Annotated in this window: 99 protein-coding genes (2 of these 99 cut by a window edge); 56 read left to right on the forward strand and 43 right to left on the reverse strand. The window is 60.4% G+C overall.

Annotated elements, in window-relative coordinates:
• Positions 1 to 37, reverse strand: partial view of a glucose-6-phosphate dehydrogenase gene (zwf, locus tag PMI16_RS04315; protein ID WP_007876754.1) — the beginning only. 1,439 nt of this gene lie to the left of the window's left edge; the window shows 37 of its 1,476 coding nt (coding positions 1-37); the start codon lies at positions 35 to 37; its stop codon lies beyond the left edge, outside the window.
• 248 nt (positions 38 to 285) lie between these two features.
• On the opposite strand from zwf, the gene PMI16_RS04320 reads away from it, so the two are divergent.
• From PMI16_RS04320 to PMI16_RS04345, 6 genes are all read left to right on the forward strand, one after another.
• The gene (locus tag PMI16_RS04320; protein WP_007876756.1) at positions 286 to 1,539 is read left to right on the forward strand and encodes an ABC transporter substrate-binding protein; all 1,254 of its coding nucleotides are present in this window, start codon (positions 286 to 288) and stop codon (positions 1,537 to 1,539) included.
• A gap of 161 nt (positions 1,540 to 1,700) precedes the next feature.
• The gene (locus tag PMI16_RS04325; RefSeq protein ID WP_007876758.1) at positions 1,701 to 2,666 is read left to right on the forward strand and encodes a carbohydrate ABC transporter permease; all 966 of its coding nucleotides are present in this window, start codon (positions 1,701 to 1,703) and stop codon (positions 2,664 to 2,666) included.
• Positions 2,656 to 3,555: a carbohydrate ABC transporter permease gene (locus tag PMI16_RS04330; RefSeq protein WP_007876759.1), complete on the forward strand. Its 900-nt coding sequence runs from the start codon at positions 2,656 to 2,658 to the stop codon at positions 3,553 to 3,555. The genes PMI16_RS04325 and PMI16_RS04330 overlap by 11 nt, the downstream gene beginning before the upstream one ends.
• A 157-nt stretch (positions 3,556 to 3,712) precedes the next feature.
• The gene (locus tag PMI16_RS04335; protein ID WP_007876760.1) at positions 3,713 to 4,855 is read left to right on the forward strand and encodes an ABC transporter ATP-binding protein; all 1,143 of its coding nucleotides are present in this window, start codon (positions 3,713 to 3,715) and stop codon (positions 4,853 to 4,855) included.
• Positions 4,856 to 5,080: 225 nt separating this feature from the next.
• Entirely contained in the window at positions 5,081 to 7,390 is a 2,310-nt protein-coding gene (locus tag PMI16_RS04340; RefSeq protein ID WP_007876761.1) for an AAA family ATPase, read from the forward strand.
• 40 nt (positions 7,391 to 7,430) lie between these two features.
• Positions 7,431 to 8,192 carry a TIR domain-containing protein gene (locus PMI16_RS04345; RefSeq protein ID WP_007876764.1) on the forward strand — a complete coding sequence of 254 codons (762 nt, stop codon included), beginning with the start codon at positions 7,431 to 7,433 and terminating at the stop codon, positions 8,190 to 8,192.
• A 174-nt stretch (positions 8,193 to 8,366) separates the two neighbouring features.
• On the opposite strand, the gene PMI16_RS04350 is transcribed toward PMI16_RS04345, so the two are convergent.
• The 4 genes from PMI16_RS04350 to czcI all read right to left on the reverse strand — a co-directional run bounded on the left by PMI16_RS04350 (position 8,367) and on the right by czcI (position 14,660).
• On the reverse strand, positions 8,367 to 11,582 hold the full coding sequence (locus tag PMI16_RS04350; protein ID WP_007876766.1) for a CusA/CzcA family heavy metal efflux RND transporter: 3,216 nt from the start codon (positions 11,580 to 11,582) through the stop codon (positions 8,367 to 8,369).
• A gap of 53 nt (positions 11,583 to 11,635) precedes the next feature.
• Entirely contained in the window at positions 11,636 to 12,943 is a 1,308-nt protein-coding gene (locus PMI16_RS04355) for an efflux RND transporter periplasmic adaptor subunit (protein WP_007876768.1), read from the reverse strand.
• A 12-nt stretch (positions 12,944 to 12,955) separates the two neighbouring features.
• Positions 12,956 to 14,188, reverse strand: coding sequence for a TolC family protein (locus PMI16_RS04360; RefSeq protein WP_007876770.1), 1,233 nt, complete (start codon positions 14,186 to 14,188; stop codon positions 12,956 to 12,958).
• Positions 14,189 to 14,309: 121 nt separating this feature from the next.
• A complete protein-coding gene (gene czcI / locus PMI16_RS04365) occupies positions 14,310 to 14,660 on the reverse strand; it encodes a cation efflux protein, CzcI family (protein WP_007876771.1) in 351 nt (116 codons plus the stop codon).
• 279 nt (positions 14,661 to 14,939) lie between these two features.
• Between czcI and PMI16_RS04370 the strand changes: the two genes are divergently transcribed.
• Positions 14,940 to 15,191 carry a GlsB/YeaQ/YmgE family stress response membrane protein gene (locus PMI16_RS04370; RefSeq protein WP_007876773.1) on the forward strand — a complete coding sequence of 84 codons (252 nt, stop codon included), beginning with the start codon at positions 14,940 to 14,942 and terminating at the stop codon, positions 15,189 to 15,191.
• A gap of 100 nt (positions 15,192 to 15,291) precedes the next feature.
• Here the strand turns inward: PMI16_RS04370 and PMI16_RS04375 are convergent, their stop codons facing one another.
• The 5 genes from PMI16_RS04375 to PMI16_RS04395 form a co-directional block, all read right to left on the reverse strand.
• A complete protein-coding gene (locus PMI16_RS04375) occupies positions 15,292 to 16,452 on the reverse strand; it encodes an MFS transporter (protein ID WP_007876775.1) in 1,161 nt (386 codons plus the stop codon).
• Positions 16,453 to 16,680: 228 nt separating this feature from the next.
• Positions 16,681 to 17,829 (reverse strand): galactonate dehydratase, encoded by a 1,149-nt coding sequence (gene dgoD / locus PMI16_RS04380; protein WP_007876776.1) that lies wholly within the window; start codon positions 17,827 to 17,829, stop codon positions 16,681 to 16,683.
• 104 nt (positions 17,830 to 17,933) lie between these two features.
• A complete protein-coding gene (locus PMI16_RS04385) occupies positions 17,934 to 18,581 on the reverse strand; it encodes a 2-dehydro-3-deoxy-6-phosphogalactonate aldolase (protein ID WP_007876778.1) in 648 nt (215 codons plus the stop codon).
• A gap of 30 nt (positions 18,582 to 18,611) precedes the next feature.
• Positions 18,612 to 19,601 (reverse strand): 2-dehydro-3-deoxygalactonokinase, encoded by a 990-nt coding sequence (locus PMI16_RS04390; protein ID WP_237719779.1) that lies wholly within the window; start codon positions 19,599 to 19,601, stop codon positions 18,612 to 18,614.
• A gap of 2 nt (positions 19,602 to 19,603) precedes the next feature.
• Positions 19,604 to 20,533, reverse strand: coding sequence for an aldose 1-epimerase (locus PMI16_RS04395; RefSeq protein ID WP_007876782.1), 930 nt, complete (start codon positions 20,531 to 20,533; stop codon positions 19,604 to 19,606).
• 436 nt (positions 20,534 to 20,969) lie between these two features.
• Here PMI16_RS04395 and PMI16_RS04400 point away from each other — a divergent pair, with 436 nt between their 5' ends.
• The 12 genes from PMI16_RS04400 to PMI16_RS04450 all read left to right on the forward strand — a co-directional run bounded on the left by PMI16_RS04400 (position 20,970) and on the right by PMI16_RS04450 (position 34,411).
• A complete protein-coding gene (locus PMI16_RS04400) occupies positions 20,970 to 21,941 on the forward strand; it encodes an ABC transporter substrate-binding protein (protein ID WP_007876783.1) in 972 nt (323 codons plus the stop codon).
• A gap of 186 nt (positions 21,942 to 22,127) precedes the next feature.
• Complete coding sequence (locus PMI16_RS04405; protein ID WP_007876784.1) at positions 22,128 to 23,699, forward strand: sugar ABC transporter ATP-binding protein; 1,572 nt, start codon at positions 22,128 to 22,130, stop codon at positions 23,697 to 23,699.
• A gap of 8 nt (positions 23,700 to 23,707) precedes the next feature.
• Positions 23,708 to 24,808 (forward strand): ABC transporter permease, encoded by a 1,101-nt coding sequence (locus tag PMI16_RS04410; protein WP_007876785.1) that lies wholly within the window; start codon positions 23,708 to 23,710, stop codon positions 24,806 to 24,808.
• Positions 24,808 to 25,851, forward strand: a complete 1,044-nt coding sequence (gene yjfF / locus PMI16_RS04415; protein ID WP_034379133.1) for a galactofuranose ABC transporter, permease protein YjfF — start codon at positions 24,808 to 24,810, stop codon at positions 25,849 to 25,851. The genes PMI16_RS04410 and yjfF overlap by 1 nt, the downstream gene beginning before the upstream one ends.
• A 193-nt stretch (positions 25,852 to 26,044) precedes the next feature.
• On the forward strand, positions 26,045 to 27,118 hold the full coding sequence (gene chvE, locus PMI16_RS04420; protein WP_007876787.1) for a multiple monosaccharide ABC transporter substrate-binding protein: 1,074 nt from the start codon (positions 26,045 to 26,047) through the stop codon (positions 27,116 to 27,118).
• A gap of 214 nt (positions 27,119 to 27,332) precedes the next feature.
• The gene (gene mmsA, locus PMI16_RS04425) at positions 27,333 to 28,880 is read left to right on the forward strand and encodes a multiple monosaccharide ABC transporter ATP-binding protein (protein WP_007876788.1); all 1,548 of its coding nucleotides are present in this window, start codon (positions 27,333 to 27,335) and stop codon (positions 28,878 to 28,880) included.
• Positions 28,867 to 30,081, forward strand: a complete 1,215-nt coding sequence (gene mmsB, locus PMI16_RS04430; protein WP_007876789.1) for a multiple monosaccharide ABC transporter permease — start codon at positions 28,867 to 28,869, stop codon at positions 30,079 to 30,081. Before mmsA ends, mmsB begins: the two co-directional genes overlap by 14 nt.
• A 108-nt stretch (positions 30,082 to 30,189) precedes the next feature.
• On the forward strand, positions 30,190 to 31,938 hold the full coding sequence (locus tag PMI16_RS04435) for an IlvD/Edd family dehydratase (RefSeq protein ID WP_007876790.1): 1,749 nt from the start codon (positions 30,190 to 30,192) through the stop codon (positions 31,936 to 31,938).
• 13 nt (positions 31,939 to 31,951) lie between these two features.
• Complete coding sequence (gene araD1, locus PMI16_RS04440) at positions 31,952 to 32,950, forward strand: AraD1 family protein (RefSeq protein ID WP_007876791.1); 999 nt, start codon at positions 31,952 to 31,954, stop codon at positions 32,948 to 32,950.
• Between the two features lie 24 nt (positions 32,951 to 32,974).
• Positions 32,975 to 33,751: an SDR family NAD(P)-dependent oxidoreductase gene (locus tag PMI16_RS04445; protein WP_007876792.1), complete on the forward strand. Its 777-nt coding sequence runs from the start codon at positions 32,975 to 32,977 to the stop codon at positions 33,749 to 33,751.
• 119 nt (positions 33,752 to 33,870) lie between these two features.
• Entirely contained in the window at positions 33,871 to 34,137 is a 267-nt protein-coding gene (locus tag PMI16_RS25190; RefSeq protein ID WP_007876793.1) for a BrnT family toxin, read from the forward strand.
• Complete coding sequence (locus PMI16_RS04450; protein ID WP_007876794.1) at positions 34,124 to 34,411, forward strand: BrnA antitoxin family protein; 288 nt, start codon at positions 34,124 to 34,126, stop codon at positions 34,409 to 34,411. The genes PMI16_RS25190 and PMI16_RS04450 overlap by 14 nt, the downstream gene beginning before the upstream one ends.
• A gap of 76 nt (positions 34,412 to 34,487) precedes the next feature.
• Here the strand turns inward: PMI16_RS04450 and PMI16_RS04455 are convergent, their stop codons facing one another.
• Positions 34,488 to 35,429: a LysR family transcriptional regulator gene (locus PMI16_RS04455; protein ID WP_007876795.1), complete on the reverse strand. Its 942-nt coding sequence runs from the start codon at positions 35,427 to 35,429 to the stop codon at positions 34,488 to 34,490.
• Positions 35,430 to 35,722: 293 nt separating this feature from the next.
• On the opposite strand from PMI16_RS04455, the gene PMI16_RS04460 reads away from it, so the two are divergent.
• Together PMI16_RS04460 and PMI16_RS04465 are read left to right on the forward strand one after the other, a co-directional pair.
• Entirely contained in the window at positions 35,723 to 36,832 is a 1,110-nt protein-coding gene (locus tag PMI16_RS04460; protein ID WP_007876796.1) for a porin, read from the forward strand.
• Between the two features lie 140 nt (positions 36,833 to 36,972).
• Positions 36,973 to 37,854 carry an SMP-30/gluconolactonase/LRE family protein gene (locus tag PMI16_RS04465; protein ID WP_007876797.1) on the forward strand — a complete coding sequence of 294 codons (882 nt, stop codon included), beginning with the start codon at positions 36,973 to 36,975 and terminating at the stop codon, positions 37,852 to 37,854.
• A gap of 76 nt (positions 37,855 to 37,930) precedes the next feature.
• Here the strand turns inward: PMI16_RS04465 and PMI16_RS04470 are convergent, their stop codons facing one another.
• Positions 37,931 to 39,766, reverse strand: coding sequence for a tetratricopeptide repeat protein (locus tag PMI16_RS04470; protein WP_007876798.1), 1,836 nt, complete (start codon positions 39,764 to 39,766; stop codon positions 37,931 to 37,933).
• Positions 39,767 to 39,940: 174 nt separating this feature from the next.
• Between PMI16_RS04470 and PMI16_RS04475 the strand changes: the two genes are divergently transcribed.
• Both PMI16_RS04475 and PMI16_RS04480 read left to right on the forward strand, forming a co-directional pair.
• Positions 39,941 to 40,624 carry a fumarylacetoacetate hydrolase family protein gene (locus PMI16_RS04475; RefSeq protein ID WP_007876806.1) on the forward strand — a complete coding sequence of 228 codons (684 nt, stop codon included), beginning with the start codon at positions 39,941 to 39,943 and terminating at the stop codon, positions 40,622 to 40,624.
• Positions 40,625 to 40,970: 346 nt separating this feature from the next.
• Positions 40,971 to 42,485, forward strand: a complete 1,515-nt coding sequence (locus tag PMI16_RS04480; RefSeq protein ID WP_007876807.1) for a DEAD/DEAH box helicase — start codon at positions 40,971 to 40,973, stop codon at positions 42,483 to 42,485.
• Here PMI16_RS04480 and gluQRS read toward each other — a convergent pair.
• Both gluQRS and PMI16_RS04490 read right to left on the reverse strand, forming a co-directional pair.
• Complete coding sequence (gluQRS, locus tag PMI16_RS04485; protein WP_007876809.1) at positions 42,476 to 43,387, reverse strand: tRNA glutamyl-Q(34) synthetase GluQRS; 912 nt, start codon at positions 43,385 to 43,387, stop codon at positions 42,476 to 42,478. The two genes, PMI16_RS04480 and gluQRS, sit on opposite strands and share 10 nt — an antisense overlap.
• Positions 43,384 to 44,310: a LysR family transcriptional regulator gene (locus PMI16_RS04490; protein ID WP_007876812.1), complete on the reverse strand. Its 927-nt coding sequence runs from the start codon at positions 44,308 to 44,310 to the stop codon at positions 43,384 to 43,386. The genes gluQRS and PMI16_RS04490 overlap by 4 nt, the downstream gene beginning before the upstream one ends.
• Before the next feature lie 241 nt (positions 44,311 to 44,551).
• Between PMI16_RS04490 and PMI16_RS04495 the strand changes: the two genes are divergently transcribed.
• Entirely contained in the window at positions 44,552 to 45,127 is a 576-nt protein-coding gene (locus PMI16_RS04495) for a flavodoxin family protein (RefSeq protein ID WP_007876814.1), read from the forward strand.
• A gap of 85 nt (positions 45,128 to 45,212) precedes the next feature.
• On the opposite strand, the gene PMI16_RS04500 is transcribed toward PMI16_RS04495, so the two are convergent.
• The gene (locus PMI16_RS04500) at positions 45,213 to 46,115 is read right to left on the reverse strand and encodes a sulfurtransferase (protein ID WP_007876817.1); all 903 of its coding nucleotides are present in this window, start codon (positions 46,113 to 46,115) and stop codon (positions 45,213 to 45,215) included.
• Positions 46,116 to 46,321: 206 nt separating this feature from the next.
• Here PMI16_RS04500 and dnaE point away from each other — a divergent pair, with 206 nt between their 5' ends.
• The 3 genes from dnaE to PMI16_RS04515 all read left to right on the forward strand — a co-directional run bounded on the left by dnaE (position 46,322) and on the right by PMI16_RS04515 (position 52,247).
• The gene (gene dnaE, locus PMI16_RS04505; protein WP_007876820.1) at positions 46,322 to 49,783 is read left to right on the forward strand and encodes a DNA polymerase III subunit alpha; all 3,462 of its coding nucleotides are present in this window, start codon (positions 46,322 to 46,324) and stop codon (positions 49,781 to 49,783) included.
• Positions 49,784 to 49,858: 75 nt separating this feature from the next.
• Entirely contained in the window at positions 49,859 to 50,854 is a 996-nt protein-coding gene (locus PMI16_RS04510; RefSeq protein ID WP_007876821.1) for a glycosyltransferase family 8 protein, read from the forward strand.
• 130 nt (positions 50,855 to 50,984) lie between these two features.
• Positions 50,985 to 52,247, forward strand: coding sequence for an O-antigen ligase family protein (locus tag PMI16_RS04515; protein ID WP_007876823.1), 1,263 nt, complete (start codon positions 50,985 to 50,987; stop codon positions 52,245 to 52,247).
• Between the two features lie 92 nt (positions 52,248 to 52,339).
• On the opposite strand, the gene PMI16_RS04520 is transcribed toward PMI16_RS04515, so the two are convergent.
• The 6 genes from PMI16_RS04520 to PMI16_RS04545 all read right to left on the reverse strand — a co-directional run bounded on the left by PMI16_RS04520 (position 52,340) and on the right by PMI16_RS04545 (position 59,390).
• Entirely contained in the window at positions 52,340 to 53,380 is a 1,041-nt protein-coding gene (locus PMI16_RS04520) for a glycosyltransferase family 9 protein (protein ID WP_007876825.1), read from the reverse strand.
• 47 nt (positions 53,381 to 53,427) lie between these two features.
• Positions 53,428 to 54,468 carry a glycosyltransferase family 8 protein gene (locus PMI16_RS04525; protein WP_007876826.1) on the reverse strand — a complete coding sequence of 347 codons (1,041 nt, stop codon included), beginning with the start codon at positions 54,466 to 54,468 and terminating at the stop codon, positions 53,428 to 53,430.
• Positions 54,465 to 55,577, reverse strand: a complete 1,113-nt coding sequence (locus PMI16_RS04530; protein WP_007876828.1) for a glycosyltransferase family 9 protein — start codon at positions 55,575 to 55,577, stop codon at positions 54,465 to 54,467. Before PMI16_RS04530 ends, PMI16_RS04525 begins: the two co-directional genes overlap by 4 nt.
• 64 nt (positions 55,578 to 55,641) lie before the next feature.
• Positions 55,642 to 57,381, reverse strand: a complete 1,740-nt coding sequence (gene msbA, locus PMI16_RS04535) for a lipid A export permease/ATP-binding protein MsbA (RefSeq protein ID WP_007876830.1) — start codon at positions 57,379 to 57,381, stop codon at positions 55,642 to 55,644.
• A gap of 43 nt (positions 57,382 to 57,424) precedes the next feature.
• Complete coding sequence (locus tag PMI16_RS04540; protein ID WP_007876831.1) at positions 57,425 to 58,642, reverse strand: O-antigen ligase family protein; 1,218 nt, start codon at positions 58,640 to 58,642, stop codon at positions 57,425 to 57,427.
• A 169-nt stretch (positions 58,643 to 58,811) separates the two neighbouring features.
• Positions 58,812 to 59,390 carry a helix-turn-helix domain-containing protein gene (locus PMI16_RS04545; RefSeq protein ID WP_193365715.1) on the reverse strand — a complete coding sequence of 193 codons (579 nt, stop codon included), beginning with the start codon at positions 59,388 to 59,390 and terminating at the stop codon, positions 58,812 to 58,814.
• Between the two features lie 279 nt (positions 59,391 to 59,669).
• On the opposite strand from PMI16_RS04545, the gene PMI16_RS04550 reads away from it, so the two are divergent.
• From PMI16_RS04550 to PMI16_RS04585, 8 genes are all read left to right on the forward strand, one after another.
• Positions 59,670 to 61,037: an LLM class flavin-dependent oxidoreductase gene (locus tag PMI16_RS04550; protein WP_007876835.1), complete on the forward strand. Its 1,368-nt coding sequence runs from the start codon at positions 59,670 to 59,672 to the stop codon at positions 61,035 to 61,037.
• Positions 61,038 to 61,196: 159 nt separating this feature from the next.
• Positions 61,197 to 61,691 carry a flavin reductase gene (locus PMI16_RS04555; protein ID WP_007876837.1) on the forward strand — a complete coding sequence of 165 codons (495 nt, stop codon included), beginning with the start codon at positions 61,197 to 61,199 and terminating at the stop codon, positions 61,689 to 61,691.
• A 17-nt stretch (positions 61,692 to 61,708) separates the two neighbouring features.
• Positions 61,709 to 62,980, forward strand: coding sequence for an MFS transporter (locus tag PMI16_RS04560; RefSeq protein ID WP_237719780.1), 1,272 nt, complete (start codon positions 61,709 to 61,711; stop codon positions 62,978 to 62,980).
• Between the two features lie 74 nt (positions 62,981 to 63,054).
• Complete coding sequence (locus tag PMI16_RS04565; protein ID WP_007876842.1) at positions 63,055 to 64,485, forward strand: NAD-dependent succinate-semialdehyde dehydrogenase; 1,431 nt, start codon at positions 63,055 to 63,057, stop codon at positions 64,483 to 64,485.
• 238 nt (positions 64,486 to 64,723) lie between these two features.
• Positions 64,724 to 64,942 (forward strand): DUF3311 domain-containing protein, encoded by a 219-nt coding sequence (locus PMI16_RS04570; RefSeq protein ID WP_007876844.1) that lies wholly within the window; start codon positions 64,724 to 64,726, stop codon positions 64,940 to 64,942.
• Position 64,943: 1 nt separating this feature from the next.
• Entirely contained in the window at positions 64,944 to 66,443 is a 1,500-nt protein-coding gene (locus PMI16_RS04575; RefSeq protein WP_007876850.1) for a sodium:solute symporter family protein, read from the forward strand.
• A 76-nt stretch (positions 66,444 to 66,519) separates the two neighbouring features.
• Entirely contained in the window at positions 66,520 to 67,725 is a 1,206-nt protein-coding gene (locus PMI16_RS04580) for a M20 aminoacylase family protein (RefSeq protein WP_007876851.1), read from the forward strand.
• Positions 67,726 to 67,867: 142 nt separating this feature from the next.
• On the forward strand, positions 67,868 to 68,788 hold the full coding sequence (locus PMI16_RS04585) for a bestrophin family protein (protein WP_007876852.1): 921 nt from the start codon (positions 67,868 to 67,870) through the stop codon (positions 68,786 to 68,788).
• On the opposite strand, the gene mug is transcribed toward PMI16_RS04585, so the two are convergent.
• The 10 genes from mug to PMI16_RS04635 form a co-directional block, all read right to left on the reverse strand.
• On the reverse strand, positions 68,776 to 69,309 hold the full coding sequence (gene mug / locus PMI16_RS04590; protein ID WP_007876853.1) for a G/U mismatch-specific DNA glycosylase: 534 nt from the start codon (positions 69,307 to 69,309) through the stop codon (positions 68,776 to 68,778). The two genes, PMI16_RS04585 and mug, sit on opposite strands and share 13 nt — an antisense overlap.
• Positions 69,310 to 69,340: 31 nt before the next feature.
• Positions 69,341 to 70,813 (reverse strand): ribonuclease G, encoded by a 1,473-nt coding sequence (rng, locus tag PMI16_RS04595; protein ID WP_007876854.1) that lies wholly within the window; start codon positions 70,811 to 70,813, stop codon positions 69,341 to 69,343.
• 46 nt (positions 70,814 to 70,859) lie between these two features.
• On the reverse strand, positions 70,860 to 71,477 hold the full coding sequence (locus tag PMI16_RS04600; RefSeq protein WP_007876855.1) for a Maf family protein: 618 nt from the start codon (positions 71,475 to 71,477) through the stop codon (positions 70,860 to 70,862).
• 454 nt (positions 71,478 to 71,931) lie between these two features.
• Positions 71,932 to 72,402 (reverse strand): 23S rRNA (pseudouridine(1915)-N(3))-methyltransferase RlmH, encoded by a 471-nt coding sequence (rlmH, locus tag PMI16_RS04605; RefSeq protein WP_007876856.1) that lies wholly within the window; start codon positions 72,400 to 72,402, stop codon positions 71,932 to 71,934.
• A 17-nt stretch (positions 72,403 to 72,419) separates the two neighbouring features.
• The gene (rsfS, locus tag PMI16_RS04610; protein ID WP_007876859.1) at positions 72,420 to 73,157 is read right to left on the reverse strand and encodes a ribosome silencing factor; all 738 of its coding nucleotides are present in this window, start codon (positions 73,155 to 73,157) and stop codon (positions 72,420 to 72,422) included.
• Positions 73,157 to 73,849, reverse strand: a complete 693-nt coding sequence (locus PMI16_RS04615; RefSeq protein WP_007876860.1) for a nicotinate-nucleotide adenylyltransferase — start codon at positions 73,847 to 73,849, stop codon at positions 73,157 to 73,159. Before PMI16_RS04615 ends, rsfS begins: the two co-directional genes overlap by 1 nt.
• Complete coding sequence (hemF, locus tag PMI16_RS04620; protein WP_007876862.1) at positions 73,840 to 74,751, reverse strand: oxygen-dependent coproporphyrinogen oxidase; 912 nt, start codon at positions 74,749 to 74,751, stop codon at positions 73,840 to 73,842. Before hemF ends, PMI16_RS04615 begins: the two co-directional genes overlap by 10 nt.
• Positions 74,752 to 74,953: 202 nt before the next feature.
• Positions 74,954 to 75,796, reverse strand: a complete 843-nt coding sequence (locus tag PMI16_RS04625; protein WP_007876864.1) for a mechanosensitive ion channel family protein — start codon at positions 75,794 to 75,796, stop codon at positions 74,954 to 74,956.
• Positions 75,797 to 76,029: 233 nt separating this feature from the next.
• Complete coding sequence (gene purD / locus PMI16_RS04630) at positions 76,030 to 77,298, reverse strand: phosphoribosylamine--glycine ligase (protein ID WP_007876865.1); 1,269 nt, start codon at positions 77,296 to 77,298, stop codon at positions 76,030 to 76,032.
• A gap of 32 nt (positions 77,299 to 77,330) precedes the next feature.
• Positions 77,331 to 78,056: a YebC/PmpR family DNA-binding transcriptional regulator gene (locus PMI16_RS04635; RefSeq protein ID WP_007876866.1), complete on the reverse strand. Its 726-nt coding sequence runs from the start codon at positions 78,054 to 78,056 to the stop codon at positions 77,331 to 77,333.
• Positions 78,057 to 78,247: 191 nt separating this feature from the next.
• Between PMI16_RS04635 and PMI16_RS04640 the strand changes: the two genes are divergently transcribed.
• Genes PMI16_RS04640 through PMI16_RS25710 form a run of 5 tightly spaced genes read left to right on the forward strand, consistent with a single transcriptional unit; the run spans position 78,248 to position 84,506 of the window.
• Complete coding sequence (locus tag PMI16_RS04640) at positions 78,248 to 79,792, forward strand: helicase HerA-like C-terminal domain-containing protein (protein WP_007876867.1); 1,545 nt, start codon at positions 78,248 to 78,250, stop codon at positions 79,790 to 79,792.
• Between the two features lie 11 nt (positions 79,793 to 79,803).
• The gene (locus tag PMI16_RS04645) at positions 79,804 to 82,350 is read left to right on the forward strand and encodes a DEAD/DEAH box helicase (RefSeq protein WP_007876868.1); all 2,547 of its coding nucleotides are present in this window, start codon (positions 79,804 to 79,806) and stop codon (positions 82,348 to 82,350) included.
• 55 nt (positions 82,351 to 82,405) lie between these two features.
• Entirely contained in the window at positions 82,406 to 83,323 is a 918-nt protein-coding gene (locus PMI16_RS04650) for a DMT family transporter (protein ID WP_007876870.1), read from the forward strand.
• A gap of 37 nt (positions 83,324 to 83,360) precedes the next feature.
• A complete protein-coding gene (locus tag PMI16_RS04655) occupies positions 83,361 to 84,335 on the forward strand; it encodes a quinone oxidoreductase family protein (protein ID WP_007876875.1) in 975 nt (324 codons plus the stop codon).
• 9 nt (positions 84,336 to 84,344) lie between these two features.
• Complete coding sequence (locus PMI16_RS25710) at positions 84,345 to 84,506, forward strand: hypothetical protein (protein ID WP_007876877.1); 162 nt, start codon at positions 84,345 to 84,347, stop codon at positions 84,504 to 84,506.
• Positions 84,507 to 84,611: 105 nt separating this feature from the next.
• Here the strand turns inward: PMI16_RS25710 and PMI16_RS04660 are convergent, their stop codons facing one another.
• Positions 84,612 to 85,280, reverse strand: coding sequence for a DUF4136 domain-containing protein (locus PMI16_RS04660; protein ID WP_007876878.1), 669 nt, complete (start codon positions 85,278 to 85,280; stop codon positions 84,612 to 84,614).
• Between the two features lie 229 nt (positions 85,281 to 85,509).
• On the opposite strand from PMI16_RS04660, the gene pepN reads away from it, so the two are divergent.
• Both pepN and PMI16_RS04670 read left to right on the forward strand, forming a co-directional pair.
• Complete coding sequence (pepN, locus tag PMI16_RS04665; RefSeq protein ID WP_007876879.1) at positions 85,510 to 88,206, forward strand: aminopeptidase N; 2,697 nt, start codon at positions 85,510 to 85,512, stop codon at positions 88,204 to 88,206.
• A 170-nt stretch (positions 88,207 to 88,376) separates the two neighbouring features.
• Positions 88,377 to 89,381, forward strand: a complete 1,005-nt coding sequence (locus tag PMI16_RS04670; protein ID WP_007876880.1) for a class 1 fructose-bisphosphatase — start codon at positions 88,377 to 88,379, stop codon at positions 89,379 to 89,381.
• Between the two features lie 85 nt (positions 89,382 to 89,466).
• Here PMI16_RS04670 and rarD read toward each other — a convergent pair whose 3' ends face one another.
• The gene (rarD, locus tag PMI16_RS04675) at positions 89,467 to 90,357 is read right to left on the reverse strand and encodes an EamA family transporter RarD (protein WP_007876881.1); all 891 of its coding nucleotides are present in this window, start codon (positions 90,355 to 90,357) and stop codon (positions 89,467 to 89,469) included.
• A 454-nt stretch (positions 90,358 to 90,811) separates the two neighbouring features.
• On the reverse strand, positions 90,812 to 91,777 hold the full coding sequence (locus tag PMI16_RS04680) for a hypothetical protein (protein WP_157212519.1): 966 nt from the start codon (positions 91,775 to 91,777) through the stop codon (positions 90,812 to 90,814).
• Positions 91,778 to 92,258: 481 nt separating this feature from the next.
• Here PMI16_RS04680 and PMI16_RS04685 point away from each other — a divergent pair, with 481 nt between their 5' ends.
• On the forward strand, positions 92,259 to 93,221 hold the full coding sequence (locus PMI16_RS04685; RefSeq protein ID WP_007876885.1) for a Dyp-type peroxidase: 963 nt from the start codon (positions 92,259 to 92,261) through the stop codon (positions 93,219 to 93,221).
• A 111-nt stretch (positions 93,222 to 93,332) separates the two neighbouring features.
• Here the strand turns inward: PMI16_RS04685 and PMI16_RS04690 are convergent, their stop codons facing one another.
• From PMI16_RS04690 to PMI16_RS04700, 3 genes are all read right to left on the reverse strand, one after another.
• Positions 93,333 to 93,635, reverse strand: a complete 303-nt coding sequence (locus PMI16_RS04690) for a YciI-like protein (protein WP_007876886.1) — start codon at positions 93,633 to 93,635, stop codon at positions 93,333 to 93,335.
• 87 nt (positions 93,636 to 93,722) lie between these two features.
• Positions 93,723 to 94,202: a GNAT family N-acetyltransferase gene (locus PMI16_RS04695; RefSeq protein WP_237719783.1), complete on the reverse strand. Its 480-nt coding sequence runs from the start codon at positions 94,200 to 94,202 to the stop codon at positions 93,723 to 93,725.
• A 26-nt stretch (positions 94,203 to 94,228) separates the two neighbouring features.
• The gene (locus PMI16_RS04700; RefSeq protein WP_007876889.1) at positions 94,229 to 95,278 is read right to left on the reverse strand and encodes a DMT family transporter; all 1,050 of its coding nucleotides are present in this window, start codon (positions 95,276 to 95,278) and stop codon (positions 94,229 to 94,231) included.
• Here PMI16_RS04700 and PMI16_RS04705 point away from each other — a divergent pair.
• From PMI16_RS04705 to PMI16_RS04720, 4 genes are all read left to right on the forward strand, one after another.
• Positions 95,259 to 95,537, forward strand: a complete 279-nt coding sequence (locus PMI16_RS04705) for a hypothetical protein (protein WP_157212520.1) — start codon at positions 95,259 to 95,261, stop codon at positions 95,535 to 95,537. The genes PMI16_RS04700 and PMI16_RS04705 overlap by 20 nt on opposite strands.
• A gap of 400 nt (positions 95,538 to 95,937) precedes the next feature.
• Positions 95,938 to 96,690: a substrate-binding periplasmic protein gene (locus PMI16_RS04710; protein WP_237719787.1), complete on the forward strand. Its 753-nt coding sequence runs from the start codon at positions 95,938 to 95,940 to the stop codon at positions 96,688 to 96,690.
• Positions 96,687 to 99,800 (forward strand): bifunctional diguanylate cyclase/phosphodiesterase, encoded by a 3,114-nt coding sequence (locus PMI16_RS04715; RefSeq protein ID WP_007876894.1) that lies wholly within the window; start codon positions 96,687 to 96,689, stop codon positions 99,798 to 99,800. The genes PMI16_RS04710 and PMI16_RS04715 overlap by 4 nt, the downstream gene beginning before the upstream one ends.
• 6 nt (positions 99,801 to 99,806) lie before the next feature.
• Positions 99,807 to 100,508 carry a glutathione S-transferase N-terminal domain-containing protein gene (locus tag PMI16_RS04720; protein WP_007876896.1) on the forward strand — a complete coding sequence of 234 codons (702 nt, stop codon included), beginning with the start codon at positions 99,807 to 99,809 and terminating at the stop codon, positions 100,506 to 100,508.
• A gap of 240 nt (positions 100,509 to 100,748) precedes the next feature.
• Here the strand turns inward: PMI16_RS04720 and PMI16_RS04725 are convergent, their stop codons facing one another.
• A complete protein-coding gene (locus PMI16_RS04725) occupies positions 100,749 to 101,018 on the reverse strand; it encodes a hypothetical protein (RefSeq protein ID WP_007876901.1) in 270 nt (89 codons plus the stop codon).
• Between the two features lie 206 nt (positions 101,019 to 101,224).
• Here PMI16_RS04725 and PMI16_RS04730 point away from each other — a divergent pair, with 206 nt between their 5' ends.
• The 6 genes from PMI16_RS04730 to PMI16_RS04755 all read left to right on the forward strand — a co-directional run bounded on the left by PMI16_RS04730 (position 101,225) and on the right by PMI16_RS04755 (position 106,905).
• Entirely contained in the window at positions 101,225 to 101,980 is a 756-nt protein-coding gene (locus tag PMI16_RS04730) for a helix-turn-helix domain-containing protein (RefSeq protein WP_051994579.1), read from the forward strand.
• Positions 101,981 to 102,067: 87 nt separating this feature from the next.
• A complete protein-coding gene (locus PMI16_RS04735) occupies positions 102,068 to 103,036 on the forward strand; it encodes a DMT family transporter (RefSeq protein ID WP_007876903.1) in 969 nt (322 codons plus the stop codon).
• Positions 103,037 to 103,164: 128 nt separating this feature from the next.
• Positions 103,165 to 104,109: an HDOD domain-containing protein gene (locus tag PMI16_RS04740; RefSeq protein ID WP_007876904.1), complete on the forward strand. Its 945-nt coding sequence runs from the start codon at positions 103,165 to 103,167 to the stop codon at positions 104,107 to 104,109.
• 327 nt (positions 104,110 to 104,436) lie between these two features.
• Positions 104,437 to 106,068 carry a sensor histidine kinase gene (locus PMI16_RS04745; RefSeq protein ID WP_007876905.1) on the forward strand — a complete coding sequence of 544 codons (1,632 nt, stop codon included), beginning with the start codon at positions 104,437 to 104,439 and terminating at the stop codon, positions 106,066 to 106,068.
• Positions 106,061 to 106,516 carry a response regulator gene (locus PMI16_RS04750; RefSeq protein WP_007876907.1) on the forward strand — a complete coding sequence of 152 codons (456 nt, stop codon included), beginning with the start codon at positions 106,061 to 106,063 and terminating at the stop codon, positions 106,514 to 106,516. The genes PMI16_RS04745 and PMI16_RS04750 overlap by 8 nt, the downstream gene beginning before the upstream one ends.
• Positions 106,513 to 106,905, forward strand: a complete 393-nt coding sequence (locus PMI16_RS04755) for a response regulator (protein WP_007876909.1) — start codon at positions 106,513 to 106,515, stop codon at positions 106,903 to 106,905. The genes PMI16_RS04750 and PMI16_RS04755 overlap by 4 nt, the downstream gene beginning before the upstream one ends.
• A gap of 8 nt (positions 106,906 to 106,913) precedes the next feature.
• Here the strand turns inward: PMI16_RS04755 and PMI16_RS04760 are convergent, their stop codons facing one another.
• Both PMI16_RS04760 and PMI16_RS04765 read right to left on the reverse strand, forming a co-directional pair.
• A complete protein-coding gene (locus PMI16_RS04760; RefSeq protein ID WP_007876911.1) occupies positions 106,914 to 107,678 on the reverse strand; it encodes a glutamine amidotransferase in 765 nt (254 codons plus the stop codon).
• Positions 107,679 to 107,881: 203 nt separating this feature from the next.
• A complete protein-coding gene (locus tag PMI16_RS04765) occupies positions 107,882 to 108,310 on the reverse strand; it encodes a TOBE domain-containing protein (RefSeq protein WP_007876913.1) in 429 nt (142 codons plus the stop codon).
• 213 nt (positions 108,311 to 108,523) lie between these two features.
• On the opposite strand from PMI16_RS04765, the gene PMI16_RS04770 reads away from it, so the two are divergent.
• Both PMI16_RS04770 and PMI16_RS04775 read left to right on the forward strand, forming a co-directional pair.
• Positions 108,524 to 108,784, forward strand: a complete 261-nt coding sequence (locus tag PMI16_RS04770; RefSeq protein ID WP_007876915.1) for a DUF1488 family protein — start codon at positions 108,524 to 108,526, stop codon at positions 108,782 to 108,784.
• A gap of 343 nt (positions 108,785 to 109,127) precedes the next feature.
• Positions 109,128 to 111,320, forward strand: a complete 2,193-nt coding sequence (locus PMI16_RS04775) for a putative bifunctional diguanylate cyclase/phosphodiesterase (RefSeq protein ID WP_237719784.1) — start codon at positions 109,128 to 109,130, stop codon at positions 111,318 to 111,320.
• 59 nt (positions 111,321 to 111,379) lie between these two features.
• Here the strand turns inward: PMI16_RS04775 and PMI16_RS04780 are convergent, their stop codons facing one another.
• Entirely contained in the window at positions 111,380 to 112,309 is a 930-nt protein-coding gene (locus PMI16_RS04780; RefSeq protein ID WP_007876917.1) for a hypothetical protein, read from the reverse strand.
• A gap of 41 nt (positions 112,310 to 112,350) precedes the next feature.
• Entirely contained in the window at positions 112,351 to 113,775 is a 1,425-nt protein-coding gene (gene cls, locus PMI16_RS04785; protein WP_007876918.1) for a cardiolipin synthase, read from the reverse strand.
• Between the two features lie 23 nt (positions 113,776 to 113,798).
• On the opposite strand from cls, the gene PMI16_RS25715 reads away from it, so the two are divergent.
• A complete protein-coding gene (locus tag PMI16_RS25715) occupies positions 113,799 to 114,473 on the forward strand; it encodes a hypothetical protein (protein ID WP_157212521.1) in 675 nt (224 codons plus the stop codon).
• 7 nt (positions 114,474 to 114,480) lie between these two features.
• Here the strand turns inward: PMI16_RS25715 and PMI16_RS04795 are convergent, their stop codons facing one another.
• Positions 114,481 to 115,343, reverse strand: the 3' portion of a protein-coding gene (locus PMI16_RS04795) for a sulfite reductase flavoprotein subunit alpha (protein ID WP_007876920.1). 1,774 nt of this gene lie beyond the right edge of the window; the window shows 863 of its 2,637 coding nt (coding positions 1,775-2,637); its start codon lies beyond the right edge, outside the window; its stop codon occupies positions 114,481 to 114,483.

Below are 115,343 nucleotides of genomic sequence, written 5' to 3' on the forward strand. Positions count from 1 at the left end.
AATTGAACAAGGTCGCTTCTTCTGGAATGGCGTGCATGAGATTTCTATGTAATTAAACAAAACTTATATTGCAATGTTACTGTAGCATTACTACAATTACAAGCGAGCGACGGGAGTTCGCCCTAATAATTAAATTTTATTGAGGCAGTTTTTGTAGTTTAAGTAAAGTGAACCGGCAAAGAGTGTCCACCAGGCACCGCCAACCAGTAGCAAGTTCTCCCCCGGGAACGCTGACCTTGCCGCGATGCAAGTCGCCGGCAATTTTTAAAACACAGGAGATAAAAAATGATGTTGAAGCACGCCATTAAAAAAAGTCTGATCGCCACCAGCCTGATCGCAGCTTCCACCGTAGCGTATGCCGCGGAAGTGGAAGTGCTGCACTACTGGACTTCCGGCGGTGAAGCAAAATCGGTTGCCGAACTGAAAAAAATCATGGAAGCCAAGGGTGTGACCTGGAAGGATTTCGCGGTCGCCGGCGGCGCGGGTGAAAACGCGACGACCGCCCTGAAGGCGCGCGTCATCGCCGGCAGCCCTCCGACTGCCGCCCAGATCAAGGGCCCTGCCATTCAAGAGTGGGGTCAGGAAGGCGTGCTGGCCAACATCGACTCCGCCGCAACCGCCGGCAAGTGGGATTCCCTGCTGCCGAAGTCGGTGTCCAGCGTGATGAAATACCAGGGCCATTATGTTGCCGCACCGGTCAACGTGCACCGCGTCAACTGGCTGTGGATCAACCCGGAAGTGCTGAAGAAAGCCGGCGCCAAGACGCCGACGACCTGGGATGAATTCTTCGACACTGCAGAAAAGATCAAGAAAGCCGGCTTCGTCGCCGTTGCCCATGGCGGCCAGCCATGGCAGGACGCCACCGTGTTTGAAACCGTCGCCCTGGGCGTCGGCGGCGCCGACTTCTACCAGAAGGCCCTGGTGAAACTGGACCAGACAGCCCTGACCAGCGCCAACATGGTCAAGACTTTCGACACACTGGGCAAGATCAAGACCTACATCGACAAGGATTCCGCAGGCCGTGACTGGAACCTGGCAACCGCCATGGTCATCAACGGCAAGGCCGGCATGCAATTCATGGGCGACTGGGCCAAGGGCGAGTTCACCACCGCCGGCAAGCAACCGGGCAAGGACTATCTGTGCGTGGCAGCACCGGGCACCGACAAGTCCTACACCTTCAACATCGACTCGATCGCCATGTTCAAGGTCAAGAATCCTGATTCGCAAAAAGCACAGCTGACGCTGGCAACCGCGATCATGAGCCCGGAATTCCAGGAAGTCTTCAACCTGAACAAGGGTTCGATCCCGGTCCGTCCAGATGTGCCGCGCACCAAGTTCGACAGCTGCGCGACCAAGTCGATGGATGACTTTGCCGCATCGAGCAAAGCCAATACACTGGAGCCGAGCATGGCCCACGGCATGGCCGTCAGCTCGGCAGCACAAGGCGCGATGTTCGACGTGATTGCCAAGTTCATGAATTCCAACATGACTTCGCAAGCCGCCGTGCAAGCGCTGGCAAAAGCCGCGAAAACGCAATAATAAGTAATATGTATTAAGGACCTGTTCCGCAGCGCGCTCCGGCGTGCCTGCGGACAGGGTATTTACGGGGCGGGCGCAGCGGTCGGGCGCCCACCGTCGTGAAAGGCCGGCAAGATTGTTCGACCGGCTTCGCGATATTTCCCCGGGTTCAGGAGACATGCATGTCCAACTCAACAGTTTCCCTGTCGTCGACTGGCGCTGGCGGCAGCCCCGCAGCCGGCAAGGCCACGCCCCGACGCAGTGGAAAATTCGCCGCGCTGGCCGACAACTGGCTGCCGCGCCTGGTCTTATCGCCGACCATCATTTTGTCGCTGGTCTTTGTTTACGGCTTCATCGCACTCACCGGCTATCTGTCGCTGACCAATTCGCGCCTGATGCCCAACTACGAATTCGCCGGCTTCGATCAATACTCCCGACTGTTCGCGCTCGACCGCTGGTGGACGGCGGCCAGCAATCTCGGCATCTTCGGCGGCCTATTTATCTTGCTGTGCCTGGCCATCGGCCTGTTCATGGCGATCCTGCTGGATCAGAAGATCCGTGCCGAAGGCGCCTTGCGCGCCATCTACCTGTACCCGATGGCGCTGTCCTTCATCGTGACCGGCGCCGCCTGGAAATGGATTCTCAATCCCGGCCTCGGCCTGGAAAAAATGATGCATGACTGGGGCTTCGCCAACTTCAGCTTCGACTGGCTGGTCAACTCCGACATGGCGATCTACACCGTCGTCATCGCCGGCGTGTGGCAATCGTCCGGGTTCGTGATGGCGCTGTTCCTGGCCGGCCTGCGCGGCATCGACGACGCCATCATCAAGGCCGCGATGGTCGACGGCGCCAGCTTGCCGACCATCTATCGCCGCATCGTGATTCCGGCGCTGCGCCCGGTGTTCTTCAGCGTGCTGCTGGTGCTCGGCCACATCGCCATCAAGAGCTTCGACCTTGTGATGGCATTGACCGCGGGCGGACCCGGCACCTCGTCGGACTTGCCGGCGATCTTCATGTATCAGTTCTCCTTCACGCGCGGACAACTCGGCCTCGGCGCCGCTTCCGCCGTGATGATGTTGGCGACCGTGCTGGCCGTGCTGGTGCCTTTGATGTATCTGGAAACGAAAGGAACCCGCAATGGCCGTTGATACTTTTGCGCCCAAAGGCGGGCCCAACCAGGAGCGCAAGCCGCTCACCATCGGCCGCGTGCTGATCTATGTGCTGCTGGTGCTGGTGGCGCTGTACTACCTCGCGCCGCTGTACGTGATGATCACCACCTCGCTGAAATCGCTCGACGAAATCCGCACCAGCAACCTGCTGGCGCCGCCGATGTCGCCCACGGCCGCGGCCTGGGGCAAAGCCTGGGACAGCGCCTGCACCGGCGTCGACTGCGGCGGCCTGGCGCCGTTCTTCTGGAACTCGATCAAGATGACGATTCCGGCGGTGCTGATCTCCACCCTGATCGGCTCGCTCAACGGCTACGTGCTGGCGCACTGGCGCTTCCGCGGTTCCGAAGCGTTGTTCGCCGGGCTGATGGTCGGCTGCTTCATCCCGTTCCAGGTGGTGATCCTGCCGATGGCGCGCCTGCTGGGCATGTTCGACCTGGCCAACACCACGCCGGGCCTGATCTTCGTCCACATCGTCTACGGCATCGCGTTCACCACGCTGTTCTTCCGCAATTACTACGTGACCGTGCCGGAAGAACTGGTCAAGGCGGCGCGCATCGACGGCGCAGGATTCTTCCTGACCTACCGCAAGATCATCTTCCCGCTGTCGCTGCCGATTTTCATGGTGTGCTTCATCTGGCAGTTCACGCAGATCTGGAACGACTTCCTGTTCGGCGTGGTGTTCGGCGGCTCGGATGCCAAACCGGTGACCGTGGCGCTCAACAACCTGGTCAACACCTCGACCGGCGTGACCGAGTACAACGTCAACATGGCGGCGGCGATCATCGCTGCGCTGCCGACGTTGCTGGTGTATATCCTCGCTGGTAAATATTTCGTGCGTGGCCTGACGGCTGGCGCAGTCAAAGGTTAAGCAGTTAATCCTCAGTTCCTGGCTGTCGTCCCAGCGAACGCTGGGACCCAGTGTCGTAAAGACGGTCGATACGACGCTGGGTCCTGACTTTCGTCAGGACGACAGTTATACAGTTGGGCTTAACTGAATAGAAAAGAATTCATGGAGATGTAAGAAAATGGCAAGCTTATCAATTCGCAACGTACGCAAGGTCTACCCGAACGGTAACGAAGTCCTCAAGGGCATCGACCTGGAAATCGAAGACGGCCAGTTCCTGATCCTGGTCGGCGGCTCCGGCTGCGGCAAGTCGACGCTGCTCAACATGATCGCCGGTCTGGAGACCGTCTCCGAAGGCGAGATCATGATCGGCGACCGCGTCGTCAACAACGTCGCCCCGAAAGAGCGCGACATCGCTATGGTGTTCCAGTCGTACGCGCTGTACCCGACCATGACCGTGCGCGAAAACATTTCCTTCGGCCTCGGCATCCGCAAGATCCCCAAGGCCGAACAAAAGGAAATCGTCGAGCGCGTCGCCAACATCCTGCAGATCACCCATCTGCTGGACCGCAAGCCGGCCCTGCTGTCCGGCGGCCAGCGCCAGCGTGTCGCGATGGGCCGCGCGATCGCGCGCGATCCCTCGCTGTTCCTGTTTGACGAACCGCTGTCGAACCTGGACGCCAAGCTGCGCGTCGAAATGCGCGCCGAAATCAAGCGCATGCACCAGCGCCTGGGCAGCACCATCGTCTACGTCACGCACGACCAGATCGAAGCGATGACCCTGGGCGATCGCATCGCCGTCATGAAGGACGGCGTGGTCCAGCAGTTCGGCAGCCCGCAAGAGATCTACGACTCGCCGAGCAACCTGTTCGTGGCCGGCTTCATCGGTTCGCCGTCGATGAACTTCCTGCGCGGCAAGCTGGCCACCGACGGCTCGGCCCCGGCATTCGAACTGGACCACGGCGGCCGCAAGACCCTGCTGACCCTGCCGCTGAACGGCCACACCGACGCCGTCGCGAAATGGGTAGGTCGCGACATCGTGCTCGGCATTCGTCCGGAACACGTCACCGACGCCATGAGTGCGCGCAATGGAGATCCACTCAGCACCACCGGCAGCTACCGCCCGACCGAAGTCGACTGCACCATCGAACTGACCGAGCCTACCGGCCCGGATACTTTGGTGGTGGCGCGCTTCAACGATGCGCCGGTGACTTGCCGCACGCATCCGCGCGCAGGTGCTTTGCCGAATGAGCCGTTGAAGCTGGCGTTTGATCTGACCAAGGCCTTGTTGTTTGATCCGGCTTCGGAGCAGCGGATTGCCTGAAATAAAGCGTAGATAAAAAAGCCCCGCGACAGTGATGTTGCGGGGCTTTTTTTATTGTTAAATTGTAGACAAGTGCTAGTTTTCATCAAATTCCCCTAGCAGAAATTTTGAACGAGCACCGGCGTTAGATGGAAGATCCCAGTTAAGATAGTCCGAAAATATACAACGGCTTGGACTAGGAATCACAGCATGGAGTTTCGAGCGCTATCCAAATAGGGGGGATTGATGACTATTAAAAACATCGCAAAGCTAAGCGACTTTGGCATATTTAAGAATCATACAAATAAAGATCTTCAGGATTTCGGAAAGTACAATCTTATCTTTGGGTGGAACGGCACTGGAAAATCTACGCTCGCTGGCCTTTTCCACTGTCTTGAGCATAGGGCCCCTTCTTCCAAATTTCCTAGCTCTCAATTCTTGATTGCCTTGGAAGGAGGAACTTCAGTCACTCAAAATACAATAGCCGCGACCGACCTGAAGATCTACACTTTCAATCAAGATTTTATTGACGAGAACATTTCCTGGGATAGTCATGTAAAAAGCATATTATTAGTAGACCAAACTAAGATTGCTGAACGCAAGAAGTTAGATGAACTCCAAGTTCAGCAAAAAAAAGATAATGAAAGTCACCTGAAAGAAAAAAAAGAAATAGGACGACTTGAGGACGCGATATCAAAATTCGGTACCGATAGCGCAAGGCATCTGAAAAATAGTTTGCAATCTATAGATACTACAGATAAATATTATTTGAACTACGACAAACGTAAATTTGATGCGTTTATTTTATCCAACCTCCAAAACACAATTTTAGACCAAGCAATATTGACCGAAGTGCAGGTTCTAGAATTCACCAAAGCTGCTAGACCGGAACAAAAAGCGGAGATCTCATTCTTCTCTTCAGAACTCAATCAAGAGACGTTTTCTAAAGCCAAATCTCGACTAGAAAATCTTTTAAAGTCGAGTGTCGTTAGTAAGGTCATCGAGCGTCTGACAAAAAACAACGATATTAAAACTTGGGTTCAGACCGGGATTGAAATTCATAAGAAGCACGATAGTTCGGTATGTGAATTTTGCAGCAGTCAACTCCCTGAAGGCAGAATCGCAGCCTTGGAAAACCATTTTAATGATGAATATAAAGCCTTTCAGGATCGGCTAGAGAAAGCCGACGAATGGCTCAAAAGCCAGTATTTCTCTTTTCCCATACTTCCTGCGGCAAGTGACTTCTACGATGAGCTAAGAACCGAATATGGGGAGGCGATCAAGGTCACAGAGAATGTGACAAAAACGTTGAATGATGGAATCCAAGGCTGGCACTCGACTCTGCAAAAGAAAATCGCTAATCCGCTCGATGTTACTTTGACTGTGGAAGACGTCTCGCCAGAGGCAATCTTAGAGGTAAACACTGTCATCAAGAAGATTGTGAGTGTGATAGAAAAGCACAATCATAAGTCGAAGAATTTTCAGCAAGAGACTAGCAAGGCAAAGAAGAAGCTCGAACTTCACTATGCGGCTACCGAGATGCGGTCGTTCAAACTCGACGACAAGAAAAAAGCAACCAAGACTCGCACCGAAACCAACAATACGCTGAAGGCCGCGATTGATGCACGTGCTTTAGAAATAAAAAAACTTGAGGACTCGCTTGCAAACGAAAGTTTGGGTGCAGAGAAATTTAATGCTTCGCTTCACAAATTTTTAGGCCGTAGCGAACTTACTTTACGCTTCAATGCAAACAAAAAGGGATATGAAATATTGCGTAACGGTTCGTATCAGGTGAAAAGAAATTTAAGTGAGGGAGAAAAAACAGCGATCGCCTTTGTATATTTTATTGTCAAAATTTCGGAGAACGATAACAAGATAAATGAAACTATCGTTGTCGTTGATGACCCGGTATCAAGCTTCGACTCAAACCATTTATTTCATGCCTACTCATTTTTACGGAATAACTGCGACGAAGCCAAACAGATATTTGTACTAACACACAATTTCACCTACTTTAAACTCGTGCGCGACTGGTTCAATGGAGTTAACCGCGGTCGCATTCGCAAGAAGAAAGATCCAAATGCTTTCTTCTTTTCAATCGAATCTACCGCGGACCTTCCTCGGGCCTCGGCTCTCAAGAATGCGGCTAATAGTTTGGTAGATTACAACTCTGAATATCACTACATATTTTCAAAGCTGTATCACTACAAAGACAACGCAACCTTATCTCGTGAAGAAGCATTCCTCACTGCGAATCTTGCTCGGAAAATATTGGAATCATTCTTCAGTTTTAAATTTCCCAGACATCGATCAGATGTAGCGGCGCTCATGGATGCAGGGCTAAAAGGTTGTACTAGTATCGACGAAGGTATTAAAGAGAAAATATATCGATTCATCAACAAATACTCTCATAGCATCGTGATCGATATAAACGAAGATGCCTCGGAGAACTTGGCTGGCGAGAGCCAAAATGTTATTCAACATATTTTTGCTTGGCTTAAAGAAGTAGATGAAGTCCATTTCAATGAAATGGTCGAAGTGATCACCACTCAATGAGTGGCCTTTGTGCATTTTCTGAATAGTGAGATTACATAAGATGACTACCACAAGCATCGCACTAGCTAAGTTAGCTGGAATTCACAAGGCCTTAAGTGGCACCATAGGCCCGGACGGACCTCTTCGCCCAATTCAAAGTTTTAAAAAGACGGCGGTACAACATTATTTTGATGGCGCTAACGCGCAACTTGTCATTTTGAAGGAGGCTGCACCAGAATTGTTTGCTGATTTTGTTATGGCAACGCCAGAGCCAAATGCGATCTCAGGACTAGAAGAAAATGTACCGTTGTATATGCGAGAAAAAGTCCGCCGCCTGATTAACGACATTGACCAGATATTGGAGATCCGAGCGAATAGCGAACTGACACTCACAGTTTCTACGTCCCAAAAGCTAGGTCGGGTGTTCATTTCTCATGGTCGATCCGGAGATTGGCGTGAAGTTCAGGCCTTCTTAGAGAGAGATCTCGGCTTAGCGACGCTTGAGTTAGCTCAGGAGCCCAATCAAGGCATGACAGTAATTCAAAAGCTCTCCGCAGCTGCGGATCAGTGCGATAGTGCGGTAATCGTTATGACAGGTGACGATATAGATGCTGATGGGGTTGCTAAAGCACGCGAGAATGTGATGCATGAAATCGGCTATTTTCAGGGCAGATATGGACCATCACGTGTCTGTTTGCTTCACGAGGAGGGTGTAAATATTCCCAGTAACATGCAAGGGTTGGTTTACTCGGCGTTTCCAAAGGAGGCCGTGCATGCCTGTTTTGGGTTGCTTACCCGTGAGATGAAAGCGTTTTATAAGTAGAACTGTGATCGAAGGTATGGAAAGCAATATCGGACAACGAGTTTTAAAGCGTTCTGGTCAAATTCAAAGCCGTAGATGGAAGGTCTGAGTCTTATATCTGTAATTCGCCAGAGGCTAGCCAGCAATAAGAAGTAAGATGCCCCGCAACATTTATGTTGCGGGGCATTTTCATTTTTACGACGACGAAATGATCTTGCGCTTACCCATGCGTAGCCAATCTTGTAAGCGGCTACGCCATGATGGTGATTTTCCGACCACGTCATCATCTTCTAAGTCTGACGCATGCACCAACCGATACAACAACGGCAACACCAGCAACGTCAACACCGTCGACGACAAAATCCCCCCGATGACCACAGTCGCCAATGGCCGTTGCACCTCGGCCCCGGTCCCGGTTGCCAGCGCCATCGGCACGAATCCCAGCGAGGCCACCAGCGCGGTCATCAACACCGGCCGCAGGCGCGTCATGGCGCCTTCGAAGATGGCGTCGTCGAGCGAGCGGCCTTCTTCGCGCAGGGTGCGGATGAAGGCGATCATCACCAGGCCGTTGAGCACCGCCACGCCTGACAGCGCGATGAAGCCGACGGCGGCGGAGATCGACAGCGGGATGCCGCGCATCGCCAGCGCCAGCACACCGCCGGTCAGGGCGAACGGGATGCCGGTGAAGACCAGCAGGCCGTCCTTGACGTTGTTGAACATCGCAAACAGCAACACGAACACCAGCAGCAAGGCAACCGGTACGACGATTTGCAGGCGTTGCGTGGCCGATTGCAGGTTCTCGAACTGGCCGCCCCACGCAGTCCAGTAACCGACCGGGATCTTCACCTGCGCGCCGATCTGGCGTGCGGCATCGTCGACGAAAGAACCGAGATCGCGGCCGCGCACGTTGGCGCTGACGACGATGCGGCGCTTGCCGTTTTCGCGGCTGACCTGATTCGGCCCCGGTGCGATGTCGAAATCGGCCACTTCGCCCAAGGGGATGAAGCTGATCTTGCCGTCGCCATGCGGCAAGGGTATCGGCAGGCGTTTGATGGCGTCGAGGTCGTTGCGCTCTCGTTCCGGCAGGCGCACGATGATGTCGAAGCGGCGGTCGCCCTGGAACAACGTGCCGGTTTCCTTGCCGCCGATGGCCATCGCCACCGTGTCTTGCACGTCGCCGATGTTGAGGCCGTAGCGGGCGGTCTTTTCCCTGTCTATCTTCACGGTCAGCATCGGCAGGCCGGTCGATTGCTCGATCTTGACCTCGGTTGCGCCCGGCACCTTGCCGAGCACTGCCGCGATCTTGGCGGCGGTGTCGTTGAGCACCTCCATGTCGTCGCCGAAGATTTTCACCGCGACGTCGCTGCGCACGCCCGATATCAGCTCGTTGAAACGCAACTGGATCGGTTGTGAAAACTCATAGCTGTTGCCGGGCAGGGTAGCGACGGTCTTCTGGATGGCTTCCTGCAGTTCCGCCTGTGTCTTCTTCGGCTCCGGCCATTCGTCTTGCGGCTTGAGCATGATGTAACCGTCTGAAATATTCGGCGGCATCGGGTCGGACGCCACTTCGGCGGTGCCGGTGCGGGCGAATACGCGCTCGATCTCGGGGAATTTGTCCTTGAGCGTGCGTTCCAGTTGCTGCTGCATCTCGACCGATTGCGTCAGGCTGGTGCCGGGGATGCGCAAGGCCTGGATCGCCAGGTCGCCTTCGTTGAGGCTGGGCACGAATTCGCTGCCCAGTTTCGCTCCGAGCAAGGTGCACAGCACGATGACGGCGGCGGCCAAGGACAACACAATCGGCTTGTTGACCATCGAGCGTTGCAGCAAAGGCGCATAGCTGCGCTTGGCAAAACGCATCAGAGCGTTTTCCTTTTCGTCGACCTTGTCGCCGATGAACAAGGCGATCGCCGCCGGGATGAAGGTGACCGACAGGATCATCGCGCCCAGCAAGGCCGCCACCACCGTGAACGCCATCGGCTGGAACATCTTGCCTTCGACGCCGGTGAGCGCAAACATCGGCAGGTAGACGATCATGATGATCAGCTGGCCGAACAGCAGCGGCCTGCGCGCCTCGCGCGAGGCGGCGAAGACTTCGTGGAAGCGTTCGCTGCGCGTGAGCGGCCGGCCGTGATGCTGTTGCGCATGCGCCAGGCGGCGCACGCAGTTTTCCACGATCACCACGGCGCCGTCGATGATGATGCCGAAGTCGAGCGCGCCGAGACTGAGCAGGTTGGCGCTGACGTGGTTGGACACCATGCCGGTGAAGGTGAACAGCATCGCCAGCGGGATCACCGTCGCCGTGATCACGGCCGCGCGGATGTTGCCGAGGAACAGGAACAGCACCGCGATCACCAGCACCGCGCCTTCGATCAGGTTTTTCTTGACGGTGTTGATGGCCTTGTCGACCAGCACCGTGCGGTCGTACACGGTGACGGCCTGCACGCCTTCGGGCAGCGAGCGGTTGATTTCGGCCATCTTCTTGTCGACCGCCTGCGACACCGTGCGGCTGTTCTGGCCGATCAGCATGAAGACGGTGCCGAGCACGACTTCGCGACCATTCTCGGTGGCGGCGCCGGTGCGCAGTTCGCGGCCGATGCCGACTTCGGCGACGTCGCGGATGCGGATCGCCACGCCCTGCACGTTGCCGAGGATGATGTTGCCGATGTCGTCGATCGAGGCGACCTGTCCCGGCGCGCGGATCAGGTATTGCTCGCCGCGTTTCTCGATGTAGCCGGCGCCGACGTTGGCGTTGTTGCGTTCCAGCGCGGTCGCGACGTTTTGCAGCGTCAGGCCGTAGGAAGCCAGCTTGGCCGGCGAGGGCGCGACGTGATATTCCTTGGCGTAGCCGCCGATGGAATTGATCTCGGTCACGCCGGGCACGTTGCGCAGTTGCGGCTTGATGATCCAGTCCTGGATTTCGCGCAGGTCGGCCGGTGAATAGGGCGTGCCGTCGGCTTTCTTCGCGCCGTCCTTGGCTTCGACCGTCCACAGGTAGATTTCGCCGAGGCCGGTGGAGATCGGTCCCATCGCGGGATCGATGCCGGACGGCAGCTTGCTGCGCGCTTCCTGGATGCGTTCGTTGACCAGCTGGCGCGCGAAGTAGATATCGGTGCCGTCTTTGAAGATCACGGTCACTTGCGACAGGCCGTAGCGCGACAGCGAGCGCGTCTGTTCCAGGTTGGGCAGTCCGGACATGACCGTCTCGATCGGGAAGCTGATGCGCTGCTCGGTCTCCAGCGGCGAATAGCCCGGTGCGGAGGTATTGATCTGCACCTGTACGTTGGTGATGTCGGGGACGGCGTCGATGGGCAGCTTCTGGTAGCTGTAGACGCCGTAGGCGGCCATGCCGAAGACGGCCAGCATGACCAGCCATCGATGCTCGATGGCGAAGCGGATGATGCGTTCAAACATGAGTGTGTCCTTCTCGCTCGGAGTGGGAGGTGCAGTCGTTATTGAGCAAATATTCAATGCGCATGTTCGGCGCTCCCTTTGCCCAGTTCTGCCTTGATGACGAAGCTGCCGGCGGCGGCGTAGGCGTCGCCTGCGCTGAGGCCCTTGAGGATTTCGACGCGCTTGCCGTCGCTGCGGCCGAGCGTGACTTCCTGTTTCCTGAAGCCGTCAGGTGTACGCACGAAGACCACCTGTTTTTGCTCGACCGATTGCACGGCATCGACGGCGACGGCAAGCGCTACCTCGGTTTCCTGCGCCAGCACGTCAACGTTGACGAACAGGCCGGGACGCCAGGCATTGCCGGGATTGGGCAGCACGACGTGCGCCTTGGCGGTGCGCGTTTGTTCGCCCAGCAAGGCGCCGACGTAGGCGATCCTGCCGCTCGCGCTGGAGGCGAATGCGGTGGCGTTGACGGTGACGTTTTCGCCGACGCGCACGGCGCTCATGTCGCGGGCGGCGACCGTGATTTCGGCCCAGACGCTGGACAGGTCGGAGATCGTGAAGACGTTGGCGTCTTCCTTCACCGCTTCGCCGAGCGCCAGGTGCTTTTCGACCACGACGCCGTCGAAGGGGGCGCGGATTTCATAGCGGTTCAGCCCGGACGAGGCACTCCCTGCGCCGATGGCGGCCAGCTTCTGTTGCGCGTTGCGTACGGCGATTTCGGCTTCCTTCAATGCCTGTACGGCTTGCAGGTAATCCTGTTCGGCGGAGATTTTTTCCTGCCACAAGGTTTTTTCGCGTGCATGCGTCGATTGCGCCAGCGTGAGGCGCTGCTGCGCGTTCAGCAATTCGCTGCGTTGCTCGGATACCGTGCTGCTGCTGACGATGGCGAGCACTTGTCCTTTCTTCACATGCTGGCCGAGATTGGCGCTGACCGATTCGACCACGCCGTTGACCTTGGGGACGACGTGCGCAGTGCGGTCCTGGTTGAAGCGGATTTCACCGGGCAGTTGCAGGCTGGTGCGGATGCGGCCCGGGGCGGCGGTGTCGAGGACGATGCCGGCGGCTTTCAGTTGCGATTCGCTGAAGGCGACGGCGTTTTCTTCGTCATGGCCATCGTCATTGCCATGGTCACGGCGGCCGGCTTCTTTGCGTCCGTCTTCCTTATGTTCATCTTCTTTGTGTCCATCTTCTTTGTGTCCATCTTCTTTGTGCTCCTCCTTTGCGTTCTTTTCTGCGGCATGGTCGTGCCCGCTTTCGGCGTGGGTGTCGGCTTCATTGGCCTGTTCCGCCTTGCCGGAACCGCCGAGCAGGATCAGCGCGGCCAGCAGCGCAGTGATGGCCGCAATGGCGGCGAGGGTGAGTTTCTGTTTCTTGGTCATGATGGCGTCCGGTTATTGGTTGGGGCCGGCGGAACCGAGCAGGCGCTCCAGTTCGGCCGAGGCGAGATGGGCATCGGAGATCGCGCGCAGGTATTGCGAGCGCGCCTGGAACAAGGTGCGCTGGGCGTCGAGCACTTCCAGGAAATTGAACTTGCCGAGTTCGAAGCCCTTGCCGGCGGCGGCATAGGCGCTCTGTGCGCCGGGCAGGATGTCGCTGTGCAGGACGGCGACTTCGGCGTGGGCGTTGCGCAGCTTTTCATACGCTTGCGCGATGTCGGTGCGCACGCGCGTCTCTGCGGCGGCCAGTTCGTCGCGCGCCTTGTCGGTGCGGCGCAGGGCTTCTTCCAGGTTGCCGCGATTGTTGTCGAAGAAAGGCAACGGCATCGATACGCCGACCACCCACATGCTGCGGCCGGCTTCTTCGTCGCGTTTCCTGCCCAGGCTCAGCGTGGCGTCGGGAATGCGCTTGCTGCTTTCGATCTTGCTCAATGCCTGGCGGCGTTCGACCTCGAGCCGGGCCAGCCGCAGTTGCGGCGCGTCGGCGCTGCGTTCCGCGATGTCGGCGATGGCCGGCAGCGGCGGCAATTGTGCGGCGCTGCCTTCGGCCAGCGTGAAGCGCGGCTGGGCGTTGCCCCACAGGGCGGCGAGGCGCCGCCGCGAGAGATCGAGTTCACCGTCGGCCTGACTCAGTTCGAGCCGTGCAGAAGCAGCGGCAACGCGCGCCCGAGTTTCTTCGACCGGCGAGATCTTGCCGGCCGTGACGCGGCGGCCGGTGGCGTCGGCTGCGCTACGGGCAAGGTCGGCGGATTCCTGCGCCAGGCGCCGGCGTTCCTGTGCCGTCAGTACGGCGAAGAACGCAGAGGTAGCGGCGATGCGGATTTCGTCGCGCCTGATCGCCAGTTCGATACGGGCGGCGTCGCGTGACCGTTCGGCGGCGCCGATGCGGGCATCGCGCTTGCCGCCGAGTTCGATCGGCTGATTGAGCTGGATGGTCGTGGTGCGCGTGCTTTTGCGCGTGTCTTCCATCAGCGTCGACAGTTCGGGATTGGGGCGTGCGCCGGCTTGCAGGACCGCGGCGTCAACCGCTTCGAGTTCGTGCCGGGCGGAGGACAGTTCAGGGTTGTTGTCGAGCGCGAGCGCGACGGCGTTGCTTAGCGTGAGGGGCGTTGCCGCCTCCTGCGCATGCGTGTAGGCAGGACAGGCGAGCAGAAGCGCCAGTCCCAGCGGATAGAAACGGGTGTACATCGAATTCTCCGATTAAAGGGAAGGAATTCGGCGAGCGCTCAGCAGTGGTGAGGTAAAGAGAAAGACGGCTCGCCGGCGCAGAACCTGTTCAAGGTCTCGCAGCAAGACCTTGAGCAGGTTCTCAGGCGGTGAGTTTCCAGTCGGGCTCTTCGGGGGATTCTCCGATGTGGGAGAGATAGCGGGCAGGAGTTGATACGGTAAAGCGGTCTTTGTCAGCGGCGGCGGGCGCCCAGGTCACGAGCGGATTCAGCGGCTTGCTGCAGGAAAAATGGCAAAAGCTGCAATCGGCGTCGTCGCCTTCGCTCAGTTTTTTTTCCGGAGTCTGGTCCTGCTTGCTGCCGGCATCGGCTTCATGGTGACCGAGATGCTGCGTGCTGCTTTCAGTTTCATGCTGGCAATACGACGCGACCGCCGCCCAGGAGAACTGGAACGGCAGGAGCAGCAGCAGGAAAATGATCAGGTAGCGTCGCATGGCGCGGCAATTATAGCCGTACTTGTCGAGAGGGTGCTCAAATATGAATGACTCCTGAACGAAGCATTTATTTTTGATGAGTAAATAGAAAATTCGCGATTAAAAGAATGGATTTCAATCTCTTACAACTGCGTCGTCAACACGCGCCGTCAGGACATCGTTGTTGGTCCAGTCCTTGGGAGCGGAGCTGTGCAAGGCAGAGGATGTCTCTCAGGCAAGGCGTCGATTGCAGACTTTCCCGGGTCGATCGACATGTTAGTTATTTTTCGAAGGTAAATCATGCATTACATTTTGATGTTTATCGTTGGTATTGTCGTTGGCGCGATTGCTCGCCTTGTTGTTCCGGGGAGCGAGCATTTCGGCATCTTGCTGACCGGAGTGTTGGGTATCGTCGGTTCGGTCGTCGGCGGCCTGATCGCCCGTCTGTTCAGCAAGCCTGTCGATGGGGCGTTCTTCCATCCGGCAGGCTTGATCCTGTCGGTGATCGGTGCGGTGGTGGTTCTGCTGGCCTATAACCACTTTCTCCGTTGATGCGTTATTGATGGCGCTGTTGTTTCCGGCCGCGTGACGAAAAACGCCCCCGGGCAAAATTGCCAGGGGGCGTTTTCATTGATGCGTCGGCAGGGCTGTTTTATGCCAGCGCTCTCGCAGCGCGACGGTCCAGCAGCGCCGAGGTCAGCACGGTCAGAAAACCCAGCACCGATACGCTTGCGCCCAGCAGCGGCAAATCGGTGAGCGGCAAGCCTGCAGAAATCGCCAGGCCGCCCAGCCATGCACCCGTCGCATTCCCTACATTGAAGGCGCCCTGGTTGAGCGTCGACGCCAGGTTCGGCGCATCCTTGGCCTTGTCCAGCACGCGGATCTGCGCCGCCGGCACGACGGCGAACGAAAAAGCGCCCCAGATGAACATGGTGATCAGCGTCGGCAATTGATAATGGCTGCTCCACGAAAACTGGACCAGGATCAGCGCGATGCAGACGAACATCGAAAAGAGCACCGGCATCAGGCGCCAGTCCGCCAGACGTCCGCCGATCAGGCCGCCGACCGTGATGCCGGCGCCGAACAGCAGCAGCACCCAGCTTTCTTCGTGCGCGGTGAAGCCGGTGACGTCGAGCAGGATGTAAGCGATGTAGGTCAACACGCTGAACATGCTGACCGAGGCCAGCGTGCTGGTCAGCAGCGCCAGTTGCACTTGCGGATGGACGATGGCGCGGAATTCCTTGAAGATGCTGCCGCCTTGCATGGCGATCTTTTTCGGCAGGCAGACCCACAGCATGATGACGGCGGCCAGGCCGATCAGCGTGATCGCGCCGAAGGTCGAGCGCCAGCCGGCGGCGTGACCCAGTGCGGTGCCGAAGGGCACGCCGAGAATGTTGGCGACGGTCAGGCCGGTGAACATCAGCGCCACGGCTTGCGCGCGCTTCTCGCGCGGCACCAGTTCGGCGGCGACCACGGCGCCGATGCCGAAGAATGCAGCGTGACAGAATGCCGTCACCACGCGCGCCACCATCAGGAAGTTGTAGTTGGGCGCAATCGCGCACAGCACGTTGCCGAGAATGAACAGGCACATCAGGCCGACCAGCGCGCGCTTGCGCTGCCATTTTGCGGTGAGGATCGCCAGCACCGGCGCGCCGGCCGCCACGCCGAGCGCATAGCCGGACACCAGCATGCCGGCCGCCGGAGCGGAAACGCCGAGATCGCGCGCGACATCAGGCAACAGCCCCATGATCACGAATTCTGTAGTACCGATGCCGAAGGCGGCAACGGCGAGGGCGAAGAGGGGCCAATGCATGATGAATCCTGTGGAGTTGCTGCGGAGGAGAAACGCTATTTTACTTGGCAAACGTTTTTTCAGTGCGGCGAACGCCGCTGGGTCCTGACGTTCGTCAGGACGACGACGTTTTTTCGATTTCAGATTGCGTCGTCGCGTCGCAGAAATCAAAAATGCCGTCGTCCCGGCGCACGCTGGGGGACCCAGTGTCGTGAAGGCGGTTGGTGCTACATCAGGGAATGGTTTTTCTCACCACTCTGCGAAGCTGCCGTCCTTATGTCGCCAGATCGGATTGCGCCAGCGATGCCCCACTTCCGCGCGCTGCTTCACATACTCTTCATTGATCTCGATGCCCAGTCCCGGGCCGTTCGGAATTGTCACATAGCCATCCTTGTAGCTGAATACTTCCGGCTTGGTGACGTAGTCGAGCAAGTCGTTGCTTTCGTTGTAATGGATGCCCAGGCTTTGCTCCTGGATGAAGGCGTTGTACGAAATCGCATCGACCTGCAGGCAGGCCGCCAGCGCAATCGGTCCGAGCGGGCAATGCAGCGCCAGCGCGACGTCGTAGGCTTCGGCCATGGTGGCGATCTTGCGCGTTTCGGTGATGCCGCCGGCGTGCGAGACGTCGGGCTGGATGATGTCGACATAGCCTTCGCTGAGGATGCGCTTGAAATCCCAGCGTGAATACAGGCGCTCGCCCAGCGCGATCGGCGTGGCGGTCAGATGGGCGATTTCCTTCAGGGCTTCGTAGTTTTCGCTGAGCACCGGTTCTTCGATGAACATCAGCTTGTACGGCTCCAGTTCCTTGATCAGGACCTTGGCCATCGGCTTGTGCACGCGGCCGTGGAAGTCGACGCCGATGCCGATGTTGGGGCCGACGGCGTCGCGCACGGCGGCGACGTTGGCCAGCGTCGCTTCGATCTTGTCCCAGGTGTCGATGAATTGCAGTTCTTCGGTGCCGTTCATCTTGACGGCGGTGAAGCCGCGCGCCACCGCATCCTCGGCGGCCTTGGCCGTGTCGGCCGGGCGATCGCCGCCGATCCACGAATACACGCGGATGCTGTCGCGCACCGGACCGCCCAGCAATTCGCTGACCGGAACGCCGAGCGCCTTGCCCTTGATGTCCCACAAGGCCTGGTCGATGCCTGCCAGCGCGCTCATGTGGATGGCGCCGCCGCGGTAGAAGCCGCCGCGATAGAGGACGGTCCAGTGGTCTTCGATGTGGCGCGGATCCTTGCCGATCAGGTAGTCGGCAAGTTCTTCGACGGCGGCGGCGACGCTGTGGGCGCGGCCTTCGACGACCGGTTCGCCCCAGCCGACGATGCCTTCGTCGGTTTCGATCTTCAGGAAGCACCAGCGCGGTGGAACGATAAAGGTGGTCAGTTTGGTGATTTTCATCGGAGAGATATCCGTTTCTCTGGGTAGCGTCCTGCCATGATCGATGGCAGGACTGGTTAAATGCTTGGCCGGCTCCGGCTGTTGCGGCGGCGGCTGTTATCTGTTTACTTCACGCTGGCTGCCGCGCGGGTTTGCCAGGCGCTGACGAAGGCCTTGGCGTTTTCGCCGACGGCCGCAGCCGTCAGGCCCGGCTTGTACAGCGCCGATCCGAGGCCGAAGCCGGACGCGCCGGCATCGATGAAGACCGAGACGCTGCTCGGCAGGATGCCGCCCACCGGCAGCAATGCCACCGATGCCGGGATGACCGCGCGCCAGGCCTTGACGACATGCGGTCCGAGTTGCTCGGCCGGAAACATCTTCAGCACGTCGGCGCCTGCCGCCAGCGCGGCAAAGGCTTCGGTGACCGTCGCCACGCCCGGCGCGCAGCACAGTCCGGCTTCCTTGGCGGCGGCGATGACGCGCGCGTCGCTGTGCGGCATGACGATCAGTTCGCCGCCGGCCTCCCTGACTTCCAAGACGGCTTCGGGACTGAGCACGGTGCCCGCGCCGATGACGCAATCTGCAGGCAGCGTGCGGCGCAGGGTGGCGATGCTTTGCAAGGGCTCCGGCGAATTGAGCGGCACTTCGATGATGCGGAAACCGGCTTCATATAAGGCGCTGCCGATGGCTTCGACTTCGTCGGGACGCACGCCGCGCAGGATGGCGATCAGGCCGCAATCTCTGAGCGCGTGTTGGAAAAGATTCTTCAGCATGGTTCGGTTTTCCTGGTGACGCAATGATGGTCAGGCAATCAGGCCGGCGTGCCGGGCAAGTTTCCACAGACCGTGTTCGGTGGCCGCGGGAGCGATCTCGACCTGCGTGACGCCGTACAGCGCCAGCACCTGGAGATAGCGCCGGCACAGCATGTCGTCGCCGATCAGGGCGACGCGCGCATGCAGCCGGCCATCGGCCAATGCCAGCAGCGCGGCGATTTCGTGGCCGATCAGCAGGCCCGACAAATAATCGGCCTGGGCGCGCGGCGACAGTTCGCCGGTCAGGCCCAGCGTGCGGCTGCTGAAGATGTTCGACAGCATGCCGGCGCGGCCGTCGACCGTTTTCGCCACGCCTGCGCCGCGCAGGAAGGCCGCATCGTCAGGCGCGCCGTCGCGTTGCATGGTGCGGCCGAGGATGGTGTGGTTGGACAGCGCGGCATACATTTCGCCGGTCATGAAGGTGTCGAAATGCGTGATGCGACGCGCATGCACATGTACCCATTTTGAATGCGTGCCGGGCAGGCCGATCAGCAACTCGTCGACTTGCAACTGGTCGATGATGCCGGCGACCTGCGTCTCCTCGCCGCGGATCACGTTGGGCAGGGCCGAGCGTTGCAGCAGGCCCGGCACGATGTGCAACGGCGCGCCGAGGCCGCTGTCGACGGTGGTCAGCGTCTTGCCGATATCGCCGACGGCCAGCGGCACGTCCACATACGGCGCTTCGCGCCAGCCTTGTTTGCTGCCGACCATGCCGGCGGCGATCAGCGGCGTGCCGGGAGCCTCGCGCAGCCAGTCGCCGCAAGCGGCTTGCAGCGCGCGCCGGAAGCCGGCGTCGGCGCTGTCGTCGATGGTAGTGTCCGCGCCGCTTTCTGCGGGCGGCAGATTCATGATGCCCCAAGGCAGCGCGCGTCTGTCGACGACCTTGCCCTGTTTATCGAAACGATAGGCGCGCAGGGACGACGTGCCCCAGTCGAGCGCGATCAGGCCGGTGGATGAAGGTGTTTGCATTGCTTGTGTCATGTTCAGAGTTCGTTCACCTTGAAATGCGTGAGCAGTCGCATCGAAGCGCCGGGTTGCAGGTCGACCAGGCCGGGACGGCCCGGCATGTGGAAGGCATCGATGGGATGCGTGATCGGTTCCAGGCAAAAATAGTCGAGGCCGGGCGGGCGATACATCAGGCTGTAGCCGTTGCAGTCTTCCATGCGCATCTCGATGCGCAGGCCGCGATCGGGATAGTCGATGCGGGAGACGCCGTCCCAGCCGGTGAAACAATTGTCGATCAGCGGGCCGTCGAAAGGAAAATCCACGGCCGCCAACCGGTTGTAGTCGAAGGTCGCCGGGAAGTCTTGCGTATGTTCGGTCGGAATCGGATCGGCGCCGCACAGCCAGACGCCGTCGGCGCGCGATTGCAACCGCGTCGCTGCATTGCGCGGAAAGTAGGGATGCAGGCCGAGGCCGAAGGGCAGTTCATCGGCGCCGCGATTGGTGACTTGCAGGTCGATTTCCAGTCCGTCGTCATGCAGGGTCAGCGTCTGCGTCGCGGAATAAGTGTAGGGATCGCCGTCGTATTGTTCCGAATTCAGCGTCAGCACCACGCTGTTGTCGGTATAGGCCTCGGCTTGCCATGCCTGCAGCCAGCCGTCGCCATGGATCGGGTAGTTTTCGCCGGCACGGTTTTGCAGCACCGGATAGTGCATGCCCTTGTGCATGAAGCCGCCTTCGCTGATGCGGTTGGACCAGGGCACCAGCGGAAAACACGCCGTCGTATAGAGATCGCTGCTGCCCGCCCAAGGACGAAACAGCGGCGTCCATTGCCCGCGCCACTGCAGATCCCAGGCCGCGACGCTTGCTCCCAGCGTCGGCAGGACGCTCAGGCGCTGCCGCCCGGATTGCAGGGTGAGCGTCTCAATGGCTGACGCGCCGCCGCGCTGCGGTGCTGGAGATGTGGTCATGGCGTCTCGGTTGCTTGTCTCGATTATCGGGGCGGATGCTGTGCGGTCTGCTCCGCTTGGGGCCTTGTCAGGCCGAATAAAAACAGGGCCGATCCTAACATCGGCTACCGATGCGGAATAATGAAATATTTATAAAGATCGATATCAAAAATGATCTGGATTTCAGCATTCCGTCACGGATGTAGTGAGATAAAACATCATGCCTGTTTCGGTATCGGAAAGCATTAAAAATTCATTGGATAGATATTTCTCACGCTCCTAATATTGATCGGCACATTGCGCAGGATGCAAGGTCCTGGCGAATACGCAAAGAAGTGGAAACAGGTCGTAAAAACAAATGGGCGGCCTGCAAAGAGCACGCACCAATCCATAACAAAAGAATCAGTACTGTGGATCTGTCATGCAGATCCGTGATTCAACATACCGGAGACAAGCAATGAAAATGACACGCAGAACACTATTGGGCGCCGCAATCTGCATGGGGCTGGGCTGGGGCGTGATGTCCTCCGCCATGTCCGCGGACAAACCGCTGACGATGGGCTTTTCGCAAGTGGGCGCCGAAAGCGAATGGCGCACCGCCAATACCGTTTCGATCAAGGATGCCGCCAAGAAGGCCGGCGTCAACCTGAAGTTCGCCGATGCGCAGCAAAAGCAGGAGAACCAGGTCAAGGCGATCCGCTCCTTCATCGCGCAAAAGGTCGACGTGATCGCCTTCTCGCCGGTGGTGGAGTCGGGCTGGGATACCGTCCTGCGCGAAGCCAAGGCCGCCAAGATCCCGGTGATCCTGACTGACCGCGCCGTCAACGTGACCGACAAGTCGCTGTACGTGACCTTCATCGGTTCCGATTTCGTCGAAGAAGGCCGCCGCGCCGCGCGCTGGCTGCTGGAGCGCGCCAAGACCATGCCGGCCGGCGACATCAACATCGTCGAACTGCAAGGCACCGTCGGTTCGGCCCCGGCAATCGACCGCAAGGCAGGCTTCGAACAAGAGATCAAAGCCAATCCGAACCTGAAGATCATCCGCTCGCAAACCGGCGACTTCACCCGCGCCAAGGGCAAGGAAGTCATGGAAGCTTTCCTCAAGGCCGACGGCAAGAAGATCAACGTGCTCTACGCGCATAACGACGACATGGCCATCGGCGCCATCCAGGCCATCGAAGAAGCCGGCCTGAAACCGGGCAAGGACATCCTTGTGATCTCCATCGACGGCGTGAAGGGCGCGTTTGAAGCCATGATGGCCGGCAAGCTCAACGTCACCGTCGAGTGCAGCCCGCTGCTCGGACCGCAATTGATGTCGATCGCCAAGGATGTGAAGGCAGGCAAGGAAGTGCCGAAGCGCATCACGACGGAAGAAAGCGTATTTCCTGCGGAAGTGGCCGCCAAGGAATTTCCTAATCGTAAATATTGATCCGCGGTGATTCAGGGACTACTCTGAATCAGTGCTGATCGTATCGCCGGGGGCGGCGACGCTCCCGGTTGTTCTCCTCCTCTGGAGTATCCCCCTGGGCCTTCATTAAAAAAGGCTTTACGCGGCGGGCTCAGGCTCTGGGCCCGCCGCCTTTTCTTTTCTGGAACAGCCATGTCTGGAGTTGCCATGTCTGCCGTAACCGGTAGCGCCGAACCGGCGCTGGAACTGAGCGGCATCCACAAAGCATTCCCCGGCGTCAAGGCCCTGACCGATGTCGGCCTGCGCCTCTATCCCGGCGAAGTTCATACCCTGATGGGACAAAACGGCGCCGGCAAGTCGACCCTGATCAAAGTGCTGACCGGCGTGTACCCACCCGACAGCGGCCGCATCCTGCTCAAGGGCCGCGCGATCCAGCCCGGATCCACGCTGGATGCGCAGCAGCTCGGCATCAGCACGGTGTATCAGGAAGTGAACCTGTGCCCGAATTTGTCCGTGGCCGAGAATGTTTTCATCGGCCGCTATCCACGCAAGTGGGGCGGCTTCGGTCCCATCGACTGGACCACGATGCAGCGCCGCGCGACCAAATTGCTGGCCAGGCTCGATTTGCATATCGACGTGCAAAAGCCGCTGTCCTCGTATCCCTTGGCGATCCAGCAGATGGTGGCGATCTCGCGCGCGGTGAGCGTGTCGGCCAGCGTGCTGATCCTTGACGAACCTACATCCAGCCTTGACGAGGCGGAAGTGCAGTTGCTGTTCAAAGTCCTGCGCAGCCTGCGCGACGAAGGCATGGCGATCCTGTTCGTCACGCACTTCCTCGACCAGACCTACGACATCTCGGATCGCATCACCGTGCTGCGCAACGGCGTGCGCGAAGGCGAGTATGCCGCCAGCGAACTGTCGCGCCTCGACCTCGTCAACAAGATGGTCGGCACGCAGATCGATGCCACTGCAGCAGGCAATGCCTTGGCTGCCAACGCCCACATCACGCCGGCCGCCGGCGACGGCGAAGTGTTCCTGCAAGCGCGCGGACTCGGCCGCAAGGGCGCGCTCGCGCCGCAGGACCTGGATTTGCGCGCCGGCGAAGTGTTCGGCCTGTGCGGCTTGCTCGGTTCGGGACGCACCGAGACGGCGCGCTTGCTGTTCGGCGCCGACAAGGCGGACAGCGGCACCATCAGCATCAAGGGCGAGGCGCTGAAGTTCTCGACGCCGCGCGATGCGATTTCGGCCGGCATCGGTTTCTGCTCCGAAGACCGCAAGACAGAAGGCGCGATACTGGAATTGTCGGTACGCGAAAACATCATCCTCGCGCTACAGGCGCGCAACGGTTTGCTGCACGTGATTCCGCGCAAGCGCCAGCAGCAGATCGCCGCCGACTACGTCAAATGGCTGGGCATCAAGACGCCCGACATCGATACCCCGATCGGCTCGCTGTCCGGCGGCAATCAGCAAAAGGCATTGCTGGCGCGCTGGCTGGCGACCGATCCCGACATGCTGATCCTGGACGAACCGACGCGCGGCATCGACGTGCGCGCCAAGCAGGAGATCATGGATTTCGTCATGGCGCTGTGCCATAAAGGCATGGCGATTCTTTTCATTTCTTCCGAAATTCCCGAAGTCCTGCGCTGCAGCGATCGCATGCTGGTGTTGCGCGACCGCGAGGGTTGTGGCGAGTACCTGCGCGGCGAGCTCGACGATGCGTCGGTGCTGCAGGTGATTGCGGGCGAGAGCGTCGGCAAGAGCGTGGGAGAAGCAGCGTGAGTGCATCAATGAATTCAAATCTGGTTTCCGGGCAGGACAAGAACGATACCGCCGGCTGGCGTGGCCTGCTGTCGGGGTTGCGTCATGCTTTGCGCCACCCGCTGGCGCGTCCGCTGGGAGCGCTGGCGGTGCTGCTGCTGATCGACTTCTTCATGATCCCGGGTTTCTTCCGCATCGAGTTCAAGGACGGCCATCTCTACGGCAGCGTGATCGACATCGTCAACCGCGCGGCGCCGCTGATGCTGGCGGCGCTGGGCATGACACTGGTGATCGCGACGCGCGGCATCGATATTTCGGTGGGCGCGGTGGTGGCGATTTCCGGCACGGTCGCGGCGATGCTGATCGGCGGCACCATGGTGATGCACAACGGCGTGCAGGAATATGCCAGCAATATTCCCATGGGCTGGGCGATTGCCGCCGCCATGGGGGCGGCGATCCTGTGCGGCGCGTGGAACGGCCTGCTGGTGGCGACGCTGGGTCTGCAGCCCATCATCGCGACGCTGATCCTGATGGTGGCCGGGCGCGGCCTGGCGCAGCTGATGACGGACGGCCAGATCATCACGGTGTACTACAAGCCGTTCTTCTATCTCGGCAGCGGCTATCTGTTCGGGTTGCCGTTTTCGCTGTTCATCGTGGCCGGCATGTTCATCGTGCTGGCGCTGCTGATGCGCAAGACGGCGCTGGGGCTGTTCATCCAGTCGGTCGGCATCAACCCCGTGGCGTCGCGCCTGGCGGGCATCCGCACGGCGGCGCTGATCTTTTTCGTCTACATCTTTTGCAGTGCCTGCGCCGGCATGGCGGGGCTGATGATCAGCGCCAACATCAAGAGCGCCGACGCCAACAATGCCGGTCTGCTGCTGGAACTGGACGCCATCCTGGCCGTGACGCTGGGCGGCACCTCGCTGGCGGGCGGCAAGTTCAGCCTGGTCGGCAGCGTGATCGGCGCACTGATCATCCAGGCGCTGACTTACACCATCTACTCATTGGGCGTGCCGCCGGAAGTCAATATGGTGGTCAAGTCGGTGGTGGTGTTCCTGGTATGCCTGTCGCAGTCGCCGGAGTTTCGCCGCCTGCGTTTTCCCTCTTTTGCAAGCAAGTCGGTGAAATGATGAAAAGCGCTTCTTTTTCTTTCCGTAGCCTGCTGGCGACGCCGTACTTCACCTCGCTGATCACCGTCGCCTTGCTGGTGGTGTTGTTCGCGATGGGCTCGGTCGCCTACGACGGTTTCTTTTCGGTACAGGTGGTGTTGAACCTGCTGATCGACAACGCCTTCCTGCTGGTGATCGGCATCGGCATGACCTTCGTCATCCTGTCCGGCGGCATCGATCTGTCGGTCGGTTCGGTGCTGGCCCTGACCACGATGATTTCGGCCTGGCTGCTGCAGTCGTGGCACTGGCATCCGCTGCTGGTGATCGTCTGCGTCCTGGCGCTGGGCGGCCTGTTCGGCGCGGCGATGGGCATGCTGATCCATTTCTTCAAGCTGCAGCCCTTCATCGTCACGCTGGCCGGGATGTTCCTGGCGCGCGGGCTGTGTTATCTGATCAGCATCAATTCCATCACTATCGACGATCCCTTGTATGTGGCGATGTCGCAGACGCGGCTGGAGTTGGGGTTCGGCGACGCCTTCGTCTCGCCCAGCGTGGCGATTGCGGTGCTGATGCTGGCGCTGGCGATCTATCTGGCGCATTACACGCGTTTCGGCCGCGCCGTCTACGCCATCGGCGGCAACGAGCATTCGGCCTTGCTGATGGGTTTGCCGGTCGGCCGCACCAAGATAGCGATTTACGCATTCAGCGGTTTCTGCGCGGCGCTGGCGGGTGTATTGTTCTCTTTCTATATGTTGTCCGGTTACGGCTTGCATGCGCAGGGCACGGAGCTGGATGCCATCGCCGCGGTGGTGATCGGCGGCACCTTGCTCACCGGCGGCTACGGTTATGTGGCCGGGACGCTGACCGGGGTGCTGATCCTGGGCGTGATCCAGACCTTGATCGCCTTTGACGGCACGCTCAGCTCGTGGTGGACCAAGATCGTGATCGGCGTGCTGCTGTTCGTGTTCTGCCTGGCGCAAAGGTTGATGTCGCTGGGCGCGGCCAGGGCTTCAGATGCGAATGCCGGCGGCGGTTCCGTCAAGCCGGCCGCGCAGGCAGCGTAGAAGAAAAACGCTGCAGACGCGAGTTAGGGCATTTGCGCAAAAAGTGATGTTGAAAACAATATTGGTTTCATGAAAAAAATCATTAGAAATGTATTGCTCTAGTGGTTATCGTAGAGGCCTTGCAGAACATTAAGCCTTCCCCGCATGTTTTGCATTGCCAGTAAAACAACAAACAACTTAGGAGACAAGAAGCATGAAACTCAAATCGGTATTGGCCGGGCTGACACTCGGCCTGAGCATGGGTCTGATGGCTGTGAGCGCGCAAGTCAGCGCCCAGACCAAGGGCCTGATCGGGATTTCCATGCCGACCAAATCGTCGGCGCGCTGGATCGCCGACGGCAACAACATGGTCAAGGTATTCAAGGAAAAGGGCTACCAGACCGACCTGCAATATGCGGAAGACGACATCCCGAATCAGCTGGCGCAGATCGAGAACATGGTGACCAAGGGCGTCAAAGTGCTGGTCATCGCGGCAATTGACGGCACCACGCTGTCCGACGTGCTGCAAAAAGCCGCCGACAAGGGCATCAAGGTCATCGCGTATGACCGCCTGATCCGCAACTCCAAGAACGTCGACTACTACGCGACTTTCGATAACTACCAGGTCGGCGTGCTGCAGGCTTCGTACATTGAAAAGGCGCTGGACCTGAAGGCAGGCAAGGGCCCGTTCAACATCGAACTGTTCGGCGGTTCGGCTGACGACAACAACGCCTTCTTCTTCTACAACGGCGCCATGTCGGTGCTCAAGCCATACATCGACAAGGGCAAGCTGGTCGTGCGCAGCAAGCAAATGGGCATGGACAAGGTGGCGACCCTGCGTTGGGACGGCGCGACTGCGCAAGCCCGCATGGACAACCTGCTGAGCGCCTATTACGGCAATGCCCACGTCGACGCAGTGCTGTCGCCGTATGACGGCATCAGCATCGGCATCATCTCTTCGCTCAAGGGCGTCGGCTACGGTACGCCGAAGCTGCCGATGCCGGTCGTGACCGGCCAGGATGCGGAAGTGCCTTCGGTCAAGTCCATCATCCGCGGCGAACAACGTTCGACCATCTTCAAGGACACGCGTGAACTGGCCAAGGTCACCGTTTCCATGGTGGACGCCGTATTGTCGGGCAAAGCGCCAACCATCAACGACACCAAGACCTATAACAATGGCGTCAAGGTCGTGCCTTCCTACCTGTTGAAGCCGGTCAGCGTCGACGTCAGCAACTGGAAAGAAGTGCTGGTCGGCAGCGGCTACTACACCGAAGCGCAAGTGAAGTAATTCGCTTGTTCGGCTAAGTGAGTGTGGTCCGGTAGGCGCATGTCGGCCGGACAAAAAAGCAGCCCCGCGCCGCGCGCGCGGGGTTGGTGTTTCCGGAGACGGCATCGCCGCCATTTTTTGACGGCAGATTTTTGACGGCAGATACGACCGGGAAAAACGGCCCGTGGCATCCCATCACAACGGCAGGCCGGAGCAGAAGAAGAGGTCAGAACACATGAGTACAATTCTGGAAATGCGCGGAATTGAAAAGACATTCCCGGGTGTCAAGGCGCTCAACAACGTCAACCTGGCAGTGCGCACCGGCGAAATCCACGCCGTGGTCGGCGAGAACGGCGCCGGCAAATCCACCCTGATGAAAGTCCTCAGCGGCGTTTATCCGCACGGCACCTATTCCGGCGACATCGTCTATCAGGGGCAGACCCGCGAATTCAAGGATATCGTCGACAGCGAAAGCGTCGGCATCATCATCATCCATCAGGAGCTGGCCTTGGTGCCGCTGCTGTCGATCACCGAAAACCTGTTTCTCGGCAACGAACAAGCCAGCGGCGGCGTGATCGACTGGGAAGTGTCTTACGCCAAAGCCAAGGAGCTGCTGGCCAAGGTCGGCCTCAAGGATCCGCCGTCGACGCTGATCACCAACCTCGGCGTCGGCAAGCAGCAACTGATCGAGATCGCCAAGGCCTTGTCGAAAGAGGTCAAGCTGCTGATCCTCGACGAGCCCACCGCCAGCCTCAACGAAAGCGACAGCGACGCCTTGCTCGAACTGCTGCTGGAACTGAAGGCGCAGGGTATTTCGTCGATCCTGATTTCGCACAAGCTCAACGAAATTTCGAAGGTCGCCGATTCCATCACCGTGCTGCGCGACGGCGCCACGGTCGATACCTTCGATTGCCGCAAGGAAGCCATCAGCGAAGACCGCATCATCCAGAACATGGTCGGCCGCGAGATGGCGGACCGCTACCCCAAGCGCGAGCCGCAGATCGGCGAGACCATTTTCGAGGTCAAGCAGTGGCGCGTGCATCATCCGATTCATCCCGAACGCGTGGTGATCAAGGACATCGACTTCAACGTGCGCAAGGGTGAGATCGTCGGCATCGCCGGCCTGATGGGCGCCGGTCGCACCGAACTGGCCAAGAGCATCTTCGGCCGTGCTTACGGCGCCAAGATCAGCGGCGAAGTCCATCTGCACGGCAAGAAGATCGACGTCGGCACGATCCAGAAAGCCATCAACCACGGCATCGCCTACGTGACCGAAGACCGCAAGGGCGACGGCCTGGTGCTGGATGAAGACATCAAGAAGAACATCTCGCTGGCGAACCTCGGTGCGGTTTCCGACAAGTCGGTGATCGACGAGGCGCGCGAGTTCAAAGTGGCGGACGATTTCCGCAGCAAGATGCGCATCCGCTGTTCCAGCGTGCTGCAGCGCGTGGTCAATCTGTCCGGCGGCAATCAGCAAAAGGTGGTGCTCAGCAAATGGCTGTTCTCCAATCCGGAAGTATTGATCCTGGACGAACCGACGCGCGGCATCGACGTCGGCGCCAAGTTCGAGATCTACACGCTGATCAACCAGCTGGCCGCGGAAGGCAAGTGCATCATCATGATCTCGTCGGAAATGCCGGAACTGCTGGGCATGTGCGACCGGATCTATGTCATGAACGAAGGGCAGTTCGTCGGCCAGTTCGACGCCGTGGAAGCATCGCAAGAAAAAATCATGCGTGCCATCGTAAGAAACGAGAGGAACGTGAAGAATGGAGAACACTGAAATGAGCAAGAAGCCCGCATTGGAAACGATTCCTGAAGTGAAGAAGGAATACGTTGGTTTTCTCAAGAACAACATGCGCGAATACGGCATGCTGCTGTCGCTGGTCGCCATCATGGCCTTCTTCCAGGTCATGACCGACGGCACGCTGATGCAGCCGCTCAACCTGACCAACCTGGTGCTGCAGAACAGCTACGTGGTGATCATGGCGCTGGGCATGCTGATGGTGATCGTGGCCGGCCACATCGACTTGTCGGTGGGCTCGGTGGTCGGTTTCATCGGCGCGCTGGCGGCGGTGCTGATGGTCAATTATGAGATGAACTTCATCCTCACCACCATCATCTGCCTGATCGCCGGTGCGGCCATCGGCGCGGCGCAAGGTTACTGGGTGGCGTTCTTCCGCATCCCGTCCTTCATCGTCACGCTGGCCGGCATGCTGGTGTTCAAGGGACTGACGCTGGCGTTGCTGGAAGGCCAGTCGGTCGGTCCGTTCCCGCGCGGCTTCCAGTTGCTGAGCTCGGGTTTCATTCCTGAATTCTTTGCCGATACCGGCAGCGTGCGCCTGACTTCGCTGCTGGTCGGCGTGGCGGCGGCAGCAATCCTGTTGGCGGTGAAAGTCCACGGTCGCAGCAAGCAGGTCAAGCATGGCATGGAAGAAGAACCGGCCGTGTTCTTCCTGCTGAAGAATATCCTGTTCGCGGCGGCGATCATCGCCTTCAGCTACCTGATGGCGTCCTACAAGGGTATGCCGAACGTGCTGATCATCATGTTCGCACTGATGGTGATCTACACCTTCGTCACCAACCGCACCACCATCGGCCGTCGCGTGTACGCCGTCGGCGGCAATGAAAAAGCCGCCAAGCTGTCCGGCATCAAGACCGAGCGCGTGAGCTTCTACACCTTCGTCAACATGGGCATGCTGGCGGCGCTGGCCGGCCTGATCTTCGCCGCGCGCCTGAATACGGCGACGCCGAAAGCCGGCACCGGCTTTGAGCTGGACGTGATCGCGGCCTGTTTCATCGGCGGCGCATCGGCATCGGGCGGCGTCGGCAAGGTGATGGGCGCGGTCATCGGCGCCTTCGTCATGGGCGTCATGAACAACGGCATGTCCATCATGGGTATCGGCATCGATTACCAGCAGGTGATCAAGGGCCTGGTGTTGCTGGCGGCCGTGTTCTTCGACGTCTACAACAAAAATAAATAACAAGAATTCTGCTAGAGGGGGTGGCTGCAAGAACATATGTTTGCAGCCGTTTTTTTCAGCGTCGCCACGTCGGGAGGTGGCGATCGCACTATTCCAATGGATGAGTAAATGACTATCGACAAGAAGCGTACGCTGCGTTCGGCAGCCTGGTTCGGTACGGCCGACAAGAACGGCTTCATGTATCGCAGCTGGATGAAGAATCAAGGCATTCCCGATCACGAGTTCCAAGGCAAGCCGGTCATCGGCATCTGCAACACCTGGTCCGAACTGACGCCGTGCAATGCGCACTTCCGCAAGATCGCCGAACACGTCAAGCGCGGCATCATCGAGGCCGGCGGTTTCCCGGTGGAGTTTCCGGTGTTTTCCAACGGCGAGTCCAACCTGCGTCCGACCGCCATGCTCACGCGCAACCTCGCCAGCATGGACGTCGAAGAATCGATACGCGGCAATCCGCTCGATGCGGTGGTGTTGCTGGTCGGCTGCGACAAGACCACGCCGGCGCTGCTGATGGGCGCGGCCAGTTGCGACGTGCCGGCGATCGTCGTCACCGGCGGCCCGATGCTGAACGGCAAGCACGAGGGCAAGGACATCGGCTCCGGCACGGTGGTCTGGCAACTGAGCGAGCAGGTCAAGGCGGGCAAGATTTCCATCCACGAATTCATGGCGGCTGAAGCCGGCATGTCGCGCTCGGCCGGCACCTGCAACACCATGGGCACCGCCTCGACCATGGCTTGCATGGCCGAAGCGCTGGGTACATCCTTGCCGCACAACGCGGCGATTCCCGCCGTCGACTCGCGCCGCTATGTGCTCGCCCACATGTCCGGCATGCGCATCGTCGACATGGTGTGGGAAGGCCTGACCTTGTCCAAGATCCTGACGCGCGAAGCGTTTGAAAACGCCATTCGCGTGAATGCCGCCATCGGCGGATCGACCAACGCGGTCATCCATCTGAAGGCAATCGCCGGTCGCATCGGCGTCGATCTGGAACTGGAAGACTGGACCCGCGTCGGCCGCGGCACGCCCACCATCGTCGACTTGCAGCCTTCGGGGCGCTTCCTGATGGAAGAGTTTTATTATGCCGGCGGCTTGCCTGCGGTACTGCGCCGTCTCGGCGAGGCCGATCTGATCCCGCACAAGAACGCGCTGACCGTCAACGGCAAGACGCTGTGGGAAAACAACCGGGACGCGCCGATCTACAACGATGAAGTCGTGCGCCGGCTCGACAATCCGCTGATCGACGACGGCGGCATCTGCATCCTGCGCGGCAATCTGTCGCCGCGCGGCGCGGTGTTGAAACCGTCTGCCGCTTCACCGGAACTGATGAAGCATCGCGGCAAGGCCGTCGTGTTCGAAGACTTTGCGCACTACAAGGAACGCATCAACGATCCCGATCTGGACGTCGATGCCAGCTCGGTGCTGGTCATGAAGAACTGCGGCCCCAAGGGGTATCCCGGCATGGCCGAAGTCGGCAACATGGGGCTGCCGCCCAAGCTGCTGGCGCAAGGCGTCAAGGACATGGTGCGCATTTCCGATGCGCGCATGAGCGGCACCGCCTACGGCACCGTGGTGTTGCACGTGGCGCCGGAAGCCGCTGCCGGCGGTCCGCTGGGCATCGTGCAGGACGGCGACTGGATCGAGATGGATTGCGCCGCAGGCCGTCTGCATCTGGACATCAGCGATGCAGAAATGGCGCAGCGCCAGACCGCGCGCGCCGAGAAGCTGGCGCAAGTCAAACCGGCAATGCAGGGCGGCTATCAGTCGCTGTACATCGACCGCGTGTTACAAGCTGACGAAGGCTGCGATTTCGATTTCCTGGTTGGTTGCCGCGGCGCAGCCGTTCCCAAGCATTCCCATTAAGGAGTAACAAGCTATGTTGCTGGTGCAATTCAAACAAGCCGACGGCAGCCGCCAGGTCGGCGTTCTCGAAGACGACGGCAAGAAGATCCGCGTCGTCGACGGCTATCGCAGCACCTATGCTCTGGCGCGCGCCGCCATTGCAAAGAAGAGTTCCCTGCAGGAGTTCGCCACCGCGGCGCTCGGCTCGACGGTGGTCGACTACGCTCCCGTCGCGGAAAGCGGCCGCCTGCTGGCGCCGCTGGACCATGAAGACACGGCGCACTGCTACGTCACCGGCACCGGCCTGACCCATCTGGGCAGCGCCGACGGTCGCGACGCCATGCACAAGAAACTGGACGGCGCCGCCGACAACCTGACCGACAGCATGAAGATGTTCCGCATGGGCCTGGAAGGCGGCAAGCCTGCGGCCGGCAAGATCGGCGTGCAGCCGGAATGGTTCTACAAGGGCGACGGTTCCATCGTGCGCGCGGCGGAAGAAGCGCTGGCGATGCCGCACTTCGCGCTCGACGGTGGCGAAGAGCCGGAGATCGCAGGGCTCTACATCATCGGCGACAACGGCCAGCCGTATCGCCTCGGTTTCGCGATCGGCAATGAATTTTCGGACCACGTGACGGAACGCCAGAACTACCTGTTCCTGGCGCACTCCAAATTGCGTGTCTGTTCGGTCGGTCCGGCGTTGTTGGTGGGCGAGCTGCCTGCGCACGTGCAGGGCATGTCGCGCATCCGCGCGCAAGACGGCAAGGTCCGCTGGGAGAAGCCCTTCCTCAGCGGTGAAGACAACATGTCGCACACGGTCGCCAATCTTGAGTACCATCACTTCAAGTATCCGCTGTTCCGCCGTCCCGGCGATGTGCACATCCACTTCTTCGGCACGGCGACGCTGAGCTGTTCGGACAACATCACCGTCGCGCCGGGCGAGACGTTTGAAATCGACGTCGCCGCCTTCGGCCCGGCGCTGCGCAATCGCCTGAGCCTGGACGACGTGCCGCATCCGCAGGTCAACGTGCTCTGAGCAACATCTCATTCTGGAGAAATCATGTCTGCAACATACCAACTGGCGAGTTATCCCAGCCTCAAGGACAAGCGCGTGTTCGTCACCGGCGGCGGCACGGGCATCGGCGCGGCCATTGTCGGCGCCCTGGCTGAACAGGGCGCCGTCGTCGCTTTTGTCGACATCGCCAAGGACGCCAGCGAAGCGCTGTGCAAGAAGATCGCCGACGCCGGTTTCACCGCGCCGTCGTTCCGCTATTGCGACTTGCGCGACATCGCGTCGCTGCAAAACACCATCAAGGACCTGGCCGCGCAGCTCGGCGACTTCGACGTGCTGGTGAACAACGCCGCCAACGATGAGCGCCACAAGCTGGAAGACGTGACGCAGGAATACTGGGACAACCGCATCGCCATCAATCAGCGTCCCTCGTTCTTCGCCGTGCAGGCCGTCGCGCCGGGCATGATCAGGAAGAAGGCCGGTTCCATCATCAACTTCAGCTCGATCAGCTGGCATACTTCCAGCGGCGGTTTCCCGGTCTACACCACGGCCAAGTCGTCGGTGCTGGGTCTGACGCGCGGCCTGGCGCGCGACCTCGGCGCGCACAACATCCGCGTCAACACCGTGACGCCGGGCTGGGTCATGACGGAGCGCCAGATCGAGTTGTGGCTGGATGAAAAGGGCAAGGAAGACATCAAGCGCAATCAGTGTCTGCAGGGCGAATTGCTGCCGTGGCATCTGGCGCGGATGGTGCTGTTCCTGGCATCGGATGAAAGTGTCATGTGTACAGCGCAGGAGTTTATCGTCGACGCCGGCTGGGCGTAAGCTGATGACTAAGCACCGTTAGCGGTGCAGCTGCATTGTTTCAAATGAGACCGTCATTCATTTATTGTGCATACAATAAATGAATTGACGGTTTTATTTTTTGTGCATACAATAAATAGATGGAGATCACGTACGACGCCGACAAGAATAATCGCAACATTGAAGAACGCAGATTGTCATTCGACCGCGTTGCAGACTTCGATTTCGAAACCGCGTTGTATGCCGTTGATGATCGCCACGAATACGGAGAAACCCGTATTGTCGCCATCGGCCGTCTCGAAGATCGTCTGCATGTGCTGTGTTTCGTTGAAACTGAGAGTGGTATTCGTGTGATCAGTTTCCGCAAGGCAAACTCAAGGGAGGTAAAACACTATGAATCGCAATAAGCCATTGACCGGCAAGGACGGCGAAGTCCGTTCGCTGGGTAAGAGCGACGTTGCCGGCATGAAAAAAGTGTCGGCACTGACGGCATCGTTGAAGGCGAAATTGAAACCGCGCGGTCGCCCGATCGCAGAGACGACGAAAGAACGCATCACGATCCGCCTGTCGCCTGATGTCGTCGACAAATTCCGCGCCACCGGACCAGGCTGGCAAACACGTGTAGACGCGGCATTGACCGACTGGCTCAGGGAGCATTCGCCGGACGATGTTGCTGCATGAATAACGGTTACGATATTGAAAACAAAAAGCGAGACTTCCGTCTCGCTTTTTTCATGGCTGTGATTTTCGCAATCAGTCAGTAAATCGTTTTCGCCACATCCCTGATCGCTTGTTGCAAGATCACCGCGCCCGGCGACAGCAAATGTTCGCGGCGGGTGATGATGCCGAAACCGTCCATCTTGCACGGCAACTCGATCGGCAGGATGTCCATCAGGCGCGCCTGGGTGTAATAGCGCGCGACTTCGGTCGGCATGGCGTACAGGAAATCGGTCTGCTGCAGCAGGCTGGTGATGGTCAGGATGGCGGTGGTGTCGACCACGTTGGCCGGAGGCGTCAGGCCGCTCTTGCGGAACATCAGGTCGACGCGGCTGCGCAGGATGCTGCCCTTGGGCGCCATGATCCACGGGTCGTCGACGATGTCGTTCAAGGTCAGGTTCTTGTGCTCGTGGAGCGGGTGGCCGACGCGGGCGACGGCGCAGATCGGCTCGTCGGACAATTCTTCGTAGTGCAGGTTGTGGCTGACTTCTTCGTCGAGGATGCGCGCCACCAGGAAATCCAGGTCGCCGCGCAACAGGCGCGCCAGCAGGATGTTGCTGCTTTCGACTTCGACGCCGATGCGCAACATCGGCGAGTGTTCCTTGACGCGCGCAATGGCGGCGGGAATCAGCGACATGCCCGGCGACAGGATGACGCCGACGTCGACCTGGCCGGACAGGCCGGACTTCAGCGCGACGATGTCTTCATGCGCTTTCGACAGGCTGGTGAGGGCCATGCGCGAGTGGCGGATCATGGCTTCGCCGTAGATGGTCGGGCGCATGCCGCGCGGCAGGCGATCGAACAGCGTGACGCCGAGCGTGTCTTCCAGATCCTTGAGCTGCTTGGACGCTGCTGGTTGCGTCATGTTGAGTTCGTTGGCTGCGCGATGGATATTTCGTTCGTCATCCAGCGCGATCAACAGCAAGAGTTGCCGTGTTTTCAGACGCGCACGCAGAAACCAGTTCGGGTCGCTGTTCTTCATTTGTCTCCACCTTTTTTTATATCTTTCGATGATATCAAATCAAGTATCGGCTTAGGCAAATAATTCATTAGAAATATATGTCGTGAATCCTTAGTATCTAGGCCATCACAAGGTATTCGCGTTGTGATTTTCACGTTGAAACGGAGCGTATCGAACGGTTATCGAAACCGGTCTCGAGGAGATTTTTTGCGCGCCGATTTGATGTGACGTAAGAAAAGTAAAAATGCAAAAAAGTGCGGGTGCGGCAATCGACTGCATCCTGTTAAAACTACAAAGATCTACGGAGACCTCAGATGACTCAGTCCATCTCAACCAAAACCATTCTCAAGGCCTTGGGCACGGCCTCGTTGTTCGGCGCATGCCTGGCATCCGCGCAGGCGGAAGACAGCGTCACCATTTACGGTCGCGTCGTCGCCGGCGTTGACGTCCAGACCAACGTGCACCAGGCCAACGGCGCCACCGGCACACAAGTGCGCGCTGCCAGCAATCAGTGGGGCACCAGCATGATCGGCTTCAAGGGCAAGGAAGATCTGGGCGGCGGTCTCAACAGCTTCTTCCTGCTGGAGTCGGGTTTCGGCGCGACCAAAGGCGCGACCAACGGCACCGCGCTGTTCAATCGCCGTTCGTATGTCGGCTTGAACGGCAGCGCCGGTTCGGTCAAGGTCGGCAAGAACCTGTTCATCGACAATGACGTCTGGTTCCTCGATCCGACCGGCCAGCAATGGATCGGCACGGCCAATCTGGTGCACGGTCGCAACTGGGGCGGCGCCAATAACGTGATCGAATACCAGACGCCAACCTGGGGCGGTTTCAACGCTACCTTCCAGACCAGCCTGGGCGAGCAGGCCGGTTCGACGACCAAGGGCCGCAAGGATGGCGTGTCGCTGGTCTATCAGAATCAAGGTCTGGAACTGCGCGCGATCTACGATCTGGTGCGCGACGCCAACGGCAAGTACGGCAGCGTGACGACGAACTCGGCCGGCGCCACGGTCCCGGGCAATATCTATGACTCCTCCAAGGAGCTGATCCTGGGCGGTACGTACACCATCGACAAACTGAAGATGTACCTGGGTTATGAAAACCTGAAAGCGCCGGATGTGGCAGCTGGTTCGACGGACAAGGTCAATCATTACTGGATCGGCGCCAACTACGAGGTTTCGCCTGCGCTGACGCTGATCGGTTCAGCCTTCCACGTCAATGCCAACAAGAACGGCGGTTCGGCCAACCTGTTCATGGTCGGCCTGAACTACAACCTGTCCAAGCGCACCTTGCTGTACGTCGGCGCCGGCACGGTACGCAACAGCGGCAACGGCACCTTCTCGCTGGAAGCCGACGAAGCCGGTGCGCCACTGGCGGGTCAAAGCCAGACCGGCGGCTACTTCGGTATCGCTCACTCGTTCTGATCGTATGAGGATCCGGTCATAACGTGCAGCAGAGCGTAGTAAAACGCAGCAAGGAAAGAGGGCAAGCCACGGCTTGCCTTTTTTCGTTTAAAGTTAATTCACCAGAGTGTTCTTAAAAGTAAAGACGGAGACGATGTCCCATGCAAGCAAGCCTGATCGTTGATGGAAAATGTGAGCTCGGCGAATGCGCGATCTGGTGCGATCGCACGCAGTCGGTGTTCTGGACGGATATCCAGGCCGCGGTATTGTGGAACTATCGTCCTGCCGATGGCGCCGTGCGCAGCTGGGCCATGCCGGAGCGGCTGTCGGTTTTTGCGCTGACGGCGCAAACCAATCGCCTGCTGATCGGGCTGGCTTCGCGGCTGGCGTTTTTCGATCTCGACACGCAGGCCGTCACGCCGATCTGCCGCATCGAAGACGAGCTGCCGACCACGCGCCTGAACGACGGCCGTTGCGATCGCCAGGGTCGCTTCGTGTTCGGCACCCTGAACGAAGACAAGGGGCGCGCGCCGATCGGCAGCTACTATCGCCTCAACGCCGATCTCAGCCTGGAGCGTTTGCCGCTGCCGGGCGTGGCCATTCCCAACAGCGTGTGCTTCAGTCCCGATGGCGCGCGCATGTATTACTGCGACACGATGCAGGGCAAGATCATGTGTTGCGACTACGATGTCGCGACCGGTGCAATCAGCGGGCAGCGTTTGTTCGTTGACCTGAGCAGCGAGCAGGGCAGCCCTGACGGTTCCGCCATCGACAGCCGCGGATATCTCTGGAATGCGCAGTGGGGCGGTGCGCGCGTGGTGCGTTATGCACCCGATGGGCTGGTCGACAGAATCATCGCGGTGCCGGTATCGCAGCCGAGTTGTCCGACGTTCGGTGGTCCTGCGTTGGATACTTTGTACGTGACGACGGCGCATGAAGGCATGGACGCAGCACGGCGTGAGCGCGAGCCGTTGTCGGGGGGATTGTTCGCTGTCGTGCTGGATGGCGTGAAAGGTATTCCGGAAGTGCGATTTGGCGGATGACGCCGAGGCGCGTTGCAGGAACAAGAAAGCCCGGCGCGGTTGCCGGGCTTTCTTGTTGTAAGAGCGCGATCCGCGCTCAGCGCTGCGTTTGCTGCTGCAGTTCCGTACGGACGTCTTCGATGACCTTGTTCCAGTCGCCGGGTTGGTCCTGGCGGAAGATCCGCATGCTCGGATACCACGGCGAGTCGTTGCGGCCCAGCAGCCAGCGCCAGTCGGTGTTGTAGCGATTGAGCAGCCAGACCGGCTTGCCGAGCGATCCTGCCAGATGGGCGACGGCGGTATCGACCGAAATCACCAGATCGAGATTGTCGATCAATGCCGCCGTATCGGAGAAATCGCGCAGGTCGCGCGTGTAGTCGACGAGACGCGGACCACCGATGTTGAGTCCCGATGATTGGCCGCCGAGGTTGAAGCTCAGGGAAGTCAGGGTGCTGTTCTGCGGTTGCACGGCAAAGAATTCTATCTGGTCGTTTTGCAGCAGCGGCGACAGCGCACTGAACGGGATCGAACGCGCGGCGTCGAGTCGTTTGGTCGCCGGGCTGTTGACGCGCGGGTTGCTGCCGGACCAGACGAGGCCGACGCGCGGCTTGCGTTTTTCGCCGAGGCGCACTTTCCAGCTTGCGGATTTGGCCGGATCTTGTTGCAGGTAATTCGCGCCGGGGATGTCGTTGAGCGCAAACGTCTCGCAGGCCAGCGGCAGGCTCATCAGCGGGCAATGCAGGTCGAACGGCGGCAGTTGCTCGCCGGTCGCCAGCACGGCGCCGACGCCTCTGACGTTTGCCATCAAGGTCTTGAGCGCCGGCTGGACCTGCAGGATGACGCGCGCGCCGCGGTCGGCCAGCAGGGGAGCATAGCGGGCGAACTGCAAGGTGTCGCCGAAGCCTTGTTCCGAGTGCAGCAGGATCGTTTTGCCGAGCAGTGCTTCCTGGCCGAGCCACAGCGGTTGAGTGAAGTAGCGCAGGGTCTTGCGCATTTGTTCGGTTTGCCAGCGCTGCTCGTACTGGCGCCAGCCGGCTTCCAGATTGCCCAGCTTCAGATTGCATAGCGCCGTGTTCCAGCGTGCCGACTGAAAGTTGGGATCGTTGGCGGGCACCTTGGCGTAGCCGGCGATGGCTTCATCGTAGCGTTGCAGCTCTTCCAGCGTGACGGCGCGGTTGTAGGCCATGTCGGGATAGTCCGGCAGCAGCTCGATGGCGCGGTCGTAGCCGGCGAGCGCTTCTTCCAGTCGGTTTTTGCCGGCCAGCAGATAGGCGCGGTTGGCGATCGCTTCGGCGAAGTCCGGTTCGATTTCCAGCACCTTGTCGTAGGTCGCCATGGCTTCGTCGATGCGGTCGAATTCCTTGAGCGTATTGGCCAGGTTGAACAGCGCTTCCGGATATTCCGGCGAGACTTCCACGGCTTTTTCGTAGCAGGTAAGCGCTTCGCGCAGACGGCCCAGGTCGTTGAGCGAGTTGCCCTGCTTGAGCCAGGCCTGGGCATGGTCGGGTTGGACGGCCAGCACGCGCTTGTAACAATCCAGCGCTTCCATGTGGCGCTTCGTCGCGCGCAGCACATTGCCGCGGCGGTACAGTGCTTCGGTGAAATCGGATTGCAGCGCCAGCACCAGGTCGTAGCTGCGCAGGGCTTCGGTGTAGCGTTCCAGGTCTTCCAGCGCGGTGGCGCGGTCGAATTGCGCATCGGCGTGGGCCGGGTTGATCTTGAGCGCCTGATCGATCCATTCGATGGCGCCGGCCGGATTTTCGCGATGCAACTCCAGCATGCCCATCAGGTAGAGCGCCTGGAAATGTCGGGGCGCTTTGGCCAGGACTTTCTTGTACAAGGCTTCGGCCTTGTCATAGTCGCCGCGTTGCTGCAGGACGACGGCTTGCTGAATTTGTGCTGCGATGGCTGGATTCTGAGGTGATGGCCGCATAAGCTTCAAGTCTGGTTGGCGATTCGTGATACAACATTAAGTAAGCGTTAAGTTTCACGATGCTACACAAAAAACCCCCCCTCATGTCGGATTTCGCCGCCTGCCGCCAGCATGGCGCGGCGTTTTCTTTTACACTCCCATGGCCCTAGAACATTTATAGCCGGAGTTTTCGCCATGACTTACGCCATACCCGTTCCCGCCATCACTACCGTCCCGGTCGTCGGCGGCGATCCATTCCCGGTGCGCCGCATCTATTGCGTCGGCCGCAACTACGCCGCGCACGCGCGCGAAATGGGCCACGATCCGAACCGCGAACCGCCGTTTTTCTTCATGAAGCCGACCGACACCATCGTGCCGACCGACAGCGAGGTGCCGTATCCGGTCAAGACCAACGACTACCAGCACGAGATCGAAATGGTGGTCGCGCTGGGCAAGGGCGGGCGCGACATTCCGGTGGAAAAGGCGCTGGAGCTGGTGTTCGGCTATGCCGTCGGGCTCGACATGACGCGCCGCGACCTGCAGGGCGAGGCTAAAAAGCTGGCGCGTCCCTGGGACATGGGCAAGGGCTTCGATCATTCGGCGCCGTGCGCGCCGCTGCAACCGGTGTCGAAGGTCGGCCACCCCGACAAGGGCGCGATCTGGCTCAAGGTCAACGGCGAAGTGCGCCAGCAAGGCGACCTGTCGGACCTGATCTGGAACGTGGCCGAGACCATTTCCTATCTGTCCGGCCTGGTGGAACTGTTCCCGGGCGACCTGATTTATACCGGCACGCCGGAAGGCGTCGGCGCCGTGGTCAAAGGCGACAAGTTGCACGGCCACGTCGACGGTCTGGTCGACCTGAACGTCACGATTGTCTGATTTTTTCTTGTTTTTTCCTATGGGAGCCGTCCTTTCCGCGACTGCGGGCGGGATGGCCTCATTGTCATTTTCATATCGCCCTGTCGACGTGACATTAAACTGTCATGAAGCCAAATTGCCGGGCGGCGTATAATAGCGGTCTGCCGGTCGGTTTCTGCCCGGCAACCTCTTGACGCGGGCATCCTGTTTTTCATGCAGGATCGGCGCCGTGTGATATGTCAAACATCCGTTATTACTGAAAGCAACAGAGCCTCTTCGCGAATGTGTCAGCCGCAATCTGCCGTGCAGAACATTGTGTCGCATTGCATTGATTCACGCAGGGTTCGCCTGAGGACTCACCCAAACCATGCCCGAGCAACTGCCTGAAACCGCAACACCTGAAACGCCGGAAGTCCGCTTCGAAGACTTCGGCCTGTCGCCCGACATCCTGAAAGCGCTGTCGGCGCAGGGATACATTCATCCGACGCCGATCCAGGCGCAGGCGATTCCCGTCGTGCTGCAGGGACGCGACGTCATGGGGGCGGCGCAGACCGGCACCGGCAAGACGGCGGGCTTCTCGTTGCCGATCATCCAATTGCTGCTGGCCCACGCCAGCACCAGCATGTCGCCGGCGCGTCATCCGGTGCGCGCGCTGATCCTGACGCCGACGCGCGAACTGGCCGATCAGGTCGCCGACAACGTCAAGGCCTATTCGCGCTTCACGCCGCTGCGTTCCACCGTCGTGTTCGGCGGTGTCGACATGGCGCCGCAAACGGCGACTTTGCGCGGCGGCGTTGAAATCGTTATCGCGACGCCGGGCCGTCTGCTCGACCACGTCCAGCAAAAGACCGTGAACCTGTCGCAGACCCAGATCCTGGTCATGGACGAAGCCGACCGCATGCTCGACATGGGCTTCCTGCCGGACTTGCAGCGCATCATCAACCTGCTGCCCAAGCAACGCCAGAATCTGATGTTCTCGGCGACCTTCTCGCCGGAAATCAAGAAGCTGGCCGCCAGTTTCCAGAACAACCCGGTCACCATCGAAGTGGCGCGCAGCAACGCCACCGCCGAGCGCGTGACCCAGACCATTTACAAAGTCGACGAAGACGCCAAGAGCGATGCCGTCGCGCATATCATCCGCGAGCGCAAGCTGAAGCAGGTGATCGTGTTTTCGAACACCAAGATCGGCGCTTCCAAGCTGGCGCGCCAGTTGGAAAACGACGGCGTCAACGCCTCCGCGATCCACGGCGACAAATCCCAGGGCGAGCGCATGGCGGCGCTGGAAGCCTTCAAGCAAGGCCAGGTCGAAGTGCTGGTGGCGACCGACGTCGCGGCGCGCGGCCTGGACATCACCGATCTGCCCTGCGTGATCAACATCGATCTGCCGTACAACGCCGAAGACTATGTCCACCGCATCGGCCGCACCGGTCGCGCGGGAGCATCGGGCGATGCGATTTCGCTGTTCTCGGACAAGGACGAGCGCCTGTTGGTCGATATCGAAAAGCTGATCAAGATCAAGTTCGTGCGTTCCGAATTGACCGGTTTCGTGCCGCGTCAGCGTGGTGAGCGCGGTGAGCGTTCCGAACGTGGCGAAAGAGGCGATCGTGGCGACCGAGGCGGTGACCGCAACGGCAGCCGTGGCAATGGTGGCGACCGTAGCGAGCGCTCCAGTGCGCCGCGCGAGACGCAATCTTACGGCCGCAGCAACGGCGGCGGTCGCAAGGAAAAGGTGGATCCGTGGTTCCTGAAACCGTACGAGCCGACTGCCGCACCGGCGCCGCTGGAAGCCGGCGCTGCTGTTGCCAAGCCGGCGGCAAGCAGCAAGCCTCCGAAGCACAAAGTCGCAGCGCTGCTGGGCGGCATGCCCAAGCGTCAGGCTTGAGTTTGTAGCTGTTCCAGTCGGTATTGCCATGCCGACGTAGCAAGCTCCCAGAATGCGGCGACTTCGGTCGCTGTTGTTATCTCCCTCGTTTTCAGCCCCAGAAATTCTGCCGCCTTGTGCAATTCGTCGAGCGGGCGCGTGAGATCCAGTTCTTGCGCGCCGTTTTGCTTGGACAGCTTTTCTCCATCCGTATGCCTGACCAGCGGCACGTGCAGATAGGACGGCATCGGATAGCCGAGCAAGCGTTGCAGGTAAATCTGCCGCGCCGTCGAGTCCAGCAGATCGGCGCCGCGCACGATGTGCGTCACGCCTTGTTCGGCATCGTCGACCACGACCGCCAGTTGATACGCCCAGAAACCGTCCGCGCGCTTCAGGACGAAGTCGCCGGCCTCGCTCGCCAGATGCTGGTTTTGCCGGCCCAGCCAGCGATCTTCGAATGCGATCTCTTCACCTTCCCGCCCCTGATCCGGCACGCGCAGGCGCAGCGCGCGCGCGATTTTTCCCGGCGCCAGTCCGTTGCGGCAGGTGCCGGGATAGATGGCGGCGCCGTCCGTCGCGACGCCCAGCCGCGAATCGGCGATCTCCTTGCGCGAGCAGCCGCAGGCGTAGACATGTGAACCCAGCTTGTCGCAGGCATCGCGATAGTGTTGTTTGCGTTGGCTCTGCACCAGCACGGAGCCATCCCAGCGCATGCCGAGCGTGTGCAGCGCGGCTTCGATGTCTTGCGCCGCGCCGGTGACGGTGCGCGCCTCGTCGATGTCTTCGATGCGCAGCAACCATTGCCCCTGATGCGCGCGCGCGTCCAGATAACTGGCCATGGCGGCCACCAGCGAACCGGCATGCAAGGGGCCGGAAGGAGAGGGAGCGAAACGGCCGACGTAGAGGGAAGATGCGGACTTCATGGCGTGACGGGGCCCAGCAGCGCCTGCTGGATTTCAGGTTGCGACAGTTGATGGAGGAACCATTTGAGCGACTTGCCCTGATTGGCCTTGGGCCAGGCGATCAGGAAGTTTTCGTGGGGTTTGCTCATGATGGTTTGTTTTTCGAGCAAGGCGCCGTTGTCGAGGTAATGCTGGGCCCAGAAGCGCGGCAGATGGCCGCAACCCAATCCCGCCAGCTGCGCCCGCAGTTTGTCGTCGACGCTCGGCACGGTCAGCGTTTCCTGTCCGGCCAGCAAGCCCATGGTAATGCCGGGATGGCTGCGGCTGCTGTCGCCGACCGCGATCGCGCGATGCTGCCTGACCAGTTCGGGAGGGAGCGGTTCCGGTGCGTCTGCCAGCGGGTGGCTCGGCGCCACCGCAAAGGCCCAGTCGACCATGCCCAGCGGACGTGTCTGGAAGCGGCCGCTGGTGCGCACGATTTCCGGTCCGTCGAGCGTGGCGCCGATGACCAGGTCGGCGCGCCCGGCCATGAGTTCTTCCCAGGTGCCCGACAGCACGCCGGGGACGAAGCGCAGCCTGGTGCCGCCGGCTTCGCGGTCGAAGGCGGCGATCAGCGGCAGCATCTTGGCGAACGGGATGATGCTGTTGAGGACGATGCGCAATTCGGTTTCGCGGCCGGTGGCGGTGCGCCTGACGCGCTGTTCCAGGTCGTCGGCGGCATGCAGCAGATGGCGTCCCTCGGTGAGCAGCTCCAGGCCGGCCGCCGTCAGTTTGGCGCGATGGCCGCGGCGGTCGAACAACAGCACGTCGAGGTCGTCTTCCAGTTTGCGCACGCTGTAGGTCAGGGCCGAGGGCACGCGGTCGAGCGCCAGCGCGGCAGCGGCGAAGCTGCCCTTGCGGTCGATCATGTCGAGGATTTGCAGGGCTTCCAGCGTCAGATTCATGCGGCGAAGATTATCGGCAAGGGAATGCCGGCAGGATTGTTTAAATTTTTTGAACGATATGTCTGAATTAACGAGCTTATCTCGGTAAGAGTAAGTGGATATAGTGTAGTGCACGCACAGAAAATTTGTACAAGCGCCTGAAAATACCCGGGATGCGACCGTCAAAAGACGTTATTCTTTTCCGGGCTTTTCGCTGTCGTCAAGGCGTCCGTTTTCCCTCTCACCCAACAAGGAAACCAACATGAGCAAAGTCGCAATCGTTTACCACTCCGGCTACGGCCACACCAAAAAGCAGGCGGAAGCCGTCCAGGCAGGCGCCGCCTCCGCTGCCGGCGCCACCGTCGACCTGATCGCCATCAACGCCGAAGGCAACATCACCGACGCCGACTGGGCCACGCTGGATGCCGCCGACGCCATCATCTTCGGTTCGCCGACCTACATGGGTTCGGTGTCCTGGCAATTCAAGAAATTTGCCGACGCCAGCTCCAAGCCGTGGTTTACGCAAAAGTGGAAAGACAAGATCGGCGCCGGTTTCACCAATTCGGCGACGATGAACGGCGACAAGCTGTCGACGCTGCACTATTTCTTCACGCTGGGCATGCAGCACAGCATGATCTGGGTCGGCACCGGCCTGATGCCGTCCAACTCCAAGGCGGCGCAACGCAACGACATCAACTTCGTCGGCTCTTTTTCCGGCCTGATGGCGCAAAGCCCGTCGGATTCTTCGCCGGAAGAAGGTCCGCTGCCGGGCGATCTGGAAACCGCCAAGCTGTTCGGCAAGCGTGTCGCCGAAACTGCGGCGCAGTTCAAGAAATAAGATTGACGTTTCAGCCTCTCCATGCAAAAAGCCCACCTTGCGGTGGGCTTTTTGTTTATGCGCAGACTGAGGGCGCGAAAAGCGATCAGGCAACGGCGCCGGCATTCGGGGCCGGAACTGCCGACGCAGCCGCCGGTTCCGGCGCGCAATGCGGACAGGATTTGCCGGGCACATACGCCGGCGACAATTGTTCGCGCGGCGTCACCACGGCGCGGCAGGCGAAGCATTGTGCGGTTTGCGTTTCCTGCAACTGCGGATTGAGCGCGGTGCGGTAGTCGAAGACGAAGCAGTCGCCCTGATAGTGCGCGCCGCCGACTTCCTCGAAGTACTTGAGGATGCCGCCTTCGAGCTGGTAGACGCTGTCGTAGCCGATGTTTTGCATGTGGATGGCGGCCTTTTCGCAGCGGATGCCGCCGGTGCAGAAAGTCACCACGGTCTTGTCGTTCAGTTCGTCCTTGTGGTCGGCGATGACTTGCGGAAACTCGGTGAATTTCTCGATGCGGTAGTCGATGGTGTTTTCAAAGGTGCCGACATCGACTTCAAAGGCGTTGCGCGTATCGACCATGACCACCGGTTTGCCGTTGTCGTCGTGGCCCTGGTCGAGCCAGCGCTTGAGCGTCCTGGCTTCGACGAAGGGCGCGCGGCCTTCTTCCGGCTTGATCAGCGGATGCTTCATGGTGATGATCTCGGCCTTGAGCTTGACCAGCATGCGGTTGAACGGCTGGTGCCCGGAAAAACTTTCCTTGACCTGGATATCGGCAAAACGCGCGTCGGCGCGCAGCCAGGTCAAAAAGGCATCGATATCGGCGCGCTTGCCGGCCAGGAACAGGTTGATGCCTTCCGGGCTCAGGATGACGGTGCCGCGCAACTGATGTTGCCGGCAGAATTCCAGGAACACCGGGCGCTTTTCGACGGTGTCATTGAAGGTGATGAATTTATAGGCCGCGATGTTGACGTACGAATTTGCGGATTCTTGCATTTGTTGCATGGTGATATTGCCTAAGTCTTTGAATTAACAGCATTATAAACGCGTCAGGCCGGTTCTGCGCCGCCAGTGCGCCGCAATTTGCGCGAAGCATGATGCAAATCAAATGGCAAGGTAGGCTGCCTACTTGCCGGTATGGTGTTGCTTAGTGATTTCCAATCGTAAATTCCACCTGAGCGGCATGTCACGGCACGGTAAAATATCGTCCTATGACTACACCGCAATTCGTTCATCTTCGACTTCATTCCGAGTACTCCATCGTTGACGGCCTGGTCCGCATCGACGATGTTGTCAAAGCAGCAGCAAAAGACGGCCAAGCGGCCCTGGCGATCACCGACCTGGCGAACCTGTTCGGCATGGTCAAGTTTTACAAAGGCGCGCGCGGCAAGGGCGTCAAGCCGATCGCCGGTTGCGACGTCTGGGTCAGCAACGACGATGACCGCGACAAGCCCTCGCGCCTGTTGCTGCTGGTCAAGAACCATCACGGCTATTTGCAGCTGTGCGACCTGCTCAGCAAAGCCTGGCTCACCAACCTGCATCGCGGTCGCGCCGAAATTCGCCCTGAATGGCTGGAGCAATTGCGCCACGAAGAGGGCGGCAACGGCCTGATCGCGCTGTCGGGCGCGCATTTCGGCGACATCGGCATCGCCATCGAAAACGGCAACGTGGCCGCGGCCGAACGTTGCGCCCAACGCTGGAGCGACTATTTCCCCGGCGCGTTTTACGTTGAAATCCAGCGCGCCAACCAGCCCAACATGGATATCCAGGTGCGTCAGTCGGTCGCCCTGGCGGCGCGTCTCGGCTTGCCGGTGGTGGCGACGCATCCGATCCAGTTCCTGTCGCAGGACGAATTCATTGCCCACGAGGCGCGCACTTGTATCGCCGAAGGTGAAATCCTGGCCAACGCGCGCCGCGTGCGTCGCTTCAACGAGCAGCAGGAGTTCAAGTCCCAGGCCGAGATGGCGGCGCTGTTCGCCGATTTGCCGGGCGCCGTGCAAAACACCATCGAAATCGCCAAGCGCTGCAACCTGACGCTGACGCTGGGCAAGCCGCAGCTGCCGAACTTTCCGACACCGGACGGCATGACCATCGACGACTTCCTCGTCGCGGAAACCAAGCTCGGTCTGGAAGCGCGCCTCAAGCATTTGTTCCCCGACGAAGCACGGCGCGAGAAGGAGCGTCCTCGTTACGAGGCGCGCCTGAAGTTCGAGAACGACACCATCATCAAGATGAAATTCCCGGGCTACTTCCTGATCGTGGCCGACTTTATCCAGTGGGCCAAGAACAACGGCGTGCCGGTCGGTCCGGGCCGGGGGTCGGGCGCCGGTTCGCTGGTGGCGTATTCGCTGTCGATTACCGACCTGGATCCGTTGCAATACAACCTGCTGTTCGAGCGCTTCCTTAATCCTGAACGGGTTTCCATGCCCGACTTCGATATCGACTTTTGCCAGGAAGGCCGCGACCGCGTCATTCAGTACGTGAAGGATCGCTACGGCAAGGAGGCGGTCTCGCAGATCGCCACCTTCGGCACCATGGCGGCCAAGGGCGCGGTGCGCGACGTCGGCCGCGTGCTCGATCTGGGCTACAACTTCTGCGACGGCATTTCCAAACTGATCCCGTTCAAGCCGGGCAAGCTGGTGACGCTGGCCGATGCGATTGAAGAAGAGCCGCTGCTCAAGGAGCGGCTGGAAAACGAAGAAGAAGTGAAGCAGTTGATGGGCCTGGCCCAGCAGGTCGAAGGCATCGCCCGCAATATCGGCATGCACGCGGGGGGCGTGTTGATCGCCCCGGGCAAGCTGACCGACTTCTGCCCGCTGTACACGCAGGGCGGCGACGCCGGCGTGGTGTCGCAATACGACAAGGACGACGTCGAAGCCGTCGGTCTGGTGAAGTTCGACTTTCTGGGGTTGACCACGCTGACCATCCTCGACCGCGCGGTGCGCTACATCAAGCAGCTCGATCCGAACATGGCCGATTTCGATCTGGCCAAACTGCCGCTGACCGACCGCGCCTCGTACGACCTGTTGACCAAGGCCAAGACGGTCGCCGTGTTCCAGCTTGAAAGCCGCGGCATGCAAGGCATGCTCAAGGATGCGCGTCCCGACCGCTTCGAAGACATTATTGCGCTGGTGGCGCTGTACCGTCCGGGTCCGATGGACCTGATTCCCGACTTCTGTAAACGCAAGCACGGCGAAAAATTCGACTATCCCGATCCGCGCACCGAAGGCATTCTGTCCGAAACCTACGGCATCATGGTGTATCAGGAGCAGGTGATGCAGATGGCGCAGGTGGTCGGCGGCTATTCGCTCGGCGGCGCCGACTTGCTGCGCCGCGCGATGGGCAAGAAGAAGGCCGAAGAGATGGCGGAGCACCGCAACATCTTCCGTGCCGGCGCCGCCAAAGACGGCCTGTCGCAGGAAAAGGCCGATGACATCTTCGACCTGATGGAAAAGTTCGCGGGCTACGGCTTCAACAAGTCGCATGCCGCGGCCTATGCGCTGCTGTCGTATCACACGGCTTACCTCAAGGCCCATCACCCCGCAGCGTTCATGGCAGCCAACTTGTCGCTCGCCATGGACGACACCGAAAAGATCAAGATCCTGGTCGAAGACGCACTCGATGTCTGTGGCCTGGGTTTGCTGCCGCCCGACATCAACCTGTCGGACTACCGCTTCACGCCGGTCGGCGAACCGGGCAAGAAGGCCATGCAAATTCGCTACGGCCTTGGCGCCGTCAAGGGCTCAGGCCAGAGCGCGATCGAAGCCATCATCGCCGCGCGTCAGGAAGGCGGCGCGTTCAAGGACTTGTTCGATTTCGCCAAGCGCGTCGACAAGAAGCAGATTAACCGTCGCACGGTCGATTCGCTGATCCGCGCCGGCGCCTTCGACTGCTTCGGCGTGGATCGCGCGATCCTGCAGGCATCCGTCGGTCTGGCATGGGAAAACGCCGAGCAACTGGAAGCCTCCGCCAATCAGGTCAGCCTGTTCGGTGGCGACGACAGCGATCTCGAAACGCCGCTCGAGTACGTTGACGTGCGTCCATGGACCGACAAGCAACGTCTTACCGAAGAAAAGACGGCGCTCGGTTTCTACCTCTCCGGCCATCTGTTCGATGCCTATGAAAAGGAAGTGCGCCAGTTCGTGCGCGCCAAGATTTCCAGCCTCGAACCCTCGCGCGACCCGCGTTCGCTGGCCGGCATCATTACCGGCATCCGCGTGCAGATGACCCAGCGCGGCAAGCTGCTGATCGTCTCGCTCGACGACGGCAGCGGTACCGTCGACGTCACCGTCTACGGCGAACTGGCCGAGCCGAACAAGGCCTTCTTCAAGGAAGACGAATTGCTGATCGTGCAGGGCAAGGTGTCGGAAGACCGCTTCAACGGCGGCTTGCGCATCTCCGCCGAGAAGGTCATGGACATCGGCGCCGCGCGTATTCAGTACGGGCAGCGGGTGGTGGTGTCGCTCGACAAGGCAGTCGATCCGGCGTATTTGCGCGACACGCTGTCATCCTATCGTCAGGCGCAGGGTTTACCTTTCGTCATGAAATATGTGCAATCGGGCGTGGGTTGCGAAGTGATGCTCGGTGATTCCTGGCGCGTGGTTCCCAGCGACGGCTTGCAGTCTTCGTTGAAGGAGTCGTTCGGGCAGGAAGCCGTGGTTGTTGAATATTAATAAAGATAAAGCCGGGGTCGGGACACGACGCCGAAATATAAGGACGGTCGGTAATGCCGGCAAGGATATATGAACATGAGTGATTCTTTGAGTACCGCGGGTGCATCGTCGGGGGACGACGTCCTGCATATCGCTTTCGGTGTGGACAGCAGCTATTTTCGCGGCATGGGCGTGGCGATTGCTTCGGTCATCAAGAACAATCCCGCCATGCGTTTCGTCTTCCACGCATTCGCCTTCTCGGTGTCGGACGACAGTCGTCGTCGCATCGTGCAACTGGAAGCGCAATACGCGATCGAGATCCGCATTCATGTGCTGGATCCGCACGTGCTGGACGAGTTCAGGAATTTTCCCTGCTTTGCGCAGCATCACCTCGGCACCTTCATCCGCCTGCTGATTCCCGATCTGTTGCAAGGCGTCGCCAAACGCGTGCTCTATCTCGATGCCGATCTGCTGTGCCTGGGCAAGATGGACGAGTTGCTGTCGATGGACATTGACGACTGCATTGCCGCCGCCGTGCACGACCAGATCGAGACTACCGCCAGGACACAGATCGCCGCGCTCGGCTTGCCGGTGCAGGAATATTTCAACGCCGGCGTCATGTATATCAACGTCGACAACTGGGTCTCCAACAACACGCAAATGCGCGCGCTCACCGTCTTGTCGACGCAGGAATTGGTCTTTGCGGATCAGGATGCGTTGAATGTTGCGTTGAACGGGCGCATCAAATTCATCGACGACAAATGGAATTACCGCTATCACCTGGTGGATTTCCTCAGCAAAGGCAAGTCGAAGCTGGAGGTGACGGCGCCGGTGGTGTTCATGCATTTCACCGGCCCGGTCAAGCCCTGGCACGACTGGTGCCTGCATGAGGCGAAGCCGATCTTCATCGGCTATCAGAATTTGTCTGCGTGGGCGGATATGCCCCTGGATCAACCCAGGAGCGCCAGGGAATTGAAGTTGTTTTCCAAGTTCCTGGTCCGGCAAGGAAGAACCCTGGAAGGCACTGCCTGGCATGCGAAGTATTTGTGGAAACGCTCTCTCGGCCGTTTTCATTCCCGCGGCAAAAAATGAGCCGAAACGTATGTGTGGCCGTCGACCGTAACGTATTTTTCCCTGGCGGTGTTTCCGTCAGATGGCTTTCCCGGTGCTTCAGGTATTTTTTTAGCGTTCTCCGGACGCATTTTTGAACGCGGAGTATTGATTGAAATATTTAAAACTGCCAGTCGTTATTCTGGTGACATTATTTTATGCGCTCGTACTGGTGATGGATCGGTCCGCGGGCATCATCTATTCCTTGCTGCTGCTCCTGGCGCTTGTCGGCATCATCGGCCGCGCCCGACCCGAAGGAAAGACCCTTCTCAGCCTGGCGAAAGAGTACTGGCCTCTTCTCGCCGCCATGAGCGCGCCGCTGATCGCCGTGCTGGCCAATCAGCTGGCGACAGGGCATTTCGCGGGCAGAAGTTACGATTCTCAATCACGTCTCGCCTTGTTCGGACTGGTTTTCTGGGTCATGTTGCTGGTGCCGCTCAACTATCTCAAGCAAGTGCAGTGGGGATTGATCGTGGGTGCCTGCCTGGCGATCGTGAAAATCTATACGCTCACCGCAGGAGGGGAAAAGCGCTACGGTACGGACTTCATCCCGATCATTATTTTTGCGGAACTGGTATTGCTGCTGGGTGTATTTTCCCTCTTTTCAATCGCCTGGGACAAGCGCCATTCCTGGTTGCTCATGGGATTGAAAATCATGGCGGCCGGCGCCGGCGTTTACGCCGCGTATTTGTCGCAATCGAGAGGGACGTGGGTGACGATCGTCGTCTTTGCGATATTGGGCGGCGTGGTGGTCAAGCATATTCCCCGGGCGTACAAGATCGGCGCCGCCATTGTCTTTGCCGTCGTCGTCGCCGGCGCCTTTCAGCACAGCAGTATTTTGAAGGAACGGCTGGCCGTTGCAGAAAAAGATATCCAGCTATATACGACCGGCGCGGATCGCGATACTTCGCTCGGGATTCGTTTTCAGCTGTGGCATGGATCGTGGATCCTGTTCAAGGAACACCCCTTGTTCGGCGTCGGTGTAGAACAGTATCAGGGCGCGTTGCAGGAACTTGCCGAGCGCAAGATCATCAGCCCTTTCTCCGCGAGTCTGCCGCATTCGCACAATGAGATCCTGTTCATGATGGCAAGGCTTGGCGTGTTGGGATTGCTGGCGATTCTGGCAGTGTACTTTGTCCCTTTCTATTATTTCATCCGGGATGCGCGTCATGCCGATATTGAGATTCGTTGTGTGGCGGGAATGGGGATGGCCTTGTCGCTGGGATTTTTTACGCTCGGTCTGGTCGACGTGGTGTTCCTGTGGTGGGAGTGCTATCCGTTTTATGCCATCAGTACGGCGTTTTGCATGGTCTATGTGATCAAACGCAAGAGTTTCCTGGCGCAGCAAGCGCCGGGGCAGGCATCGATGGCCTGATGTCGCGCCGGCCGTGCGGCCGCTAGGCGTTTCCGTCCAAAAAAAACTGACGACCCGGCTGGGTTCGTCAGTTTCCGGTGAGCGAGGCAAGCTTACCTGCCGGCGGCCTGTTTTTCCTCAATCCAACCACGCACCACTTCCATCACCGCTTGCGGCGTGATCGCGCGCATGCAGTCGCAGGTGACCTTGTCGCGCGCGCTGCAGCCCACGCAGCCGGCTTCGGCCAGGCACAGGTTGCTGGCGCGTTTGCCGATGGCGGCCCAGCGGCCGGGATGCATGGGGCGAGTAGGCGGAAACAAGCCCAGCGTACGCTGGCCGATTGCCGCCGACAGATGCAAGGGGCCGGTGCCGCTGGCGATCAGGCCGTCGGCCTGGTGGATGAAACTGGTGAGCTGGGCCAGTGTTTGCGTGCCGCAGACATTGCTGACATTCGGCAAACCGACCAGTTCCGGCGCATTTTCCTTGAGCCACTCTCCTTCTTTCGGGCTGCCGGTGAGCCAGACATGCACGCCCGGCTGCCGGCGCAACTCCTGCGCCAGCGCCAGGTAGGATTCAATCGGCCATTCCCGGCCGTGACCGTTGGATTTCGCGTGCAGGATCAGGTTGAACGCATGCGGCGCCAACAGCGCGTTGCTGGCTTCGTCTTGCGGGATGCTGAAATGGTAGAACGATGGAATCGCGGCGCGCTCCGGAATGTGTTTGTCGCCGTAAGGGCGTAAAAACTCGAAGTTGATCTGCGACTCGTGATGTTCCGACAGTCCTTTGCTGAAGCGCACGCGGCGATTGCAGTAGATCAGTTGATAGATCTTCTGGCGTGCGTTGCCGATGCGATGACGGATGCCGGCGCGAAACGCGGCAATGGCCAGCGCGCGATCGGGCTGGGCCAGGATCACGGTGTCGATATCCGATTGCTTCAGGTAGCCGGGCAGGTCGTTTTCTATGGTTTCGATCTCGACCACGTCGTCGATGTCGTCGCAGTAGCGCACCACTTCGGCGGCATAGGCGCGGCACAGCAGCGTGATGCGCACGCCCGGATTGAGTTGCTTCAGGCGCGCCGCCATCGGCAGCGTCAGGATGACGTCGCCGATATTGTCCTGGCGACTGATGAGTATGTGTTTGCTGGTGATGGACATGTCTGTCGGCAGATCGGGTAGCGTTGTTCTTCAGGCAGGTACGTGGCCTATTTGGCGGCGCGCTTGCGCAGGTAGCGGATGTACCACTTCAGGCTTTCCAGCGGTCGTCCCTGGCGGTACATGAAGCGCGAATGCATGCGCATTTCCTTGGTGTTCTTCGGCTCGGGATCGAGCGGCATGTCCGACCACGGCGACAGCGACAGGTATTTGCGGAACAGGTGGCGCGCATCGTGGCCGCTCCAGTCGGTCCATGGCTTGACGGCGCCGGCGAAGTGGATGAACACCGCCTTGCCCACCGGACGCAGCGCGAACTTGTTGACGTTGAGGTCGTGGATCAGGTCGTACAGGTAGTTCCAGCGCGGCGAGACATAACGTGCGCGGCCGTTGAGCACGATGTTGAGCGCATCCTGGTCGTTGAAACGCATGTCGGTCTTGCTGTCGAGCAGCGCGTCCAGGGTTTGCTGCGTGATGTCTTCGCTGATCCACTTGGCGATGTTGATGAAGATCACGCCGCCGTTGAAGTATTCATTGTGCTTCAGACCCAGCGCGGCGACGCGGCGCTGCAGCGTCACCGGCGCATCCGGCACCACCACGGCGATGTCGCCGCTGATGTCCATGTCGACCATTTCATCGAGCTTGTTGACGCACAGGATGTCGGCGTCCAGGTACAGCACGCGGTCGGTCTGGCCTTGCAGCACGGTCGGGATCACCAGGCGCGTGAAGATCGACAGCGAATAGTGCGAGTGGCCGAGGAAATGCGAGAACTGCGTGAACGATGCCAGGTCCAGCAGATGCAGTTGCGTGCTGACAGCATACATGTCTTCCAGCTGTTTCAGGCGGCGCTGATGGTCGTCGGACACTTCAAACGCCAGCACGTGGAAGGTGAAATGCTGTCCCGGGTTGTTGTCGATGATGGAGGCGATCGTGCCGCCCATCGCGCGGAAATAATTGTTGTCCACGCAGAACGCGATGTGGAAGGAGGGCTTGCCGTTGCTGCCGACGGCAGGCGCCGTTGCTTGCGGATTCGCTGCCTGGCTCACGTACTGATTTACGGGCTGGTTTACGGATTGATTCACGGGTTGGCTCATTGCATGGCTTTCATGACTTGTTCGACGGTGACGGCCTTGACCCAGTCGCGGCGGCTTGGCGCTGTGATGACGGTGCTGTTGGCGCGGTCGATCGGGACCCACTCCGGATTCTTCTGGCGCATCAGCGCGATCACCGGAACGTGCACGGCATTGGCCAGGTGCATGACGGCGGTTTCCACCGAGATGATCAGGTCGCATCGTTCCAGGATCGCCGGCAACTGGAAGAAGTTTTCTTCGGCGCTGAACAATTCGGTGCGTTCCAGCCGGTAGCTGCTGATCACCTGGCGCGCATGGGCCAGTTCCTGCGGCACGGCGTTGACGATGAAGCAGCTGTCGCGCCATTTGTCCTGCTGCTTCATGGCGATGATCAGTTCGGCCACATGCTCCAGCGGCCAGCAGCGTTTTTTTGTTTTGGCGTACGGGTTGATGAAGACCAGTTTGCCTTGGTTGCCCTCGGCATTCCTGAAACCCCAGGCAGCCAGTTTTTCCTGGGCGTACTGCTTCCACTGCGCCGGAATGTCGACAAACGGAAAGCGTTCCGCCGCACCGACTTCCAGGCCGCTGAGTTGATGGAACCAGTGCGCGTAGACATCGCTGATGTGCTGCGGATTGCTGCGATCGACGGTGTAGGGCGGAATCGCGGCGTCCAGCTTGCGGTACGCCAGCCGGTGATGCGGCTGGTAGAACTTCACCCGTTTCTTCATGCCGACGACCAGTCCGTCGGGGCTGATGCTGCGCGCCAGCGATGCGTACAGATGGGGACGCAGGGTCGCCAGCGAGACGACGATCGGATAGTGCTCCTGCTGCGCTTCGATGATCGATTCCTGATACAGCGCCGGGCTGTAGGTGCGGGTATAGATCTTGTCGAAGAAAGGGCAGGCTGCGACCCAGTCGTACAGCGAATATTTTTGCAGGTGCTTCCATTGCGACTCGTCGCCGGTGCGGCGCACCTCGTCAACCCAGAGATGCACCTTCAGGTGCGGATTGGCTTGTTTGAACGCCTGGAAGAAATTCTGCAGGTAAGTGAAATCGCCCAGCGCCAGGTGGGCGATGAACAGGATCTTGTCCGACTTTTTCAGCAGCTCTGCTGGAATCAGTGTCTGGGGCATGGTTGAGGTTTTTTCTCCGATGCTTCGCTATGTTCTTCTGTGCTTGCCGGCAGGTGCAACGGTTTCAGGCGCCAGCCTGCTGCGAGAATTGTAAACGGTAGAGGTTCGCGTACACGCCTTCATTGGCCAGCAACTGCTGATGGCTGCCGACTTCGACGATCTGGCCATGCGACAGCACGACGATGCGGTCGGCGCGTTCGATGGTCGACAGGCGGTGCGCAATCACGAACGTGGTGCGGCCTTCCATCAGGCGATCCAGCGCGGCCTGGACCGCGCGTTCGGATTCGGTGTCGAGCGCCGAGGTGGCTTCGTCGAGGATCAGGATGGGCGCATCCTTGTAGATCGCGCGGGCGATCGCCACGCGCTGGCGCTGGCCGCCTGACAGGCGCGAGCCGTTGTCGCCGATGCGGGTTTCCAGGCCTTCCGGCATGCCTTCCACGACATCGGTCAGATGCGCGGCGACAACCGCCGCACGCACGCGTTCGGCATCGGGATGGGCGTCGCCGTAGGCAATGTTGGCCGCCAGCGTGTCGTCGAACAGCACGGTGTTCTGGCTGACCATGGCGATCTGCTGGCGCAGGCTGGTCAGCGAAATCGACTCGATCGGCTTGCCGTCGAGCAGGATTTCGCCACTTGTTGCGGAGTAGAAGCCCGGGATCAGGCTCACCAGCGTCGACTTGCCGCCACCGGACATGCCGACGAAGGCGATGGCCTCGCCCGGCTGCACGTTCAGGTTGATGTTTTGCAGCGCCAGCTGGGTATGGCCGGGGTAGGAGAAGTTGACGTTGACCAGATCCAGCTTGCCGCTGCTGCGCGCCGGCAGAGTCTCGCCGCCGGTGCGTTCGACGGGTTTGTCGATCAGGATGTAGACTTCTTCGGCCGCCGCCATGCCGCGTTGCAGGGGGCCGTTGATTTCCGCCAGTTGCTTGAGCGGCGCCAGCAGCATCAGCATCGCGGTCAGGAAGGACACGAAGCCGCCGACCGTGATCTGGCCGTTGCCCGACTGGATCAGCGCCATCACGATCACGATCGCCACCGCGCAGGCGGTCATCAGCTGCGTGATCGGCACCGTGGCGGAAAACGCGGTGGTCATGCGCATGGTGTAGCGGCGCAGGTTCTCGGCGCGCTCGTGGAAACGGCCTTTTTCGTAATCATGGCCGCCGAAGATCTTGATCACTTGCTGCGCGCGCGTGGTTTCTTCGATGACTTGCGTGAGTTCGGCATTGACGGCCAGCGAATCGCGATTGAGTTTCTTGAGGCGTTTGCCGGTGGTGCGCACGACCACGGACACCAGCGGCAGCAGCACCAGCGTGACGATGGTCAGTGCCCAGTTCAGATACAGCAGCCACGCCAGCAGGCCCAGCACGGTCAGCGCCGAGCGCACGATGGACGTGAATACCTTGGTCACCATGTCGATGATCTGTTGCACTTCAAACATCATCGAGTTGATCACCTTGCCGACGGTGTTGGTGGCGTAGAAGTTGACCGGCAGGTCCAGCATGCGCGCAAACATCTGGCGGCGCAGTTCGTTGAGGATGCGCGTCGTCACCCAGGTCATCATGTACGAGCTGGTGAACGTCGCGATGCCGCGGATGAAGAAAATGCCGATCACCGCCACCGGCACCAGCCACAGCGAGAATGTCGGCTTGCCGACGAAGCCCTTGTCCAGCAGCACCTGAAAGATATACGGCACCACCGGTTCAGTCGCCGCCGTGACGATCATGGCGAGGAAAGCCACCGCCAGGCGCTTCTTGTGAGGCCAGTGCAGAGCGGCGAGGCGCTTCATATTGTGCGACAAAAACATGTTGTTCCTTACTGATTGCTGCAATTGAAAATGCGATGGGCGATCATGCCACGGCCAGCCGCATCCGGGTGCGTAAATTGGCCCAGAGTATGACCGTCATGAACGCAAAAATCATGACCCCGTTATTGTGCGTCAAAAAAGCCTGCGTCAGGCCGAACGCCAGGTAGCTGACCACGAGCAGCGTACCGGCGAGCGCATAGTCGCGAACGGCATTGTCCGGGTGTCGCAAGTGGCGCGCAAACAGCCGCAGCGGCGCCAGGTAGAGCGCCAACACCGCCAGCAGGCCAGGCAGGCCGTGCTTGACGAGGGCGTCGAGGTATTCGTTGTGCAAATGGGTGTGTTCTTCGATGGACGGCGCCGCCGCACCTTGCCGGACCAGTTCCGCCTTGCCATCGAGCATGCCTTGCTTGCCCCAGCCCAATAGCCAGTGTCCCGGCAACATGGCCACGCCGGCGCGCCACATCTCCAGGCGGGCGCCGACGGAGGAGTCGGCATTGCCGTGCGCCATATAATCGCCGGCTTCGGTTACCGCCAGTTGAGTGCGCGCCTTCAGGCCCGATTGCGGGACCATCCATAGCATGGCAAGAGCGACGCAGAAAGCGATAACACCGCCGCGCAGCAGACGCCTGCTGGCGGTACCTGCATGGTGCATCAGGAAGATAATCAGGCAAACCGGCAGTCCCAGCCAACTGCCGCGGCTGCCGGTCAGCAACGACCCGGCCAGGCCGGCGAGCATGCCCGCGCCGAGAATACACGTCCAGAAGGATCGATGGGGCTGCCGTTGCGCCCAGGACAAGCCGCACAGGCAGAGAACGCCAAGCACCATGCTGATGTTGCCGTACTGGATCGGATTGGTGGTTCCACCCGGACGCATCTCGCCGCCGACGAAGAACTGCCATGTGCTGAACAGACCGGCGCCGATGCCGCCCAGCGCCAGGCCGGACCAGAACGCCGTCGGACGCGGCGGGTACGCCAGCAGCAACAGCAGTGCAGGAATCGCCAGCAGGAAGCGCAGCGGCGCGTCGTATTCGCGTGTCGGCGCGGCGTGAATCAGGTTGGATGCGATGCTGACCGCAAAGTAAATCGCCAGCACCGCAATCAGGAAGCCGTCTTGCCTTTCCAGTCCGAACGGCGCGGGACGACGCGCCAGCAAGGCCATGCTGCCCAACACCAGCATGCCCGCACCCAGCGAAAAACCGCTCGCCACCACCAGCGCAATGGCAGAAAACAAAAACACGGCGACAGAGGTGAATACAAGCATCCAGACAGTCCTTGGAGCATCCTGAATTGGCCCGCAAGGGCGCAGCCAGGCCGCAAATTGGAGAAACCGCACATTGTAATGCAAGGGCCGGCCGAATTGATTCACGCCGCATGTAAAGCAGACGGGAATGGAATTGTCTGAATGATAATTTTCCGATGCCGAAGGGCGATCAGCGACGCACCAGAGCGATCAGGTATTTGCAGGCTTTGTTGCCGGGATTGGTAAACACGCAATCCATCGGCGGACCAAGCTGGAGGCAGTCGCCCGGATTGAGCTGGTGCTCCTGTTCGCCCTCGCGGAACAGCAGGCGGCCCTCAACCATCAGGATCTGTTCATGCTGGAAGGTGAAGGCGCTGGCAGGATAGGGCACGCTGACCTTGGCCGGCAGGACGATTTCCAGCAACTCCAGCATCCCGCCGGCAGGCGGCGACAAGGTGCGGCGGGTATAGCCGGTTTCGGGATCGGTCCAGACGTTCTGGTGCGCGTGCTGGTTCAGACGGTTGTCGTTCTGTTCCGCCAGCGACAGCAGCATCGACAGCGCCAGCCCGAACGCTCCCGACAAGCGGCCCAGCACTGTGGCGGTAGGGCTGGCCTCGCCACGCTCGATCTTGCTGATCATTGCCTTTGACACGCCGGAGCGCTCGGACAGTTCCGCCAGCGACCAGCCTCTGCTGCCACGCTCGATCTTGATGCGGGTGGAAATGGCCTGGGTGGGGTCTTCTGCGATGAGGGCGTGAGAGGTATTCAAGCGAATGAAAAGATCGATGTCGGTAAGGCTCGGATTATAACCGCTGCACCTATCAGGGGAAACCAGGAAGGGCGCGCGCACCACGGCCGGGCTTGATCCGGATCAATGTGGGGTATCTGTATTTAGTCTAAAAAATATGCAAAATATTCTTGCATAGTGTATTTTTGTCCAATATAGTAAACGACAGGTAAGTAGGAAAAACACGATTCAACAGCAGCTTATGCGCTGGATTGCATCGCCAGCAGCGACAAGAAAAGCATTCACTATCGAGGAGACAGGATGTCCAGGGAAATCCATTTCAACGCATTCGACATGAACTGCGTCGGTCATATTCAGCAAGGCCTGTGGCGCCATCCGCGCGATCGTTCCGCCGATTATCGTGATATCCACTATTGGATGGACTACGCGAAAAAGCTGGAGAAGGGCTTGTTCGACGGCATCTTCTTCGCCGACGTGATCGGTGTCTACGATGTGTACGCCGGCAACCCGGACGCCGCCATCCGCGGCGCGGTGCAGGTACCGGTCAATGATCCGACCATGCTGATTCCGGCCATGGCGGGCGTGACCACCCACCTCGGTTTCGGCGTCACCAGCAATCTGGTCTATGAGTCGCCATTCCTGTTTGCGCGCCGCATGTCGACGCTGGATCACCTGACCGGTGGCCGCGTCGGCTGGAATATCGTGACCGGTTATCTGGACAGCGCTGCACGGGCGATCGGCCTTTCCGGCCAGATGGCGCATGACGACCGCTACGACCTGGCGGACGAATACATGGAGCTGGTCTACAAGCTCTGGGAAGGCAGCTGGGAAGACGGCGCCGTGCAGGTCAACCGCGCCGACGGCTTCTACGCCGACCCGTCCAAGGTGCATGTCGTCCATCATCGAGGACGCCAGTATCAGGTCGACGCCATGCATTTGTCGGAGCCGTCGCCGCAACGCACGCCGGTGCTGTACCAGGCCGGCTCTTCCATGCGCGGCCGCCAGTTCGCCGCCACGCACGCCGAATGCGTCTTCGTCAATGGCCAGAGCAAGGACGGCGTCAAGAACATCGTCGACGACATCCGCGCACAAGCGGTGGCATTGGGACGTGCCGCGGCCGACATCAAGGTCTTCCTCGGCGCCACCATCGTCACGGCCAAGACCGAAAGCCAGGCCAAGGAAAAATTCGCCGAGTACCAGCGCTACGTCAGTTCGGAAGCGGCGCTGGTGCACGCCGCCGCCTCCATGGGCATCGACTTCGCCAAGTACGACATGGACGAACCGATCGAAACCGGCAAGAGCCAGGCGATCGTCTCCAACGTCGAAGCCATGACGCGCAGCGCCGGTCCGCAATGGACCAAGCGCAAGCTGCTGGAACAAATGACGCTCGGCAGCCGCCAGCCGCCACTGGTGGGGTCGGCGGAGCAGGTGGCCGACGCGCTGATGGACTGGTCGGAGCAGGCCGGCGTCGACGGTTTCAACCTGTCGCGCACCGTGGTGCCGGAATGCTTCGACGACATCATCGAGCTGGTGGTGCCGATTCTTCAGGAGCGCGGCGTCTACAAGACCGCCTACAAGCAGGGACCGTTGCGCGAGAAACTGTTCGGCACGGCACGTCTGCCGGGCAGCCATAGCGCCAATCAGTACCGGATTCACCCGAAGCCGTAACACCGGGCAAAGCAAGGCTCGTTCTCCCGTTCAATGATTCTGCCGGCGCCTCGTGGTCTAGCCACGATGCACCGCGGGAGAGCGTGCGTCCAAAGATTCAGGCATCAGATTCCCATCGAGCAATCCGTTCCACCGGTTCCACCACAGAGAAGGCCCGTCATGATCGATAAAGCCATTTTCCGCGAAGCCATGTCCAGCTTCGGCGCCGCCGTCAACGTCATCACCAGCGACGGTCCTGCCGGTCTGGCCGGATGCACCGTGTCCGCCGTCTGCAGCGTCACCGACGAGCCGCCGACGCTGATGCTGTGCATCAACCGCGACAGCCGCAACAACGCCATCTTCAAAGAGAATGGCGCCTTGTGCATCAACGTGCTGTCGGCCAGCCAGCAGCAACTGGCGGTGCTGTTTTCAAGCAAGGGCGTCGACGTCAGGGAACGCTTCCTGTCCGCCGAGTGGGAACGTCTCGATACCGGCGCGCCGGTGCTGGTCGATGCGCTGGTTGCACTCGATTGCAAGATCGATTCGGTATCGGAAGTCGGCACCCACAGCGTGTTCTTTTGCTCGGTGCAGGCAGCGCGCAGCAACAAGGGCATGGAGGCGCTGATTTATCTGGGCCGCAATTTCCATCGCCTGCCGACTGCGCTCGCGGCCTGACAGGACTGAGTGCGAAATTGAACGCGAAAGTACACATCGGCACACCCACCGATACACCCGCCATGCCGTCTCCCCAGACCACCGCGCTGCCCGGCAAGATGCGCTCCCTGATCATCTTGCTGCTGTGTGAAATCGGCGCCATGGCGGTGTGGTTTTCTTCCGTCTCGGTGGTGGCCACCATCAAGCGCACGCAGTCCATCCCCGCGCTGGACCAAGCCCTGCTGACCAGCTCCGTGCAGTTCGGCTTTGTCGCCGGCACGGTGATCAGCGCCTTGCTGTCGCTGGCTGATCGCTACGACCCGCGCCGCCTGTTCATGGTGTCCGCGTTGGTTGCAGCGGCGGCCACCGGGTTGTTGGCGCTTATGCCGCCGGTCGGACCGGCCGTGTTCCTGCTGCGCTTCGTCACCGGCATGTGCATGGCCGGCGTGTATCCGGTCGGCATGCGGCTCGCGGTGACGTGGGCGCAACGCGACATGGGTTTGCTGATCGGCTTGCTGGTGGGCGGACTGACGTTCGGTTCGGCCAGCCCGCATCTGTTGGCGGCTCTGGGGGGTATCGACTGGCGCGCAATCTATGCAACTGCGGCGGCTTGCGCGGCCTTGTCCGGCATCTGCATCCTGTTCTGCGGACTCGGTCCCAACATGGCGCGCAGCAGCCGTATCGATTTCAACTACATGGCCCAGGCCTGGCGCAATCCGGCGATTCGCCTGGCCAACCTCGGTTATCTCGGACACATGTGGGAGCTGTACGCCATGTGGGCCTGGCTGGCGGCTTTTCTGGCGGCGAGTTTTGCAGCGGCAGGCATGGGACGTGCGGATCACTTCGCCAGCCTGTGGACGTTTGCCGCGATTGCCATCGGCGCTATCGGCGCCGGCGGCGGCGGCTGGCTGGCGGATCGCTTCGGGCGCACCACGCTGACCATCGCAGCGATGGCGACCAGCGCCTGCTGCGCGGTGCTCATTGCCTTCCTGTTCGGCCTGACACCATGGCTGGTGGTGCCGGTTGCGCTGGCATGGGGGATTTCGGTGATCGCGGATTCCGCCCAGTTCTCCGCCAGCGTCGCCGAGCTGGGCGACGCGTCCATGACGGGAACGCTGCTGACGGTGCAGACCTGCGCCGGATTTCTGCTGACGCTGGCGAGCATTCACCTGGTGCCGGAAATGGTGGCATGGGCAGGCTGGCGCGCCGGCTTCTGCATGCTGGCGATCGGGCCCGCACTCGGCTGCGTCGCCATGTACCGCCTGCGCTTGCGGCCGGAAGCAATGCGCTTGGCGAACGGAAAAAGATAGTCGCCACAAATTTCAGAAACATATTCAGCAACGGATGCAGCGCACCAGCGCGTGTCATTTCATAAGGTCGAGCGATGAACAACTATCCTGAAATTCAATTCCTGATCAACGGCAACTGGATCCACTGCGCCGGCAAGCCCGTCCTCAATCCGGCCGACGAAAGCGTGATCGGCAGCGTGCCGATGGCCACGCCGCTGCATCTGGAACTGGCGCTGCAGGCCGCCGACGCCGGCTTTCATATCTGGAAGAACATGGCGCCCGCCAAGCGCGCAGAAATCATGCTGCGCGCCTGCGACCTGATGCGCGAACGCGTTGATGTCATCGCCGCCGCGATCACGCTGGAGCAAGGCAAGACGCTGGCGCAGGCGCGCGCCGAAGTGCTGCGCGGCTGCGACCTGATCGCCTGGGACGCCAACGAAGGACGTCGTTTGTACGGTCGCCTGATTCCCGCCGAACCGGAGATGCGGCATACCGTATTCCGCGAACCGGTCGGCGTGGTTGCCGCCTTCACACCGTGGAATTTTCCATTGAGTTCGCCGGCGCGCAAGGTTGGCGGTGCACTGGCCGCAGGTTGTTCGATCATCCTCAAGGCAGCGGAAGAAACGCCTGCCGGCGCCGTCATGCTGGCGCGCGCCTTCACCGATGCGGGTTTGCCACCGGGAGTGCTTAATCTGGTGTTCGGCGATCCGGCGCAGATTTCGGAAACGCTGATTTGTCATCCGCTGGTGCGCCTGGTGACCTTCACCGGCTCGACCGCCGTCGGCAAGCAATTGGCGTCGATGGCCGCGCGCCACATGAAGCCGGTCATCATGGAACTCGGCGGACACGCGCCGGTGATCGTCTGCGAAGACGCCAATCCCGAGTTGGCGGCAACCATCTCCTTGCAGGGGAAGCTCAACAACGGCGGCCAGGTGTGCGTGGCGCCGACACGCTTCTTCGTCCATCGAGCAATCTACGATCGTTTCGTCGCCGCCTGCGCCGCCTTCGGTGAAAAGATCCGCGTCGGCGACGGCATGCGCGAAGACGTGCAGATTGGCCCGGTCACCAACGTGCGCCGGGTACAGGCTCTGGACGCCATGGTCGACGATGCGCTGCTGTACGGCGCGCGCATCGTGTGCGGCGGCAAGCGTTTGCCCGGCGCCGGCTATCACTTCCCGTTCACCGTGCTGGCCGATGTGCCGGTGACGGCGCTGGCGATGCGTGAAGAACCGTTCGGGCCGCTCTGCCTGATCAGCCCGGTCGACAACATCGACGAAGCCATCGACAAGGCCAACGCGCTGCCGTTCGGCCTGGCCGGTTACGCCTTCACCGAATCGGCCAACTACGCCCACAAGCTGGCGACCGAACTGGAAGTCGGCAACCTGGCCATCAATCACATGGTGTCCGCCGTGTCGGAGACGCCGTTCGGCGGTGTCAAGGACAGCGGTTACGGACGCGAAGGCGGCACCGAAGGACTGGAGCATTACACCCACGTCAAATCGGTTTCGCACAAGTTGCTGGGCTAAGCCCTAAGTCCCGCCATCGTTCCGGAGGAGGCGCCATGTAGCCGGTCCGTGTCCTTCCGTTTCGTTCTGCATTTTAGTTGTTGAGTTTAGTTCGTCAGTCCGGTTCGCCAGTCAATCTGAGCGGGGAACCTTGCAGTCCGTCGTCGCCTGTTTCTGCTGCCCGCACGTCGTTGTATCGGCGGCAGACCACGCTTGTTGTCGTTTGCATTTGTCAATTGTCAATTCAAGGGGGGATTCAATGAGTGCAGTCCGGTATCTTGCTTTAGTGCCCGTAGCGTCCGTCATGCTCGGGCCATTTTTCTGCAATCGCGTCACGCCGTTTTTGTTCGGCCTGCCGTTTCTGCTGTCGTGGATGGCGCTGTCGCTGGCGATGACCTCGGTGGTGATGTACATCGTGTATCGCTTCGACCCGCGTAATGCGCCGGGTTACGTTGAATACACCGAGCAAGGAGAGTGACATGAATATTTCCCTGATCCTTATTTTCGGCACCATGCTGCTGGCCTTGTGGCTCGGCATCCGCGCACAGCGCGGCAAGGACATGAGCCTGGAGCAATGGACCGTGGCTGGACGCGGCTTCGGCGCCGGGCTGGTGTTCCTGCTGATGGCGGGCGAGATCTACACGACCTTCGTGTTCCTCGGCGGCAGCGGTTTTGCCTACGGCGTCGGCGGTCCGGCATATTACATGCTGGGTTTCGGCAGCCTGAGTTTCGTGCTGTCCTACTGGTTGCTGCCGCCGATCTGGCGCTTCGCCAAGACGCACAGCCTGCTGTCGCAACCGGACTTCTTCGCCAAGAAATTCAACAGCCCCGCACTCGGCATCCTGGTGGCGCTGGTGGGCGTGGTCGCGCTGATGCCTTACCTGGTCCTGCAACTCAAGGGCCTGGGCATCATCGTGAGCGTGGCTTCGTATTCCGGCCTGAGCTCAACCCAGGGCGTCTGGATCGGTGCCATCGTGACCGTGATCTACGTGATGGTCTCCGGCGTGCACGGCTCAGCCTGGACCTCGGTGCTGAAAGATTTCCTGGTGCTGGCGGTGGCGATCTTCCTCGGCCTGTATCTGCCATGGCATTACTACGGCGGCATCACGTCGATGTTTGAGGCTATCGAACACGCCAAGCCCGGCTTCCTGGCGCTGCCCGCGACCGGCAAGAGCGCGGTGTGGATGACGTCCACCGTACTGCTGACGACGCTGGGTTTCTACATGTGGCCGCACATGTTCATGGCGTCGTTCACCGCCAAGAGCGAACAGAACCTGCGCCGCAACGCCTACACCTTGCCGATCTACCAGATGATGCTGTTGTTCGTGTTCTTCGTGGGCTTTGCCGCGGTATTGCAGATTCCGGGCCTGACCGGTCCCGACATCGATCTGGCGCTGTTCAAGATTTCGCTTGCGACCTTCGATCCCTGGGTGGTCGGCATCATCGGTGCTGCCGGCGTGCTGACGGCGATTGTTCCCGGTTCGATGATTCTGATGGCGGTGTCGACGCTGCTGGCCAACAACGTCTATCGCGCCTGGCGCACATCGACCGGCAACGCCGAAGCCGACAACCAGCACATCGGTCGCGTCGCCAAACTGGCGGCGCCGCTGGTGATGCTGGCCGGCCTGTGGTTCACCCTGCAAGGCGGACAGACCATCGTGTCGCTGCTGCTGATGGCCTACAGCCTGGTTACGCAATTGTTCCCGGCGCTGCTGGCGAGCCTGTTGCCGTCGAAACCGGTCAGCAAGGCCGGCGCCATCACCGGCATCCTGGTGGGTGAAGCAACCGTGGCGGCGCTGTCGGTGACCAAGATGACGATCGCCGATCTGATTCCCTTCATTCCGGATGCGTTGAAGGACACCAATGTCGGCGTCGTGGCTCTGGCGTTGAATGTGGTCGCGATGCTGCTGGTCTCCGTCGTGACCCGTTCAGGCGTCAAGCAAGGCAGCCAGTCCTTGCAGGCTGATTCGGTGGCATAACGTTGTGGCGGCGCGGCAAGGGGAAGATTTTTTCCACCATGTTGCGCCGTTTTTTCATGATTTCGATTCCATTACCATGACCTCTATCGACGCTCCGGCTTTTTCCGACAGTCAGATGCTGCGCGCCATGATTGCCGCCAACCTGCCTTTTCTGAGCAGCTTCCGGCGCGATCTGCATCGTCATCCCGAATTACGGTTTGAAGAACATCGGACCGCAGCAGCAGTTGCCGCAGAATTGCAAAACGCCGGTTACACCGTGCGTCAGGGCATGGGCGGCACCGGTGTCGTCGCCACGCTCAAAGGCCGGCGCGACGGTCCGGGAATCGTCCTGAGGGCGGATATGGACGCCTTGCCGATCCGCGAAAAGAATGTCTTCGCACATAGTTCCACCTGCGAAGGCCGCATGCACGCTTGCGGTCATGACGGCCACACCACGATGCTGCTGGGCGCAGCCTTGTTGATGAAAACGTTGACGGCGCCGGAGCATGACGTGCACTTCGTGTTCCAGCCGGGTGAAGAGGGCGGCGCCGGTGCGCGTAAGATGATGGATGACGGCTTGTTCGAGGAATTCCCGACGGCGGCGGTATTTGGCATGCACAACTGGCCGGACTTGCCGGCCGGTCAGTTCGGTTTGCGCGTGGGGCCGATCATGGCGGCCGGCCAGCGCTTCCGGATTACCGTCAACGGACGCGGCGCACATGCCGCGCAACCGCAGCTGGGCATCGATCCTATCCCGATCGCCTGCGCCATCGTCCAGCAATTCCAGACACTGATCGCGCGGCACAAGAGTGCGGTCGATCCGGCGGTGATCTCGGTGTGCATGTTCAATGCCGGCGAGACCGACAACGTCATCCCGGACAACGCCGAACTGCGCGGCACGGTGCGCACCTTGTCCTCGTCCCTGCTGAAGAAATTGCAGGGTGAAATGGCGAGCATCGCCGAAGCAATTGCATCGATGCACGGCGCCAAGGCAGTCTTGGATTTCTTTCAATACTATCCGGCAACGGTCAATACCGCCGCCGAGACCGCATTCTGCCAACGCGTGCTGGAGTCCTGCTTCGGTGCGGAGCAGGTGCACGGCGATGTGCCGGCGAACATGACCTCGGAGGATTTCGGCTTCATGCTGGAAGAGCGTCCCGGCGCTTACATCCTGCTCGGCAATGCCGCGCAGGGCAACAATCATCGGCTGCACAATGCTCACTACGACTTCAACGACGACGTCATCGCCTACGGTGTGGAGTACTGGATACGGCTGGCGCAAAGCTACGCGCCGCCGGGATGAGCGGCGATACGTCAGCGTGACGGGCATGCTGTTGTTGTCGGCTGTACATCAATCCTGAGGGAAAATCTGTACTCCAACCGAGGCGCCGTTTGAGCGTATTCTGTGGCGCATAGAGTCCTTCACGTCGCCGAGAGAGTCCAACATGATTGTCCGCCCGCAGCAAAACTGGTTTCGGATGCTTCTGGTCTGGGATGGCTCGGTGCTGCCGTCCATCCTGCCGCAGATGGCGCTGATGACGATCGTGTCGACGCTGGCGGTGGTCACGAAGGGCAGTGTGCTGGGCGAAAAGTTGCCGCTCAATATCGCCTCCTTCACCTTGCTGGGGCTGGCCCTGGCGATCTTCCTTGCGTTCAGGAACAACGCCAGCTACGAGCGCTTCTGGGAAGCGCGCAAGATGTGGGGGCAGTTGCTTATTTCGGCACGCACGCTGACATCGCAGGCGCAGCGCTACGGCAATCCCGGTACCGGCGAGTTCGATCAGGCGCTGTTTGAAAATCGTCTGATTGCGTTCGTGTATGCACTGAAGCATCAGTTGCGCCACAGCGCGTGGAATGAGGATCTGGGCCGCCTGTTGTCCGGCGAGGATCTGACGAAGTGCGGACAGGTGCAGTATCGTCCGGTCATGCTGCTCGACCGCCTGCGCGACATGATTGCGGTTGCGCATCGCAGCGGCCATCTGTGCAGCGAACAATTGTGGATGCTGGACCACCAGCTCAACGAACTCAGCGTCATCCTCGGCGCCTGCGAGCGCATCGCCTCGACCCCGATTCCCTATCCCTACAGCGTGTTGCTGCATCGAACCGTGTATGTGTACTGCCTGCTGCTGCCGTTCGGGCTGGTCGATACGATAGGCATTGCGACGCCGGTGATTTCGGTTTTTGTTTCGTATACCTTTCTGGCGCTGGAAGCGATTGCCAGCGAGATCTCCGAGCCTTTCGGCACTGCTCCCAATTGCCTGGCGCTGGACGCCATCGCGACCGAGATCGAGCGCACGGTGCTGGAACTGGGTGGTCGGGAAATTCCTCCTTCCGCCGCAGTGGGCAAGAACTTTCAGCTCAGTTGATTCGCGGATATGTCGTAACGCAATTCCTGATACGCCTGCACCAGATTATCCAGGCTGAATCCACGATTCAATCCGCTCGGATTCGGCAAGACCCAAACCATTGCTCCGCCAAAAGGCTCCGGCTGCTTTCCCCAAGTAATCTTCGGTTTTCCCGAGATGGCCTGATAGGCAGGCTTGCCTAAAAAGGCCAGGCATTTAGGCTTCAGCTTTTCAATCTTCTCGCTTAACTTTGCGGATGCGAGAAGATATTCTTCCCGGAGCAATTCATCAGCGCGCGCGGTCGGGCGTTCGACAACGGTCGTCAGGCCGCAGCGATGCTCAAGTATCTTGCGGTCGTCGAACGGATCAATGAGCGTCGGTGTAAAGCCTGCAAGATGAATGGTTTTCCAGAAGCGATTGCTGCGACCCATGAAATGGTGGCCGGCGGCAGCCGCAGACATCCCGGGATTGATGCCGCAGAAAACCACATCGAGTCCGGGAGCCAGAAGATCCGGAAGAGAATTCCCCGCAGGTGGCGTCATGATTGATGCTGCTCAGACATGTGGTGACGGATCACATCAAAATGATGTCGTACTGCTCCTGCTGATAATCGGTCTGCACCTGCAGTGAAATCGGTTTCTGGATGAAGTCGCCGAGCATCGCCAGGTGCTGGGATTCTTCTTCCAGGAACATGTCGACCACCACTTGCGCCGCCAGGATGCGGAACTCGCGCGGGTTGAATTGCTTGGCCTCGCGCAATACCTCGCGCAGGATTTCGTAGCAGACCGTGCGCGAAGTCTTGACCTGGCCCTTGCCTTTGCAGGCCGGGCAGGTTTCGCACAGGATGTGGGCCAGCGATTCGCGCGTGCGCTTGCGCGTCATTTCCACCAGGCCCAGCGTGGAGAAACTGGAGACTGAAATCTTGGTGCGGTCGCGTTGCAGCGCCTTGTTCAATTCGCTGAGCACGGCGGTGCGGTGCTCGAGGTTTTCCATGTCGATGAAATCGAGGATGATGATGCCACCCAGATTGCGCAGGCGCAGCTGGCGCGCGATGGCATGCGCGGCTTCCAGGTTGGTCTTGAAGATGGTGTCGTCGAAATTGCGGCCGTTGACGAAGCTGCCGGTGTTGACGTCGATGGTGGTCATTGCTTCGGTCTGGTCGACGATCAGGTAGCCGCCGGACTTGAGGTCGACGCGGCGGCCCAGTGCGCGTTCGATTTCTTCTTCCACGCCGTACAGGTCGAACAGCGGACGTTCGCCGCGATAGTGCATCAGCTTGGGCAGGACCGACGGCGTGTAGAGCGTGCCGAACTCTTGCAGCATCTGGAAGTTCTCGCGCGAGTCGACCTGGATGTTCGAGGTGTCGTCGCTGACGAAATCGCGCAGCACGCGCTGGGCCAGGCTCAGGTCCTGATACATCAGCGTCGCCGCGGGTTTGGTCTTGGTCTGGGCGACGATGCTGGCCCAGGTCTTGCGCAAATATTCCACGTCCATCTGCAGGTCGGCGTCGGAAGCATCTTCGGCCATGGTGCGGATGATGAAGCCGCCTTTTTCTTCCGGTGGCAGCAGGCTTTGCACCTTGCTGCGCAGCAGTTCGCGTTCGGCTTCGTTTTCGATGCGCTGGGAAATGCCGATGTGCTTGTCCTGCGGCAGGTAGACCAGCATGCGGCCGGCGATGGAAATTTGCGTCGACAGGCGCGCGCCCTTGGTGCCGATCGGGTCCTTGATGACCTGGACGGTGATGGTCTGGCCGTCGAACAGCAGTTTTTCGATCGGGATTTGCGGCACGTTCTGGCCATGCTGGCCGTCGTGCGGTTTGGCTTCCCAGATGTCGGCGACGTGCAGGAAGGCTGCGCGTTCGAGGCCGATGTCGATGAAGGCCGACTGCATGCCCGGCAGCACGCGCACGACCTTGCCGAGGTAGATGTTGCCGGCCAGGCCGCGCGAGAGCGTGCGTTCGATGTGCAATTCTTGCACCGCGCCCTGCAGGATGAGCGCCACGCGCGTCTCCTGCGGCGTGATGTTGATCAGGATGTCTTCGTTCATGGTCCGGTGACCCTAAAATGTGAATTCTTGGAAGAGCGGAGGCGGCTCACAGCGTGGCCGGCGGCAAGATGCGCAAGCCGGTGTTTTGCAGCAGTTGCGCCGTCTCGAACAGCGGCAGGCCCATGATGCCGGAGTGGCTGCCGGCGATGTCCTTGATGAAAATCGACGCCAGTCCCTGGATGCCGTAGCCGCCGGCCTTGTCGTAGGGTTCCTGGGTGGAGCAATAGGCGCGGATCATGTCGTCGGTCAGCGATTCGAAGACGACGTCGGAGTATTGCGTGGTCTGCCACATTTGTTCCTGGAAGGCGACGGCGATGCTGGTGAGCACCTGGTGCGTGCGGCCGGACAGGCGCGTGATCATCTCAACCGCTTCTTTCACGTCGGCGGGTTTGCCGAGGATCAGGTCGTCGACGACGACGGTGGTGTCGGCCGCCAGGATGGGGCGCATCGGCAATTGCCGGTACAGCATGGTCTGGCGCGCGCTCATGAGCTTGTCGCGCGTGACGCGGGCGACATAGGCCGCCGGTTTTTCGTGGGGGAGGACTTGCTCGTCGACTTCCTTGTCGTTGAGCAGCAATTCGAAATCGATGCCGATCTGGCGCAGCAGTTCGCGCCGACGCGGGCTTTTGGAGGCGAGGTAGATTTTTTTGTCAGCAAGTTTCATGAAGCAACACTTAGAACTCATTTCATAAATAGCTGCGAGTGCGAACGATCCTGTTTGGGAGGTAGTGCAAGGCGCGTCGCGCAGCCAAGGGTGCCCCTTGCTGGTCGCGTTCACGCTTGCAAGCGTGAACCGTTAAGCAGGCGGACAGCATGCTGTCCGAATTCCCTGCTACACCCCGTGGCAAGCGGCGCAACGCAGCAATACACCCAAACAGGACGTTCCCGAAGGGTTTGTCTCAGAAAGGGCGCTGGCCGCGTTGCGCTCCTTGCAGGAGTTTGCACATTCGGCACCGCTACGCGACGCGTCACGCGCCTTGCCAGCGCCCTTTCTGAGACAAACGCATCTCACAGCTATTTATGAAATGAGTTCTAGTATTTATCCGTACATCAGTGAGATGTTTCCATCTGCCCGATGTGCTTGCTTGTGTTCTTTTCCGACTCTGGTCTTTTACGCCTCATACGCGGTGATAAGGATGATTCTGCGTAATCGACCAGGCGCGATACAACTGTTCGGCCAGCAGTACGCGCACCATGCCGTGCGGCAGCGTCAGGCTGGAAATGCGCACCAGCATGTCGGCATTGGCCTTGAGACCGGGATCGAGTCCGTCGGCGCCGCCGATCACGAAGGCGACATCGCGGCCGTCCTGCTGCCACTGCGTCAGCAACTGCGACAACTGTACCGAGGTGATGTCCTTGCCGTGCTCGTCCAGCGCGATGATGCGGGCGCCTTTCGGCAGGGCCGCTTCGATCTTGCTGCGTTCCTGCGACATCACGGTTTCTGCGGTCCTGCTGCCGGAGCGTTCTATCGGTTTGATTTCTTTCAACAGAACCCGGCACTCGGCCGGCATTCTCTTGGCGTATTCGTTAAATCCCGATGCTATCCATTCCGGCATTTTGTGGCCGACGGCGGTAATGATGAGCTGCATGGCTCACACGACCGGCGTCAGGCCTTGGCTTTGGGACGTGCCGGACGCTTGGCGGCCGCTGCCTTTTTCGACGCGACGGCGCTTTTCGGCGTGGCGACCTTCACGGTTTTTCCGACCGCTTTTGAAGCCGGCGCCTTGCGCTTGACGGCAGTGCCGGTACCGGCGGCAGCCTTGGTCTTGGCGGCGCTGAGCGTGGTCGATGCACGCGGTGCACGTGTTGTCTTCGGCGCGGGTTTGGCTTCAGCAGTTGCCGCGGTGGCGCGCGGCTTGCGTGCCGGCTTCTTCGGTGCTTCGTCGTCGTCGATCGCCTGGCTGGCTTCAACCGCCTCGGCTTGCTCGCGGGTGCGGCGCATCTTGGTCGGCTTTTCGTCTTCGGCGGCCTTCTTGGCGGCGGCGGTGGAGGCCACGCGCTTGGCGGCGCCCATCTTCACTTCCTTGTCGCCCCAGATTTCTTCCAGGCGGTAGTAAGCGCGGATGGCCGGTTGCATGATGTGGACGATCATGTCGCCCAGATCGACCAGCACCCATTCGCCGGTGTCTTCGCCTTCGACGCTGACGACGTGGCCGCCCTTGGCCTTGACCTTGTCGCGTACCGATGCGGCCAGTGCCTTGGTCTGGCGGTTCGAGGTACCGGAGGCGATCGCCACGCGGTCGAACAGGCTGGTCAGATGAGTGGTGTCATAGATCTTGATGTCCTGAGCTTTGACGTCTTCCAGCGCGTCGACGACGGCTGTTTGCAGTTTTTTGATATCCATTAGTTTTGATAGAGATGATGTTGTTCGATATAGTCTAGCACCCTCGCCGGGATCAGCGACTCCGGTCTTTCGCCGCGTTGCAGCAAGGACCGGATCTCGGTCGACGAAATGTCGACCTCGAGACTGGATGCCAGATAGGCTTTGCCGTGCGAGGTGGTGCGTATTTCCTTTTCAGTGCCGGCACGGCGTGTGAATTCCTGCATGACAACGTCCGGCACCTGCGCGGAGTCGATGCCGAAACCGGGGCGCGAAGCGGCGCACAGGTGGGCGTAATCGAACAGCTGTTGCCAGCCTTGCCAGGTGTCCAGATGCTGCAATTGGTCTGCGCCCATCAGGAAAACGATGGAGACCTCGGGACCGAGCTCGGCCCGCAAGGCCTGCAAGGTATCGATGGTGTAAGTTGCCGTCGTGCGGCGGATTTCCTGTTGGTCGATCACCACAGGCACGTGTCCATGGCCGAACGCCAGCCGGACCATGTCCACGCGTTGCGCCGGCGTGGCTTGCAGGCCATGCTTTTGCCACGGGTTGCCCGCCGGAATGACGCGCAGTTCGTCCGGCCGCAGCAGTTCGACGAAATGATCGCCCAGCGCGACATGGCCGTTGTGGACCGGATCGAAGCTGCCGCCCAGGATGGCGATGCAGCGCGAAGCCGTGGTGGGCGGCGTAGGCAGAGCGGCCGCCACTAGATCCATTCCTTGTGCGGCAGGAAATCGGTATAGAGCCGTGCTTCCGGGCTGCCGTCCTCGGGCTGCCAGTTGTAGCGCCACTTCACCACCGGCGGCATCGACATCAGGATCGACTCGGTGCGCCCGCCCGATTGCAGGCCGAACAACGTGCCGCGGTCGAACACCAGGTTGAACTCGACATAGCGTCCGCGCCGATAAGCCTGGAAGTCGCGTTCGCGTTCGCCGTAAGGCGTGTCCTTGCGCTGCTGCAGGATAGGCAGGTAGGCATCGAGGAAGCGATCGCCGACGCTGCGGATCAGTGCAAAACTGTCGTCGAACGGCAGCGCATTGAAATCGTCGAAGAAAATCCCGCCGACGCCGCGCGCTTCCTTGCGATGCTTCAGATAAAAATACTCGTCGCACCACTTCTTGAAGCGCGGATGCAGTTCGTCGCCGAACGGCGCCAGCGCATCGCGGCAGCTGCGATGGAAATGCGTCGCGTCTTCCGCGAAGCCATAGTAAGGCGTCAGGTCCATGCCGCCGCCGAACCACCAGACCGGCTCCTGGCCTTCCGCCTTGGTCGTGAAGAAGCGCACGTTCATGTGCACGGTAGGCGCGTAAGGATTGCGCGGATGCAGCACCAGCGACACGCCCATGGCTTCCCATTCGCGGCCGGCGATTTCCGGGCGGTTGGCGGCAGCCGAGGGCGGCAGGTTCTTGCCCATCACGTGGGAGAAGCCGACGCCGCCGCGTTCCAGCGCATTGCCTTCCTCGATGATGCGCGAGGTCCCGCCGCCGCCTTCGGGGCGTTCCCAGGAGTCGGTCAGGAAGGTCTTGCCGTCGACATTTTCCAACGCCGCGACGATGCGGTGCTGGAGGTCTTGCAGATAGGCTTTAACGATAGAAGCGTTAGCGGATGATGATGTCACGGGGTGTCGTCGGTAGGGGGCGTGGCGGCAGCCGCAAAGGCGCTCTTTGGTGCACGCAAGAAAAATTACCCCCGCGATTGTACCCTGACAGGGGCTTCAGCGGATAGCCCGGAGCGCTTTTGGCGGCTCCGGAACAGGCTTGGCGAGGGAATTATGAGCAGATTGTCGCGAAAAGCGCGCACCTCAGGCGCACTCAGGCTGCTTATGCCTGCGGGGCAGCTTTGTCGGCGGTCGGATTGGCGACGCTGACCTGATACGTCGCCGGCGCCGGCCAGCCGGCTTCGGCGCATGTCTGGGCGATGGCCTGGTTGGTGTCGTTGTAGACCTGGCCGAAGTTCGGCGTCGGCGCATACAGGCGTACGGCCAGCAGCGTGCCAATGGCGTTGAACTCCAGGATAACGACGGCGACGGGCGGGTCGACCAGTACATTCGGAATGCGCGACACCTTGTCGGTCAGGCGCGCGATCGCCTCGGCCGGATCGACGCCGTAGGCAATCTGGCAACGCAGATCGACGCGGCGGGTCGGGTGGACGTTGTAGTTGGTGATGATGTCCGAGAACAGTTTGTTGTTGCCGATGATCACGCGCAGGTTGTTGTCGGTCAGCAGGGTGGTCGTCACCAGGCCGATGTCGGTCACGGTGCCGGTCTGGCCGGCTGCCGTGATGTAGTCGCCGACCTTGAACGGACGCAGCACCACCAGGAAGATGCCGGCGGCGAAGTTCGACAGCAGGCCCGACCAGGCCACGCCCAGCGCCACGCCGACGGCGCCGATCATGGCGGCGAACGAGGTGGTCGGCACGCCGCAGACTTCGAGGATGCCCATCACCAGCAGCACGCGCAAGATCACGTGAATCGCCGAAATGGCGTAGTTGATCAGCGTCGCGTCCACCTGGCGCGCCGTCAGCACGCGCCGCACGACCTTGGCGAAGGTGGCGATCAGCATGCCGCCGACGATCCAGATGACCAGTGCGGCCAGGACCTTGAGGCCGAACGGCACCAGATAGAGATTGATCAGGGTGTCCAGATTGAGCAGATGTTGTTGCATGCGTGTTCCTTTCTTGTATGCGTTGCGCGGATGGGGGACTTACGGCTTGCTTTGCGTCCCTGTCCACGTCGTCTGTGCGCGGTAATTGCCGGAGTTAGTTCTCCGCCGGCGCAATTTGTTGCAAACTCGTTGCAGATTCGGTGCGATTTTATGCAAAACGGCGGGATACAAAGAAAAAACCTCGCAAAACACGGGATTTTGCGAGGTTTTCCGCTGTTTCGCGTTTTACGGCATCAGCGCTTGATGGCGCGCCAGCCGATGTCGCGGCGCAGCTGCGCGCCTTCGAAATGGATCAGGTCGGCGGCGGCATAAGCCTGTTTCTGCGCAACCTTGACGCTGTCGCCCAGGCCCACGACGCACAGCACGCGGCCGCCGGCCGTGGTCAGCTTGCTGCCGTTCAGGACGGTGCCTGCGTGGAACGTGACACAGTCATCGGTTTCCGCCGGGATGTCGGTGATCAGGTCGCCCTTGCGCGGCGCATCCGGATAACCGGCGGCGGCCATCACCACGCCCAGCGCGGTGCGGCGGTCCCATTCCAGCTCGATGGTGTCCAGCGTTCCGGCCACGGCGTGTTCCATCACGGTCAGCAGGTCGGTCTTCAGACGCGCCATGATCGGCTGCGTTTCCGGATCGCCCATGCGGCAGTTGAATTCCAGCGTCTTCGGGTTGCCCTTGTCGTCGATCATCAGGCCGGCATACAGGAAACCGGAGAACGGGATGCCGTCCTTGGCCATGCCTTGCACGGTCGGCACGATGATTTCGCGCATCACGCGGGCGTGCAGCGCCGGCGTCACGATCGGCGCCGGAGAGTAGGCGCCCATGCCGCCGGTGTTCGGGCCCTGGTCGTTGTCCTGCAGGCGCTTGTGGTCCTGGCTGGTGGCCAGCGGCAGGATGTTCTTGCCGTCGACCATGACGATGAAGCTGGCTTCTTCGCCGGCCAGGAATTCTTCGATCACCACGCGCGCGCCGGCGTCGCCGAGCTTGTTGTCCGACAGCATCATGTCGACCGCGCCGTGCGCTTCTTCCAGCGTCAGTGCGACCACCACGCCCTTGCCGGCAGCCAGGCCGTCGGCCTTGATCACGATAGGGGCGCCCTTTTGATTGACGTAGTCGTGGGCCGCCTTGACGTCGGAGAAGGTCTGGTATTCCGCCGTCGGGATCGCATGGCGCTTCATGAAGGACTTGGAAAAATCCTTCGAGCTTTCCAGCTGTGCGGCTTCCTTCGTGGGGCCGAAAATCTTCAGGCCGCGCGCGCGGAACAGGTTGACGATGCCGGCGGCCAGCGGCACTTCCGGGCCGACCACGGTCAGCGCGACGTGTTCTTTTTCGACGAAATCGGCGAGTTCGTTGAGATCGGTGATCGCAACGTTTTCCAGGCGTTCGTCGAGCGCGGTGCCGCCGTTGCCCGGCGCAACGTAGACGGTTTGGATGCGTGGGGATTGGGCGATTTTCCAGGCCAGTGCGTGTTCACGACCGCCGGAGCCAACAACGAGGATTTTCATGGGATGGACTGATTAAGTTAAGTTGGCCGGCTTTATTCTTCGATGACGGCGTTGCTGTAAATCTCTTGCACGTCGTCGAGGTTTTCCAAAGCATCCAGCAGTTTTTGCATCTTGACGGCGTCGTCGCCGGTGAAGACGGTTTCGGTCGCGGGCTTCATGATGATTTCGGCCATCTCGGCCTTGAAGCCGGCCTTTTCCATCGCAGCCTTGACGACGGCGAAGTCATGCGGCGGCGTCAACACTTCGATGCCGCCTTCTTCGTCGGTGATGACGTCATCGGCGCCGGCTTCGAGGGCGGCTTCCATGACGGCGTCTTCGCTCACGCCCGGCGCGTACATCAGCTGGCCGCAGTGCTTGAACATGAACGACACCGAACCTTCGGTGCCCATGTTGCCGCCGAACTTGGAAAACGCATGGCGGACTTCCGCCACGGTGCGGATGCGGTTGTCGGTCATGCAGTCGACGATGATGGCCGCGCCGTTGATGCCGTAGCCTTCGTAGCGGACTTCTTCATAGTTGACGCCGTCCAGGGTGCCGGTGCCGCGCTGGATGGCGCGCGTGACGTTGTCCTTCGGCATGTTGGCGTCGGCAGCCTTGTCGACCGCCAGGCGCAGACGCGGGTTGGCGTCCGGTTCGCCGCCGCCCATGCGGGCTGCAACGGTGATTTCCTTGATCAGACGCGTCCAGATCTTGCCGCGTTTTTCGTCCTGACGGCCCTTGCGATGCTGAATATTGGCCCATTTGCTGTGTCCAGCCATGATGAATCTTTCCTGCCTTGATGAAACGCGCTCCATCCGGATCGTCGCGAAATTCACTGAATTTTCAGCAGATATCGGAGATTGACGAAAGGCGTTCTAGTTATAATCGACCGGGAATTTTACCATATCGTCCGACCCCCAAGCCGACCTCAGGCCATCCTCTTTATTGGTTTTTTCACTACATTCCTATCATGATCAATCCACTTCTCGTCGCCCGCAATCAGACCCAGGAACTGGCGCTGCTGCCCAATCTGGTCAATCGCCACGGCTGCATCACCGGCGCCACCGGCACCGGCAAGACCGTGACCCTGCAAGTGGTGGCGCAGGCCCTGTCCGACATCGGCGTGCCGGTATTCATGGCCGACGTCAAAGGCGATCTGTCGGGTTTGTCCAAGGCCGGCGTACTGACCGCCAAAGGCAAGGAGCGCCTGAGTTCGCTCGGCATGAGCGAGCCGGCCTGGGAAGCCTTGCCGGTGACGTTCTGGGACGTCTTCGGCGAAAAGGGGCATCCGGTGCGCGCCACGATTTCCGACATGGGTCCGCTGATGCTGTCGCGCATGCTGAACCTGAACGACACCCAGGAAGGCGTGCTGCAACTCGTGTTCAAGATCGCCGACGACAACGGTCTGTTGCTGCTCGACACCAAAGACCTGCGCGCCATGCTGCAACACGTCGGCGACAACGCCGCCACCTTCAAGACCGAATACGGCAACATCTCCGCCGCCAGCATCGGCGCCATCCAGCGCGGCCTGATCGGCATCGAGGAGCAGGGCGGAGACAAGTTCTTCGGCGAGCCCATGCTCAACATCGAAGACTGGATGCAGACCGACGCCAAGGGCAAGGGCGTGATCAACATCCTCGCGGCCGACAAGCTGCTCAATGCGCCACGCCTGTATTCGACCTTCCTGCTGTGGATGCTGTCCGAGCTGTTCGAGCACCTGCCGGAAGTCGGCGACCTCGACAAGCCCAAGCTGGTGTTCTTCTTCGACGAAGCGCATCTGCTGTTCGACGAAGCGCCCAAGCCGCTGCTGCAAAAGATCGAGCAGGTGGTGCGCCTGATCCGCTCCAAGGGCGTCGGCGTGTTCTTCGTCACGCAAAATCCGCTGGACATTCCCGACACCGTGCTGGGCCAGCTTGGCAACCGCGTGCAGCATGCCCTGCGCGCCTACACGCCGCGCGACCAGAAGGCGGTGCAGGCGGCGGCCGAAACCTTCCGCGCCAATCCGCAGCTCAATACCGCGACCGCCATCACCGAACTCGGCGTCGGCGAAGCGCTGGTGTCCTTCCTTGATGAAAAGGGCCGCCCGAACGTAGTCGAGCGCGCCTATGTCATGATGCCCGGTTCGCAGATCGGTCCGATCACCGACGACGAACGCAAGGCCTTCATCGCCTCGTCCGTGGTGGCCGGCGTCTACGAAAAAGTCGTCGACCGCGAATCCGCCTACGAAAAACTCAAGGGCCGCGCGGCTCAGCAACCCGATAATGCGCCGACGTCGGGTGCGCCTGCCAACACGACCGTGCCGGCTGAACCCGAATCTTCCGGCGGCGGTCTCGGCGATTTGCTGAAGGACGCTGCCGGCGGATTCTTCGGCAACAGCGCCGGAGGCAAGGGGGGAAGCAGCCGTCGCGAATCGCCGGTCGAAGCCATGGTCAAATCCGCAGCGCGCAGCATCGGCTCGCAGGTCGGCCGTGAAATTATTCGCGGCGTGCTCGGATCCTTGTTGAAGAAGCGTTGATCGATCAGTCCATGGCAGTTTCCGAGGACCATTCCTCATCGTCACTGAACGCCGCTGAAGTGCTGGGGCGCTTTCGCCCGCGTCTGACGCTGCACACCCTCACGCGCGGCGACGGCGTGTTCGGCCTGCGCCCGGGCGGACTGTTCGGGCCGCGCGGCGGCAACGTCACGGTCGCGCAAATCGACTGGACATATCAAGCGGGCGAGCACCTGCGTTGGGAAACTCCCGCACAAACCAGCCTCATGGACCAGAGCGCCGCCGCCACGCAAACCTTGTTCGATGCGAAAGGCCGCCAGGTCGTCATGCGCCGCAACCTGCACGCCGAAGCCGACGCGCTCGAAGCGATTCAGGCCGCCGGTCTGTTGCCGTTGCCGCCCGATGTCTTGCAGTGGCGCGCCGAGGACATGGCGACCTTGCTTGGGTTGCTACATGCGCCCTTATGGTCGCTGCTCTTGGAGAATAACTTCGGCGATTTCTGGGCCGATCAGGTGCCGCAATTGCAGGAGCAGGGCTGGACCATCGTCGTGCGTCCCGGCTTCGCGCATGAAAGCGTGCCGGTCGACGCCTGGCGTCTGATCGTCAGTCCCGAATCCGGCGCCGTACTCGGCAAGGAAGTCGCGAGCCGAATGCAGCAAGGTCGTCATAAAGTCATCGGCGATTTCGGTGAAGTCGGCCCCGGCCGCGCCGCATGGTGGCTGCTGACCATGGGTATCGAGATCGAGGGGCAGTCTTTCGACCTCGCGCCGATGCTGGCCGATCTGCTGCGCCGCGATGCGCGCTGGACCGACGTGCACAAGATCGCCGCCATCGACGACATCTCGGTCATTTCGCTGCGTGCCCCCGGTGGCAAACGCGTCGATGCGCTGGCGGCGCCGCTCAAAGTCATCGTCTCGGCCATGCTCGACCTGCTGACCGACCCGCGCCGCAAGGAAGGTGCGCTGCGTATTTCCGCATGGGACGCCGGCCGTCTGGAAGACATGTGCCTGCGCCTGGGCGACAGCGACGCCGCGCGCAGCGGCGCGCTGACCATGGAAAGCGACGTCGGCCTGAGCGCGCTGGCGCAGCGTCTGCGCACCGCCGGTGAGCCGCCGCCGGTCGCTGCGCCCGAAGGACTCGGCGTCACGCTGCGTCCTTATCAGCTGCACGGCGTCGCGTGGCTGCAATATCTGCGCGAACACAATCTGGCCGGCATCCTGGCCGACGATATGGGGCTGGGCAAGACGGCGCAGATGCTGGCGCATATCCTGATTGAAAAACAATCGGGCAGGCTCGATTGTCCGGCGCTTGTCGTCTTGCCGACTTCGCTGGTGTTCAACTGGCAGGCGGAGGCCAAACGCATGGCGCCGGCTTTGCGCGTGCTGGCGCTGCAAGGTCCGGAGCGTGAAGAAGATTTCGCGCGCATGGCCGACTACGATATCGTGCTGACCACTTATCCGCTGGTGTGGCGCGACCTCGACATGCTGGCGCGGCAGCCATTCCATCTGCTGATCCTCGACGAAGCGCAGACCGTCAAAAATGCCTCTGCACGCGCCGCGAGTGCGGTGCGCCGCCTGCGTGCGCGGCATCGCCTCTGCATGACCGGCACGCCGATGGAAAACCACCTCGGCGAGTTGTGGATGCAATTCAATTTCCTCATGCCGGGATTCCTCGGCGACGCCACCACGTTCGCGCGGCTGTGGCGCAAGCCCATCGAAGAAAACGGCGAGACGCTGCGCGCGCAATTGCTGGCGCAGCGCGTGCGCCCCTTCATCCTGCGTCGTCGCAAGGAGAATGTCGCAGCAGAATTGCCCGCCAAGACGGTCGCCGTCAAGCTGCTGCGCCTCTCGGGCGCACAGCGCGACCTCTACGAAAGCGTGCGCGTGGCCGCCGACAAGCAGGTGCGCCGCGTGCTGGAGCGCAAGGGCTTCACCGGCTCGCACGTGACGATCATGGATGCCTTGCTCAAGTTGCGACAAGTGTGTTGCGATCCGCTGTTGCTCAAGGGAGAAGGGGCAAGAAAAAGCGCGCCCGAAAACATCGAACGCGCCAAGATGGAAATGCTGCGCGACATGCTGCCGTCGCTGGTGGCGGAAGGCCGGCGCGTGCTGGTGTTTTCGCAGTTTACCGAGATGCTGGAGCTGATCGAAACCGAACTCGACGCCTTGCAGCTCGACTGGCTGTCGCTGACCGGCAAGACGCAGCCGGCACAACGCGGGGAGGTGGTGGCGCGGTTCCAGGGCAAGGGCGTGCCTATCTTGCTGATCAGCCTCAAGGCCGGCGGCATCGGTCTCAACCTGACGGCGGCCGACACCGTCATCCTGGTCGATCCGTGGTGGAATCCCGCCGTGGAAGAGCAGGCCATCGCCCGCGCCCATCGCATCGGCCAGGATCAGACCGTGCTGGTCTACAAGCTCATCGTTGAAGGCAGCATCGAAGAGCGCATCATGGAGCTGCAGGAGCGCAAGTCGGTGCTGGCCGAGGGCGTGCTGGGCAGCGACGCGGAACTCGCGCCCAAATTCGACGTCGCCGAACTCAATGCCTTGATGGCGCCGCTGAGCGCATCCATCCGGGCGAGCTGAACCCGGCAGCCGCCATACTCCGGCGCTCAGGGCCCGGAGCGTTTACAATCATGCGATGTCTTCCGCTACCATTTCCTCCTCCCTTTCCAAACGCCAGGCTTATCTCGGCGGTTTGCTGCTCGCCGTTGTCGGCGCCATTTTCTTTTCGGCCAAGGCGATCGTCGCCAAGCTGATGTACCGCTATCACGTCGATGCGGTGATGGTGATCAGCTTGCGCATGATGTTTTCTTTCCCGATGTTCGCCGTCGTGGCGGTCTGGCAGGCGCGCCATTCGCCGCCGCTGGCCGGCCGCGATTATGCCAAGATCGTCTTCCTCGGCCTGATCGGCTACTACCTGTCGAGCTTCCTCGATTTCCTCGGTCTGCAATACATCTCGGCCGGCCTGGAGCGGCTGATCCTGTTCCTCACGCCGTCGTTCGTGCTGCTGATCTCCTTCACGTTCTACAAGCGCAAGGTCGGCCTGGTGGAATGGGCCGCGCTGCTGGTGTCCTACCTCGGCACGGCGCTGGTGCTGCAACACGACATCAACACCGGCGGCAGCAACGTGGTGCTGGGCAGCGTGCTGGTGCTGGGAGCGGCGATTTCGTATGCGCTCTACCTGATCTTTTCCGGCGAGCTGGTGCGCCGCGTCGGCGCGATGCGTCTGGTGGCCTACGCCATGTGCGTGTCGTCGGTGGCGTGTATCGTGCAGTTCTTCATTTTGCGTCCGACTTCTGCGCTGGTGCAGCCGGTCGAGGTGTACCAGTTGTCGGCATTCAATGCCGTATTTTGCACCGTGCTGCCGGTGTTCCTGACCATGATCGCCGTGGCGCGCATCGGCGCGCCGAGCGCCGCGCAGGCCGGGCTGGTGGGGCCGGTGTCGACGCTGTTCCTCGGCGCCATGCTGCTGGATGAGCCGATCACGGCGATCCAGCTGGTCGGCACTGCGCTGGTGCTGTCGGGCATCTACTTACTGTCGCGTAAAAAGACTTAGCAAGAAATTTTCTTCAATCGCAACCCAGGAGACCGAAATGACAAAAGCAATCAGAATGTTCAAGACCGGGGGACCGGAAGTCATGGAATACGTCGACGTTGAAGTCGGCGATCCCGGTCCCGGCGAAGTCCGCATCCGCCACGCCGCCGTCGGCCTGAATTTCATCGACGTCTATTTCCGCATCGGCCTGTATCCGCAGCCGCTGCCGAGCGGTCTCGGCCAGGAAGGCGCCGGCACCATCGAAGCCGTCGGCGCCGGCGTGACCGACTTCAAGGTCGGCGACCGCGTCGCCTATGCCGGTCGTCCCAACGGCGCCTACGCCGAAGCGCGCGTGATGCCTGCCGACATCCTGGTCAAGCTGCCGGACTCGATCAGCTTCGACACGGCTGCCGCGATGATGCTGCAAGGCATGACCGTGCAATACCTGCTGCGCCAGACTTATCCGCTCAAGGGCGGCGAGACCATCCTGCTGCACGCCGCCGCCGGCGGTATCGGCCTGATCGCCTGCCAATGGGCCAGGGCACTGGGCGTGACCGTGATCGGCACCGTCAGCACCGACGAGAAAGCCGCGCTGGCCACCGCTGCGGGCTGCACCCACGTCATCAATTACAAGACCGAGAATTTCGTCGAGCGCGTTAAAGAACTTACCGGCGGCAAAGGCGTGCGGGTGGTGTACGACTCCATCGGCAAGGACACCTTCCTCGGTTCGCTCGACTGCCTGTCGCCGCGCGGCATGATGGTCAGCTTCGGCAACGCCTCCGGCCCGGTGTCGCCGTTCGGCGTAAGCGAACTGGCGTCGCGCGGTTCGCTGTTCCTGACGCGTCCTTCGCTGGGCAGCTATGTCGCCACGCGCGAAGCGCTCGATGCCACCGCCAACGACCTGTTCGCCATGGTCGAGAGCAAGAAGGTCAACATCGACATCAACCAGCGTTACGCGCTGAAAGACGTCGGCCAGGCCCATGCCGATCTGGAAGGTCGCAAGACCACGGGTTCCACCATTTTGATTCCCTGAGGAGCGATCTTGACCATCTCCGATCCGGGCAAGAGCCCAATGAATCATCCCGACGAACAGCCCTCCGGCACCGACGGCTCGCCCAAGTTCGGGCGTCTGCTGATCGTGCTGATCCTGGCGGTGCTGGTGATCGTGGCGATCACCTTCGGCAGTGAAGCGCTGTATTCCTGATCCGGCGTTCAGGTTCAGGCGAAAAAAATCCCGGTCTTGCTCAAGTGGCAAGACCGGGATTTTTGTTGGCGAGGTCAGTTTCCCAAGGTAAATCCTGAACCGACATTATTGCGTGGGTTTGGCCAGCGTAGCAGCCGGAGCTGCCGGAGCCGCCTTGTCCAGCTTCAGCACCACATGGCGCGACACGCCGCTGGGGCCGGGGAATTCCGAAAACGCGCTGCGCACCATGTAGGGCATCGCCATCGGCAAGGTCGCCTCGCGACCTTCGCTGTCGACCGTCACTTCATACAGCTTCTGATCGCCGGCTGCGCGCGCGATGGTCACATGCAAGCGCCGCTGGAATACCGGGAAAGCGGTGGTCTGCATCGGCGGTCCCCAGAACGGATCGTAGAACGGTCCGGGACCCCACGGGCCGAATGGCCGCCCGCGCCAGCCCGGATAGCCGGGGCCGTACCAGAAGGGATCGTACATCGGTTGCGTCACGACGATGGTGCCGGACTGCATGCCGTAGGCAAAAGACACCTTCAGCGCCGCAGCGTTGGCCGATGAGGCGTCGGTAAAGCCCAGGCGCAGCAATTCGGCGCGGATCAATTGTTCGTAATTGCTGTATTCGAGGCTGCCTTCCTGCTCCTTGGCGGGGGCGAAGACGAAGGATTTGTCCTTCAGGTCCGCAGGCCAGGCGTGGAAGGTCGTGACGTCGCTGGTGATGGTACTGGCGCATCCTGTGAGCAGGGCGCTGCCGGCAAGAAAAAGGGCGCCAAGCAAGCGGTTCATGGTGAGTCTCCGGTGGTTCTGGCAGGTCATGGGGTGAGCTGAGCGGCTTCGGTGAAATTTTTGGTGAATAATTGATCGTTGCAATCAGTGGTCTGAGATTGTGTCAGCCCAAGGGCCACAACGCAGTATTCTCGCCGTTTTCTGCCTATCCATACGGTTGATTGGTAAAATCGTGTTTTGTTCCTACTGCACCTCTGCACCTCTGCACCTATTTCACGGGATCTCCTCCATGCGCACAGAAACGCCTCCGACGATTTACCGCAAAGATTACGCTGCCCCGACCTATTTTGTCGACACCGTCGAAATGGGCTTCGACCTCGAACCCGAACTGACCCGCGTCGCTACCCGCATCACCATGCAGCGCAATCCTGCCGCAGCCGGCAAGGATATCGAACTGTATGGCGAAGAACTGGACCTGGTCCAGCTGCGCCTCAACGGCAAGACGCTGAGCGCGCGCGACTACCGCGTGCAAGGCGGCATCCTGCGCATTCCCGGCGCGCCGGCCAAGGTGACGTTGGACATCGAAACCACCACCAAGCCGCACCGCAATACCTCGCTGATGGGTTTGTATGTGTCCAACGGCAATTTTTTCACGCAGTGCGAAGCCGAAGGTTTTCGCAAGATCACTTACTTCCCCGATCGTCCCGACGTCATGGGCAAGTACACCGTCATGCTGCGCGCCGACAAGAAGAAATATCCGGTGCTGCTGTCCAACGGCAACCTGATCGAAGAAGGCAATCTGCCCGACGGTCGTCACTACGCCAAGTGGGAAGACCCGTTCAAGAAGCCGTCCTACCTGTTCGCGCTGGTGGCCGGCAAGCTGGTCTGCCAGGAAGAAAAATACAAGCTGCAATCGGGCCGCGAAGTATTGCTGCAAGTGTGGGTGGAAGAGGGTAACCTCGACAAGACCCAGCACGCCATGGATTCGCTCAAGAACAGCATCCGCTGGGATGAAGAGCGTTTCGGCCTGGAGCTTGACCTGGACCGCTTCATGATCGTCGCCGTCGGCGACTTCAACATGGGCGCGATGGAAAACAAGGGTCTCAACATCTTCAACACCAAGTTCGTGCTGGCCAATCCGCGCATCGCCACCGATATCGATTACGCCAACATCGAAGCCGTGGTCGGCCACGAATATTTCCACAACTGGACCGGCAACCGCGTCACTTGCCGCGACTGGTTCCAGCTGTCCCTGAAGGAAGGCCTGACCGTCTTCCGCGACCAGGAGTTTTCCGCCGACATGATCGGCAGCGACAGCGGCCGCGCGGTCAAGCGCATCGACGACGTGCGCGTGTTGCGCCAGGCGCAGTTCCCGGAAGACGCCGGTCCGATGGCGCATCCGGTGCGTCCCGACTCCTTCGTCGAGATCAACAATTTCTACACCGTCACCGTCTACGAAAAAGGCGCCGAAGTCGTGCGCATGTACCAGACCCTGCTCGGCCGCGACGGCTTCCGCAAGGGCATGGACTTGTACTTCAAGCGCCACGACGGCCAGGCCGTGACCTGCGACGATTTCCGCGCCGCCATGGCCGACGTCAACAAGCGCGACCTCAAGCAGTTCGAGCGCTGGTACAGCCAGGCCGGCACGCCGCGCGTGGCTGCATCGGTACGTTACGACGCCAAGGCCAGGACGCTGGAACTGACGCTGGAGCAATCCTGCCCGCCTACGCCGGGACAAAAGAAAAAGCTGCCGTTCCACATCCCCGTCGCCGTCGGCCTGCTCGACGGCAAGGGCAGGGATATGGCATTGAGCTTGTCCGGCGAAAAGGCCGCCAGGCAAGCACAGACCACGCGCGTGCTGGAACTGACGCAAGCCAGACAGACTTTCAAGTTCACCGGCGTCGCCGAGAAGCCGGTGCCGTCCATCCTGCGCGGCTTCTCCGCGCCGGTGGTGCTGGAATATGAATACAGCGACGCCGAGCTGGCGTTCCTGATGGCGCATGACAGCGACCCGTTCAATCGATGGGAAGCCGGCCAGCGTCTCGCCACACGCCGCCTGCTCAACCTCACCATCGCCGTGCAGGCTGCGCGCCAGTCCGGCCACGTGGTCTCGGTCGAATCCGTGCTCGCCAACCTGCAGCAGGACGATGCCCTGACCAACGCGCTGCGCGCCACGCTCAACGACACCTCGCTTGATCCCGCCTTCCGCGAACTGGTGCTGACCCTGCCGTCGGAAACCATGATCGCCGAACAGATGGAAATCATTGATCCGCAAGCCATCCACGCCGCGCGCCAGTTCTTGCGCCGCACGCTGGCCAAGGACTGGCGCGCCGATCTGCTGGCGGCTTACAAGGCGAATCAAAACAAGGGCGCCTACAGTCCCGACGCGACCGCTTCCGGCAAGCGCGCACTGAAGAACGTCGTGTTGTCCTATCTGGCCGAACTCGACGACGAGCAGGCGCACGCGCTGGCGCAACAGCAATGCGACGGCGCCAACAACATGACCGACCGCCTGGCCGCACTCGCCGCGCTGACCAACAGCCGTGCCGAAGGCAAGGGCAAGGCGCTGGAAGCCTTCTACACCGAGTTCGAGCAAGAGGCGCTGGTCATCGACAAGTGGTTCACCCTGCAAGCCACCGCGCGCACCGCCGATGTCGACACCGTCCGCGCACTGGCGCAGCATCCGGCCTTCACGCTGAAGAATCCGAACCGCGCACGCAGCCTGATTTTCAGTTTCTGCAACGGCAACCCATCGGCGTTCCACGCGCTTGACGGCAGCGGCTACGCCTTCTGGGCCGAGCAAGTCATCGCGCTCAACGGCAGCAACCCGCAAGTCGCCGCGCGTCTGGCGCGCAGCATGGACCGCTGGCGCAAGTATTCGCCGGCGCTGCAGGAAAGAATGCGCGCCGCGCTGCGCCAGGTGGCCGACACGCCGAACCTGTCGCGCGACGTCGCCGAAGTCATCACCAAGTCGATGTCGAACTAGGCTCGATACAATTTGAACAAGAACCGCTAACAAAACGCCGATGGCAAGGCGCGTCGACGCAGACAGTACGAATGTACCTAAGTTAAGTGGAGCCAGGAGAAGCAACGCCGCCAGCGGTGTTTTGTTAGCGGTTCTAGCGCAAGAAGATTTGATTTTTAAGAGAGAGCATCATGACCAAACGCATCAGCCTGACCCAACATTTGATTGAGCAGCAACGCCTGCACAACAAGATTCCATCCGAACTGCGCCTGCTGATCGAAGTCGTCGGCCGCGCCTGCAAGAGCATCAGCCACGCCGTCGGCAAGGGCGCGCTCGGTGAAGTGCTGGGCAGCGCCGGCAGCGAAAACGTGCAGGGCGAAGTGCAGAAGAAGCTGGACGTCATCTCCAACGAAATCCTGCTCGAAGCCAACGAATGGGGCGGCCACCTGGCGGGCATGGCGTCGGAAGAAATGGAAACCATCCACCCGATTCCCAACCGTTATCCAAAAGGCGAATATCTGCTGATGTTCGACCCGCTGGACGGCTCCAGCAACATCGACGTCAACGTCTCCATCGGCACCATCTTTTCCGTGCTGAAAGCGCCGGACGGCATGACCACGCCATCGGAACAAGACTTCCTGCAGCCGGGCGCCAAGCAAGTCGCCGCCGGCTACGCCGTCTACGGCCCGCAAACCGTGCTGGTGCTGACCACCGGCGACGGCGTGCATTGCTTCACGCTGGACCGCGAAATGGGGGCATGGGTGCTGACGCAACGCGACATGCAAATTCCCTCCGACACCAAGGAATTCGCCATCAACGCCTCCAACGCGCGCCACTGGTATCCGCCGGTCAAGCGTTACGTCGACGAAATGCTGGCCGGCGCCACCGGTCCGCGCGGCAAGGACTTCAACATGCGCTGGATCGCCTCCATGGTCGCCGACGTGCACCGCATCCTCAACCGCGGCGGCGTCTTCATGTACCCGGCCGATGCGCGTGAACCGGACAAGCCAGGCAAGCTGCGCCTGATGTACGAAGCCAATCCGATGGCCTTCATCGTCGAGCAGGCCGGCGGCGCCGCCACCAACGGCGATCAGCGCATCCTCGACATCCAGCCGGAGAAGCTGCATCAGCGCGTCGCGGTTTTCCTCGGTTCGAAGAACGAAGTCGAGCGCGTGACCGGTTATCACAAAGAGTAAGAGCGTAAGCGGCCGGCCTGCTGCGCGGTCGAAACGACAAAGGGACTTGCGATGCAAGTCCCTTTGTTATTTGCATGAATGATTTCTAACGCCGCCGCATCAACCGCACGCTATGAATCGCCGTAAAGCCGACCGACATCCAGATCGGGACATACGTCCACAACTGCGCCGAGGTCAGCGTCTCATCCAGCAGGATGAGTGCCACCACCACCAGCAACACCGGCTCCACATAACCGAGAATCCCGAACAAGCCCATCGGCAGCAAACGGCTCGCGCGTAGAAAGCAATCCAGCGCCGCGGTGCTCAACAGTCCCAGCCCCGGCAACAACATCAGATACATGTCGGGCCGTTGCCACACGGTTGGCAGATTCGGACTGATCGCCAGCGTGTACACCGCCACCGGCGTCAGCAGCGCGATCTCGATCGTGAAGATCACCAGCGAATTCAGCTTCAGCCGGCGCCGCAGCATGAAGTAAGGCGGATACCCCAGCGCCACCAGCACCGTCGGCCAGGAAAACGCGCGCGTCATCCACAGTTCATGCAGCACACCCGCGATCGCGCACGCCACCGCAATGCGCTGCCACACATCCAGCCGCTCGCCGTAATAAAAGCGCCCGATCAGCACCATCGCCAGCGGCAGCAGGAAATATCCGAGCGACACATCCAGCGCCCGTCCATTCAACGGTGCCCACAGGAACAGCCACAATTGCACCCCCAGCATCGCCGTCATCGCGACAAACAACAGCGCCTGCAAAGGTGCGCGCAGCAATGCAAGAACGGCATCACGCAACTGCGCGCCATGCCGGCGCCAGACGATCAGCACCAGCGCCGGCGGCAGCGTCCATACGATGCGCCAGGCAAAGATATCGAGCCCGTTGAGAGGCGCCAGCCAACCGGTATAGGCGGAGAGCAGGGCGAACAGCGTCGACGCGATGACCGACAGGGCGATGCCGCGCGCCGTTTCAGGGTGATTCATGCAGAAAGTGGGGTAAGGAAGATTTATGCAATAGCACCAATGAGATGCAAGCGCGATTGTAGCTTAGTGGAGCAACGTCACTGAGGCTTATGTTGAGAAAGCATGACGGAGTGGATGGAGATGCGATTTTGCAAAGGTGAATTTTTGCTAAAATATTGCTCACGCTGATGTAGCTCAGTTGGTAGAGCAACTGATTCGTAAACATATTTCTGACGTCAGAAAATTCAGATATAGGATACGACGAATCAGAAAATCCATATTTCAATAAAAAGACGCTGCATGCCAAATTGGAAAATCCTGGCTCCGTTCATATATTATATTCAGGTTGCTTGAAAATCGCTTCTCCCCGATTCGTAATCACCGTCAATTGCGAATATTTGATCGATATACGATCCAAAACAAGGCCACGTGGGGCAGCTTTTTTTGATTAAAACATTCTTGTCGTATACTGCTTCTACCAAGGTCTGGGAAGTAGGCCTAAACGATAGGCGTCGGACGATAAGTCAACGTCTCCCTCCAATTCGTCAGATCCGCGAAAATTAAAAATGTCAGCAGTAGTCAAGGCATAATTTGAAGACTTTCTAGTTCTAAGTTTCATATCCTCGTAACACATCGTTTCGCTCAAAGTGATTAGATGCACATCACTGGCTAAAGATTCGTGTAAAGCCTTCACATGGTAGGCTCCGGTAATCAACAAGGCCGTCTTGGCATTTCCGCCTAAGGCATCGTGCACCCCGGATACCATGGCCTCCTCGCGCTGCTCCATGTTTTCTGCATTGACACTAAGCTTATCGAATCCATGTACTTCAAAGCCAACATGAAGCGCCATACCAGTCTTGACGATAGTGCGGTCATGATGAACCCGTCCCGGCTCTCGGTCAGGGCTACAAGGAGCGAGAAGATAAGGTAATTTTAGAGGTGTGCCTGCGTAAATATCGCTAACCGTTTCTGGGGTAGATATCTGGCCCTTTTCAACCTTGTTGAGGAATTCGTGAAATTGAGAAACATTAGCTGGTGGATTTTCGATCAATAACAATGGAGCATGAGTACCGTTGCTGATTTCCTTCAGAACATTCATGGCCGCCATCTCGGCAGCTGTAGCTGCATTGGAAATGTGCCCTTCTCCAATGAGAACGACGATGGGTTTATTGCTGTCATCGTGCTGTATCGACTCGAGAGCCTTACGGATGTAATTTTCAGTATGCGAAATTGCAATTCCTGGTGTGTCCCATTCAGGTACCTTACTAACCATTTCTTCAATATTCTCTTGCGAATACAGGATGTTCTCGGCTGTTGAACGCCCCGTATTGGGAAGGTGACTTCTCGAAGAGGTTGTCAACGAAGGATCGCTGACAGTGTCGTTTTGACTTTGCGGGATATTCGCCCTAGCAACAGCGCTGGTTTCACTGTTGGCATCCATGGGTATGTACCCATGGGCGTCCCCTGTGTTGGAAATAGTATGAGCCATCGTGATTTATCGAGTCCTAATTGTTGTTTTCAAGTGAGTCCGTATAGAGCCGCTCATTGTTGCCTTCAATAAAAACATGTTCTACAAGATATGTAGTGCTCGCTCGTATTTAGTTCCACGACACCATGTGAGCAACTGATTCGTAATCAGTAGGTCGGAGGTTCGATTTCTCTCATCAGCACCAGTATCTAAGAGGCTCACAGCGATGTGGGCCTTTTTTTGCGAAGAGCCCGGCCTTTTGGCGATGTTGTGCAAGTTCCAAGTCGTGTTCATTTTTACTCGAAAAAACGGTTAATCGGGCTATTTAGGCTGGGCAGAGGTCTGCTTCGGGTCGATTGAGGATGTCAGTCCTCGTCCTCGTGGCTGTTCTCCGCGTAAAATCCAATCCCAGATCAATAGCAAAAATAAAGAACAGAAAAGAGGAAAGATAACCATGGCAACTCCGCAAACGATGCTCTCGGTAGTCGCTCGCGACGAGGTTCATTTGCAGTTTTCATTGAAAGCGAATGTTGATACACAGCGACTTTTCCAGACGCTCGGAAAACTCTGGGAGCCTGAAATAACCGGCATTACCGATCCAACGCTCAATGAGCATCATCAACGCACGGGAGGCACTGCAAATGTGGTCCTGGGATTTAAGCCCGAACTCTGGCGTGAAGTTTATCCCGCAGGAATTCCGAACAATCTGGAATCCTTCCATCAAGATATCGTCAGTGCCGATGGCATGATCGCACCCGCTACACAATGCGATTTCTGGATCTGGATTACGCAGTCAAACGCCGCAACGCTCTATGACAGCATGAGCAAAACGGTAGCGATGCTGCGCCCTTTTGCCGATGTCGTCAGCGAGCAGGTCTGTTTTCCGTATCACAACAATGTGACGTTCGACGGGTTTGCCGATGGCGTTGCCAATCCAAATCCGTTCCGAGCCAATAGCGTCGCCATCATTCCTGACGGTGGCAAAGGCGAGGGCGGATCAACTGTGTTGATCCAGAAATGGAGAATGGACGTCGAAAAATTGAGAGGCCTGTCCGTGCATGAGGCTGAGAACGTCTGGGGGAGAACCAAAGCCGGAAGTCACCAGCTATCGCCTCTGCCGGAGGACTCCCATGTCGGCAGGAATCAATTTCGGCGAAACGGTGAGGAAATAGATATTGTCCGCAGAAATGCCAATTATGGAAACGCGAAAGAAGCGGGAATCATGTTCGTCGGTTTCTGCAACGACATCACTGTCACGATGGGGATGCTCAAGCAGATGTATGGCGTTGGCGACGATGGCGTTTCGAAAACGGACAAGCTGTTGAATTTTGCCACCGCCTTGTCTTCTGCTGTTTATTTCGTGCCAAGCCTGGATGCATTGCTGAAAATGGGCATCTCGCCGACCGACCTTGACTAGACTTGGACTCTTGAATGCGGCTGCCGGTATTGTCGCCCGCAACGACCTTTTCATGAACGCCGGTGTCACCGCGGCATACCGACATGGAGAGCTGGCGCCGACGTGAAGTCGTCAGCTCGGCCGGACAATCGTACCGGCATCTTCCCCCACCACCGTCGTCCACAAGCGCACCTGCCATTGCGTCACCACGCCATTAAGCACATACGGATCCTTGTTGGCGAAATTCTCGGCAACCTCCGGCGAGGTTCCCTTGAACAGCAGCATGGCTTCGTCTTCCGGATCGCTGAGCGCGCCGCCGAGAATCAGTTCGCCGCGTTCGGCCGCTTCCCAGGCGAATTTGAGATGGTCGTTGCGGAACGGCAGCTTGACGGTCTTGCTGTCTTTGACGAAGCGGTAAAAAAGTACGTAGTGCATGTCGGCCTCTCTTCAGGTGCGCAGCAATGCGCGATGAGAACAAATCGTCAGATCAGGGAATTGTACGCCGCGGCGCGCAAGTGCAAGTCATTGCGCTTGACGCTCGTAGTAGATGTCCCATTCTCCTTCGTCAACTTGTACAAAACCATGCCGCTGGTAAAAGCGGTTCGCTTTGCTTTGTTTCAGCGCGCCGACGCGAACCGGCATTGCGGCGGCATCTGCATCCCTGAATAGCCGCGCCAGCACGGTGCTGCCGATGCCTTTGCCCTGATGATCGGGATGAATGTACAGATGATCGAGCAGCAGATGCCCGTCGTTCCGTTTCGCCACGACAAAGCCGACGCGCTTGCCGCCAAACAGGATGTAGCACGTCTGCTCCGGCGAGAATCCCGATTGAAAACGTTCGCGTGCCCGGACCGGGTCGAAGCGTCCGACGCGTTCCAGGCTTTCGCGCATGGCGGCGATGCGGATGCCGATCAGTTCTTCGAGGTCGGCGCAGCCGGTCGGTGCGAAGGCGATGTCGGCGTCGGTGCATCGGGTCATGGCTGTGGCAGTCGTTGCGGACATGGCGGGCGGCGCAAGTCTCAAGGTTCTCAGTGCCGGTGCCGGTGATGCGCATCCGGGTAATGTGCATGCGAGTGCGTCAGGCCGGCATGCAGGTGCCGGTGGCGATGCGTGGTGCCGGGTACGACTGGGAAGTCGTGCTCGTGCAAATGGTGTTCGTCGTGGGTATGTTCGTGATCGTGTTCCATCTCTTCATGGCGATGCGTATGGGCGTGCCGTTCCGACAAATGCAGCCAGATGCCCCAGGCCATGAAGATGCCGGCGATCGCCAGTTGCGGGGTCAGCTGTTCCCCGGTCAGAAGGGCGAGGCCGGCGCCGAAGAAGGGGGCGACGGAAAAGTACGCGCCCGTGCGCGCCGTGCCGAGATGACGCAATGCGGCGACGAACAGCGCGAGGCTCACGCCGTAAGCCAGGAAGCCGACCAGCAGGGTAGCGCCGGTCACGGAAGCTTCCGGGAAGTGCGCGCCGGACAACAACGCCAGCACCAGGTTCGTGCCGCCGGCGGCAAGGCCTTTGACGGAGGCGATCCAGGTGGCGTCGTTAAGCGAAACCCTGCGCGTGAGGTTGTTGTCGAGCCCCCATGCCAGGCAAGCGCCGAGGACGGCGAGCGTCGGCCACAGCGCGACCGGGCCGGCCTGCGCAGGCCAGCTCAGGATGACGGCGCCCACGACGATGGCAAGCATGCCGGTCATGATGCGCCGGTCGACGTTTTCCCTGAACGCGAACCAGGCCAGCAGCGCAGTGAACACGCCCTCGGCATTGAGCAGCAACGACGCCGAAGACGCCGGCATGCCCGTCAGTCCGATCATCAGCAGCACCGGTGCGAGGACGCCGCCGGAGATAATCGCGCCGGCGAACCAGAGCAGCTCGGCGCGCGCCGGCATGGGCTGTCTGGCGCCGCTGATCCGGCGGTAGATGGTCAGGCCGAGGCCTGAACCCAGGTAGAGCAGGGCGGCGATCATCCATGGGGAATTGTTCTTCAGCAGCATGCCGGCCAGCGGCGTGGCGGCACCGAACAGCAGCGCCGCAAGCAGGGCTGCCTTCGGGCCGGACAAGGCGATGATCTTCAGTTTGTTCATGATGACTTCGCAGATTGGTTGGGAGATGGTCTATTTTAATCTCTTGCCGCAACAGGTCTCTGTGCAGCTGCAGGGGGGGCGTGACAATTTCTGCCGCGCCGGGGGAACGAAAGACCGATGCGCAGCAAATTATTCCCGATATCAGCGTACGAACGGGCAGCATGCGCTTTCATTTTTCTTCGATATGCGCAAGATTGTTGCGGTCGGGCAAAGGAGCGCCGAGGTATTCCGTTTCAGCGCGATGCTGACATTTTGCTGAACTTTCCCCGTATGTTCGTCGGCGCTGCATACGGCGTAAACAGGGTGTTTACCAGCCTATTTCCTCGGTTGCAGTTTAGTGGGTCGTCGGGTAACATCATCCGACCATGGCACTGGTGGTTTTCAACGAAATTGCAACTGATTCGCCTGCCGCGATGGGTCGTTTTCATGACGACAGGATGTTGGTTTGAGGCAACAACAATATCGCCCGGACGAACGAAAACGAACACCGGATGCCGGTAGCCAGCAAGCCATAAAACTAACGTACGCGAATGCGCTCGGATGCTCACGAAGGGGGCCGTATTTCTGTCATTTTTACCGCCGGGGGGACGGTGATTCGCCGCCGCTTTGCCCGTATTTTCCGTCTTGCCTGTGCCTGCAGCGTGCTGCTTGCCGCATGGATGCCAGGTGCGGCCAGCGCCGGCGGTCTCGATTGTTCCCGCCCTTATACCCTCGCCCTGCATGACCATGGCTTGCTGTATTCCGCCGATACCGATACCGGCATCGATAAAGACTTCGCGGACGAATTGATTCGCCGCAGCGGCTGCAAGATCGGCGTGAGCCTGATGTCGCGCGCGCGCATCTGGCAACTGATCGAATCGGGCGCGCTTGACTTCAGTCTGTCGGGCATCGCCAACCCGGAGCGCCGCCAGTTTGCCTCCTTCGCCTGGTATTTCAGCAACAAGTATTACCTGCTGGTGCGCAAGGATACCGGCATGCGCCAGCTGTCCGAATTCGCGCGCAGCGAAAAATTCCACCTCGGCGTGATTCGCAGTTTCCGTTACAGCGAGTCTGCCAATCGCCTGGTCGACAAACTGGCGACCGTCAATCGCATCACGCAGGCCGGCGGCCTCGATCCGCTCTATCAGGCGTTGCTGGCCAATCGCATCCAGGGCATGATCATGGAGCCCTTCGACTATCCGGTGGTGGAAGAGAAGCACATCCGCGACGTGACCTCGATCATCGAATTCAACGATCCGTCGGTGCCGCACGGCCTCATCATGTCCAAGAAAGCCTTGTCGCAGGCCGAGCGCGACAAGTGGCGCGCGCTGGTCGACGAGATGCGCGCCGACGGCACCGTGCGCCGCATCTTTGAAAAATATTTCTCGCCGTCGCTGGCCGCCACGATGGTCGACTTCCAGGCCGAGCCGTGAACTGGGTCCGGCAGATTCTGTTGCCGCTGGCGATCATGATCGCCGGCTTCAGCGTTACGTGGCTGGCATGGGATCACGAACGCCAGGCGTCGAACAAGGAGTTGCGCGCGCAGTTTGATTTTTCCCTGCGCGAGGCGGTCAGCCGCGTCGAGCAGCGCATCGCCAGTTATGAACAGATGCTGCACGGCGTGCAAGGGCTGTTCGTTGCCTCCGGCACCTTTGACCGCACGGGTTTCCACGAATACGTCACGGCCCTGAACCTGGACGCCAACTTCTCCGGCATCCAGGCCATCGGCGCCGAAGAATGGCTGGCCGACGGCGACAAGGCCAATCACGTCGGGCGCATGCATCGGCTCGGTTTTTCCGACTATGAAATTCGTCCGGCGGGCGAACGGCCTGACTATGCACCCATCATCATGCGCGAGCCTTACGTCGGCACCAATCGCGCTCCGTTCGGTTACGATCCCTGGTCCGAGCCCAAGCGCCGGCGCGCCATGGAAAAAGCGCGCGATTCCGGCATGGCGGCAATCTCCGGCAAGGTGCTTCTGGATATCGACAACGGTAATGAAGCGCAGACCAGTTTCCTCATGTACCTGCCGGTGTATGCGCACGGCATGCCGCAATCGACCATCGCCGAGCGTCGCGCCAATCTGATCGGCTGGGTGCATGCCTCGTTCCGCATGAGCGACGTGATCGCCAGCCTCTATGGCGAACAACCGCTGGGCGTGGCGTTTTCGATTTACGACGGTGTGGAACCGTCTCCCGATGCGGTGTTGTATCGGTCGGCCGGCGCTGATGCATCCGACGCCGCCTCTCGCAAGGATGTGATCTCCGCGACGGAATACCTGGTCGTGGCTGGTCACAACTGGACCCTGACCATGAACACGCTGGACGACTTCAATGCCCGTTTCGGCCGTAACGCCGAGATGCAGACGGCCGTCACCGGCATCGGTCTGACCTTGCTGCTGGCCTTGCTGGCGTGGGCGCTGATGTCCAGCCGTCGCCGCGCGATCCGTCTGGCCGGCAAGATGACGCGCGAACTGCGCGCCAGCGAAGAACAGTTCCGCGCCATCGCCGACTGCACCGTCAACTGGGAGGTCTGGTGGGGCATGGACGGCAAGCCGCGCTGGGTCAATCCGTCGGTCAGGGAATACACCGGCTACACGGTGGAAGAATGCATGGCGATGGACGACTTCAGGGCGCAGATGATCTACGCCGACGATCTGCCGCGCGTGGCGCCCGAGCTGGACAAAGGCTTGCGCGGCGAACGCGGCGACGATCTCGAGTTCCGTTGCGTGCGCAAGGACGGCTCGCTGTTCTGGCTGTCGGTGTCGTGGATTCCCATCACCGACGCCAACGGCGCGCTGGCAGGTTACCGCACCAGCGGCCGCGACATCACCGAACGCAAGCAGGTCGAGGCCGAACTGCGCATTGCCGCCGTGGCTTTCGATTCGCTCGAGGGCATCATGGTCACCGATGCCGAAAGTCGCATTCTGCGCGTCAACAACGCTTTCGCCAAAATGACCGGTTACTCCCCCGCGGACATCATCGGCCAGACGCCCGACGTGCTGCGCTCGGATCGCCACAGTCCGCAGTTCTACGACGAGATATGGGAAACCATCCGACGCTTCGGCGGTTGGCAGGGCGAGGTTTGGACGCGTCGCAAGAACGGCAAGGTCTATCCGGAGTGGCTGACCATTTCCGCGGTCAAGAGCGACGACGGCGCCATCACGCATTACGTCGGCACGCATCACGACATCACCGAGCGCAAGATCGCCGAAGAACGCATCAAGGAGCTGGCCTTCTTCGATGCACTGACGCGCCTGCCGAACCGGACGCTGCTGCTCGATCGCCTCAAGCAGGCCATCGCCGTCAGTGCGCGCAACAAGACCAGCAGCGCCTTGCTGTTCATCGATCTGGATCATTTCAAGACGCTCAACGACACGCTCGGCCACGACAAGGGCGACCTGCTGCTCAAGCAGGTGGCGCAGCGCCTGGCCTTGAGCGTGCGCACCAACGATACGGTGGCGCGCGTGGGCGGCGACGAGTTCGTGGTGGTGCTGGAAAGCCTGCACAAGAGCCCGCAGGAAGCCGCCAACCAGACCAAACTCATCGGTGAAAAGATCCTCAGCGTGCTCGACGCGCCGTATCAGCTGGAAGACGTCGAATACCGCGCCACCGCCAGCGTCGGCGCCACCGTGTTCCACGGTCGTCAGGCGTCCATCGACGAGTTGCTCAAGCAGGCCGACCTGGCCATGTACAAGTCCAAGGAAACCGGCCGCAACGCCATGAGCTTCTTCGATCCCGCCATGCAGACCGTGGTGCTGGAACGCGCCGCACTGGAAGCCGGCTTGCGCAAGGCCATCGAGGGCGGTCAGCTGGTGCTGCACTATCAGGCGCAGGTGGTCGAAGGCGGCCGCGTGACCGGCGCCGAAGTGCTGGTGCGCTGGCAGCATCCGCAACGCGGCACGGTGCCGCCGGGCGAATTCATTCCGTTGGCCGAAGAGACCGGCCTCATCCTGTCGCTCGGCAACTGGGTGATGGAAACCGCCTGCGCCCAGCTGGCGCTGTGGGCCGAACGCATTGAGACCGCGCATCTGTCCATCGCCGTCAACGTCAGCGCGCAGCAGTTCCGCGAAACCGATTTCGTCGAGACCGTGTCCGGCATCCTCGCCAGGACCGGCGCCAACCCAAGGCGCCTCAAACTGGAACTGACTGAGAGCCTGCTGGTCGACAACGTCGAAGACATCATCCAGAAAATGTACGCGCTCAAGGCCAAGGGCGTTGAATTCTCGCTGGACGATTTCGGCATCGGTTATTCGTCTTTGTCCTACCTCAAGCGCTTGCCGCTGAACCAGCTTAAAATCGACCAGTCGTTTGTGCGCGATGTTCTCGTCGACCCCAACGATGCCTCCATCGCCAAGACCATTGTCGCGCTCGCGCAAAGTCTCGGACTGGGAGTCATCGCCGAAGGCGTCGAGACCGATGCGCAACGCAGTTTCCTGGCCGATGCAGGGTGCCACGCCTATCAGGGCTATTTCTTCTGCCGGCCGTTGCCCCTGGAAGAGTTTGAAAAATTCGTCCAGGAAGTCGATCCCATACTGGAGTAAGTTTTTATGTCCGCATTGTCATCTTTTCCGATCAACGCCAAGTGGCCGGCGCAACACCCTGAACGCATCCAGCTGTATTCGCTGCCCACGCCCAACGGCGTCAAGGTCTCCATCATGCTGGAAGAGACCGGCCTGGCTTACGAGCCGCATCTGGTCAGCTTTGAAACCAACGACCAGTTCTCGCCGGAATTCCTGTCGCTCAATCCCAACAACAAGATCCCGGCGATCGTCGACCCCGACGGCCCCGGCGGCAAGCCGCTGGCCTTGTTCGAATCGGGTGCGATCCTGATGTACCTGGCCGAGAAGAGCGGCCAGTTCCTGTCGCAGGATCCGGCTGAGCGCTATCAGACCATCCAGTGGCTGATGTTCCAGATGGGCGGCATCGGTCCGATGTTCGGCCAGCTCGGTTTCTTCCATCGTTTCGCCGGCAAGGAATTCGAAGACAAGCGTCCGCGCGACCGCTACGTCGCCGAATCGCGCCGCCTGGTCGGCGTGCTCGACCAGCGCCTGGCGGAGCGCGAATGGGTGATGGGCGACTACAGTATCGCCGACATCGCGATCTTCCCGTGGGTGCGCAACCTGATTGGTTTTTATGAGGCGGGCGAGCTGGTCGGCTTCAAGGACTTCAAGCACGTTGCACGCGCGCTGGCGGCGTTTGTCGAGCGTCCTGCCGTGATCAAGGGGTTGACGATTCCTGCCCGCGGCTGATCGCAGGAGCCCGTTTGTCGCCGCGACAATTGCGGCGATTCAGGGCTGTTCCGTGTGGAACCGCAACGGCTGGCCTGAAGAGGGCCGGCCGTTTTTTATCGGGACAAGAGAAGGAATAAGGCGGCGGGAGGCTGCACGGCAAGAAGGATAGGATGGGCAGCCGTCATATCCTTCAGAACAGAGAGGGAGCGCATCCGCCGTCATCGGCCGGGGCCGGGGAGGCGCCGCTCCGGTCCAGGTTCAGGACGGCTGAGCTTCCATATCGGTCTTGAAGACCTGGTCGATGACTTCCATGCATTCTTTCGCGGCGGCAAGATAGTCATGCTCCCCGGGAGCGCCGTTGGACAGTTTGGCCAGCTTGCGCGCGCGGCGCACCGATTCCAATGCATCGTCGCGGGTCAGGTAATTTTGCCTGACCAGCAAGGCGAGGATGTCCAGGGTCACGGCATAGTTGGCGATGCAGTAGCTGAGAGAAACGTCGTTGCCGGTCTCGTTGCAGGTAGTGGTCATCGTAAGCTCCGTTAAGGATGAGGGCTGGTGATGGAAAGAAGTTTAAGATGATCGGCTTGATAACGGTATCAGGATTTTCCTTAACAGGACGTCAAGCAAAATCGCCGCGGCAATGTTGCTCGCCATTGTATTGACGCAGACCATCATCGCAGGCGCACATGCCCGGCCGGCGGGCATTCCGGAGACCTGCGGGGTACAATGCCGGCATGGCACTTTCGCATCCCCTGACGCATCCCCTCACTTTCCGCAGCTATGGCGCCGACGGCGTCCTGCACCGGCACGAGCACGTCCAGATCGTGTTGCCGATGCAAGGGGAAATGGACATCGAAGTCGACGGCCGCGGCGACAAGCTCGACATCGCGCGCGCCGCTTTCGTGGCGCCCGACACCAGCCATGTGCAATCGGCCAGCGGCGAGAATCGTTTCCTGATTCTCGATTGCGATCCGGCCGACATCGGCGAGGACGATGCCGAACGGCTGCGGCTGCAAACCTTTTTGCCGATTCCGGCGGCGGTGCGACGATTGCTCGATTTCATCGATCTCAGCATCGGCGCCGATCGGCCGGCCGGTCAATTGCCGGAAGCGCTGGCGCGCCATTGCACGCCGCTGCTGCTCGATGCGCTGACGGCCATGCCGCAGCGCGCCTCGCGCCTGCACGCGCTGTTGCGCCGGATGGAAGCCGCACCCGGTCGCGCGTGGACCGCTGCGACCATGGCGCGCATGGCCAACCTCAGCGTCAGTCGCCTGCATGCGCTGTTCAAGGCCGAGTTGCAGCAGACGCCGCAGGAGTGGTTGTCCGATCTGCGCTTGCGCCTGGTGCAGGAGGCGCTGGTCGAATCCGACGTGCCGCTGGCCGAGCTGGCGCTGCGCGCCGGTTATTCCGACCAGAGCGCCCTGACGCGCGCCATGCGCCGCACCACGGGCCTGACGCCATCGGCCTATCGCAAACAGCATCGTCAGTAGCCTCGGTCTATTTTTGGCGAGAGGCGGTCAAGACGGATTCCTGCCGTTTCACTATCCTGCATTCGTCATGGTGAAACGAGGTGCGGCATGCAGGGCAAAGGGCAGGGCAAGATTCTCATCGGCGTAGGCAACGGCGTCGCCGCCGGCGCATTCTGGGGACTGGTGTTCCTGGCGCCGCAGGTGCTGGGCAATTTCAGCGCGCTGCAATTGTCGGCGGCGCGCTATCTGGCCTACGGCCTGGTCGCGGTCTTGCTGTTGCTGCCGCGCTGGCGCGCACTGATGCCGCGCCTCGGCCGCGATGAATGGATCGCGCTGGTCTATCTGAGCTTTCTTGGCAATATCCTCTACTACCTCTTTCTCGCCAGCGCCGTGCAATGGGCGGGTGGCGCCTCGACTTCGCTGATCATCGGCTTGTTGCCGGTAGTGGTGAGCGTGATCGGCGCCCGCGACGAAGGGGCATTGAAACTGAGCGCCTTGCTCCCGCCGATGGCGCTATGCCTGTTCGGCGTCGGTCTGGTCGGCGTCGAAGCCTTGTCGGCGGAAACCGCCAGAGGCGATGTGGCCACGCGCGCCGCGGGTTTACTGTGCGGTTTCGGCGCGTTGGCGTCGTGGTCGACGTATTCGGTGCGCAACAGCCGCTGGCTGGCGCGGCGGCCTGATATTTCCTCGCACGACTGGTCGTTGCTGACCGGCATCGTCACCGGCGCGCTGGCCCTGTTGCTGGCGCTGGTACTGATAACTCCGGCTTTTTTGCATGGCCTGGAAGGGCATGACGGCGCCGACTGGTTGCGCTTCTGGGGCGTGGCCGCCGCCGTGGCGATCTTCGCATCGGTGGTCGGCAACGCCTTCTGGAACCGCGCCAGCCGGCTGTTGCCGTTGACGCTGAGCGGCCAGATGATCATCTTCGAAACCTTGTTCGCCTTGCTCTACGGGTTCCTGTGGGAACAACGCCTGCCGACCCGGCTGGAACTGCTGGCGATCGTTTGCCTGGTCGGCGGCGTGTTGTGGTGCGCGTCGCTGCATCGGGAACCGGCGGCGCCTGCCGTACAGGCATAGTTTTCCTGCAATGTTGCGATGCGGAGGCATCGTGCCGCCTCATACCCTCGCTTTGCACCTCCGGTAACTGATAACATCATGGGACCGCGCCAACAAAATGTACGGCGCCGATTTGCAAATGGCCCGCTATGACGAATTTCATTGATCCCATCGATTTCGAAGCCCTGAAACAGGACGATACGCTGCCGTCGCCCAGCGGCGTGCGCCTCAACATCATGCGCATGTGCCGGCAGGAAGACGTCTCCCTGCCGGAGCTGGTGACGCAGATCCAGGCGGATCCGGTGCTGGCCGGGCGCATCGTCAAGATCGGCAATGGTGCCTCGATCAACAAGGGGCGGCCGATCGTGGCGGTGAGCAAGGACGTGCTGCTGATGATCGGTTTGCATGCCGTGCGCCAGCTGGCCCTGGCGATTTCGCTGACCGCCGAGCGGCGCGACGACAATGACGGCGCCTGCCCCGGATTCGACTACGCCACCTTTTGGGCGCGGACGGTGGCGATGGCCTGTGCCTCGCAGGCCCTGGCGGAATACTACGGCGACGCGCCGCCCAGCGAGATGTTCGCCAGCGGCCTGCTGGCCAATATCGGCCGGCTCGGCCTGGCGTCGGCGCGCCCCGCGGGCTACTCGGCGTTGCTGAGCGAAGACATCGATCCCGAACAGTTCCGCGCCGCGGAAAAAACACGCTTTGGCTACCACCATCTGGAACTGGCCGCCGCGATGATGCAGGACTGGGACATCCCGCGCCTGTTTTGCGAAGCGGTGTTGCATCACGAGGCGCCGGAACAATCCGGCCTCCATGACGAGTCGCGCCAGTTGCGCCTGGCGCAGATGCTGCACGTGGCGGGCGCGGTGGCCGACTATTGCGTGGCCGCCGAGCAGGATCGGCTGGCTGCTCTGCAGGCGCTGCTCGATGCAGGCCTGCCGCTGGCCGGCGAAGTCGATCACGTGATCGCCATCTGCGATCGCACCGCCCGCGACTGGATCGAATGGGGCTCGATGGTCAAGATCGCCACGCATGCCATGCCGCCCACGCGCGACGTGATGCAGCAATTGCTGGAACAGCCGCCGGAATAAAATTGCGTCGGGCTTTCCGTCGTTGCTGCTTTGCATTGCAAATTGAGTAACACTGTTTCAAGTTGCGTTCTGCCGCATCGCGCGTCGCCTTCCTTTCATCGGCGGCACAAAAATCAATGGCGGTTTGAAATTGTTTGTGAGACGATGCCAGAGCATAACTTGTTGGCATCAGCGTAACTTTCGATGACGTAAATGCAAGAGGTGCATTGATCCGAGCGAGTCCGGATGCTTCCTTAAAATAAAAATCAGAAATTCGGGACGGCAGGCTGGAGTCCGGGGGCGGTCCGATCCATTTTTGACGTGTTTTTCCGGAGAGAGAAGCCGTTTATGAAACTGTTCAAAAAAGGTCTGTTGCTGGTTGCGATTCCTGGCCTGTTTGAATTGGGTTTGCTGGGGGTGTTGTACAAGAGCCAGGAAAACGCCACGCAAGCCGAGGCGCGGACCTTGCATACCAAGGACGTCATCATCCAGGCCGCGGAAGTGCGCGAGCCGGTGTTGCTGCAATCGGCGCGCCTGCGGGCAGCCATCATCCTCAACGATCCCGGCGGTCTCGAAAAGACGGATCTGTGGGAGAGTATCGAAAAAGAAATCAACGAGCTGCGCGATCTCGTCGTCGACAATCCTGCGCAGTTGCGCGCCACGGAACAGATCCGCGCATCGGTGAAGGAATACCGCGCCTGGACCGACAAGCAGATCGAATTGCTCAGGAGCGGTCGTCGTGACGACCTGGTGGCCGAGTTGCGCGATCCGACGACGCTGCGCCTGATTCTGGTCATCCAGCGCCAACTGGCGGATTTCATCAAGGTAGAAGGAGCGCTCGACGATGTGCGTCAGCAGCGTGCGGTCGAGGCGCGCCGGCTGCAGAACATTGCGCTGTGGGTGGCTTTGCTCGGCTCCGTCCTGGCGGCGGCGGTCGCGGCAAAGATCTTCAGCAAGGACGTCGGCGGCCGTCTTGCGGTGCTGACCGATAATGCCAGGCAGCTCAGCGAAGGCGGCGCCCTGGCCACGGCGGTCGGCGGCAGCGACGAGATCACGGAACTGGACCGGGTTTTGCATGAAACCCACGCGCGTCTCAAGCAGGCCGAAGACAACGCGCGCGTCTATCGCGAGCAGCTGGAGCGCCATGCGGGAGAACTGGCGCTGGTCAATGAGGACCTGCAGCGGCAGACGCAGGACAATGAAATGTTCATCTATAGCGTGTCGCACGACTTGCGTTCGCCGCTGGTCAATCTGCAGGGCTTCAGCAAGGAGCTGCATCATTCGATCAAGGAAATGCGTGACACCATTTCCGACAGCAATCTCAACGACAACGACAAGAAACGCATCCACGACATGATTGAAGACGACGTGGAAGTGTCGCTCAAATTCATCCGCACGGCGGTCTCGCGTTCGGCGTCCATCATCGATTCCATGCTGCGCCTGTCGCGCGTGGGGCGCGTCGAATATCAGTCGCAGATGACCGACGTCAACGACATCGTCGGGAGGGTGATCGACGCCATGAGCGCCACCATTCGCCAGCGCGAGGCGGTGGTGCTGTCGCAGCCGCTGCCGGCATGCTATGGCGACCCGACGGCGATTGAACAGATTTTCGGCAACCTGATCGGCAATGCCATCAACTATCTCGATCCCAAGCGTCCCGGCACGGTGCGGATCGGCGTGTTGCCGTCGGACCCCGGCCAGCCGGATTTCCGCACCTACTACGTCAAGGACAACGGCCTTGGCATTCCGGCCGATTACCTCGGCAAAATGTTTTCTGCTTTCAATCGTCTGCATGCGGACGTGGCTCAAGGGGAGGGCGTCGGTCTGGCGCTGATCAAGCGCATCGTGATGCGTCACGGCGGCAAGATCTGGGTCGAATCCACCGAAGGCGTCGGCACCACGTTCTATACCTCGCTGCCGGTGAAGCCGGCAGACAGCCCCGCAAGCCAACTTGCTCAAGGAGAACGGACTCATGGCTGATAGCGAAGAAGTAGGCATTCTGCTGGTCGAAGACGACGACGGTCATGCACTGCTGGTGGAAAAGAATCTGCGTCGCGCCGGCCTGTCGAACGGTTTCCTGCGCCTCAAGGACGGGCAGGAGGCGCTGGATTATTTTTTCAATGCCGACGGCGCGCCGAGCAAGCCGGGCTTCGACTCCATCGTCGTTCTGCTGGACGTCAACATGCCGCGCGTGAACGGCGTCGACGTGCTCAAACGACTCAAGGAAAACGACGTCACCGCGACGATTCCCATCATCATGCTGACCACCACCGATGATCCGCGCGAGATCGAGCGTTGCTACGATTACGGCTGCAACCTCTACATCACCAAACCGGTGGAGTACGAGGCTTTTATCGAAGCAGTGCGCCGCCTCGGATTTTTCCTGCAGATCATCAAAGTCCCGACGGCGGGACGCAACCGCACATGACTGCGTCAGATCCCGTCATCCTGATCATCGAAGACGATGAGGGCCTGCGCATGCTGGCGCGGCGGCGTCTGGAGAAGCGCGGCTACAAGGTCGACAGCGCCGGCAGCATCGTACAGGCACGCAGCATGGTGCGCGACGGCGGATTCGATTTGCTGGTGATCGATTACCAGCTCGACGACAACATGAGCGGCCTGGATTTTTACAATGAGCTGCGCGAAGAGGGCGTGCACATTCCTGCGGTGATGTGCAGCGGTTTTTCCGACGAGTGGCACGTCAATGAAGCGCTGCGCTGCGGCATCGCGCATGTGCTGCCGAAAACCCAGGACTATCTCGACGAATTGCCGGACCTGGTCAGGCTGGTCCTGGAGCAGCAGGCCGGGACGGACTGAGGCGGCGTCTATCCGGCCTGTTCGGCGATGTTGCGCGCAGTGTTGTGTTTTGCCGCGGCTGGCGTGCCGATGCTGGCCAGCCAGCCGTTCCAGAAAGCGTGAGAGGCGTTCTGGAAACTGCGCCCGTATTGCAGCGTCCCGGAACGCAGGCCGGCCAGGCTGGCTTCCTGCGTGTGGGCGATTTCATGGGCATGGCCGATCAGCCATTGCTCCACCATGCGTACGTCGAACTCCGGATGGAACTGCAGCGCCAGGCAATTGCGTCCCCACGAAAACGCCTGGTTGCGATAGCGGTCGGTCGCGGCCAGGTGCTTCGCTCCTTCCGGCAGGTCGAAGGTATCGCCGTGCCAGTGCAGCACGTGGGTGTCGTTGCCGATCAATTCTTCAATGCACGGGATTTCTCCGGCGTGTTCGCCCGGTTGCAAAGGCCCCCAGCCGATCTCCTTGCCCGACGTGCCCGGATAGACGCGCGCGTGCAGCGCCGCCGCCATCAACTGCGCGCCGAGGCAGATGCCCAGCGTCGGCAGGTCGTCCAGCAGGCGCGCGCGCAGCCAGGCGATTTCGGCGCGCAGGTAGGGATAGGCGTCCATGTCGTAGACCGCGATCGGGCCGCCCAGCACCACCACCAGATCGGCGTCCAGCGGCGAGATGGCCGGGAAAGAGTCCACGCCCACTTCGAAATAGCAGACCTCGAAGCCGCGCTTCTTCAGCAGGGGTTCCAGTTGTCCAAGGTTCTCAAACGAGACATGACGTAATGCCAGCACTTTCTTCATCTCTTCTTCCTGTTGCTTTGGCTGTAGCCGCATCGGCGGGAAATGCTTCGCTATATTTTAACGTATACAACGATTGGCCATTGCAAGCAAGGAGGAGCAGGCAATCAAAAAGCCAGGCGCAGGCCTGGCTGAAATGCGGAGCGTGCTGCAACGATCGGTTACGGCCCTGCTCGCGCAGTGAGATTGTCGGTTTGCTATCGGAACTATGCCTTCACGCCGACGATGACGTGCGACGCCTTGAAGAAGGCGACCACAGGCTTGCCGGTCGCCAGGCCCAGCGACTCGGCGCTTGCCTGGGTGATGATCGCCGCCAGCGTCTGGCCGCCCTTGAGGCTGATTTCGACTTCGGTGTTGACCGCGCCTGGTTTGACGGACTTGATTGTGCCTTCCAGGCGATTGCGGGTCGACAGCTTGATGCCGTTGTCCGGCACCGACAGGATGACCCACGGCGCCTTGATCAGCGCGATGGCGTCGCTGCCGACTTGCAGGCCGAGCGATTTGGTGCTGGTGCGCGTGATGACGGCTACCAGGCGGTCGCCGCCGCCGAGCGTGATTTCGATTTCGTCGTTGACCGCGCCGTCGTGGATGGCGGTCACTTTTCCGGAGAATTCATTGCGGGCGCTGGTGAGCATGGGATGTCCTTTGTCTTGATGGGGCGTGACTATAGCTGCACCGATCATAACGAAAATGCGCCAGGGCGTGCGTGCTCATCGCCGATTACCGGCTATATTTTTGCCGATATGAAACGGTGAGGGGTTGCGGCCTGCAGGCGTACTTTCCGCAGTGCGATCTTGTCCGGGGTATGTTACGATGCGGCCCGTTCATGATTCAGTTGATGCCGTTGCATGTCGAAACAACAGTTTTTGCTTGAAAGCCCCAAGGATACCGGCGACGACCGCGTGACCTTCATCATCCGCAACAACGGCACGGTGCTGCCGGGTTTCGTTTCCCGCGCGACGCTGATTTCCATCGGCGGCCTCACCAGCAACAACATCGTTGCACTGTATACCGAACACCGCGCGCGCATCGCCGAGGCGGTCAAGAAGAAACTGGCCGAGCCCGGCCTGCGCCAGTACATTTCCCTCAGCCTGGAAGACCTCCAATAAGTCCTCCGGAAAGCGCATCGCTTTCGCCGGGATCTTCCTCCAATAGTGACGCACGGAAACTCAGCAAGCCCGGCGTAAGCCGGCGCTGTTATTTTGACGTGGAATCGTGAGGCGGGCGCGGCGGGCATGCTAATCTAGCGCCTGCGCGCAAAATGCACGACAAAAAGCAGGGCGCATGGACCGCCGCATCACGGCGCTACCGTGCGACGGCGTCGCACCGGCACTGAAGACGGGCCGGCCATCTTCCCACTGGGAAGACATATAAAAAAATATCTTTGGAGACACAGGCGATGGCACGCAACCGGCAACAGGTTCGCGGCCGGGCCTGATACGGGAAAAAAGCTTGAGAGCATTGCAAAGACGATTATCGAATGCGTTCGTCGCCATTCAGGCACGCTACGGCCGTTCGGCGCGCGCCCGCGGTGCGCATGCACGCGCGCACGCCTACGCTTGCCATCTTCATCAGCAGGTGCGCGCGCCCTCGGCCGATCTGGCGCGCAGTTTCCGTTATTTCGCCGATCAGTCGCTGGTGGGCGTGTACATGCTGCGCAGCGACGGCACCGTGCTGCATGCCAACGACAAGATGGCCAACATGCTCGGTTACGAGTGCGCCGCCGACCTGACCGGCCTGCACATCGGCAACCTGACCGCACCCGAAGATCTCGCCCTGCTGGAAGAAAACCTGCACGCGCGCCTGACCGGCGCGGAGGAGCACGTGCGCTATACCCACCGCATCCTCGGCCGCGACGGTACGCGCCGCTGGGTGGAAGTGCACGGCAGCGTGTGCCAGTACGAAGGCGGCACCGCGCTGGTGGAGATGGCGCTCGACGTCAATCAGAAGGTGCAGTCCGAATGGCAGTCGCGTCTGGCCGACCGCGTGTTCGAATCGACCAGCGAAGGCATCCTGATCACCGATGCCGAGTTCCGCATCCTGGCCGTCAATCCCGCCTTCACGCGCATCACCGGCTATCATCCGGAAGAGGCGATGGACAAGCGTTCGCGCATGATGACCGGCCCCAGTGCGCAAGCGGAGATCAACCGCGGCATGCTGCAGCGCCTGGCCTCGGACGGCCACTGGCAGGGCGAGATGAAAGACCGCCGCAAGGACGGCAGCTGGTATCCTGCCTGGCTGTCGATTTCCGCGATCCGCGACAACCAGGGCGGCATCACCAATTACGTCGGCGTGTTTACCGACAACACCATCCGCAAGGAAGCCGAAAACAAGCTGGCCTTCCTGGCCGACCACGACAGCCTGACGGGCCTGCTCAACCGCAACAGCCTGATGCGGATTTTTGCGCAGCAGATCGAGGCGGCGCAGATCTCCGGCGACACGCTGGCCTTGTTCTTCATCGATCTCGACCGCTTCAAGACCGTCAACGACACGCTCGGCCATCATGCCGGCGATCAGCTGCTGGTGGCGGCGGCGGAGCGACTGCGCGAACAGCTGCGTCCGGACGACGTGCTGGCGCGTTTCGGCGGCGATGAATTCGTGGTGATCCTGGGCGGTTCGCCGCCGCAGGAAATGATTGCGGCGATCGCGCAGCGCCTGATCAACAGCATCCTGCGGCCGTTCACGGTGAACGGCCACGAAATGTTCATCAGCGCCAGCATCGGCAGCGCCGCCTATCCGGAACACGGCGAAGACGCCATCGCGATCCTGAAGAACGCCGACATCGCCATGTACCACGCCAAGGAACGCGGCAAGAACGCCTTCCAGTTGTTCAACAAGGAAATGAGCAATCACGCGCTGGAGCAGATGCTGCTGGAAAACAGCCTGCGCCATGCGATTGAGCGCAAAGAGTTCGAGCTGTACTACCAGCCGCAATTCTCGGCGCTCGACGGCGCCATTTGCGGCGCCGAAGCCCTGATCCGCTGGCGCCATCCGACGCGCGGGCTGGTGGCGCCGGGCATGTTCATCACGCTGGCGGAGCAGACCGGCCTGATCGTGCCGCTGGGCGCCTGGGTGTTGCGCGAAGCCTGCCGCCAGGGCAAGGCCTGGCTCGATCGCGGTTACCAGTTCGGCCGCATCGCGGTGAACCTGTCTCCGCGCCAGTTTTCTTCCGACGATCTGCTGTCGACCATCGACAACGCGCTGGCGCAAAGCGGCCTGCCGTCGGCGATGCTGGAACTGGAAATCACCGAAGGCGCGATCATGCAAAATCCGCAGGAAGCGGTGGTGCTGCTCAAACGCATGCGCGAACTGGGCGTGACGATTTCGGTGGACGATTTCGGCACCGGTTATTCGTCGCTGGCCAGTCTCAAGCAATATCCGCTCGACACGCTCAAGATCGACCGCAGTTTCGTCAAGGGCATTCCCGGCGACGCCGACGACATCGCCATCACCGAAGCCATCATTGCCATTGCGCACAAGCTGCATCTGCAGGTCGTGGCCGAAGGCGTGGAGTCGCAGGAGCAGCACGACTTCCTGCGTGCCGCCGGCTGCGACATCGTGCAGGGCTATCTGCATTCGCAGCCCTTGTCGGCCGGCGAGATCGAAGCGCGCTGGTATCTGGGCGGCGCGCAAGCGGAGACCTGAGCGCCGCCGGATGCATTATTAATGACGCCAATGACGCCAATGACGCCAATGACGGCCCGTCAGTCCGGCGTTTTTTCACCATTCTGGCGTGCATATTCCTTGCGCTTCATCGCCAGGTAATCTCCCTTGTCGACCTCATGCAACTGGCGCGGATAGCGTTCGGTGCCGTTGAACCACGTCTGCAGGCGCTGCTCCAGCTGTTGCGCCGGCGGTGTCGCCAGAGCGCTCAGGTAGGCGTCGATGGCGAGGTAATAGCGCATGGTGTTGCGCTCGACCGTGCCGCGCATGCCGCCGACGTAGTTGGGTTTGCCGTCGCCGGATTTGTCCAGTACGGTGAAGCCGACCTTGTCGCTGCCGGCAGTCGCCAGATAGGCACGCAAAGCCACGCGGCTGGCAAAGCCGTAGGAGTAGGAATACATCAGGTGGATGAAGCTGCGGCCGTCGGCGGTGGGGATCGCTTCCAGCTGGATGCGGTAGTCGCGGGTATCGATCGGCCCTTTGTCGGCGTTGAGGCGGATGTCGAAATAGTCGTCGTCGCTGGCGCTCACGCGGTAAGTGAAATCGAGACGATAAGTGTCCTCCAGCGCCTGATCGAATTTTTTGCCGACCCGCATGCCCAGCGTCGCCGGGTTCTGTCCGGCGCCGACGCGACAGTACTTGGTGTTGAGGTGCAGGATCAATACCTCGCACCAGTGCGCCGGGGAAGTCAGCGCGCCATGCACTTGCGCGAAGGGGTAGTCCAACAGTGCATAGATGTCGCCTTTGATGGCGGACGCGCTCTCGCTTGAATTCAGGTAGATGGGCCGGGCGAACTGGTTATGCGCCAGCTGCGGTTGCAGCGATTGGTACTTCTCTTGCAGGGCGGCGGCGCCGGCAGGCATATCCGCCGCTGTGGCGCACACGCAGAACACTGCCAGCCATGCAGCGGTCAGCAGGGCAATGCAGCGTGTAAAAAATGCGGGCGACGGCGGAAGTTGAAAACTGTGCATGCGGCGTTCCTTGTTGCGTGGACGGTGATCGATAGTCCGGACTACAGCCAGCGCGCCCACAGCCCGGCGCCGAATTCCTTCATGCGGTCGCTGATGGGGCGGTCTTTCCAGGCTTCGGGCGTGATCTCTTTCGATGCCGCAATGTCGCGGTCGAACATGGCCTGCATCTGGGCGCTGAATTGCGGACCCAGGATGACGGCGTTGATTTCCTGATTGTAGATGAAGCTGCGCCAGTCGAGGTTGGTGGAGCCGATGGTGGACCAGACGCCGTCGATCATGGCGGTCTTGGAATGCAGCAGCGCGTCCTGGCGTTCATAGATCCTGATGCCGCCTTCCAGCAGTTCTGCATAGAACGAGCGCGATGCATACAGCACCAGCGCCGAGTCGCTCTTGCTCGGCAACACCAGGCGCACGTCGACGCCGCGCTTGACGGCGCTCTTCAAGGCTTCACGCAGCTGCGGATCGGGAATGAAGTAGGCGTTGGTCAGGTAGACCCTGGATTCGGCATGCTGGATGGCCGAGATGAAGGTCGCATAGATCACGCTGTACGGATCGTCGGGCGAGCTGCCGATGGCGCGCACGATGTCGTTGCCCTGATTGGCGATTTTCGGATAGTAGTTCTTCCTGGCAAGCGCCGGCCCATGCTGTTTTTCCCAGGTGTCGATGAACAGTTTCTGGAATTCGGCAACCACAGGGCCGTCCATGCGCACCTGGGTATCGCGCCAGGGCACTTTGTTTGGATTGTCCTCATCCTTCGGCTTGCGCTTGCGGAACGATCCGCTGGAATACACGCTGCTGATGTTGATGCCCCCGACGAAGGCGATCTTGCCGTCGACGATCAGCAGTTTGCGGTGATCGCGTTGATTGACTTCCCATCCCTTGCGCGCCAGCGCGGGATTGACCGGATTGAATTCGAGCACCTGGATGCCGGCATCGGTCAATGGCTGGAAGAATTCGCGCGGGGTGTTCAGGGTGCCGACGCTGTCGTAGATCAGGTTGACCTGGACGCCGTGCTTCTGCTTGTCGATCAGCAGGTCGGCGAATTGCTTGCCGGTGTCGTCGTTTTCAAAGATATAGGTTTCCATGTTGATGTGGTCGCGCGCCTCGCGGATCGCCGCAAACATGGAGGCATAGGTGGCGGGGCCGTCGATCAGCAGGGTGACCTTGTTGCCGGCCACCAGCGGCGAACCGGTGACGGCTTCCTCGACCGCGAGATGTTTTTCCAGGATCAGGTTGTCCTGGTTGTCTTGCTTGCCGTTCTTGAGCTTGTCGAGCGCCGCCTGGCTTTGTTCGGGCGTGAGGATGCCGCGCCCGCCCTTGATCTGTATGACCTTGGCCGGCTGGCTGTCCATGTCGGGCACGATGCGCGGCAGCGAGCCGCAGCCGGCCAGCAGCAGGGCCAGCAGCAGGCAGCCCGGGAGGAAGGAGCAATGGTCGATGATGTCTCTGAGGTTTTTTTGTTTCATCTTCGCTTATTCGGCAAGACGCGATGACCGGCCTGGTCGGGGTGGAAAGAACGCATCTCACGCCTATTGATGAAATGAGTTCTACGATGACAAGTCGAGTATATGCCCAGTTTTTGCGTGCTTGCCGTCAACTGAGAGCGTTCCGGTCACGAATCGGCGGCGTCCTACAGCAAAAGGCGGCGAGTGCTGACACGCGTGTTGTAATGCGGTGCATTTTTATGACTTGTTTACTGGGAGTCTCGTTCTTTTTAGACGGGCTTTACGGCGGCGTGGCTAAGCTTGTTGCACCAAGACTAGACAACAGGATTGCTATGTATCCGATGGTGTGGCGCAAGCGTTCATCGCTGGTGAACAGATTGCTTTTTCCGGAAACCTTGCCGGTTTTTTCATCCGCGCCGCAGAAGGCGCCCGTGTTGCGCATGCCCGTCTTGCCCGGGCGACCCTCGTTGCCGAAGCAGCGCGAGCGCATGATGCAGATTACGGTGGAAAGGGAAGATGTCACGCGCCTGCGGCAGGTGGTGATGCAAAGCTGCGGCCATTGCGTGTGCTTCATGCGCATGTCGCCGCTGGATCATGCGCGCCGCATGCAGCTGTGCCTGTGCGTGGAAGCCGGCGCGGTGCCGATGGTGATGGATGCCGTGATGTGGGCACTGCCGCAGGCGGAATTCAGCCTGCGGCAGGCAAAGGCAGAAGTTTAGCAGACGCTTAGTAAACGTCCCTGCGGTAGCGGCCTTGCGCAATGAGATCGTCCAGCGCCGCTTCGCCAAGGATGTCGGCAAGCGCCGCGTCCACGCCGGCAGCCATGCCGTCGAGGCTGCCGCAGACGTACAGCACGGCGCCTTCTTCTATCCATGCGATGAGCATGTCGGCGGCCTGGCGCAGCTTGTCCTGCACGTAGACGCGTTCGGCCTGGTCGCGCGAGAAGGCCAGATCGACGCGGCTGAGCATGTCGGCCTGCATCCATTGTTCGATCTCTGCGCGATAGAGGAAGTCGTGTTCGCGTTTGCGTTCGCCGAACAGCAGCCAGTTGCGGCGCAGGCCGAGTTGCACGCGTGCGCGCAGATGGCTGCGCAGGCCGGCGAGGCCGGAGCCGTTGCCGATGAAGATGGCCGGGACCGCTTCCGGCGCCAGCGAGAAGCTGCCGTTTTCCAGCAGGCGCATGTCGATGGCGCTGCCCGGCGGCGCGTACTCGGTCAGCCAGCCGGAGGCGATGCCGAGACCGTCTTCATGCACCGCTTGGCGCACCAGCAAGTGCACGCGGCCATCCGCTGGAATCGACGCGACGGAGTACTTGCGTGAGGCCAGCGCCTGCAAGCCATCGCTCAATCCTTGCGCCGTGATGCCGGAAGGCAAGTTGCCCGTCGCAGGTAATACGCTGCGTGCAAGCGCATCTGCCAGCGTACGCGCCGTGCCTTGATGCTGCACCTCGGTCTTGCCGTCGAGCGCAGTGCGCGAGAGGAACAGCGCGACGCGATCGTCGGCGTGGCGCGGCAGGACTTCCACGAGCGCGCCGGATTGCCAGTTCAGCGCGCGCGCCGAGGGCGCATCGAACTCCAGATGATAGATAC

Source organism: Herbaspirillum sp. CF444 (assembly GCF_000282135.1).
Taxonomy (GTDB): Bacteria; Pseudomonadota; Gammaproteobacteria; order Burkholderiales; family Burkholderiaceae_D; genus Herbaspirillum.

Excerpts from the sequence above, each read along its gene's own strand:
- PMI16_RS04320 (WP_007876756.1), top strand. The coding sequence starts at position 286 with ATGATGTTGAAGCACGCCATTAAAAAAAGTCTGATCGCCACCAGCCTG.
- PMI16_RS04325 (WP_007876758.1), top strand. The coding sequence starts at position 1,701 with ATGTCCAACTCAACAGTTTCCCTGTCGTCGACTGGCGCTGGCGGCAGC.
- PMI16_RS04330 (WP_007876759.1), top strand. The coding sequence starts at position 2,656 with ATGGCCGTTGATACTTTTGCGCCCAAAGGCGGGCCCAACCAGGAGCGC.
- PMI16_RS04335 (WP_007876760.1), top strand. The coding sequence starts at position 3,713 with ATGGCAAGCTTATCAATTCGCAACGTACGCAAGGTCTACCCGAACGGT.
- PMI16_RS04340 (WP_007876761.1), top strand. The coding sequence starts at position 5,081 with ATGACTATTAAAAACATCGCAAAGCTAAGCGACTTTGGCATATTTAAG.
- PMI16_RS04345 (WP_007876764.1), top strand. The coding sequence starts at position 7,431 with ATGACTACCACAAGCATCGCACTAGCTAAGTTAGCTGGAATTCACAAG.
- PMI16_RS04350 (WP_007876766.1), bottom strand. The coding sequence starts at position 11,582 with ATGTTTGAACGCATCATCCGCTTCGCCATCGAGCATCGATGGCTGGTC.
- PMI16_RS04355 (WP_007876768.1), bottom strand. The coding sequence starts at position 12,943 with ATGACCAAGAAACAGAAACTCACCCTCGCCGCCATTGCGGCCATCACT.
- PMI16_RS04360 (WP_007876770.1), bottom strand. The coding sequence starts at position 14,188 with ATGTACACCCGTTTCTATCCGCTGGGACTGGCGCTTCTGCTCGCCTGT.
- czcI (WP_007876771.1), bottom strand. The coding sequence starts at position 14,660 with ATGCGACGCTACCTGATCATTTTCCTGCTGCTGCTCCTGCCGTTCCAG.
- PMI16_RS04370 (WP_007876773.1), top strand. The coding sequence starts at position 14,940 with ATGCATTACATTTTGATGTTTATCGTTGGTATTGTCGTTGGCGCGATT.
- PMI16_RS04375 (WP_007876775.1), bottom strand. The coding sequence starts at position 16,452 with ATGCATTGGCCCCTCTTCGCCCTCGCCGTTGCCGCCTTCGGCATCGGT.
- dgoD (WP_007876776.1), bottom strand. The coding sequence starts at position 17,829 with ATGAAAATCACCAAACTGACCACCTTTATCGTTCCACCGCGCTGGTGC.
- PMI16_RS04385 (WP_007876778.1), bottom strand. The coding sequence starts at position 18,581 with ATGCTGAAGAATCTTTTCCAACACGCGCTCAGAGATTGCGGCCTGATC.
- PMI16_RS04390 (WP_237719779.1), bottom strand. The coding sequence starts at position 19,601 with ATGACACAAGCAATGCAAACACCTTCATCCACCGGCCTGATCGCGCTC.
- PMI16_RS04395 (WP_007876782.1), bottom strand. The coding sequence starts at position 20,533 with ATGACCACATCTCCAGCACCGCAGCGCGGCGGCGCGTCAGCCATTGAG.
- PMI16_RS04400 (WP_007876783.1), top strand. The coding sequence starts at position 20,970 with ATGAAAATGACACGCAGAACACTATTGGGCGCCGCAATCTGCATGGGG.
- PMI16_RS04405 (WP_007876784.1), top strand. The coding sequence starts at position 22,128 with ATGTCTGCCGTAACCGGTAGCGCCGAACCGGCGCTGGAACTGAGCGGC.
- PMI16_RS04410 (WP_007876785.1), top strand. The coding sequence starts at position 23,708 with ATGAATTCAAATCTGGTTTCCGGGCAGGACAAGAACGATACCGCCGGC.
- yjfF (WP_034379133.1), top strand. The coding sequence starts at position 24,808 with ATGAAAAGCGCTTCTTTTTCTTTCCGTAGCCTGCTGGCGACGCCGTAC.
- chvE (WP_007876787.1), top strand. The coding sequence starts at position 26,045 with ATGAAACTCAAATCGGTATTGGCCGGGCTGACACTCGGCCTGAGCATG.
- mmsA (WP_007876788.1), top strand. The coding sequence starts at position 27,333 with ATGAGTACAATTCTGGAAATGCGCGGAATTGAAAAGACATTCCCGGGT.
- mmsB (WP_007876789.1), top strand. The coding sequence starts at position 28,867 with ATGGAGAACACTGAAATGAGCAAGAAGCCCGCATTGGAAACGATTCCT.
- PMI16_RS04435 (WP_007876790.1), top strand. The coding sequence starts at position 30,190 with ATGACTATCGACAAGAAGCGTACGCTGCGTTCGGCAGCCTGGTTCGGT.
- araD1 (WP_007876791.1), top strand. The coding sequence starts at position 31,952 with ATGTTGCTGGTGCAATTCAAACAAGCCGACGGCAGCCGCCAGGTCGGC.
- PMI16_RS04445 (WP_007876792.1), top strand. The coding sequence starts at position 32,975 with ATGTCTGCAACATACCAACTGGCGAGTTATCCCAGCCTCAAGGACAAG.
- PMI16_RS25190 (WP_007876793.1), top strand. The coding sequence starts at position 33,871 with ATGGAGATCACGTACGACGCCGACAAGAATAATCGCAACATTGAAGAA.
- PMI16_RS04450 (WP_007876794.1), top strand. The coding sequence starts at position 34,124 with ATGAATCGCAATAAGCCATTGACCGGCAAGGACGGCGAAGTCCGTTCG.
- PMI16_RS04455 (WP_007876795.1), bottom strand. The coding sequence starts at position 35,429 with ATGAAGAACAGCGACCCGAACTGGTTTCTGCGTGCGCGTCTGAAAACA.
- PMI16_RS04460 (WP_007876796.1), top strand. The coding sequence starts at position 35,723 with ATGACTCAGTCCATCTCAACCAAAACCATTCTCAAGGCCTTGGGCACG.
- PMI16_RS04465 (WP_007876797.1), top strand. The coding sequence starts at position 36,973 with ATGCAAGCAAGCCTGATCGTTGATGGAAAATGTGAGCTCGGCGAATGC.
- PMI16_RS04470 (WP_007876798.1), bottom strand. The coding sequence starts at position 39,766 with ATGCGGCCATCACCTCAGAATCCAGCCATCGCAGCACAAATTCAGCAA.
- PMI16_RS04475 (WP_007876806.1), top strand. The coding sequence starts at position 39,941 with ATGACTTACGCCATACCCGTTCCCGCCATCACTACCGTCCCGGTCGTC.
- PMI16_RS04480 (WP_007876807.1), top strand. The coding sequence starts at position 40,971 with ATGCCCGAGCAACTGCCTGAAACCGCAACACCTGAAACGCCGGAAGTC.
- gluQRS (WP_007876809.1), bottom strand. The coding sequence starts at position 43,387 with ATGAAGTCCGCATCTTCCCTCTACGTCGGCCGTTTCGCTCCCTCTCCT.
- PMI16_RS04490 (WP_007876812.1), bottom strand. The coding sequence starts at position 44,310 with ATGAATCTGACGCTGGAAGCCCTGCAAATCCTCGACATGATCGACCGC.
- PMI16_RS04495 (WP_007876814.1), top strand. The coding sequence starts at position 44,552 with ATGAGCAAAGTCGCAATCGTTTACCACTCCGGCTACGGCCACACCAAA.
- PMI16_RS04500 (WP_007876817.1), bottom strand. The coding sequence starts at position 46,115 with ATGCAACAAATGCAAGAATCCGCAAATTCGTACGTCAACATCGCGGCC.
- dnaE (WP_007876820.1), top strand. The coding sequence starts at position 46,322 with ATGACTACACCGCAATTCGTTCATCTTCGACTTCATTCCGAGTACTCC.
- PMI16_RS04510 (WP_007876821.1), top strand. The coding sequence starts at position 49,859 with ATGAGTGATTCTTTGAGTACCGCGGGTGCATCGTCGGGGGACGACGTC.
- PMI16_RS04520 (WP_007876825.1), bottom strand. The coding sequence starts at position 53,380 with ATGTCCATCACCAGCAAACACATACTCATCAGTCGCCAGGACAATATC.
- PMI16_RS04525 (WP_007876826.1), bottom strand. The coding sequence starts at position 54,468 with ATGAGCCAACCCGTGAATCAATCCGTAAACCAGCCCGTAAATCAGTAC.
- PMI16_RS04530 (WP_007876828.1), bottom strand. The coding sequence starts at position 55,577 with ATGCCCCAGACACTGATTCCAGCAGAGCTGCTGAAAAAGTCGGACAAG.
- msbA (WP_007876830.1), bottom strand. The coding sequence starts at position 57,381 with ATGTTTTTGTCGCACAATATGAAGCGCCTCGCCGCTCTGCACTGGCCT.
- PMI16_RS04540 (WP_007876831.1), bottom strand. The coding sequence starts at position 58,642 with ATGCTTGTATTCACCTCTGTCGCCGTGTTTTTGTTTTCTGCCATTGCG.
- PMI16_RS04550 (WP_007876835.1), top strand. The coding sequence starts at position 59,670 with ATGTCCAGGGAAATCCATTTCAACGCATTCGACATGAACTGCGTCGGT.
- PMI16_RS04555 (WP_007876837.1), top strand. The coding sequence starts at position 61,197 with ATGATCGATAAAGCCATTTTCCGCGAAGCCATGTCCAGCTTCGGCGCC.
- PMI16_RS04565 (WP_007876842.1), top strand. The coding sequence starts at position 63,055 with ATGAACAACTATCCTGAAATTCAATTCCTGATCAACGGCAACTGGATC.
- PMI16_RS04570 (WP_007876844.1), top strand. The coding sequence starts at position 64,724 with ATGAGTGCAGTCCGGTATCTTGCTTTAGTGCCCGTAGCGTCCGTCATG.
- PMI16_RS04575 (WP_007876850.1), top strand. The coding sequence starts at position 64,944 with ATGAATATTTCCCTGATCCTTATTTTCGGCACCATGCTGCTGGCCTTG.
- PMI16_RS04580 (WP_007876851.1), top strand. The coding sequence starts at position 66,520 with ATGACCTCTATCGACGCTCCGGCTTTTTCCGACAGTCAGATGCTGCGC.
- PMI16_RS04585 (WP_007876852.1), top strand. The coding sequence starts at position 67,868 with ATGATTGTCCGCCCGCAGCAAAACTGGTTTCGGATGCTTCTGGTCTGG.
- mug (WP_007876853.1), bottom strand. The coding sequence starts at position 69,309 with ATGACGCCACCTGCGGGGAATTCTCTTCCGGATCTTCTGGCTCCCGGA.
- rng (WP_007876854.1), bottom strand. The coding sequence starts at position 70,813 with ATGAACGAAGACATCCTGATCAACATCACGCCGCAGGAGACGCGCGTG.
- PMI16_RS04600 (WP_007876855.1), bottom strand. The coding sequence starts at position 71,477 with ATGAAACTTGCTGACAAAAAAATCTACCTCGCCTCCAAAAGCCCGCGT.
- rlmH (WP_007876856.1), bottom strand. The coding sequence starts at position 72,402 with ATGCAGCTCATCATTACCGCCGTCGGCCACAAAATGCCGGAATGGATA.
- rsfS (WP_007876859.1), bottom strand. The coding sequence starts at position 73,157 with ATGGATATCAAAAAACTGCAAACAGCCGTCGTCGACGCGCTGGAAGAC.
- PMI16_RS04615 (WP_007876860.1), bottom strand. The coding sequence starts at position 73,849 with ATGGATCTAGTGGCGGCCGCTCTGCCTACGCCGCCCACCACGGCTTCG.
- PMI16_RS04625 (WP_007876864.1), bottom strand. The coding sequence starts at position 75,796 with ATGCAACAACATCTGCTCAATCTGGACACCCTGATCAATCTCTATCTG.
- purD (WP_007876865.1), bottom strand. The coding sequence starts at position 77,298 with ATGAAAATCCTCGTTGTTGGCTCCGGCGGTCGTGAACACGCACTGGCC.
- PMI16_RS04635 (WP_007876866.1), bottom strand. The coding sequence starts at position 78,056 with ATGGCTGGACACAGCAAATGGGCCAATATTCAGCATCGCAAGGGCCGT.
- PMI16_RS04640 (WP_007876867.1), top strand. The coding sequence starts at position 78,248 with ATGATCAATCCACTTCTCGTCGCCCGCAATCAGACCCAGGAACTGGCG.
- PMI16_RS04645 (WP_007876868.1), top strand. The coding sequence starts at position 79,804 with ATGGCAGTTTCCGAGGACCATTCCTCATCGTCACTGAACGCCGCTGAA.
- PMI16_RS04650 (WP_007876870.1), top strand. The coding sequence starts at position 82,406 with ATGTCTTCCGCTACCATTTCCTCCTCCCTTTCCAAACGCCAGGCTTAT.
- PMI16_RS04655 (WP_007876875.1), top strand. The coding sequence starts at position 83,361 with ATGACAAAAGCAATCAGAATGTTCAAGACCGGGGGACCGGAAGTCATG.
- PMI16_RS04660 (WP_007876878.1), bottom strand. The coding sequence starts at position 85,280 with ATGAACCGCTTGCTTGGCGCCCTTTTTCTTGCCGGCAGCGCCCTGCTC.
- pepN (WP_007876879.1), top strand. The coding sequence starts at position 85,510 with ATGCGCACAGAAACGCCTCCGACGATTTACCGCAAAGATTACGCTGCC.
- PMI16_RS04670 (WP_007876880.1), top strand. The coding sequence starts at position 88,377 with ATGACCAAACGCATCAGCCTGACCCAACATTTGATTGAGCAGCAACGC.
- rarD (WP_007876881.1), bottom strand. The coding sequence starts at position 90,357 with ATGAATCACCCTGAAACGGCGCGCGGCATCGCCCTGTCGGTCATCGCG.
- PMI16_RS04680 (WP_157212519.1), bottom strand. The coding sequence starts at position 91,777 with ATGGATGCCAACAGTGAAACCAGCGCTGTTGCTAGGGCGAATATCCCG.
- PMI16_RS04685 (WP_007876885.1), top strand. The coding sequence starts at position 92,259 with ATGGCAACTCCGCAAACGATGCTCTCGGTAGTCGCTCGCGACGAGGTT.
- PMI16_RS04690 (WP_007876886.1), bottom strand. The coding sequence starts at position 93,635 with ATGCACTACGTACTTTTTTACCGCTTCGTCAAAGACAGCAAGACCGTC.
- PMI16_RS04695 (WP_237719783.1), bottom strand. The coding sequence starts at position 94,202 with ATGTCCGCAACGACTGCCACAGCCATGACCCGATGCACCGACGCCGAC.
- PMI16_RS04705 (WP_157212520.1), top strand. The coding sequence starts at position 95,259 with ATGATCTTCAGTTTGTTCATGATGACTTCGCAGATTGGTTGGGAGATG.
- PMI16_RS04700 (WP_007876889.1), bottom strand. The coding sequence starts at position 95,278 with ATGAACAAACTGAAGATCATCGCCTTGTCCGGCCCGAAGGCAGCCCTG.
- PMI16_RS04710 (WP_237719787.1), top strand. The coding sequence starts at position 95,938 with ATGCCAGGTGCGGCCAGCGCCGGCGGTCTCGATTGTTCCCGCCCTTAT.
- PMI16_RS04720 (WP_007876896.1), top strand. The coding sequence starts at position 99,807 with ATGTCCGCATTGTCATCTTTTCCGATCAACGCCAAGTGGCCGGCGCAA.
- PMI16_RS04725 (WP_007876901.1), bottom strand. The coding sequence starts at position 101,018 with ATGACCACTACCTGCAACGAGACCGGCAACGACGTTTCTCTCAGCTAC.
- PMI16_RS04730 (WP_051994579.1), top strand. The coding sequence starts at position 101,225 with ATGGCACTTTCGCATCCCCTGACGCATCCCCTCACTTTCCGCAGCTAT.
- PMI16_RS04735 (WP_007876903.1), top strand. The coding sequence starts at position 102,068 with ATGCAGGGCAAAGGGCAGGGCAAGATTCTCATCGGCGTAGGCAACGGC.
- PMI16_RS04740 (WP_007876904.1), top strand. The coding sequence starts at position 103,165 with ATGACGAATTTCATTGATCCCATCGATTTCGAAGCCCTGAAACAGGAC.
- PMI16_RS04745 (WP_007876905.1), top strand. The coding sequence starts at position 104,437 with ATGAAACTGTTCAAAAAAGGTCTGTTGCTGGTTGCGATTCCTGGCCTG.
- PMI16_RS04750 (WP_007876907.1), top strand. The coding sequence starts at position 106,061 with ATGGCTGATAGCGAAGAAGTAGGCATTCTGCTGGTCGAAGACGACGAC.
- PMI16_RS04755 (WP_007876909.1), top strand. The coding sequence starts at position 106,513 with ATGACTGCGTCAGATCCCGTCATCCTGATCATCGAAGACGATGAGGGC.
- PMI16_RS04760 (WP_007876911.1), bottom strand. The coding sequence starts at position 107,678 with ATGAAGAAAGTGCTGGCATTACGTCATGTCTCGTTTGAGAACCTTGGA.
- PMI16_RS04765 (WP_007876913.1), bottom strand. The coding sequence starts at position 108,310 with ATGCTCACCAGCGCCCGCAATGAATTCTCCGGAAAAGTGACCGCCATC.
- PMI16_RS04770 (WP_007876915.1), top strand. The coding sequence starts at position 108,524 with ATGTCGAAACAACAGTTTTTGCTTGAAAGCCCCAAGGATACCGGCGAC.
- PMI16_RS04780 (WP_007876917.1), bottom strand. The coding sequence starts at position 112,309 with ATGCACAGTTTTCAACTTCCGCCGTCGCCCGCATTTTTTACACGCTGC.
- cls (WP_007876918.1), bottom strand. The coding sequence starts at position 113,775 with ATGAAACAAAAAAACCTCAGAGACATCATCGACCATTGCTCCTTCCTC.
- PMI16_RS25715 (WP_157212521.1), top strand. The coding sequence starts at position 113,799 with ATGACCGGCCTGGTCGGGGTGGAAAGAACGCATCTCACGCCTATTGAT.